Below are 90,455 nucleotides of genomic sequence, written 5' to 3'. Positions count from 1 at the left end.
GAAACAGCGTCGATGATAGTGTGGCAGCTGCCATGTGAAAGTAGAACATCGCCAAGCACCTAATTATAGAAAGCCCGATTCGAAAGAGTCGGGCTTTTTGCTTTTTGGGTCTGTAGGTCGTGATAAGCGTAGCGCCATCCGACGTTTAAGAGAGTTCCTCAGCATTCTATAACCCTCGGCATTCTATAAAACCGCTCACTTCACCTTGCGCAAAGGAAACGTCCTCACTGCGTTCGTTATCGTTAACCCTTTGCACTTAATTCACCTTGCGCAAAAGCTACGGACTTCGTCCGTAATTTTGCACTGTAGCGTCGATGATAGTGTGGCAGCTGCCATGTGAAAGTAGAACATCGCCAGGTCCTAWTTAAGTAAAAAGCCCATCCATTGTGATGGGCTTTTTGCGTTTTTGGGTCTGTAGGTCGTGATAAGCGTAGCGCCATCCGACGTTTAAGAGAGTTCCTCGGCATTCTATAACCCTCAGCATTCTATAACCCTCAGCGTTCCATAAAACCGCTCACTTCACCTTGCGCAAAGGAAACGTCCTCACTGCGTTCGCTGTCGTTAACCCTTTGCACCTAATTCACCTTGCGCAAAAGCTACGGACTTCGTCCGTAATTTTGCACTGTAGCGTCGATGATAGTGTGGCAGCTGCCATGTGAAAGTAGAACATCGCCAGGTCCTATTTAAGTAAAAAGCCCATCCATTGTGATGGGCTTTTTGCGTTTTTGGGTCTGTAGGTCGTGATAAGCGTAGCGCCATCCGACGTTTAAGAGAGTCCCTCGGCATTCTATAACCCTCAGCATTCTATAAAATGGCTCACTTCACCTTGCGCAAAGGAAACGTCCTCACTGCGTTCGTTATCGTTAACCCTTTGCACTTAATTCACCTTGCGCAAAAGCTACGGACTTCGTCCGTAATTTTGCACCCCAGCTTGCGCAAAAGGAATGTAAGTTAAATATTTGCACTGTAACTCACTACGTTCGCTGTCGTTAACCTTTTGCACTTTAGCCCTTTAAACTTTTCTGCATAAGTTCCTTAAACGGGGTTGCAAATTATCACTATTGTAATAATGTACACAAAGGTGAGGTTGAATACCATTATTCAATGTAAGCCATTTATTATGAGGAATATGTATATGAAAGTTATCCCTATAAGTCTTCTTAAGTTAATAGTGGGCGGCAATTATAGTGGAGGGGACTATGATTTTGGTGTCTCTTATGACGATGGCCAAAGTGCAGATGGTGGATCTTTAGGTGGAGGCAATTCTGACGGTATGGAGCCGCCAGGAAGCTAGTAAACGGATAGTGTAAGTTGGGGCCACCACTATCAGTAGTGGCTCCTTTTTTGCAATTAGCGTCTCAGTGGAATAATAGGAGTGCCTTCAGAGGGTTTGCCTTCTACTTCTTTGTTGGTGTTATGTGGTAATAAACGCTTTTTCAAGCGCTGTTCTTTCATCACCATTTTTAATGCTGTGAGCACGCTCTCATCGACAGGTGTCGGGCAAAGTGGGCTCAAGAGGTTGTGCTCTTCAGTGGGATCATCGCTTAAGTTGTAGCATTCAAACTCGCTAGGAATAAACCTTGTGGTTGTTACATCATCAGGGTTACCAGAAGCGACTAGATGACTTAGGTCATAGCGAGAGTCTTGCCGTCCTATATTTTGGTTATCATCTTCTAAGCCATCTAAAAACCCTGTGTCTGAGTAGAATCTTGCATTATCAAAGTAGCGAACATATTTCCAGCGTGTGTCACCTGTTAACTCTGGCAACTTTGTAACAATCGCCTCAATATGGTTAGGCTGGATAATACTGTTGTATGGAACACCAGTCGCTGGGTTGGTCATATCACTACCAACTTCTACGTTATCATCGGTCATAAAGTAAATTGGTTCATCATTGGGGGATTGCTCACCTAAGAGAATCTTTGACAGGTCCCTTCCAACTAAAGGTCTGGCTTCGCTGTGGCTCTCACTGAGTTTTTGACGAATTGATTCAGTATCAACATTAGCTAAGCCTAACAGTGTTGGCAGTAAATCAACATGAGATGTAGTGACATCGAGTTGACCCGACTGTTTAAACAGATTCGGGTTAGAGACGATGAATGGAACGTTTAGTACCTCTTGATAAGCGCTATACCATTTCTGGTGTAAACCTCCATGTGCCCCTAGTAGTTCTCCATGATCTGATGTAAAAACCACAATAGTATTGTCGAACAATGAGGTTTGTTTAAGCGTTTCGTACACGCTTGTAATATGTTTATTGACTTCGGCCATCAGGTAGTAATAAAACTGCCGATAGCCCTCTGTCGTTGGCTGTGGCAAATACATATGAGGATAAGTGTATAAGTAGTCTTTTTGACAGCGAGGCTTACTTTGTAGACTCTCGGATTGACTGGGGGCTGGATCAACGGTTGGGAGTAAGCCGGCTTCTTTTTGTTGATAAAACTCTTCAAACCATTCTGGTTGGCGCGGTAGAACGATGTCGTGAGGATTTACAAATGAGGAAACAAGCAGAAAAGGCTGGTTATCTCCTTGTTGCGCCTGTTTATCTAGCATCAGTAAAGTTTCACATACTTGCTTAGCAAAGCCAGGATCTCGCACAGTACCGCAGTTATTTTCTGCTGCACCATGCGGTTCTGGTCCTATCCATTGATTAAAGCCAAATTTATCAAGTCGATTAGCTTGTTTGTAGAGGCTTATACGCTGGGGATAGGCGGCGCCTGAAATGGAATTACTTACTAAAGCCTGCTGTGTTCCAGGAACAAGAATATCTTCGTCTGATAAGTGCCACTTTCCTCTATAGTAAGTTTGATAGCCTGCTTCACGAAACCAAGAACCCATGGTTGGTACAGTATTTGGCTCTAACCAAAACATATTCTGATCAAACGAGGATTTTCCTATCCCTGGGGTTTGACTTACACCGTGTAAAGATGGGTATTGGCCAGTGTAGATTGATGTTCGGCTTGGCGCGCAGGCTGTTGACGCTGCATTATGGTTTACAAATTCGATTCCATGCTCGCGCATTTGCATCAAGCTTTCACTATTTTTTAATCGGTACTCTTTTGCTTCTGGGTTTTCATACGTGGGGGGAAACCTTTCCTCATCGGTTGTGATGATCAAAAAGTTTGGTTGTTTGCCGTCAATGTTCATTTGAATATCCTTCTCTGAGAGAGCGTTTGCTTCACAATCAGTGTAGTTGAATATTCGATATGAGAAGTAGGTCGTTAAGTGAATATCTCATGACGAGTAAAGCGGGTAGGAGTTGACCATCAGAGTAGCACTAATGGTCAGCAGTATGCTAGCTGAGGTTCTTGATTGCGTTACTTAAACCGTCAAGCGTTAATGGGTACATACGATCAGCCATAGCATCTTTGATGATTTCAATTGAGTGATAGTATGGCCAATGCTCTTTAGGTTGAGGGTTAAGCCAAGCGACCTTGTCAAAATGGTTCGTCAGTCGTTGTAACCACAAAGAGCCGGGTTCATTGTTCCAATGTTCTACACTTCCGCCTGGGTATGCAATTTCGTAAGGCCCCATCGTGGCATCCCCTACAAAAATTAGGCGGTAGTCTTTACCAAAGCGATTGATCAGTTGAAAGGTATCAATCTGGCTTGCTTGACGCCGAGCATTGTCTTGCCAAACATGCTCATACACACAGTTATGAAAGTAGAAGAATTCAAGGTGTTTGAACTCGCTCTGAGCTGCACTAAAGAGCTGTTCACACAGGTGTATATAATCATCCATAGAGCCACCGATATCGAACAACATAATCACATTGACAGCGTTATGCCGTTCAGGTGCCATTTTCACGTCTAGCATGCCTCCTTGTTTGGCGGTTGCTGAAATTGTTTCGTTTAAATCGAGCTGATCACTGGCTCCACTTCGTGCGAATTTACACAGCTTTTTAAGTGCCAGTTGCATCGTGCGGCTCGTTATTTCACTATCGCCATCAAGGTTACGGTATTGCCTTTTGTCCCACACTTTAACTGCTCTGCGCTGGCGGTTACCATCTTGACCAATTCTGACTCCCTCTGGGTTATAGCCATACGCACCAAAGGGCGATGTGCCACCAGTACCGACCCATTTATTGCCACCTGCATGGCGCTTTTGTTGCTCGGCCAGCCGTTGTTTTAGTGTTTCCATGAGCTTGTCTAGGCCACCCATGGCTTCAATCTGAGCTTTTTGTTCTTCGTTTAAGTGTTTCTCAAACTCTTTTCTTAGCCAGTCCTTTGGCAGCTCCGTGTTTTTCTTTAGCTGGCTCAAGAAATCGATGTCTTCAATACCACGAAAGTAATCAGCAAAGGCGCGGTCAAACTTGTCGTATTGGGTTTCATCCTTTACGAAAATCGTTTTACTTAACTCATAAAAAGCATCTAGGTCTGAAAACGCTAAGCCATGATTAAGGGCGTTGAGGCAATCAAGCAGCTCTCGCGGTGACACCTTCAGCCCATACCTTCTGAGAGTAAAAAAGAAATCGATTAGCATAATCTAACGCTTACTCAAAAAAGCCAACTTTTCGATAAGGCTCACATCTTGTTCGTTTTTTAACAGCGCACCAAATAGTGGCATCAGGCCACCAGTATTGCTTTGGTCTCGTAAAGTACTCATATCAATATCTTCTGCCATTAGTAGCTTTAGCCAGTCTAATAGCTCACTGGTACTAGGCTTTTTCTTGAGCCCCGGTACATCGCGTAGTTTGAAAAATGATTCTAGCGCTTGTTGGACTAAATCTTGTTTGATATTTGGGTAATGCACATCAATGATTTGTTTCATCTGTTCAGGCGATGGGAAATCAATATAGTGAAAAAAGCAGCGGCGAAGAAAGGCATCCGGTAGCTCTTTTTCATTATTCGACGTAATGATTACAATTGGGCGTACTTTAGCGCTGACTCTCTCGCCCGTTTCGTAAACATGAAACTCCATTTTGTCGAGTTCAAGTAGTAAGTCATTAGGGAATTCAATATCTGCTTTATCAATTTCATCGATTAACAATACAGGACGCTTGATGCCCTCGAACGCTTGCCATAGCTTGCCTTTGACAATGTAGTTGCTAATGTCATGAACTTTCTCATCACCTAATTGACTGTCACGTAAGCGAGATACGGCGTCATATTCATATAGGCCTTGCTGAGCTTTGGTGGTTGATTTGATATGCCACTGAATAAGCTCAGTGTTTAGACTGTTGGCGAGCTCTTGTGCGAGCATGGTCTTGCCCGTACCGGGCTCACCTTTAATCAATAAGGGCTTTTCGAGCACAACGGCTGCGTTTACGGCTTGCTTAAGTGCATTACTGGCAATGTAGTTATTAGTACCTTCGAAGCTCACAATATATTCCTAACGATCTGGTCTGATGAGACTATAGTGCCATAAAACCACCCTATAACTCTAGGCGTGTGCATTATTTCACGCGTCAGGTTCACATATGTATTTAAAGCGAGGTGTAGCTACGTCATCTACAGTGACATGTTCACAAAACATGCTTAATGGACGTACCCAAAAGTCAAAATTACCATATAAAGTTTGGTATACCACCATAAGCTCACCAGTTTCACTATGTGTTGCGATATGGTGTACTTGATACTTCCCACCTTTGTAATGTTGATAAATGCCCGGTTTTAATGATTGTTGCATTGTTTGCTCCTGTTGCTGTGCGGTATACTCGTCTGTTATTGACGGTGCCAACATGGCTGAGTAATGAATTATATTTCTATAGATGAGTTTAAAAAAGCTTGGGTTTTCAAACATCAGGATTTACCCATAGATGAGGCTGATCTAAACGCAATAAAACCAATGACCCGTGAGCGTGCAGCAGTGCTGTGGAGCACTATGGTCTCTAGAGAAAAGGATCATCCTGATTTTTTCACAAAATCAGAGTGGCCTGGCAATGATGAGACCTGGAGTGAGCAAGTTAACTGGGAGAAGCCATGGGAAGATGGCGAGCAAATACTGCCTCAAGAGATATGTGACTTTCTGCACTGGGAAGATAACACGACGGTTTATTTCTGTCTGTCGCGAGAGCTGGTAATTGAAACCCAGTTTGAGATATTTAAACGCTACTGGCAAAACTTCATGTTCCTAGCGGATGGTAGCTTGTTACTAGGTAAAAAGCGCGACTCGGTGGTACAGTTTTTAGAAAACGGTAACGCCAAGCTTGGACTGCGAGCGAAAGGCTAGCCTGCACGTGCTTACCATGCTATAACTTTCTCAGTTGATGGAGGGTGTGTGGTAAAGCAAAATATAGCAGATAGCCAGCAAAGCAACCTATGGCACAATGAACACGAGCGATTGCAATTTGCAGAGCTGGTTAACGTGTTTTATGCACGGGAAATACCACTACTAGCAAAGCAATTTAGTGGTGAGCAGTTACAGCGTAAGCTGTTGAGCTTGCCTTATTATGTTGAAAGGGCAGCTCGACACATTACCCAAGGAGAAGTCCCTTTACAATTAGATAGCCAAAATGGATGTTGGTTGGCACCACAAAAAAAGACACTGCCACAATTTGAACAGCAGAAAAATCAAATTTTTTTTACGCAAAAGGCAAAAGTCGGTCTGGTGGTTCCTGTGCTGATCTGTGACTCGGGATATATGCAGGTAGTCATGGACAGCTTAGATCAAGTAAGGGACAATGCGGTGCATTGTAACCAGTATGGTTGGTTTGACAGTTCAGGTGTTAGTCATCAACACACCTTTAAGTTGTACACACCAACAAAGCCGTTAATGACAGCGGCTTGCTGTGGTCACCGTTGGCAATACGAAAAAGTCGTTGCGCCTCGCTTGCTAAGCTTAAGAGAAATGCTGCTTGCCAGTATGATAAATTGGACCAATGTTAAAGCGACTAAACAACGACACCATTAACGCAAATTATGCAATAGCCTTGAGTTTGGGAGGCTAACGAGTGCGTTTATTTCAATTGATTTTACTGACTCTAGCGCTGTTCTTGCAGTACCGTTTATGGTTTGGCAATAACGGTATTCAAGATTACACACAAATTAAAAGTGCGGTTAATTCACATCAAGCCCTTAATGCCAAGTTATCCAAGCGCAACAAATTACTCAAAGCGGATATTGAAGATCTCAAGCTGGGCCTAGAAGGGGTTGAAGAGCGAGCACGTCATGAGTTGGGTATGATCAAAGAGAACGAAACATTTATTCGGGTTTTACCAAGAAAGCACAATGAATCAAACCATTAAAATTGCTGCCATTGTTCCTGCCGCAGGCGTGGGAAGCAGAATGCAAGTTGGCTATCCAAAGCAGTATCTAAAAGTTGCAGGCAAAACTATCCTTGAGCACACCTTAGCTAAACTAGGTGAGCTTAGTGAACTGTGTAAAATTGCCGTTGTCGTCAGCGACAATGATGAATACTTCTGTGAATTAGCGCTTTCTGAACAACGAATTATGCGCGTTAGTGGTGGAAAAGAAAGAGCCGAATCGGTACTGAATGGGTTACACGCCCTATCTGAGGTGCAGCCTGACTGGGTATTAGTGCATGACGCTGCTCGTCCGTTGGTGTTGGCAGATGATATTCGTACATTGATTAACGAATGTGTGCGCAATGACGAAGGTGGTATTCTTGCTGCGAAAGTAAAAGATACCATAAAACGCGGAAATACTCACAGCCTTGAAACGGTTCCAAGAGAGCAGTTATGGCAAGCATTAACCCCGCAGTTATTTCCTTATAAAAATCTCAAAGAGGCCCTAGAGCAAGCGCTTAGCAAAGGAGTTCTCATAACCGATGAAGCGTCTGCAATGGAATGGGCACGCCAGCCTGTTAAACTTGTATCCGGTCGCAGCGACAATATAAAAATAACCACCCCTGAAGATTATGACTTAGCTTGTTTTTTATTAGCAAAACAGCAGGAGAGTAAAAGCAATGATTAGAATTGGCCACGGCTTTGACGTACACAAATTTGGTGGAGATGGCCCGTTAACCATTTGTGGCGAAAAGATCTCTTACGAGCAAGGCTTTATTGCACACTCTGATGGTGATGTAGCTATTCATGCTTTGTGTGATGCTCTGCTAGGTGCATTAGCACTAGGTGACATTGGTAAGCATTTTCCAGATACTTCAGAGGAATTTGCGGGTATTGATAGCCGTATTTTGTTGCGCCGTGTTGTGGCACAGATGCAAGAAATGGGGTACCAGCTCGGAAACTGTGATATTACGATTGTTGCTCAGGCTCCAAAAATGAGGCCTCATATCGATGCGATGCGTGGGAATCTAGCGCAGGATTGTGCGGCGGATATCAGTCAAGTGAATGTCAAAGCGACGACTACAGAAAAGCTTGGTTTTGAGGGGCGTAAGGAAGGTATATCTGCCCATGCTGTAGTGGTGTTGATGAAATCATGAAGCAATTAAATTATTTATACGGCCAACCTTTGTCACGAGGGGACTTTAAAACTTCGGCAGAAGATTTTATGGTCGATGAGATTTTAGATGTTCCACTTACTGGAGAAGGGGAGCATGTTTGTCTGCAGGTGATTAAAAAAGGCGAAAACACACAGTTTGTTGCAAAACAAATTGCCAAGCTCGCAGGTGTGGTACCTCGAGAGGTAAGTTATGCGGGATTAAAAGACCGTCACGGTGTGTGTAGTCAGTGGTTTAGTGTACCAGTAGCGATAAAAAAGCACATTGATTTTAGTGCGCTCAACAGTGACAGCATATTCGTTGTGAAACAAGTCAGGCATAACCGTAAGCTTCGCACCGGTTGTCATAGCGGCAATCATTTTAAAATCGTGCTGCGTAATGTAGATATGCCGCTGGATATACTGTCGAGAATCAATGCGGTACGTCAAGGGGTGCCTAATTACTTTGGTGAGCAGCGTTTTGGCCATGATGGATATAATCTTGAAATGGCGGAGCGTCTGTTTGCGGGAGAGCAGATCCGCGATAAGAAGCTACGAGGCATTGTTATCTCAGCAGCACGCTCGCATATTTTTAATCAGTTAGTGAGTTTACGTGTTGCGGAACACGGTTTAGCAAAAACATGGCACAGAGAAGTTTTCCTACTCAGTGGCAGTAATGCATTCTTTGAAGATGATATCAGTGATGAAACGATAGCCCGTTTGAGCAGCGGCGATATCATGCTATCAGCGCCTCTGGTTGGTAAAGGTGAAAAGGGCTTGGTAGCGCAAGAAAGACAATGGTTAGAATCATATAGTGCTTGGCAACAGAGTCTGGGCCAGTTAGGCTTAAAAACAGAGCGACGGGCGTTGCGTTTGATACCAAATCAATTACAGGTCGAGACTATCGATAGCAATACCATTCAATTGTCGTTTAGTTTACCAAAAGGGACGTTTGCAACGGCTGTATTGAGAGAGTTAGTACAACACCGTGATGCAAGCAAAGATAACTTTAACCAAGAGGTCGTTGATGCGAATTCTGCTTAGTAATGATGACGGTGTGCATGCCAAAGGTATTGCGGTTTTATATCAGGCATTAAAACAAATCGCACAGGTAACGGTGGTCGCACCGGACCGTAATTGCAGTGGAGCAAGTAACTCTTTAACGTTACTTAACCCGCTGCGTGCCACAGTGTTGGAAAATGGTTTTATTTCGGTTAACGGTACCCCGACTGATTGCGTCCATTTGGGAGTCAGTCAATTGATGGATGAACTCCCCGATTTGGTTGTTGCAGGGATCAACAATGGCGCTAACCTAGGGGACGATACCCTTTATTCTGGCACTGTAGCCGCGGCCACAGAAGGGCGACATTTAGGTCTCCCCGCGATTGCAGTTTCTTTGTGCTCCAAAGAAGAAGCGCACTATGAAACTGCGGCGCAAATGACGTTGGATATTATTAAACAGTTACAGAATCATCCACTGCCTAGGGATCAGATTATTAATATCAATGTTCCTGACATTCCACTGACGGAACTCAAAGGTGCCAAAGTTTGCCGTCTTGGCGCACGCCATAAAGCTGAAACTATGACGAAGCAGCAGGACCCTTGGGGACGAGATGTGTTTTGGTATGGTAGTTTGGGCTCAGAAAGTGATGCTGGCGAAGGAACAGATTTTCATGCTGTGAACAATGGCTATGCTGCTATCACACCATTAAAAGTTGATATGACGGCTCATGACAGTTTAGACGCAATGGCAAATTGGTTGAAAGAGGTGAAATAGCCGTGCTCAGTAGCTATAAACGAAGTGCTCATGTGCTAGTTCAACAGCTAAAAACTCAGGGCGTCCAAGATGAGCAAGTGCTCAAGGTAATGGAAAGTACACCTCGCCATTTGTTTGTCGACGATGTGTTGAAACATAAATCATATGAAAACACCGCGTTGCCCATTGGGCAGGGGCAAACAATTTCACAGCCTTACATTGTTGCAAAGATGACGGAAGTTTTAAGGCAAGTGGGTGTAGCTGGCAAGGTGCTAGAAATTGGCACTGGCTCAGGTTATCAAACAGCAATTCTTGCGCAGTTATTTGATGAAGTGTGTAGTGTCGAGCGTATTAAAGCATTGCAATGGCAAGCAAAACGTCGTTTGCACATGCTTGATTTGTATAATGTTGCTATGAAACATGGTGATGGATGGCAAGGCTGGCAGTCAAAGGCACCTTTTTCTGGGATCATAGTGACGGCAGCAGCAAAAGAGGTGCCTAAGCAATTGTTGGCTCAACTAGAAGACGAGGGGGCTTTGATTGTTCCACTAGGAGAACAAGAGCAACAACTGACTTTGTTTGTACGAAAGGGGAAGCAATTTGTTGAGCATCGTTTAGCACCTGTGAGGTTTGTGCCTTTGGTTGCTGGAGATATTATTTAATTTAAATGGCTACAACTGTGCGCTGTTCAGTTTTACACTACCGCAAAATAACAAATAAACATAAAAGGTGACAAATGCTTAAAACATACCTGTTGATACTGACAACTGTTTGTATGTTATTAGCTGGATGTTCAAGTCGCCACACTCCCGCACCGGTCACTAGCTTATCATCTGGTAAGTCCAGTGAGACACAAAAAATTCATATAAAAAATAATCAATATCAAGTTCAAAAAGGTGACACGCTTTTTGCCATTGCTTTTAGCGCAAATAAAGATGTTAGGACAATCGCGCAAATAAATGGAATTAAGCCGCCTTACGTGATTTACCCAGGGCAAACAATTTATGTAGAGAATCCACAAAATAAAAATAAAAAGCGCAAAAAATACACAATTAAAGCCGATAAGTCTAGTAAAAAGAAACAAAAAAATAACAAAATTACGAAAAAAGAGCTTGATCAGCCAAAACAACGAGAGTATGTTCAAAAACATAGCAGTAAAAATGACAACGAATCTAAAGTTATATTTTCCAATAAGGTACGTTGGCGTTGGCCTGCCGTTGGTAAGGTGACAAAACATTTTTCTAGTAAGGAAAATGGTTATAAAGGACTTCAAATCACCAATGTTGAAGGGGCACCAGTAAAGGCGGCTGCTGATGGAATTGTGGTATATGCTGGCAGTGCCTTGAGAGGATACGGTAATTTGATCATTTTGAAACACAATGACGATTACCTCAGTGCTTATGCACATAACTCGAAGTTAGAGGTTACTGAGCAGCAAAAAGTTAAAGTTGGGCAAAAAATTGCCGAAATGGGTAGTACAGATGCCACTAAAACAGCGTTACGTTTTGAAATTCGTTTTAGAGGCCAAGCTGTTAATCCGGTTAAATATTTGCCAAGTAAGTAGTGGCGTCGCTGCATAGCTAAAAGCGCTACTATTCAATCACTTGGGAGGATGCGTATGGCTCAAACTGCAAATGTTAAAACCAAAAAAACGGACGATTTTGATGATAAGCTCGACGAGCTCGAAGTAGATAGCTCAAAAGCCGAATTGTTGGAAGACATTGATGACGATGACGATATCTTCGCCAAAGATGAAAATGTCAAAAACTTAGATGCAACTCAGCTTTATCTCGGAGAGATTGGATTTTCACCGTTGTTAAGTGCGGAAGAAGAGGTTTATTACGCGCGAAAAGCGTTGAAAGGCTGCGAAGCATCACGTAAGCGCATGATAGAGAGTAACTTGCGCTTAGTTGTAAAAATATCACGCCGCTATAACAATCGAGGTCTAGCATTGCTTGATCTGATTGAAGAAGGCAATCTTGGTTTAATCAGAGCTGTCGAAAAATTTGATCCAGAGCGAGGTTTCCGTTTTTCGACATATGCAACTTGGTGGATTAGACAAACCATAGAACGCGCTATAATGAACCAAACACGCACAATTCGTTTACCTATTCATGTGGTGAAAGAGTTGAATGTGTACTTACGTACAGCAAGGGAGTTAACGCAGAAGCTTGATCATGAGCCAACTGCTGAGGAGATCGCAGAATGTTTAGATCGCCCAGTAGAAGATGTTACTAAGATGCTGCGCTTAAACGAAAAAATCACTTCAGTAGATACACCGATTGGTGGTGACAATGACAAGGCGCTGTTAGATATAATCGCTGATGAAAAAGGTCATGGCCCTGAAAGTGAGGTGCAGAGCAATGACATCAATAGCCATATCGTTGACTGGTTAGGAGAGTTGAACCCCAAACAACGAGAAGTGCTTGCTAGACGATTTGGTCTGTTGGGCTATGAACCTTCTACTTTGGAAGATGTTGGTAGAGAGATTGGCCTAACTCGTGAACGCGTGCGTCAGATACAGGTTGAAGCATTAAGACGCTTAAAAGATATTTTGCAACATGAGGGGCTAAGTACAGATAGTTTGTTCGAACAGTTATAAACTTCTAGCTAAATAGATGTTGCAAAAAAAACCACCTTTTCAGGTGGTTTTTTGTTTTCTTAATGGTGTTAGCCCAATGTTTGTTTTAGCTGGTAGAGCAGCGCATGTGCTTCTCTTGGACTTAATTCATCTGGATCAATGTCATGCAGTGCCCGTTCAACTTTAGAAGGTGTAGGTTCGGACAATGGGAGTGACTGCTGAGTAGGCATAGGCTCAACCACACTTTGATGATTCTCCAACTGAGTGAGCTTTTGTTTTGCAAGTTGCAGTACAGGTTTTGGCACGCCGGCTAAGCCAGCAACTTGTAGACCAAAGCTCTTACTCGCAGCACCTTCCATAACAGTATGTTTAAAAGCAATGGTGTCGTTATGTTCAACCGCATCCAAATGCACATTTACCAGTCCAGGCTGTTGTTGAGCCAATTCTGTCAGTTCAAAATAGTGTGTGGCAAATAAGGTTTTAGCCCCTAGTTGACGAGCTAGGTAGTCGGCTGTTGCGTAGGCTAGAGAAAGACCATCGTAGGTACTGGTGCCGCGACCAATTTCATCCATTAACACCAAGGATTGTTCTGTGGCATTGTTGAGAATCGTTGCAGTTTCGGTCATCTCTACCATGAATGTTGAACGGCCTGAAGCTAAATCATCGCTGGCACCAATACGTGTAAAGATCCTATCCACTTGCCCTATGTTAGCCGATCTGGCTGGCACATAACTGCCGATGTGTGCCATAAGAACAATCAATGCAGTTTGACGCATATAGGTTGATTTACCACCCATGTTTGGTCCAGTAATAATAAGCATCTTGCGCTGTGTATTAAGGTGAACAGGGTTGGCAATAAACGGCTCTTTACTGACTTGTTCGACAACAGGGTGGCGACCCTCTTCGATGTGTAATTGGTTATCTTCTGTGAGTGTTGGTTTACAGTAGTCTAATGTTTGCGCTCTCTCGGCAAGCGTATTTAATACGTCCAAGTCAGCCAAAGCGGCTGCCATGAGTTGTAATTGTTCTAGATAAGGTGCGATAAACTCGAACAGCTGTTCATATAATTGCTTTTCAAGTGCTAATGCCTTGCTTTGGCTACCTAGCACCTTATCTTCATGCTCTTTAAGCTCAGGAATGATATAGCGTTCATTGTTTTTCAAAGTTTGGCGTCTAATATAATCTGCTGGCACCAAATGAGAATTTGCACGGCTGATCTCGATATAGAATCCATGTACTTTGTTGTAGCCTATTTTCAGTGTGCTGATCCCGGTGCGCTGTCGCTCTCGTTCTTCAAGCTTTTCTAAAATGTCGGTAGCACCTTGGCTTAACGAACGCCATTCATCGAGTTCAGCATTGTAGCCTGTGGCTATCACACCGCCATCGCGAATCAGAATTGGAGGGTTGTCGATAATAGCACGTTCCAGCAAGTCTTGGAGCTTAGGCAGCGTGGGGGATTGGGCACAGATTTGTGCGATCCGCTCATCATCGCTTTCTTGTAGCAATTGATGCAATGGCTCAAGTGCTTGTAGGGCGCTTCTTAGTCTTGTTAGGTCACGGGGTCTTGCATTGCATAGGGCCAAACGCGCCACAACTCGTTCAATATCACCAATTTGTTTGAGCGCCTCGTAGGTATCTAAACATAATTGCGTTTCTATTAGGCTTGAAATTGCATTGAGTCTAGCGTTGAGTTCTTGGCGGTTACGTATGGGTGTATGAATACGACGTTTCAACAAACGTGACCCCATGGGGGTGGCCGTTTTATCCAGTATTTGCGCTAAGGTGTTGTCTATGCTGCCTGATAAATTAAGCGTCAGCTCTAAGTTTTTACGCGTTGCGGCATCTAAAATAACAGCATGCTCATTTTTTTCTAGGGTGATCGCGCGAATGTGTGGCAAAGCAGTACGTTGTGTATCTTTTACATATTGCATCACACAACCTGCGGCAATCAAAGCCGTATGAGCTTGCTCGACACCAAAGCCAATTAAATCTTTGGTTTCAAACTGCTGACATAACAGATGTTTAGCCGTATCTAGGTCAAACTCCCAATCGGGACGACGGCGAGCCCCTTTGAACTGTTCTATAAGATGTAAGTTTTTAAAAGACTCAGGATAAAGCAACTCAGCAGGTTGTAATCGCTGTAAAGTAGAACTCAGCGCTTCGTCTGTCTTTAATTCGACAATGCAAAACTGACCAGAATTAATATCTAGGTAAGCCACACCATAATGATGGTGTTTATCTTGCCATATTGCAGCGAGTAGGTTGTCTTGGCGTTCTTGCAATAGTGCTTCATCAGTTACGGTGCCTGGTGTCACTATGCGCACTACTTTACGCTCTACAGGTCCTTTGCTGGTGGCGGGATCGCCTACTTGCTCGCAAATAGCAACTGACTCGCCCATTTGTACCAAACGTGCCAAATAGTTTTCAACAGCATGATAGGGCACGCCAGCCATAGGAATGGGGGCACCAGATGCTTTGCCACGATGAGTCTGGGAGATATCTAATAATTGTGCGGCACGAATAGCATCATCGAAGAACAGTTCATAGAAGTCGCCCATACGATAGAACAATAAAATATCTTGGTGCTCAGCCTTAATCCTAAGATATTGCTGCATCATGGGGGTTTGTTGTTTTATAGTATGTTCTGAATATAAATCTATCGACATGCATCTACCTAAGAGGTTGAATATGGAGCTAAACCAAGAGATTAAGACTCTGGCTGCACAGTTGGGCGCTATTTTAACGGATAAATGTCTGACAATCACTACCGCCGAGTCATGTACGGGCGGTGGAATAAGCTATGCGTTGACGGATACTCCGGGCAGCTCAGCATACGTAGACAGGTGTTTTGTCACCTATAGTAATGGCGCCAAGCACGCGTTGTTGGGTGTCAATGAGCAAACCTTAAACAGTGTTGGTGCTGTGAGCGAACAGACGGTAAGGGAAATGGCCACAGGCGCAGCAAAGCAAGCTAATGCGGATATTGCGATAGCTGTTTCCGGCATCGCTGGGCCTAGTGGTGGGTCGGATGATAAGCCTGTTGGACTGGTGTGGTTTGCCATCAATATACGCGGGCAGGTGAGCACCTATGAACAGGTTTTTTCTGGTGATCGTAGTTATATTAGATTGCAAGCTATTGCTTTTGCTCTAAAAAATACTGTTTCATTGATTCAACCCTAAAAATGTACTTGATACTGTGATTCTATACAGTATACTGAGCCCATTACGCTAGATTGGAGAAGCAAATGAACGATAACAAACAAAAAGCGCTCGACGCCGCTTTATCACAAATTGAACGTCAGTTTGGTAAAGGTTCAATCATGAAGCTAGGCGACAGCCAAGCATTAGACATTGAATCTATCTCTACCGGTTCATTGGGCATTGATATTGCGTTGGGTATAGGTGGTCTACCAACAGGCCGTATCGTTGAGATCTATGGTCCAGAATCATCAGGTAAAACCACATTAACGTTGCAAGTTATCGCAGAAGCACAAAAACAAGGTAAAACCTGTGCCTTCGTTGATGCTGAACATGCTTTGGATCCAGTCTATGCTGAGAAGCTGGGCGTAAACGTTGATGAACTTTTAGTTTCACAGCCAGATACTGGTGAGCAGGCGCTTGAAATTTGCGATATGTTAGTACGTTCAGGTGCTGTCGATGTGGTTATCGTTGACTCGGTAGCAGCATTAACACCAAAAGCTGAAATTGAAGGTGATATGGGGGATGCGCATGTTGGCTTGCAAGCCCGTTTGATGTCACAGGCGTTACGTAAATTAACGGCAAATATTAAACGCTCAAATACATTGTGTATTTTCATCAACCAGATTCGTATGAAGATTGGTGTGATGTTTGGTAACCCAGAAACTACAACGGGTGGTAACGCACTTAAGTTTTATGCGTCTGTTCGTATTGATATTCGTCGTATTGGTTCTGTTAAAGAAGGCGATGAGGTCGTAGGTAATGAAACCCGCGTTAAGATAGTTAAAAACAAAGTGGCACCACCATTTAAGCAAGCTGAGTTTATTATCATGTATGGTGAAGGGATTTCAAAACATGGTGAGTTAATTGACTTAGGTGTGAAGCATAAGCTGGTTGAAAAGTCAGGTGCTTGGTATAGCTACAATGGCAGTAAAGTGGGTCAGGGTAAATCAAACTCGATTAAATTCTTAAAAGATAACCCAGAGATTTCTAACGAGATCGAGGGCAAATTAAGAGAGATGCTTTTACTGCAAGCGACCATCAAGCCTGAAGAAGGTGAAGAACCGGCATTAGCTGCAACGGATGCTGAGCTATAAGTAACAACAATTAAGCGTAAGAAGCCCAGCATTGCTGGGCTTTTTTATTGTTGAGGCTAAGTACTGTGACTCTAAGCCAATTCAACAGGGAGTATAACTCTGTAAGGTCTATGTACTAAAACACATACTTCGCTGAAAGCTGTAAACGATTTAGGTCACCGTCTATATTCGCTTCAGTGTCTCGAGTGGCGACTTTATATTCAATGCCAAAAGTGAGTTGTTTAGCTGGTGAATATAGCAAGTTGGCACTATAACTGTGGCTGGATTTGGTTGGATTGCCAGTGATGCTTAATAAGCTTTCATCGTTATCAGCTAAAAAGAATGAGTATAAAAATGTTGAACGGAATTGCTCATTCCAATGATGTTGATAGCCAACAAAACCTGAAGTTGAATCAATCGCATGTAAGTCATTACCATCAAATACAGCACCGTTAGCAACATTTAAACCCACATATCGGCCCAAGCCTTGACCTTGTGTCATCATGAACTTGAGGTTGTTTTTACCAAAATTCACTCGCCCTGAAGCGCTGATCCCTAACGATGTTTCAGTTTCATCTGCCGCTCCCACTTTGTAGGTTAATTGTCGTGCTAATGCAGCAACAGCAAAATGACCCCAGTCAGCATTGTAGGTGTAGCGAGCGGTAAAGTCAGGCATACTCGCATCATCGGTTTCTACGCGAGAGCTATCCGCAGTCGTTACGGTACTTTCGGGGTTTTCAGCAGAAAATGACCAGTTACCTGTACTGTATTTCACCATGGCTTGGCGCACGAACACTGTGCCCTCAGCAGGACCTACAAAATCGAGTGTTTCAGGCAACGCAGAAACGTTTTGGAAGTTACTCCATGCTTGTCCAAACAACCAACCTTTATAAGTCACGAAGGCTTGTCGTAGCCTTGGTGAATAGGAGTTGGTAACACGCTCATTCCCACCTGTAGAGGCAATAAAATCCAACTCGATTTTGGTTTTAATTTCACTGCCATCATCTAACTTGGTACGTGTTGCTAGGTTAAACCTTGACTGCCGTGCGTGCATATCGAATACCGCATCGGACGAAGATGTAGCGGAAACAGGTGTTGTGCCAGGCACATAGAAGTCGCGGCCTATGTGTCCACTGCTCAAAGAACCGTCAGAAAAGTCACTCCAAATCGCATCCAGTTTTATGTAACCACCGTAGTTCACCTCTGTTTGGTCTATCGACGCAGCCATTGCGCTCGAACAGAGTAAGCTCAGCACGCTTAGTGCTATTATTGATTTTTTAGTGCCATGTGATGTTGTCATAATCGTTGTTCCTATGAAGCGACTTATCTGTTTGATTTTTATCGCTTGGTATAAAACGTCGATATTCACTTTTGATGATGGGTGGTAATTACTCAATTACCCATTGGTCTATACGACTAAGGTGTTACAAATATTGTTTAGCTAATCTCACAAGTCATAAGTAGAACCGCATAAATTTTTAATAACTCTTTGCTTATTATTAACTTTTTGTGATTGTTTAGGGGCTATCAGGGGTTAGCTTATGAAAACAAAAGGCTTGAGATAATTTCATGTAGCAAGTTAAAGTCATCCATGTCTACAACTAAGGTCTAATACTTTCACAGCCTTTGCTGAGTGATCCTTGGACAAAGCCTAGCGGCAAGTAAATTAAAATGGAGATGACTATGTCACAGAGCATTTATCCGGTTCCTGAAGCTTTCAAGAACAATGCACTCATTGATAACGATAAATATAACACGCTGTACAAGCAGTCAATTGAGGATCCGCAAGGATTTTGGGCTGAACATGGGCAACGCCTTGCGTGGTCAAAGCCATACACACAGGTGAAGAACACTTCTTTCGATAAAGGTCATATAAGCATTAAGTGGTTTGAAGACGGTCAGCTAAATGCGTCTTATAATTGTATTGACCGTCACTTAGAAAATAAAGCAGATAAAGTAGCACTGATCTGGGAAGGAGATAACCCAGCACACAGTGAACATATTACCTATCAGCAGTTACACGATGAAGTGGCGAAGTTAGCAAATGGCTTGAAAAAATTAGGCGTTGGCAAGGGTGATAGAGTCGCTATATATATGCCAATGACTCCACAAGCGGTGTATGCAATGCAAGCATGTGCGCGTATTGGGGCTATTCACTCCGTGGTATTTGGCGGCTTTTCACCATCAGCCATTGCTGATCGTATTAAGGACTCTGGCGCAAAAGTGGTGATCACCTCTGATGAAGGCCGTCGTGGTGGCAATTGTGTACCTCTTAAAGCCAATGTAGACGAAGCACTTTCTCAGCCTGGTGTAAATATAGAGCATGTAATCGTTCACCAATTGACCGGCGGCGAAGTGCAATGGCAATCACATGACGTATGGTGGCATGAGTTAACCTCGGACGTTGAGCCTGTGTGTGTGCCAACACCTGTGGATGCAGAAGACCCATTATTTATCCTTTATACCTCAGGGTCGACTGGTCAACCAAAAGGGGTTGTGCATACGACGGGGGGATACCTTGTTTATGCTTCGATGACCCACGAATATGTGTTCGATTTAAAAGAAGATGATGTGTATTGGTGTAGTGCGGATGTGGGCTGGATCACAGGGCACAGTTATATCGCTTATGGACCGCTTGCGAATGGGTGTACACAAGTTCTTTTTGAAGGTATTCCAACGTATCCTAACTCTGGGCGTATTGGTGAGGTGGTTGATAAACATAATGTCACGATTCTTTATACCGCTCCAACCGCGATTCGGGCACTCATGGCAAAAGGAGATGAAGCAACGGCTTCGTCTAAACGCACAAGTTTAAGAGTGTTGGGTTCGGTTGGTGAGCCTATCAACCCAGAAGCGTGGTCTTGGTACCATGAGCACATTGGCAACAGTCAGTGTCCAATTGTAGACACATGGTGGCAGACTGAAACGGGTGGCATCATGATCACACCATTACCAGGTGCGACCGATATGAAACCAGGCTCTGCAACTAGGCCCTTCTTTGGTATAGCTCCAGCCTTGTTTGATGCACAAGGAAACGAATTGTCTGGCGAGGCTGAGGGTAATCTGGTGATATTAGATAGCTGGCCGTCACAAGCGCGCACAGTTTATGGTGATCACGAGCGTTTTGAGCAAACGTACTTCTCGGCTTATGCTGGTGTTTACTTCACAGGTGATGGCTGTCGACGGGATGCAGATGGTTATTATTGGATCACAGGCCGCGTAGATGATGTGCTCAATGTGTCAGGGCATAGATTGGGCACCGCTGAAATTGAAAGCGCATTGGTTGCACATGAGTCGGTAGCAGAAGCGGCTGTGGTAGGTTACCCACATGACATCAAAGGTCAGGGTATTTATGTGTACATTACCCCTAACGAAGGAGTAGTCGTAACGGATGAATTGACTAAAGATGTACGCAACTGGGTAAGAAAGGAACTTAGTCCTATCGCATCACCAGATATGATCCAGTGGTCGCCAAATTTACCAAAAACGCGTTCAGGCAAAATTATGCGCCGTATTTTGCGCAAGATTGCTGCCAATGAATATCAGCAACTCGGTGACACTTCAACGTTAGCCGATCCAAGTGTCGTTGATGAACTGATAGAAAACCGCTTAAATCGTTAATTGAGCGTTAAAAGCTTGAATTTCATTAAATTCTAAACGACTATATCGGCTGTCATCGGTCACGATGACAGCCGAATTGTTAGGAGCAAATATGAATCAGTTTTTAATTGCAGACGATCATCCGTTATTTAGAGCGGCGTTGAAAGGCGCATTACAAAATCAGTTCGATACGCTCACGGTATTTGAAGCCGATACGTTTGAAGCCACGCTAGCAACTTTGGCTAAACAGGACGAATTAGATTTATTACTTCTGGACTTACATATGCCCGGCAGTGGTGACCTCTATGGTTTGATCCGAATTAGAGAGGACTTTCCGAGCCTCCCTGTGGTGGTGGTATCTGGCAGTGAAGATTTGACAGTTATCTCAAAAGTGATGGGATATGGGGCTATGGGATTTATTCCTAAGTCTTCATCACCTCAAGACATAACTATGGCAATCGACACTGTGCTTGCGGGTGACAACTGGTTACCTGATAACATCAAAGACAAAGTGGCAAATATTGAACATGAAGACAAAGCGCTCGCACAGCAGGTTGCCTCTTTAACACCACAACAATTTAAGGTACTTCAATATTTACATGAAGGATTGTTGAACAAACAAATTGCTTTTGAGTTACATATTTCTGAGGCAACGGTTAAAGCTCACATTACGGCAATCTTTAGAAAACTCGGGGTGTACAATCGAACTCAAGCGGTGTTGATTGCTTCAAAACTACAACTCGAGCCCATCGATACACAAGCATAAAAAAAGCGCCACAGCGCTTTTTCATCGTTTTGATAGCTATAACTTAGCTAAACACAACGGTTTTATTACCATTGATAAATACCTTGTGTTCAGATGCTAACTGAATTGCCTTACAAAACACTGTTTTCTCAATGTCTCGGCCCATTTTTGCCATAGTGTCGGCATCATTGGCGTGGCTCACCTGTGTCACATCTTGAACAATAATTGGTCCTTCATCGAGTTCATCATTCACAAAGTGCGCTGTGGCACCAATAATTTTTACGCCACGCTCGAATGCTTGATGATAGGGCTTAGCACCAATGAATGCGGGTAAAAATGAATGGTGAATATTGATGATTTGATTACTAAAGCGCGCCACAAATTCGGGGCTAAGAATGCGCATGTATTTAGCAAGTCCAACGATATCCGGCTGATATTGTTCTATTACCTCTGCCATCTTTTCATCATGCTCTACGCGGCCAAGGCCCGTGTGTGGTACGCAGTGAAACGGAATACCAAACCCTTTAACTAATGGTTCGAGATCGCGATAGTTGGCTATCACCGCCAGTACCTCAATATTCATGGCGTTTTCGTATTGTTTAAGTAGTACGCCACCAAGACAGTGCGCTTCCTTGGTTGCCAGCAATACCACTTTGGTTTTTTCACCATGGTGAAGTGCAACCTGAGCCCCCTCTGGAAGTTGTCCTCTTAGTTGTGATAAGAACTGCTCGCTAGGCTCACCGGTTAACTCGGTACGCATAAAAAAGCGCGAACCCTCGCGGTCAACAAATTCGTTATTGCGCGTAATATTTAAATTATGCTTAAAACAAAGGTTGGTTATTTTGGCTATTAGTCCAACCCCATCCGCACATTGCGTGGTAAGTATATAGTTCATTTTCCTCATTCCTGTATTCACCCCACTTAGCGTGGGGGTTTAGCATATTAGCAATCGAAACTGGTTTGGTTAACTATAAATTGCAAAATAATGAGGTTTTTTTGGATAACGGTAAAATGGAGTTTCAGAAGAATATGGCTACAAAATACAGGAAGATTAAAAGCCACGGTTGTGGCTTTATAAAAGACAATTATCCGCCGAGTGGTTTGGTTCTAGCTTGCTGAGGAAGCGCTGGTCCGTCAGTAGGGCCACCATTGCCTCCTTTAATAAGCTTTAGTAGCTCTGAGCTAACAATTTTCATCATGGATAAATTTCTCCCTAAATTTTGCTCTAGACGCATAGCTTAGCATTGTAACGCTGATCATAACCTTGCCTAAGAATACAGTATTGTCTCTGATAAATAACTTAATTGGTGCAGTACTTAAAAAGCTATATTTATAGAGTAAAACTTCTATCCAAGTTGCAAAATTTACTAAGCATAACAATAGTATAATGCAAATAATTCCGGCTTCTTGTGGTACAAAGCGATGCGTTTGGATTACGTTATTAAAATATTCATACCCTGTCTTACTATATAACCATATAGCAAGACGTTTACGATATACAACGGGAAGCAAAAATACAAGGCTTATAAAAACGCAGTATATATAGAAGTGAGTGTTCCACTGTAGGACTATATCTGTCATAGCTAATCCTAATATTTCAATTATGAGATAGAATATGAAAAACCATCTGGCACTTGCTGTCTTCCACGTCATACATAGCCCAATAATTACAAATGCTATAGGCATATAGTCTATTAATGCGTAAATATTCATTATTTATCATCCTTCCCGTTATTAGGAGTTTTTGTATCCACTGGTTTGACATGCTGGGCTTGTGAAAAATTAAAGTAAGTACCTGTGATATCCTTACCAAAGATAAGGAACAACTCAAACAGTTGAGCGTAACTCAAATCGGTTTTTCCTGACTCATAATTGCTGATACTGGCTTGATCAACATTGAGTTTCTGTGCCAACTGCGCTTGCGTCCAGCCTTTTTCATGTCTAAGAATCCGGATTGAAGCTTGTACTTCAGCCCTAAAACCGTCTACTTTTTTTCGCCGTGTATGGGTATTGTTTTTCATTAATGGCGCGCTCCCTCCTCTGAGCTTTAGTTACGCAAAATTAACACCGAAACATTGGTGTAACAACTGGTTTTTCATCTAACTGACTGAAACTAATGATTTTATGAAAGTATTCATAAGGGCTGTGGGTGGAGGTTCATTAAAAAGAAGTAAGGATGACACTCTTACCTAAAAATGCCCTTTTTGTTTTAAATACTGTAATTGAGCAGCGCCTTTAATTTGGCGGGTTTTATTGGTTTACTCAAATAGTGAATACCTTCGGCTTTGGTGTGCCGCTTTAAGGTGTCATCTCGTACTGCAGTGATTAAGATAGCAGGAACAGGGCGTTGCCAAATATCTCGCAAAGTTTTTACTAGTGTGATGCCATCTTGTTCTTCACCAAGTTGATAATCCATTAAAATAATATCTGGGGCTGCGTGGGCCTTGGCATAGTCGATAGCATCAGATGAGTGAGAGAATAGGCTATGCTTTATGTGCCATTTATTCAGTAAACTTGCCATAGCCTGCAGATTTTTAGGGTCGTCATCCACCGCAATAACATGTAATTGGGAGTTTCTATCGATATCTGACAATTGTGTGCCAGATTGAGCTTTCTGCTCTACCAATTGCTCATCGCCTATTGGAATGGTGACGCTAAAACAGCTGCCCTTGCCAACCCAAGAGCGTACGGATAATTCAAGACTGAGTAGATCGCATAACCGTTTGACAACCCCTAGCCCCAATCCTACGCCTTTATTGTCGTTGTTTTGAATACGGTAAAAGTCATTAAATATTTTACTAAGTTGATGTTGTGATATGCCAGGGCCTGTGTCCCAAACGTCCAGCCTCAAACTGTGTTTTCGGTTGCGGCAGGCAATCAGTACTTTGCCATGCTCAGTATATTTCACCGCGTTTGATACGAGGTTTTGGACTACCCGGCGCAGGTAGGTGATGTCGCTGTGCACTATCGCGTGATTGCTGCGCATTTTAAGTTGTAACCCTTTGTCGCTGGATAATATCGCATATTCATTGGCTAAAGGGCCGAGAATGTCATCAATACAAAAATGTCGCGGCGAGGGTTGCATTGCACCTTGTTCTAATTTGGCGATGTCTAATAGGGCAGACATCAGGTGAACTGTAGAGTCTAGGCTATCCGCGAGCTTGTCAAAATTACTTCTATCCTGGTGACTCAATGGTTGTTCATCAATGGCAGCCAGGTATAAACGGGCAGCATTAAGTGGCTGTAAGATATCGTGACTGGCTAGTGCTAAAAAGCGGGTTTTACTGTCATTGGCACGCTCAGCTTCTTTTTTAGCAGCCATCAGGGCTTGCTCCGTTGCTATTCGAGATGTGATTTGCGCCTGTAAGTCTGTGTTGATGGTGCGAATTTCTTGGGTGCGCGCTTCAATACGGTTCTCCAAGTCCATATTAATTTCTTCAAGCGCGTTTTGTGTGTTGATGTGCATAGTGATATCAGAGAAGCTGGTGACAAAGCCTCCTTCAGGAAGTGGATTACCACGCATTTCATATACTTGTCCATCGCGGCGATGACGAATGAAGTGATGTGGCGTGCCGTTACGCAGGTGTTGTACTCGCTTGTCAACGAGCCGCTCTATGTCACCCGGCCCACATTCCCCCCTTTGCGCGTTAAAGCGAATAACCTTTTCGATGGGCAGACCCACTTCTAAAAAGCCATCTGGGTAGTCAAACATCTCACTGTAGCGCTTGTTCCAAGCAACCAAATTTAGCTCTTTATCGACCACAGAAATACCATGGCTAAGGTTTTCCAAAGAGGTGTAGAGTAGGTTTTGATTGAATTGTAGGGCTTGTGTGGTTTCGTCGAAGAAGTTAACCACTTCTTCAAAGGCCATTTGTTTGCCAGAGGCCACGGTATGGATCAAGGCTTGCGCTGAGGAGGCGCCAAGTACGCCAGTCAGAGCTCGTTCGCAATAGGCGATAAAATCTGCATCGGGGTAAGCATTATTATCATCAATATTATTACTTTGTGCATATTGGCTTAGGAGTTGTCCTGAGCGCTGAATGCCGAGAAATGTTTGGAGTAACACCTTAAAGTCATACACACTGGCTTTGATATTCTTATCCATGCGTTTTGCAAACCCTGCTTGCTCCTTAGGGTAAACGAACGCGGCGGCCTGAATTTTATCGATTAAGCGTTCATGTGCGGCCAGTGAAAAGCTGATATAACAGAAAATGTTGGCAGATAAGGCAATGAGCGTTCCTTTGGTGATGATACTTTGTCGCAGTTCATAATCGAGCGCAATGCCTGTGCCCACCACTGGCAGCATCAAAAATAGCGTCCAGCAGATGAAACCGGCTAATAAGCCTGCATAAACGCCATACGCGTGACCTTTTCGCCAATATAAGCCACCGACAATTGCGGGCAGTAGCTGTGTAACCAAAGAGAATGCCACCAGTCCCATGTTCGCCAAAGCTTCGCCGTGGCCAAACCATTGCTGGTATAAATACGCCAACAATAAAATAGCAGCGATAATAACGCGGCGGATCAATAAAATGGGGGTTTTGTAGTTGCGGGTCAGGGCACTGCGTTTTAGCTTTCTTTTAAGTAGTAAAGGCAGTACCACGTCGTTAGAGAGCATAGTGCTGAGCGTAAGTGTTGCAACCACTATCATCGCTGTGGCAGCAGATAGACCGCCAATAAACACAAAGGTAGTAATGAGCGGGTGATCTTGCATTAACGGCAGTGCCAATACAAAGCTGTCGGCTGCTATATTAGCACCAATTTGAGGGTGTATTGCAGCCGTTGCGATCGGAATAATCATTGCGGCGATAAGTAATAAATATAGCGGGAATGCCCAGCGAGCGGTGCGCAAGTGGCGGCTATCTTGGTTATCCACTACGGTGACATGAAATTGTCTAGGTAAACAAACAATGGCTGCTGCAGCCATCAGACTTTGACCCACAAAGTTGAAGCTAAACGCATCAAAATTGAGCCAATGTTTGATGTTAATTGTACCACTATCTTGGACCTTCAGCAGCGCTATTATGGCAAGTATCGCCACCGCACCCAGCGCGATGAACTTAATAATGGATTCGAATGCAACGGCTAACATCAAGCCTGAGCGATACTCAGTTACATCTACTTTTCGAGTACCAAAAAAGATGGCGAATAACGCCATAACGAGCGTGCCGGTCAGCGCCAGTGCATTACCAGAGAGTAGCGAACCTTGTTGAAGTAGTAAAAAACTGCTGCTGAGCGCTTTGAGTTGCAGTGCAATATAGGGAATGGTTGCTAGCAGCGCAATCATAGTGACCATGACGGCTGTGGCTTGGCGTTTGCCATAGCGCGCGGAAATAAAATCAGCAATGGTGGTAATGTTTTGCTTTTTACTGACCAAAATAAGTTTACGTAAAAAACCATGACCGAAGAAAAATAACAAGGCTGGCCCAAGTAAAATAGGTAAGTAGTGCCAGCTACTTTCAGCGGCGGTGCCGACTGAGCCATAATAAGTCCAAGACGTGCAGTAAATGCCCAGTGAAAACGCATACACAAAGGGGTGGTGAGTGATCCGCATCGCCAATGGTGTGGTTTTATCTCCCCAGTTGGCTAGCCAGAACAGAAGGCCAATGTAACTCAGTGAGACCAGAATGAGTGCAGCTGTCATTGTTATTCTTGTTAAATCAACGTGTCTTTACCTTACCACAGATTTAGCCAGTGTCTGTACATCACATATTACATTGATGTTTTTAACCTTTTGTTTCTTATATATAAGTTGTTTTCTTCAAGTTGATTTAGACTAATGTCGTATAAGCGTCATATTTTCCTTGATGGATAACATACCTTTCCATAATTAGTCATAACTCTTTGTTATTTAATGAATTAATTGTGCATTATTTTTTTTCAAGGTGCAGTTAACGTAAACGTAATGTTTTTGCTACGACTAAGGTCTCAATTTATTCTTATCAAGCCGTTGCTAAGGTAAATGGTGACAATTAACACCAACACAGCTCAAGCATGGGCGCGTGATAGGGGATATAAAATGGCTTTTAAAGATGAACAACAAGCAAAAGCATACTGGTCAGAAAATCTCACCTTAATGTTTAAACTGTTGGCAATTTGGTTTGTAGTGTCTTTCGGTTTTGGCATTTTGCTGGTGGATGTGCTCAACGAAGTACGTTTTTTCGGATTTAAATTGGGTTTTTGGTTTTCACAACAAGGGGCTATTTATACCTTTGTTGCTTTGATTTTTGTCTACGTATTCAAGATGAATGCATTGGATAAAAAATACGGCGTAGACGAATAGGGGCATAATGATGGATGTACAAACTCTCACATTTATAATCGTCGGTTTGAGCTTTGCGCTCTATATCGGTATCGCAATTTGGGCGCGTGCAGGCTCAACGAAAGATTTTTATGTTGCCGGTGGCGGTGTGCCGCCATTTGCAAATGGCATGGCAACAGCTGCGGATTGGATGAGTGCGGCTTCATTTATTTCCATGGCGGGGATCATTTCATTTGCCGGTTACGATGGCGGTGTTTACCTGATGGGCTGGACGGGCGGTTATGTATTGCTGGCTCTGTGTTTAGCGCCTTATCTGCGTAAGTTCGGCAAATTCACGGTTCCAGACTTTATCGGTGATCGCTACTACTCGCAGGTTGCGCGTGTTGTAGCTATTTTGTGTGCTATTTTTATTTGCTTCACCTACATAGCAGGGCAAATGAGAGGTGTTGGTGTGGTATTTTCTCGTTTTCTAGAAGTAGACATAGAAACGGGTGTATACATTGGTATGGTGATTGTTTTCTTCTATGCCGTACTTGGTGGTATGAAGGGGATCACATACACCCAAGTTGCACAATACTGTGTGTTAGTGTTCGCATATCTTGTACCTGCAATTTTTATCTCGTTGATGATGACGGGGCATTTGTTACCACAAACAGGGTTTGGCGCAACGCTTGCTGATGGCTCAGGTACGTATGTGTTGGATAAACTCGATGGGCTCAGCGCCGAACTGGGTTTTGCACAATATACCGAAGGGTCAAAAAGCATGATTGATGTGTTTGCTATCACTGCAGCATTGATGGTGGGTACCGCTGGTTTACCACATGTTATTGTGCGCTTCTTTACTGTACCTCGTGTAAAAGACACACGTATTTCGGCTGCATGGACACTGGTATTTATCGCCATAGTCTACACCACAGCACCTGCAGTGGCGTCATTTGCGCGCGTTAATATGATTGATACGATCAATGGTAAGGATGGTAGCGGCACAGCTTACGCCGAAGCACCAACTTGGGTTAAAAACTGGGAAAGAACTGGGCTTATCGTGTTTGAGGACAAAAATAATGATGGCAAGATGTTCTATTCATCAGGCAAGATTAGCGACCCTAATAGTGCGAACGAAGTGCAAATTGACCGTGACATCATGGTATTGGCAAACCCGGAAATCGCAGATTTACCTGCATGGGTGATTGCACTTGTAGCAGCAGGTGGTATTGCAGCGGCACTGTCAACCACAGCTGGGTTACTATTGGTTATTTCAACATCCGTTTCCCATGACCTGCTTAAGCGAACCTTAAAACCTAATATCAGTGATAAACAGGAACTGCTAGCGGCGCGTTTATCAGCCATGGTTGCCATTGCAATTTCTGCTTACTTCGGGATTAATCCACCAGGGTTTGTTGCTTCGGTTGTCGCGTTTGCGTTTGGTTTAGCCGCCGCAAGTTTCTTCCCAGCGATCATTATGGGGATCTTCTCTAAACGCATGAACAAAGAAGGCGCCATAGCTGGGATGGTGACAGGAATAACCTTTACAGCGGCATATATCATTTACTTTAAGTTTATCAGCCCAGAACTTAATACCCCGGCACATTGGTTGTTTGGTATTTCACCTGAGGGAATAGGTATTGTGGGCATGATGGTGAACTTTATCGTTGCAGCGGTAGTGCTCAAACTAACGGCACAAACACCAGAGGAAGTGCAGCAGATGGTCGAAAGCATTCGTAACCCTAAGGGATCGGGTGAAGCTCATGCGCACTAGAGGAATTTGCTAGTATTAGAATGAACAACCCAGCCCATTTGGGCTGGGTTTTTTAGTTAAGGATAATAGTTTATCCGATGGTTATTGGTGAATAGTTTAGGAGCGAGGATGACGCCTGAAATTGCAGAGGTTAAACGATTTGTTAGCAAGCAAATGCCTTTTAGTCAGCTACCAGAAGCAGCCAGCCATTTTTTTGCCACTCACCTAGAGGTGATTTACCTGACAGAGCAGAACCAGCATCAGTGGTTACGTAGTGGCAATTTATATTTGTATCTTGTGCGCTCAGGTAGTTATGACCTACTCAACGCGCATGGCGAAGTAGTGACGCGTTTAGCGCAAGGGGATTACTTTGGCTATCCATCACTGTTAACGGGTGAAGCGATTAAAAACCAATTGCAGGTGAATCTTGCGGGTTTAGTTTACTTACTCAATGAAGAACATTTTGAATTTTTACGCCGTGAATATAAGGTTTTTGAGCAACACTTTGTAAAAGCACATGCAAATAGACTTCTTTCTTCTCACTATAAACAAAGTCGCGATAGCTGGTCAGAAAAAAAGATAAGCGAAGTGATGACCAAAGGAGCCGTTGTGCTTGCCCCACACGCAAGCATTTATGAAGCGGCTCAAACGATGAGTCAGCATTGCGTTTCGTCTATTATCATTAGTGAACATCGAAAACTATTGGGTGTGGTGACGGATCGAGATTTACGCAACCGGGTACTGGCAGCGAGCGTCTCTCCCCAGCAGTCAATTGCAAGTATTATGACTGATTCACCCAAATATATATTTGAACACAATCGAGTGTTTTCGGCGTTACACTTAATGCTCAAGCATAATATTCATCATTTACCTGTACTTAATGAGCATTATGAACCGTTAGGAATGTTGACCAGTACCGATCTATTACGCCAGCAAAAAAGCGATCCAGTGCAGTTGATAAGCAAGATTTACAAGGCACAAAGCCTTTCAGCAATAAAGTTATGTGCATCTGAGATCCCTGACTTGTTAAAGCGCTTTGCTAATAACATCGAAGATATTTCTCTGATTGGTAAATTGCTCAGTGGCCTCAGTGATGCGCTGACCTCACGATTAATTGCTTTATATCAGCTAGAACACGGTGAGGCTCCTTGCTCATTTAGCTGGATCTGTTTTGGATCACAAGCCAGAGAAGAACAAACCCTCCATTCTGATCAGGACAACGGTTTATTGTTACCCAATGATGTGAACGATGAGCAACGAAGTTACTTTTCAGGATTAGGGCGCTTTGTTTGTGAACAACTGGCTCATTGTGGTATCCGTACATGCCCTGGGAATATTATGGCCAGCAATGAGCATTGCAGAGGTTCACTTGCGCAATGGTTAGAGCGTTTCAAACTCTGGGTCGCTCAGCCAACGCCAAAAGCAATGCTCAATTGTAAGATATATTTCGATATTCGTTTTATTGACGGCAGTAACGCCTTGTACAATGAATTCACAACACAATTAAGTGAAATGGCTAAAAACGAATTGTTTTTCGCGGCTATGGCAACGGATATTACGACCAATTCTGTACCATTAGGGTTGTTTCACCAATTCAAGCTAGAAAAAGATAAACAGCAGCATAAATATTTGGATTTGAAGCGCCGTGGTGTGGTGATCATCAATGATCTTGTGCGGCTATATGCTTTAAAAGCGAAGGTTTACAAAGCCAATACCCTTGAACGACTGGATGCGTTACTCAGTACGACGTTGTTGAGTAAAGAGGATATTTACGACTTAAAAGATTGTTGGCGCTACCTTACCCAATTAAGGCTTAAAACGCAGCTAGAGTATGAACAATTACCAGAAAACTGTATCAACCCAGAGCATCTCACATCTCTTGAGCGGCATCAGCTTAAAGAAGCATTTTATCTTATAAAGCAAGCGCAACAAGCCTGTGCGTTCAAATTTGCCAGAGGAAGCTTGTGATGTGGGGGCTGCGTTGGTGGCACAAGTTTTATGGTCTGATGAAGTTACGACAGAGTGAATTCAATGCCTTTGAGTATGTGATCCTGGATCTAGAGCTGACAGGTTTGGATGCGCAAAACGATGAAATTGTTTCAGTAGCATGGTTGGTGATTGAGCGAGGAAAAGTACATTTAGACTCGAGCGAATATTATATAAATAAAGAAGTACAAGCCCTATCGCAAAGCCCTATATATCATGGCATTGATGAGCAAATGGTTGAACAAGGCGAGCGACTGAGTCAGATTTTAACCCGCTTAGGTGCTGTGTTAGAAGGAAAAATATTAGTGTGTCACAATGCGCAGCTAGATTGGGCCTTTTTAAAACAAGCGAGTAAATGTCGCGGATTAACGTTAAGTCCTTTAGCTGTATTGGATACCATGGCTATTGAGAAGCGTCGTTTATCCGCTCGCACTGAACCTTTGAACTCAGATAGTTTAACGTTGCAGGCATGTCGAATCCGTTATCATTTACCAGAATATGGGGCGCATAATGCGCTAACCGATGCGTTGGCAACCGCAGAGCTGTTACTTGCACAAGCCAGTGCTATTAGTGTCGGTAAACGCCTTAAACTAGGACAGTTACTCCAGTGAGCTCCCTCGCTTGCTTGAAAATACCGAAACATAATACCGCGAGTCTTGTACATTGATTAGCTGTAAGGCAGTCTGCATTTTGATCCGGTATGTAAAAAAAGTTTCTCATTACCCTTACACATTTCAGCGTGGTCGATTACAATAGCGCCATCTTTTGGAGCAAAGCTCCTGTAATTATTCGCATTTAGCTGGATTTTCAATCTAATGGCAATCAAACTGGCAATCAATGGTTTTGGTCGTATCGGTCGCAACATAGTACGCGCGCTGTACGAGTCCGGACGCCAGCACGAAATTCAGGTTGTCGCTATCAATGAATTAGCGGACCCAAAAGCGGTTGCCCACCTATTAAAATATGATACTTCTCATGGGCGTTTTGCGTTTGATGTCAGTCATCAAGCCCCGTACTTAAATGTCGCTGGCGACAGGATTCAATTGTTCAATGAGGCCGATCCGAGTTTGTTGCCTTGGCAGGCATTGGATGTTGACGTTGTACTCGAATGTACTGGGGTGTTTCACTCTCGTCAGGATGCTATGCGCCATTTAAATGCAGGTGCCAAAAAAGTACTTTTTTCTCAACCTGCGGATGCGGATGTAGACGCGACCATAGTGTATGGTATCAATGATGAGGAGCTTCGAGCTGCCCATACTATTGTATCGAATGGTTCGTGTACGACGAATTGTATTGTTCCTGTAATAAAGGTGCTGGATGACGCGTTTGGTATTGAATCGGGTGCAATCACGACGATTCATGCATCCATGCATGATCAACAGGTGATCGACGCTTATCATAGTGATCTAAGACGTACCCGCGCAGCCAGTCAATCAATTATCCCAGTAGATACAAAGCTGGCACGAGGTATTGAGCGTATACTGCCTAAGTTTCATAGTCGCTTTGAGGCTATCGCTGTGCGTGTGCCCACAATCAATGTTACGGCAATGGATTTGAGCGTTACACTTAATGCCGATGTAGATTTGGTGAAAGTGAATCAGGTTTTGCAAAAAGCCGCATCAGGCAGATTAGAAGGCATTTTGAGTTATACCGAAGAACCATTAGTTTCGGTGGATTTTAATCATGACCCTCACTCTTGTATTATTGATGGCACCCAAACACGAGTTAGTCATAAAAGACTCGTAAAATTATTAGTGTGGTGTGATAACGAGTGGGGATTTGCGAATCGAATGCTCGACACGGCGGCGGCAATGATGGCTGTTAGATAATTTATTTGAATCTTGAAGTATCGTAATGAAGGAGAAGTCCATGTCTGTCATTAAAATGACCGATTTAGATTTAAGCGGCAAGCGCGTATTAATCAGAGAAGATTTGAACGTGCCTGTTAAAGAGGGCAAAGTGACCTCTGATGCACGTATTCGCGCATCACTGCCCACTATCAAACTTGCGCTTGAAAAAGGTGCTAAAGTGATGGTGATGTCGCACTTAGGCCGCCCAACGGAAGGCGAGTATGATACGCAATATTCTATGCAGCCAGTGGTGGATTACTTGAACGATGCTTTGCCACAAAACGTTCGTTTGGTAACTGACTACCTTGATGGTGTAGAGGTTGCTGACAACGAAGTGGTGGTGTTTGAGAATGTTCGCTTTAACGTTGGTGAAAAGAAAGACGACGAAACGCTGGCTAAACAACTTGCGGCATTGTGCGATGTATATGTGATGGACGCATTTGGTACCGCGCATAGAGCACAAGCTTCAACTCATGGTGTTGGCCTATTTGCCCCTGTCGCTTGTGCTGGCCCTTTGCTGGCGGCTGAGTTAGATGCATTAGGTAAAGCATTAGATAATCCAGCGCGTCCGTTAGTGGCGATTGTTGGTGGCTCTAAAGTATCAACTAAATTAACGGTACTAGACTCGTTGTCAACGGTCGTAGATCAGCTTGTTGCTGGTGGCGGTATTGCAAATACCTTCATCGCTGCTGCCGGACACCCTGTAGGTAAGTCTTTATATGAGAAAGATTTAATAGATGAAGCCAACAAGTTAACTGATGCTGCTCGTGAAAATAACGGTGACATTCCTGTACCAACGGATGTGGTGGTTGGTTCTGAGTTTTCAGAATCAGCAGTAGCAACGATAAAGAATGTGAATGAAATCACTGACGAAGATATGATCTTTGACATCGGTCCTGAGACTGCAAGCACGTTAGCTAAGATCATCGAAAAAGCAGGAACAGTTGTTTGGAATGGACCTGTAGGTGTTTTTGAGTTTGATCAATTTGGAAATGGCACTGAGGCCATTGCCAACGCTATCGCAAAATCAAGTGCCTTTTCCATCGCAGGTGGTGGTGATACGTTAGCCGCCATTGATAAATACGGCGTGGCAGGTGATATTTCTTATATTTCTACGGGTGGTGGTGCCTTTTTAGAGTTTTTAGAAGGGAAAAAACTACCGGCTGTAGCTATGCTTGAGAAAAGAGCAAACGTTTAATTTTTATGGGCCAGCGTTAGCTGGCCTTATTTGTTTATATCACTCTCACTTAGATATCAACAAATACTCGTAGCTTAGGCTACATACAATTTATCCCGTTCAAACAAGATAGCGACAAGCTATCGACTATTGGAGAAAGCATTATGGCTTTAATCAGTATGCGTCAACTTCTAGATCATGCTGCTGAGCATGGTTATGGCGTTCCAGCTTTTAACGTAAACAACCAGGAACAAATGCGTGCGATCATGGAAGCGGCTGACAAAACAAACAGCCCTGTGATTGTACAAGGTTCTGCGGGTGCTCGTGCCTATGCTGGTGCACCGTTTATACGCCACATGATCCTTGCTGCGATTGAAGAGTGGCCACACATTCCAGTCGTTATGCATCAGGATCACGGTACATCTCCTGCCGTTTGCCAACGCTCAATTCAACTAGGGTTCTCATCGGTAATGATGGACGGCTCGTTATTAGATGACGGCAAAACACCTTCAAGCTATGAATATAATGTTGATGTGACACGCCGTACAGTTGAAATGGCGCACGCTTGTGGTGTTTCTGTTGAAGGTGAACTAGGTGTGTTAGGTTCTTTGGAAACAGGTGAAGCAGGTGAAGAAGATGGTATTGGTGCGGTAGGTAAGCTATCTCACGACCAGCTACTAACAGACCCAGAAGAGGCTGCTGATTTTGTAAGCAAAACAGGCGTAGATGCGCTTGCAATTGCATGCGGTACATCACACGGTGCATACAAATTTACGCGTCCACCAACGGGTGATATTTTGGCTATTGATCGTATCAAAGAGATCCACGCGCGTATCCCAAATACACACTTAGTAATGCATGGTTCGTCTTCAGTACCGCAGGACTGGTTGGCTGTGATCAACGAATATGGCGGAGAAATTCCAGAAACTTACGGTGTGCCAGTTGAGCAAATCGTTGAAGGGATCAAGCACGGCGTACGTAAGGTCAATATTGATACGGATCTACGTTTAGCATCAACGGGTGCTATTCGTCGTCATCTAGCTCATAACCCTGCTAACTTCGATCCTCGTAAGTTCTTAGCTGAAGCGACAAAAGCGATGACAGAGATCTGTATCGATCGTTATCAAGCGTTTGGCACGGCAGGCAATGCGAGTAAGATCAAGCCTATTTCTTTAGATGATATGCACTTAAAATATTTATCTGGTGAGTTGAACGCTCAGATCAAATAATAACTAAGTCTGCTCTAAGTTAAAAAAAAGCCTCATTTGAGGCTTTTTTTTGGATCACTATTTTACTATCCGATCATATTTAAAGATCAATGTGTTATTGAGTAGCGGGGCTTGGGATCAGGTTTTTACTAGCTCTGTGCCATATGATCGGTATTGTATTGTTATTTGCATAAAAAATAGCTAATTCTATGGCTGTAAAGGTAATTTTTTGTCTCAGGCTAGTAAAATATTGATCCCAAGCAGGATCAAGTTGGTAAGAATTTGATCCCAAACTCCTTACTTAGTACAAATTTGATCCCAAGTTTATATATTTCTTGATCTCCCATAATTAGCAGCTAATTTTTATATTACCGCTCGTGATAATGAGTCCATTGTTCAGGGATATGAACTATCACCATTGACTAAGGCTGCGCTAAAAATGAAAACATATAAGTTAACAATTTTAGGTCCATTACTGCTGATTGCTTCCGGCGTTGTTAGTGCAGAAGAAGTGAAAGTGTATGGTCGCGTTCATGCTGGGTTGCAATATAGCGATGTTGCAGACGATTCAGAAACAAGCATTGAAAGCTACTCTTCTAGATTAGGGGTTAAAGGCCAAACACAGGTGAGCGATGGGCTACAAGCTTTTTTTAAGTACGAATTTGAAGTAAATCCTGCTGATAACGACAAAGATGGTAAAAGCGGAGAAAATATTACCGCACGTTCTCAGTACGTTGGTGTTAAAGGCAGCTTTGGGCAAGTTTTGATTGGTCGAGATGATACTGCGGTCAAAAAGTCGCAGGGTAGTATTGATATGATGAATGACTTTGAAGCTGATATTAAAGTACTTTTTGCTGGAGAAAATCGTCTCGGTGACACCATTCAATATACTACCCCTGAGTTGAATCACATGAAGTTTGTTGTCAGTTATATTGCCGAGGACAACAGTAAGCAAAACGGTGAAGCGGGCCTATCTATAGCGGGTATGTATGGTGATAGCAAGCTCAAAAATACGCCGATTTACATCAGTGTTGCTCATGATAACGAAGTGGCAGGGCAAGACATCAACCGGGTAACCGTGCAAGGGAGGCTTGGCAATGCCACTGTGGGTGGTATGTATCAGCAAAGTGAAAAAATAGATAGTGACGAAAAGATAGATAGTTATATAGTGAGTGCCTCATACAAAATTGATAGCTATAAACTATTGGCTCAATATCAAGATTCAGATGGTGCAAGTGGCAAGCTTGCTGATGCAGGGAACGCAACATCAGTTGGGGTAGAAAAAAGCCTGTCTAAGCAAGCACGTATGTATTTTTGGTACTCACAATTTAACTTAGACAACACGCCAGACCAAGAACATATGGCATTGACATTACGTTACGATTTTTAGCTGAATATTATGATTTTTTAAATAATCCTGTAACATCAATAGTATACAAAAAATCATGTGGTAAAATAATATCGCATTTTTTTTGTATGCTTTTTAAATTCCAAGATACAGTTTCATAAAACTGTCACACTAAGTCATAATAATGACAGCAACTTCGGTAATGAAAGAGAACATTGGGATGTCACGTAAAGTACTTGTAGTTGATGATGAAGCACCTATCAGAGAAATGCTGGTGTTTGTTTTAGAGCAAAATGGTTTTCAAGCAATTGAAGCTGAGGATTATGATTCGGCAATCGCCGCGATGGTAGAACCTTATCCTGATATGGTATTACTCGACTGGATGCTACCTGGTGGCAGCGGTATTCAAATTGCTAAAAAATTCAAGCAGAGCGAATATACACGTCAGATCCCTATTATCATGCTGACAGCCCGCGGAGAAGAAGAAGATAAAGTTAAGGGACTTGAAGTGGGTGCTGATGATTATGTTACTAAACCTTTCTCACCAAAAGAACTGATGGCAAGGATCAAAGCTGTGATCCGCCGTGTATCGCCAACATCATTGGAAGAGGCAATAGAAGTTCATGGCTTACGTTTAGACCCAATTTCACATAGAGTAACATCTGCTGGCAGTGAGCTGGATATGGGACCAACAGAGTTTCGCTTATTACACTTCTTTATGACACACCCTGAACGCGTTTATAGTCGTGAACAGTTATTAGATCATGTTTGGGGAACTAATGTGTACGTTGAAGACAGAACCGTGGATGTACATATTCGTCGTTTACGTAAAGCGATTGCGCCACTTGGCCACGATAGACTAGTACAAACTGTACGTGGAGCTGGCTATCGTTTTTCTAGCAAGCTATAAATACGGTAGCCTAGTAGTGTTAGGATACGATCATATATGTACCGAGTGATAAATAAACAGGCGTTGTTTAAACGCCTGTTTTTGTATTTTCTGCCTTTAACTTTGATTGGTATTCTAATTGGAGCACCGTTCGTTCTTCTTTTTATCGGCTCCATCTCATTGTTATTGTGGCACTATCATCAACTTTATCGCCTCAGCGATTGGTTACTCAACCAACGTAGTTTTAACCCACCAGAAGGTGAGGGAGCATGGGAGCAGATCTTTGAAGGGATCTACCACTTACAACACCGAAACCGAAAAAAGCGCAACGAGTTGGCGGAGTTAATTCGCCGTTTTCGTGAAGGCGCGGAAGCGGTGCCCGATGCTGTGGTGGTACTACAACAAGATTTAAGCATCGTTTGGTGCAACCAATTAGCGTTAAAGGTGCTTGGCTTACAGTGGCCTACGGATCATGGGCAACGTTTAGATAACTTGATCCGTGATCCCAAGTTTGTAAAGTACATGCAAGGTCAAAATTTTGATGAGCCGCTTGAGCTTGATTCTGGACATGTCAGTGAGCAAGTTTTAGAGTTCAGGGTTATGCCTTATGCTGAGCAGTTGATGATGGTTGTGCGAGATATCACGCGTTTAAAACAGCTAGAGCAAATGCGCAAAGACTTTGTCGCCAACGTTTCACATGAGCTAAGAACACCTTTAACAGTGGTAACTGGCTATCTTGAAATGCTTGATAGTGACAATCTGCCACCGCCAAGTATGTGGAATAAAGCGCACTTTACTATGATTGAACAGTGTAAGCGCATGGATGCTCTAGTCAACCAGTTACTGTCATTGTCGCGCATTGAGAGTGCACGTAAGCAGGAAAAAGACAAACCTGTTGATGTGCCAGCTATGCTGGCATTGATTGAAACAGAAGCAAAGTCGCTCAATCAAGACAAGCACCATCAACTCACTTTCAATGTGGATAAATCACTTGATATCGTCGGCTCAGCTGATGAGCTACGAAGTGCGTTTTCGAATCTGGTTTTCAATGCCATTCACTATACCAAACCGAACGGGTGTGTAGAAGTAAATTGGCAATATGATAAAGACGGGAAGCCAAGGTTCTCAGTCATTGATAATGGTGACGGTATTGCCCCTGAACATATTCATCGGCTCACTGAGCGTTTTTATCGAGTGGATAAGGCGCGCAGTCGGAAAACGGGCGGTTCAGGTCTAGGCCTTGCAATTACCAAGCATGTTCTAACGCGTCATGATTCTACACTCGAGATATCAAGTACTGTGGGTGAAGGGTCATGTTTTTCATTTGCCTTTCCTAAAAATAAACTCGCTTTTATGACAAACAGTGAAAGTCACAAAAGTGTCATTTAAGAGTAATTTTTCTGTCATCGAATGACTGCAATATAGTCTGCGTTATTTAACTGGGACGAACAATTGGAGTAACCCCAATGAAATTTAAAAGCTTAGTTGCCGCAATGGGTGTGGCTGTAACAACCTTAGTTTCAACACAAGTTTCTGCGTTGGATAAAAACCTTCCAGAGTACACTAAAACCAGCGGGATCTCAGGTAACTTCTCTTCTGTGGGGTCAGATACGCTTGCTAACATGATGACGTTTTGGGCGGAAGAGTACAAACGTATCTACCCAAATGTAAATATTCAAATTCAAGCAGCGGGCTCTTCAACAGCTCCTCCGGCGTTAACGGAAGCAACCGCAAACTTCGGCCCAATGAGCCGTAAAATGAAGTCTAAAGAAATCGAAGCGTTTGAAAAACGTTATGGATACAAGCCAACAGAAGTACGTGTAGCTATTGACGCATTAGCGGTATTTGTACACAAAGATAACCCAATTGAAGGCTTACGTATTGATCAAGTTGATGCGATTTTCTCGTCAACGCGTAAGTGTGGTGCAACAGAGGAAGTAACACGTTGGAGCGATGTTGGCCTAACGGGCGACTGGGCTGCAAAAGATGTTCAGTTATATGGTCGTAACTCAGTATCTGGTACATATGGCTACTTTAAGAAGAAAGCGCTTTGTAAAGGTGACTTCCGTAACAACGTAAATGAGCAGCCAGGCTCGGCATCTGTTGTACAGTCAATCTCTTCTTCTGTGAATGCGATTGGTTACTCAGGTATTGGTTATAAAACGTCTGGTGTACGTACTGTACCGCTGGCGAAAAAAGGCACAAACTTTGTTGATGCAACATTAGAAAATGTAGCGCAAGGTAAGTACCCACTTTCTCGCTTTTTATATCTATACGTGAACAAGCACCCTAATAAGCCATTAGCACCAATCGAAGCTGAGTTCTTAAAAATGGTGTTGTCAAAAGACGGTCAGAAGATTGTAGAAAAAGATGGTTATGTTCCTTTATCTGCAAATATGGCAAATGCGGAGCTTAAGAAGCTAGGACTTCTATAAATAGAATTAATGCAGTCTGACTTCGGACTGCTGATGTGCTCATATAGCTAGAACGGCTCCTATAAAGGGGCCGTTTTTTTATTTGTAACGGTTAGAGTAGATTGGATTAGCGTTAAAGACGAAAAAGCGGCTCATTGGCCGCTCTGGAATGCTAATTTGTCCGTTTGGTTAACTGCTCAGCCTGTGACTTGCAACTGTTAAACTCATCGGTGCATTCACCACTGCATACTTGAGCTGACAAGGTATCCTTGGGAGCCACACGCTCACACTGTGCTTCACATTGAAAATTTTGTTGAGCGCAAGCATTGAGTTCAGCCGACGTATTTGTTTGGCAACCGCTTATTAATAGCAGTGCTATCACTGTGGTGAATACTTTCATGGCATTTCCTTTTTTAAAGGCTGACCTGTAAGTTATCAATGAGTCTTACTTTACCCAAAAATGCAGCCGCCAATATGACAAGTTGTTGATCTTTCAGTGTAGCAGGTTTTAAAGTGATGGCATTGGCTATGGCAAAGTAATCGGGCGTTAAACCATTTTTAAGTAATTGTGATTTTGCTTGTTGTTCGATATCTGCAAAATCTTTGTTGCCAGATGCTAGCATTTTTGCTGCATCGCTCAGCGTTTGAAAAAGTACTTTCGCGGTATCTTTTTCGTCGGCGCTTAAATATCCGTTACGAGAACTCATAGCTAACCCGCTTACTTCTCGCTGTGTTGGCACACCAACTATTTCAATAGGAATAGACAAGTCTCGGACCATGGTTTTGATCACTTGCAGTTGCTGATAGTCTTTCTCTCCAAAACAAGCAAAATCAGGCTGCACCATATTAAATAACTTAGTGACAACCGTTGCAACGCCTTTGAAGTGCCCAGGGCGAGTGCCACCACAATAACCCATAGAGACACCTGGAACGTCTACATAACTTTGTGCAGCCAAGCCGTTTGGATAGATTGCTTCAACACTAGGTGTGAAGACTAAATCAGTGCCAAGTTCAGCTAAACCTTGTTTATCTTCATCCAATGTTCTTGGATAGCTGTCTAAATCTTCTGATGCGCCAAATTGCATCGGATTGACAAATATGCTCACCACGACTTTGTCTGCTAGGGTTTTTGCCTTTTCGACTAAAGAAAAATGCCCATTGTGCAAATTTCCCATAGTTGGCACAAATGCGATGCTCAAACCTTGTTGACGCCACGCTTTAATTTGACTGCGTAATGATTTAATTTCAGAAACGGATTGCATTAATTAAACTCATGTTCAGAGGTTGGGAAAGCGCCAGATTTTACGTCTTGGCAGTATTTTTTAACCGCATCTGGCATGTTGCCTGTTTCGGCCAAAAAGTTCTTTGAAAACTTAGGGATGTAGCCTGCTGAAATACCCACTAAATCATGCATCACGAGAATTTGTCCATCGGTATCCTTTCCTGCCCCAATGCCGATGACCGGAATTGTTAGCGCTTGTGAGATACGTTTAGCGAGACTGGCAGGAATACACTCAACAACTAGTAGCTGTGCTCCCGCGTTTTCAAGCGCTTTTGCATCGGCAATCATTCGCTCAGCTTGATTATCCCCTCGTCCTTGAATTTTGAATCCACCAAAAACATGCACAGACTGAGGCGTGAGACCTAGGTGTCCACATACAGGGATCCCTTGCTGTGTTAATGCACGAATACTATCCAGTAGCCATTCACCACCTTCAAGCTTCACCATGTTGGCACCAGCTCTCATAAGCTCAGCGGCGTTTTCGCACGCTTGGGTCGGATTGGCATACGTCATAAAGGGCATATCGGCAACCACAAATAGCTCTTTGCTACCCGCTCTGACGCAACGTGTATGATATGCAATGTCTGCATTGGTTACAGCTAACGTATCATCAGCGCCTTGTAGTACCATGCCTAATGAGTCACCAACTAACACAACATCCACACCATTATCATCGAATAACTTCGCAAAGCTCGCATCATAGGCGGTTAGTGCCGTGATTTTATTGTGCTCTCGTTTCATTTTTGCCAGTGTTGATACGGTTACTTTAGCCATTTCAGTCCTCTTGATGGAATGTAATTGTTATTCTATTGGGGTTAAGTCGTTTAAGGGTAATTGTGCACAGATATCTGACAATTTAATACCGTTAGGTAGCACTAACTCGGGTGCAATTTCCAATAATGGATAAACCACAAACTCTCTGTCACTGAGTCCGTAATGCGGAACGGTTAAGCGTTCAGTTTGAATTACTTCGTTACCAAAGAGTAGGATGTCTAAGTCGAGCGTTCGTGGACCCCAGCGTTCGTCTTTACGAACTCGGCCTTGTTCTTGCTCGATATTTTGCAGCGCGTCGAGCAGGGCTTCAGGTGCTAACTCAGTATGCAAACAAGCCACGGCATTAATATAATCAGGCTGATCCTGTGGGCCCATAGGCTTTGACCCGTACAAACGAGAGCAGCATGCTAACTGGCTGTTGGGTAAAGTCTCAAGCGCACTGATTGCATTTTTAAGCTGTGATACTGGGTCGTTAAGGTTTGCACCTAAGCCAATAAAAACGGTTTCCATTATTCAGGTGACTTCTTTTTAGGTTTTCTGCGATGGCGACGTCTAGGCTTTCCTGGCTCTTGAGAAGATAATGTTCTAACCATTTCTTTTTGGCCATTAACATCTTGTTGTAGATAATTGGTCCACCAATCAGCCAATGCCTGTTGCTCTTGTTCACCACTTTCAACACGTAGCAGTAAAAAGTCGTAAGCGGCTTTAAAGCGAGGCTGCTGACTTAAACGATAGGCGCGCTGCCCACTGCGTTTATCTAGACGCATCTGAATATGCCAAATATCTCTTGCTCCCAACGTAAAGCGTTTTGGTACCGCAATGTGCTGGGCATTTTCACCAAGCACCTGATTCATGGCTTGAGCGAAAGCATCAAAAACGGGGAGTTGTTCTTGCTTTTGCAGCTTTTCGCTGCGCTGTAACAATGGGAACCAAAGTAAAGCCGCATATACAAATGCAGGTGTGACTTTTTTATCAGCATTAATACGTAAGTCAGTGTTGGCAAACATTTGTGCAATGAAGCGTGCTTCAAAGCCCGTTTCACTTTGCTCAAGTATGGCATCTAACGCTGGAAATAGCTGTTTAAACAGGCCAAACTCGCGCAGCATATGAAAGTTTTGCTCAGCTTTACCGTTTAAAAATAGTTTAAGCGTTTCTTCGAACAACCTTGCAGCAGGAATATTGCTTAGCAGTCCTGCTAGCTCCTTGATTGGCGCTTTGGTTGCAGGCGCTATATGCATATCTAGTTTGGTTGCAAAACGTACGGCGCGAAGCATACGCACGGGGTCTTCGCGATAGCGTGTTTCAGGGTCACCAATGAGCTCAATTTTGCGCTCTTTGATAGCTTGAATGCCGTTGGCAAAGTCATGAATTGTAAAATCTTTGACCGAGTAATAAAGTGCATTGATAGAGAAATCTCGGCGTTCGGCATCCTCTTCAATCGTGCCATAGACATTGTCTCTAAGTAGTTGCCCATGCTCACTAGATTGGCTGATAGGGTTTTTACTGTCTTGACCCTGATGATGGCCGCGCATTGTGGCGACTTCGATAATTTCGCGGCCAAACACAATATGTGCCAGCCTGAATCGACGGCCAATCAAACGACAATTACGAAACAGCTTTTTAACTTGTTCTGGTGTGGCGTTGGTAACCACATCAAAATCTTTTGGCTCAATACCTAACAAAATATCTCGAATACAACCACCTACCAAATAGGCATCGTAACCGCCATCTTTGAGGCGATATAGTACTTTGATTGCATTTGGGCTAAATTGTTTGCGCGAAATACTGTGCTCACTGCGCGGGATCAAATTTGGCTCAGTGCAGGTGATTGGCTGTGCCTGAGAATTATTTTGGCCAACCAATTGTCTGCAAAATTTAAATAGCTTAGAAATAATAACCCGTCTCCTAAAACAGTGTATATGCCAGAAAATCGTTCGTAACGCAGGCGAACCTACAAGGCTCGCTATAATATACCAGTGACAGCAAAAAATTAAGTTACGGCTCTAAATATTGTTGTTTCAATATGCATCACTGAGCGGTTTTTCTGTTAATTTTGAAATCTTTTGTAATGAAAATGAAGCGATGGCCCACTTGAGAATATCTTCAATGGCTAATGAGTCTAGGTCTTTTGGTGGAGAAAGTCCTAAAAAACGCAATGCAGCGAGTGTGGCAGGTATCGGATCGCACCTGTCAATGGCTGGCGCATGGTTTTGTTTAGACAGCTTCAATCCAGGTTCTGTGACGACTAGAGGAAGATGTGCGTATTGGGGAGCTGGATGTTTTAGTTGCTCGAATAGACCCAGTTGGCGCGCGGTTGGCTCTAGTAAATCAGCACCTCGAACCACATGTGTAATTTGCTGGTCGATATCATCAAGCACCACCACAAGTTGATAGGCGTACAAGCCATCTCTGCGTTTTATAATATAGTCTTCCTGCGCAATATTTGTTGGAATATGCACTTGCCCTTGGATCTGATCTTTAAAGGTGTCAACGGGAAAGTTCTGTCTCAAGCGCAGGGCGTTACCAGCAAAAGGGAGATGCAGTGCTCGACAGTGGTTATCGTAAAAGCCGCCTCGTTGTTTAATCTCTTTGCGTGTGCACTGACAGGCATAAACCAACCCTTGGTTTTGCAAGGCATTCAGCACGTCTTGATACAGTGCATGTCGCTGACTTTGGTAAACAACGGTTTCATCCCAATGTAAGCCATACGCTTCGAGAGTGTGTAAAATATCACTGTCAGCGCCTGGAACGACTCTGGGTGTGTCAATGTCTTCAATGCGTACCAGCCATTTACCTTGTTGGCTTTTGGCTGCGAGAAAGCTGCCAAGGGCGGCGACTAATGAACCGAAGTGAAGGGGGCCAGAAGGCGAGGGAGCGAATCGACCTCGATAGCTCCCATGATTGGATAATGCTGGGGTGAGCATAACTGGCTGAGGTTAGCCTCGGCCGTTTTGCTTTTCTTTAATTTCAGCCAGTGTTTTACAGTCAACACATAAATCGGCTGTAGGACGAGCTTCCAAACGACGAATGCCAATTTCAATACCGCACGATTCGCAGTAACCGAAATCATCGTCTTCAATAAGTTGCAGTGTTTTTTCAATTTTCTTGATCAGCTTGCGCTCACGGTCACGCGTACGTAGCTCTAGAGAAAACTCTTCTTCTTGTGCTGCACGGTCAACAGGATCAGGAAAGTTTGCCGCTTCATCTTGCATATGCGTTTTTGTACGATCTACTTCATTACGTAGGTCTTTACGCCATGCTTCTAATATTGCTTTAAAATGCGCACGTTGTGCGTCATTCATGTATTCTTCGCCCGGTTTTTCCTGATAAGGTTCTAAACCGGCTTGAGCCAATAACCCCAGTCTCTTTTGGTCTGGCATAGCATTCTCCTAAATCCTTAATACATTACCCCAGCTAGCGCCGGCGGCTATAAATATCAGAATCTCCCCATCTAAGCAAATATTTTTTCATTTTTTAGTATGACATTCGCTTGGTCATCTCAGTCTTAGAGGCGAAATTCTAATGAGCTGCGATATGAGGGCATATTTCAAAAATTCAACTTATATTAACCGGTACTTGATGGCTTAAGGAGATTTCATGTTCAGAAATAGCTGTTTTATATGCTAAAACTTCCACACCCACGTCGCAGGCTTGTTTAAGCAGCCTAGCATATTCAGCATCAATGTGTGCTGCTGGGGCAACATTATTGATGCCTTCGTGCATGACTACAAACAGCAATACGGCGCGTATCCCTTGCTGCTTTATGGTGATAAGTTCACGTATGTGCTTTTGCCCTCGTAGCGTTTGAGCGTCAGGGAAGTACCCTTGCGACCCTTCTAGCAACGTCACAGACTTTACCTCAACATAGCACGGAGACGTATCGTCTGACTCTAGCATAATGTCGATACGACTGTTTTCTTGGCCATATTTTACCTCTCGTTGGATGCGTGGGTAACCTGTGAGCTCATGCACAATGCCTTGTTCAATGCCTTCATAGGCGACTTGGTTGGCATGATTGGTATTGACACAGATAAGCTCCCCCTGGTGATTCTGGGTCAACTCCAACGAGTGCAGGTACTTACGTTTTTGGTTATCACTTGTAGAGTAGTAGGCAGTAAAATGTGGGTCAGCACACCCTGTCATCTTTCCTGTATTGGCGCAATGCACCGTGAATTCACCCAGTTCTTTACAGTGTAGGTCTACAAGAAATCGCTTATATCGTTTGAGTAATGTTGCCTGGTTAAGCTCACTGATAAATTTCATCAATTGATCGCATTCGGTTGGGTCTAGTTACTCGCTAGTGTACACTTTAGAGCACTAACAAGTGCAAGAGTATATAGGATTATGTCTGACAAATTTATCGTTCGTTTGAGTGAACAAAGTGCAGCACCACATTGGGGAGCTGGTGCATCATTGTCTTTTGATCAAATGGGCGCCACTATTCATTTGAATGAAAATGAAACGCTAAAAAATATTCAAAAGGCAGCAAGAACCCTGGCGCAACAGGGGATCACACAAGTTCAGTTGCAAGGCGAGCAGTGGTGTACAGAATCACAATGGGCTTTCTACCAAGGGTTTGCCAGTCCAAAGCAACTCTCGGGTGTGACGTTTGTTGAAAATGCACAGTCGGATATTAATGAGCTAACCGCGCTACAGAGTTCGGCCACTTGGGCGCGTCAGATGATAAACGGCACTGCTGAGGATATCTATCCAGAAAGTTTGGCAGGCAAAGCGGCTGAATTTATTCAGTCACTCGCGCCTGAGCATGTGAGCTACCAGATTATTAAAGGCAAAGCGCTAATGGAGCAGCAATGGATAGGCATCCATGAAGTAGGCCGAGGGAGTGAGCGTCCACCGGTATTGCTAGAGCTAGATTACAACCCAACTGGCGATGCTAATGCGCCCGTCAGTGCGGCATTGGTCGGTAAAGGAATTACCTTTGACTCTGGTGGTTACTCTATCAAGGCAAGTGAAGGCATGCTGGGCATGAAATGCGATATGGGTGGCGCGGCCACCGTCACTGCAGGTTTAGCTTTGGCTATTCAGCGTGGTATTGATAAGCGCATCAAACTATTTTTATGCTGTGCCGAAAACCTTATTTCGGGCCATGCATACAAGTTAGGCGACATTTTGACTTATAAGAATGGTACCACTGTTGAAATCGTTAATACTGACGCAGAAGGCCGTTTGGTACTGGCTGATGGCTTAATGGCTGCGGGCGAAACAGGTGCTGAGCTAATCATTGATGCGGCAACTTTAACTGGCGCGGCTTTGGTTGCGGTCGGGCAAGAATACAACGCGCTATTTGGTTTAGATAAAGAGCTAGTTGCGGATGTACAACAATTTGCCAGTGAAGAATTTGAAGCCGCTTGGCCATTGCCTTTAGAAAAATGGCACCAGAATAACTGTCCATCGGCTTATGCTGATACGGCCAATAGTCGAGCGCAAAAAGGTGGTGGCTTTGGTGGTGCGTCAAATGCTGCTGGTTTCTTGTCTCGCTTTGTACCAAATGAAGGTAAAGGTTGGGTGCATATCGATTTGGCTGCATCATTCCAAAACAATGCTGGTAGCCAATGGGCTGCAGGCGCAACTACACTAGGAATGCGTACAGTAGCACGCACCCTAGCAGAAAAGGCTTAACCCACAAGCAGAAATGCAGCGCACAGCTAGCTGCATTTCTTTATTCATTAAGAGAGTAGTGCCGCAGCTAAACGAACAAAGTCAGAGGAGGTTAAAATCCCAAGCAGTTTGTTTTGCTCATCGACTACTGGCATGCAGCCATGGCGATTACTGACAAAAAATTCAGCAACTTCAGCAAGGTTTTGGTTTGGCTGAATACTGGCAAAATCGGTTGCCATAATATCTTCAATGACAGTGTATTTTTCTTTTCTTTCTAATGCATTGGGACCGTATGTAGCCATGATCCCCATGACTTTAGCAATCATAATTTTTTGCGTGAGCATACCTTGTAAGATACCTCGTTCATCGATCACTGGAATATGACGAATATTTTTCTCGCGCATTAAGTCGTGCGCATCCTTTAACGATGACTTGCTATTTACAGCAAAGGGATCTGCGGTCATGAGATCAGCAACGGTTTGTAACATCATCTTTTCCTTTTAGCCGAACATGATTAAGTTATAACGCACATTTTGCTGTGGTGCATGTATCGAGATCAAACTAATCGCTGGTTGGGATCAAAATTTGAGTTTGATGCTGCTGTCGTTCTGCAAGTTGAATATATTTTGATTCAACTAACTGAGAAATAGGTACTAACTCATACCCTTGAGCGGTAAGTTCTGGAAGCGCCGTTTTTAGAAAAGCGATGGTTTGCGGGTAAGGGTGTGCAATGGCGATGGCGAATCTAGCTGAGTCAGCTTTGCTCTTTAGCGCCTCTAACTGTTGAGTCAATGCCTCGAATGTTGGCTCATTATCCAGAAAAATATGACGGCTAATATTTTCCACACCATATAAATTGGCGACGTTTTGTGCTTGTGTATGCTCTGTTGTGCGGCTATCAAGAAAAAACAAGCCACGCTTTTTCAACACTTCCATGGTCCACTTCATCGGTTGGGTGTACTGAGTGAGTGCTGAACCCATATGATTATTGACGCCCTTTACTTGCGGCAGGGTGGCAAGGGCATGACCAAGTGTACTTTGTAGCTGCCATTTGTTCATATCTAGCGTCAGTGCGCCTGGACCAAGCGCTTTTTCCTGCAGTGATTGCATCGGAATATGCAGTAATAGCTCTCTATTGGCTCGACTGGCCATATAGGCAAATTGTTGGGAGTAAGGGGTATGGGGTAAAATCGAGAACGACAACTGGCCGGGTAACTCCAGCAGTTGTAAGTCTCTTTTATGATTGCCAACATCATCGATAACGATGGCAATTTGTTTTGCAGCGCTTGGAAATGCGATTAACCAAAGCGCAAAAATTCCCCAAAAAATTTTATGCACAGTCGAGCTTCTTGTTATTTTTTATTGTTCAATTTATCTTCGCTTTGATTGAGCGTAGCTATTTATAAACTCTATTGTTTTTTAAGTAATTGTCTTGCCTTTAGCAAATGCGAATCCAGCCTTGCTAACTGCTTATTTCTGGTTGTTTGTTCACCAGCCATTATAACGCTTTTACTTAAATGTGAAAGCATTTGCTTGGTCAGTTCAATATCAGGCGCAATGCCGATGCCTTCTATAGAGCGCCCTGAAGGCGTGTAATAACGTGCGGTAGTCAGCTTAAGTGCTGTAGTACCATTACCGATGGGGATCAATGATTGGACCGAGCCTTTGCCGTATGAAGGCGCTCCTACTACAAGCGCACGATGATTGTCTTGTAAAGCGCCTGCGAGTATCTCTGCAGCGGAAGCTGAATTTTCATTGATCATAACGACCACAGGCGCGCCATTTAGCACGTCTCCTTTTTGCGCTTTGAAATGCTGGTTGGCGTCAAAAAACCGTCCTTTGGTGAATACGATGGTCCCTGCATTTAAAAACAAATCAGAGATCGCTACAGCACTGGTGAGCGTTCCCCCTGGGTTATCGCGTAAATCAATGATCAAACCCGCTAAAGGTTCGCCATTTTCGGAGGCTAGTTTATTAAGGTGTCTGGCCACATCATGAAAACTATTATTGTTAAAGCCATTAAGAGATAAGTAACCATTACCGTTAGAGAGCAATAAGCTGGTTACGCTCTCTAAGTTAATTTCTTGGCGACGAAGCGCCAAGGTGAGTTCATGTGTTGCGCGTTCTACGGTAATTTTAATGGTTGCAAATTCAGCCTCTTGAAGTAGTTTTGAGACATGTGCAATGTCTTTATTGGTAACATCTTCGGCATTGATTGCAACGAGTTTGTCACCGCCTTCGATACCTGCAAGTTCGGCGGGGGAGCCTGGTAAGGTGTTAACGATAACGATGCGGTTCTCAATTTCTTCAACCTCAATACCAATGCCTGTATAGCGACCATTAGCGGCACTAAATATTGCTTCGAGTTCAGTTTCTGAGAGGTACTTTGAATACGGGTCAAGCTGAGTGAATAACTGTTCTAAATTGCCTTTGTCAAAATGGCTAAGTGGTAGGTCTTCGACATAATAAGCGTGAACGTGAAACAGAATTTCACTGACTTGCTCACGTGTAAACTGCTGTTTCGCAAAGGTACTGGGCGTTACAAAGCACAAGCTTACAACAACCCAAAGAAGGGAAATGAGCCACGCAAAATGATTGCGCACTATGATATGTTTGAGATTGAAAAGTCGGTTCATGTGCTGCTCCAATTTTGGTGCAGCACGGGTTAATCAATTAACTTGCTTTACACCATTTTACCGGATCGACAGCGCTTCCCTTATGCCGTATTTCAAAGTATAGACCAGAACGAGATTGCCCGCCGCTTTGCCCGACCAGTGCGATTGTTTCACCTGCATTGACAAGATCGCCCACATCTTTTAACAAGGTTTGCGTATGGCCGTACAGGCTCATAAAGCCCTCACCATGGTCAACAACCATCACCCAACCAAAGCCATTGAGCCAGTCGGCATAAACGACTTGCCCTTGCTTGATGCTGTTTACCGGTGTGCCAGCAGCAGCTTGGATCAATACACCCTTCCAGCTCATACCTGCATGTTTTCTTTGTCCGAAGCGGTGTTTCAGTCGTCCTTTACTAGGCCATAGCAAGCGGCCTTTACTATTTGCTAATCCATCAAGAACGATTTCGCTAGGCTCTTGTACTTTGGCAAGTTGCTCAAGCGTCGCTATCAAAGTTTGTTCGTTTTCTTTTAAGTAATTGATTGCTTGCGCTGTTTGCTCAAGGGTGTTGTTAAGTTCACTCAAATGTGACTGGCGTTCTTTTTGGCCGGCAATCAAAGCTGCCTGACGAGCTTCTTGCTGCTCATGCAATGCGTTGAGTTCTTCTTGCTTTTTAGCTAACTGTTGTTGATTTTTAGCCAGCTCGGCCACGACAAGCTTTAGCTCTTCAAGTTGCTTTATGCGTGCTTTGTTAAAGTAATCGTAGTAGCTAATGGTTCGCTCTAAAGTCGCGCTTTTCTCTTGATTTAAAAGCATTTTAGAGTAGTCGTGGTTGCCCGTCATGTAGGCACTTTTCAACTGTGCAGCCAGTAGCTTTTGTAGGTGAGCTTTTTTCTTTTCTAAGCCTTTGGCTTCATTTTGCAAAGTGTACTGCTGTTGCTGATTTTCGGCGATACCACGTTGGGTTAATGACAAAGCCTTGGCATTTTTGGCAATATCTAACTCTTGCGATTTGAGTTTTGCGCGCAGTGACGCGATCTTATCTCGCTGTTTTTGATAATCCTTTTGGCTCTTTTTGAGCTCTTCTTGTACTTCTGTTAAGTCTTGCTTGGTTCTTGATTCATTGGCGGTAACAGATGTTACCACCAATGCAAGACTCAGCATGATTAACTTGTAGAGCATCATGCGCATGATTATTTCAAGGTCATTATTGGGGTACCAGTCATTTCGCTTGGTTGCTCCAAGCCTAGTAGGTGTAACATGGTTGGTGCCACATCGCTTAGGGTTTTACCACTGTGCGGTTGAGCATCTCGGCCTACATAGATAAACGGCACAGGTTCAGAGGTATGAGCGGTATGTGCTTGACCCGTTTTGGCGTTGGTCATCTGTTCAGCATTTCCGTGGTCGGCTGTGATCAAGGCTTCGCCACCCACTTCTTGCAGTGCATTGAGTACTCGACCGATGCATTTATCGACGGCTTCACAGGCTTTTACCGCAGCGCTAAACACGCCAGAATGGCCTACCATGTCGCCATTTGGATAGTTGCAAATGATCACATCAAATTCACCGCAATGGATGGCTTCAACCAGTGTGTCAGTGAGTAGTTCAGAGTTCATTTCTGGTTGCAGATCATATGTTGCGACTTGTGGAGAAGGGATGAGTTTACGTTGTTCACCTTCAAACTCGGCTTCTCTACCACCACTAAAGAAGAAAGTAACGTGCGCGTATTTTTCTGTCTCAGAGATACGTAACTGCGTTTTGTTATGTTTAGCTAGCCACTCACCCAGTACATTGTTCAGTGCCTCTGGTGCAAATGCTACAGGCGCTTTAATATCTGCTGCATATTCTGTCATCATTACAAAAGCGCTTAAGCTAGGGGCTGCCTTTTTGTTGAACCCTGTAAACTCTTCATCTACAAATGCACGTGTCATTTGACGGGCTCTATCCGCTCTAAAGTTCATAAAAATCAGCGTATCGCCATCGTTGATGGTTGCCGGTGTCGCATCACTAGGTTGGATAACACTGGCCTTAACAAATTCGTCGTTTTCATTACGTGCATAAGCGGCATTTAGTGCGCTAACGCCATCGGTGAAGGTGAATTCACCTTCTGCGCAAACCATTAAATTATATGCCGATTCGATACGCTCCCAGCGGTTATCTCTGTCCATCGCATAATAACGGCCAACGATCGATGCTAAGCGACCACAGTTAAGCTGTGCAAACACAGCTTCAATTCGTTCAATTGATGCTTGGGCGCTGCGCGGAGGTGTATCTCGGCCATCTAAGAAAGCATGAAAATAGACAGCCTTGGCACCGCGTTGTGCTGCTAGTTTAATACCCGCAACAATGTGATCTTCGTGGCTGTGTACACCACCTGGGCTCAGCAGTCCCATTAAATGAACAGCCTTTCCTGCTGCAACTGCTTTGTCAATGTTCTCTAGCAACACTGGGTTGTGCTCAAATTCACCATCATCAATAGCTTTGGTGATACGAGTAAAGTCCTGATAAACGATTCGGCCTGCGCCAAGGTTAACATGACCAACCTCTGAGTTACCCATCTGACCATCGGGAAGTCCTACGTCTAACCCTGAACCAGAAATGAGCGTACAAGGTTTAGTTTGCCATAAATTGTCTAGCACTGGGGTATTGGCCGCTAGAATAGCGTTGCTTTCGGTTTCTTCTCTATAACCCCAACCGTCTAAAATCATTAGAACTAGTGGTTTTTTTTGTGCTGTCATTTGGGCTCCTTTAGAACTTATCTCGTTATTTGTGTCTTAGAGATGGATTGACACTTAAGCACGACAAAATTATCGCTGTTAGCATACCTTGTTTTGTGTAAATATTCAGCCCTGTCGCTATGATTTATCCTCAACTTTGTAACTGTTATCAAGGTTGAGTGTTTAATACATTGCCATAACAGTTCGCCACAAAGGGCTATACCGAAAGGATCGCAAAATGTATACTGCGAGGCTATTCATTATAAGGATGCTTAGCCCCATTGAAGCAAAGCATTCAACACTGTTAAGTTGGAAGGTGCATGGAACAATACATCGAATTTATTGGTAATAATGCCATCTTGAGCATTATCTGGTTAGCTCTGGTGGTTATGATTGTCGCCAGCTGGTTTAAAAGTAAGTTTTCAGCAATTAGACAGATTAACCCTCAACAACTGACTTTGCTGGTAAACAGAGAAGATGCGCAAGTTGTAGATATTCGTCCTGTAAAAGAGTTTAACTCAGGTAGAATAGCAGGAGCGGTACAGCTAAGTGCAGAAAAAGCGAAACAAAGTGACTTTGCTGGCCTTGAAAAGCACAAAAACAAACCCATTATACTTGTGTGTACAACGGGAATGACTGCCTCAGGCATTGCAAACACCATGCATAAAGCAGGATACGAGCAAGTCTATGTGCTCAATGGTGGTATGGGGGCTTGGCAAAGTGCGGGCTTACCGACTACAAACGGAAAATAATTAGGAGCACATATGACTGAAGTTGTAATTTATACAAAAGACTATTGTCCTTATTGCCATCGCGCCAAAGCATTACTTGATGCTAAAGGTGTCACGTACACCGAATATGATATTGGCAAGCAGCCCGAGTTACGTGATCAAATGATAGAAAAAGCAAATGGCAGCTATACTGTGCCGCAGATTTTTATCAATAATAATCACATTGGCGGCTGTGACGATATGATGGCCATTGAAGCAAAAGGTGAACTTAACACCTTGCTTAATATTTAAAATTACATTTAATAAAATCAAAGAATCTAGGAACACTCATGACAGATCAAAATCAAAACGCAGCAGCGGAACAACAAGGCGCACAATTCAACATTCAACGCATTTACACAAAAGATGTTTCTTTTGAAACGCCTAACTCACCTGCGATTTTCCAAAAAGAGTGGACACCAGAAGTTAAGCTAGATATGGATACGCGTTCAGAAAAACTAGACAACAACATCTATGAAGTTGTACTTGCGCTAACTGTAACGACAACAATCGGCGAAGAAACCGCTTTCTTATGTGAAATTCAGCAAGCAGGTATTTTCTCTATTGCTGATATAGAAGAAGTACAAATGGCGCATATGCTTGGTGCATTCTGTCCAAATATTCTTTTCCCATATGCGCGTGAAGCTGTTGCAAGCTTGGTAAACCGTGGTACGTTCCCACAGTTAAACCTAGCTCCAGTTAACTTCGATGCGCTATTTGCTCAGTATATGCAGCAAAGAGCAGCGCAAGCAGAGCAAACTGCTGACGCTTAATCAATGAGTTCAGTTCAGTCAGCTGTAACTGTATTAGGGGCGGGGTCTTATGGCACCGCCCTTGCTATTTGTTTCGCCCGAAATGGCCATAAAGTGACATTATGGGGACGAAACAAAGACGACGTTGCGACGCTTGCAGCTGAGCGTAGAAACCAGCGTTATTTACCTGATTGTCAATTTCCTGAATCTTTGCAACTTGAAAGTGATTTGCAGCGTGCGGTACAGTCCAGTGAAATTGTGTTGCTGGTGGTCCCAAGCCATGCTTTTGCAGACACCTTAGCACTTATTCGTGATGATCTATTGCCAAATGCGAGAGTAGCTTGGGCAACCAAAGGGCTGGAACCAGATACGGGTCGCTTGTTACAAGAAGTCGCGCAGCAGCAGTTAGGGGAGTCAGTGCCTTTAGCGGTGCTTTCAGGGCCAACTTTTGCTAAAGAAATGGCTGCGGGTTTGCCAACCGCTATTTCTGTAGCAGCCACCGACACCGATTTTGCTTCTGAGCTTGCCAAGTTGTTACATTGTGGGCGTTCTTTTAGGGTCTACAGCAATGACGACTTCATTGGTATTCAGCTCGGTGGTGCCGTGAAAAATGTTATTGCGATTGGTGCGGGTATGTCTGACGGGTTTGGTTTTGGTGCCAATGCACGCACGGCGCTTATCACGCGTGGTCTTGCAGAACTTTGTCGTTTAGGTAAAGCACTCGGTGCACGCTCTGAAACCTTTATGGGTATGGCGGGTTTAGGTGATTTAATCCTAACATGTACAGACAATCAATCTCGTAACCGTCGCTTTGGTTTAGCACTGGGCAAGGGTCTTGATGTCGATGAAGCTATGCAGAGCATTGGTCAGGTGGTAGAGGGTTATCGAAATACCAAAGAGGTATATCTACTCGCCCAGCGCAGCGGCATTGAAATGCCAATTACTGAACAAATCTATCAAGTGCTGTATCAGCAAAAAGATGTTAAAGAAGCAGCCATGGCGTTGCTTGGAAGAGAGCAAAAAGCGGAGTAAACTCCGCTTTTTTTATGTCGCGTTAGCAAAGTCGAGTTGTCGCCACGACTCGTATACAAACACCGCAACCGCATTGGATAAATTCATGCTGCGACTGTCTGGACGCATGGGAATACGCAGACGCTGCTCTTCAGGCAATGAAAAAATAATATCTTCCGGCAAGCCCCTTGTTTCAGGGCCAAACAGCAAGCAGTCTCCCGGTTGGTATTCTGGTTGGTGATGGTATTTCTTACCTTTGGTTGTACACGCAAATACGCGTTTGGGGCTACAAGCTTTTAGGTAATCTTCAAATGAGGCGTGTCGTTGCACATTGCTAAACTCATGATAATCCAGTCCTGCACGTTTAACACGTTTGTCATCCCACTCAAATCCCAAAGGTTCAATTAGGTGTAGCGCATAGCCTGTATTGGCGCATAAACGAATAATGTTTCCCGTATTGGGCGGGATCTCAGGTTGGTAAAGCACAATATCTAACATAATAACCTCGAAAAATTAGCTGTGCTTAGTATAACCTGAACTCGGGATAAGCTACATGATACAGCACAGTACTTTATGCATATTTCTGCGTTGAATTCGCTAGTAATAGCGCGCTATTACGTACACGAACTCGCCTTGAACTACACAAAAATTACAGTACTGTATACCTTCTTCTCATAATATTTTGATTTAATTAGTTTTCTCATGTCCATTATCCCAAGTTCAGGTTATAACGACTCGGGATAAGCTACATGATACAGCACAGTACTTTATGCATATTTCTGCGTTGAATTCGCTAGTAATAGCGCGCTATTACGTACACGAACTCGCCTTGAACTACACAAAAATTACAGTACTGTATACCTTCTTCTCATAATGTTTTGATTTAATTAGTGTTCTCATGTCCATTATCCCAAGTTCAGGTTATAACGACTCGGGATAAGCTACATGATACAGCACAGTACTTTATGCATATTTCTGCGTTGAATTCGCTAGTAATAGCGCGCTATTACGTACACGAACTCGCCTTGAACTACACAAAAATTACAGTACTGTATACCTTCTTCTCATAATATTTTGATTTAATTAGTGTTCTCATGTCCATTATCCCAAGTTCAGGTTATAGCGAAATGATGGGGTGTGGGTAAGAAATGGTGTATTGTTTTACGCTTATATGTCATCAATATTTCACTTCATTTAGCTAAACTGTACACTATTGAAATGATAGGCACTTTTACAAATTTGCATGAAGCAGAAATCCAGGGGAAACGGTGAAACCAAGTTATGATGTACTAGTTCGCTTTGCGAGCATATTCACTATGGTGATGGTGAGTTTAATGATAGCGACCAAATGTTGGGCGTGGTTGGCTTCAGGAAGCGCGTCAATGTTGGGCTCTCTTACGGATTCTTTGTTGGATATTAGTGCCTCAATGATGAGTTTTTTGGTATTAAGTTATGCGCTACGCCCAGCCGATGACGAACATCGCTTTGGTCACGGTAAAGCAGAAGCCCTAGCAGGATTAGGCCAAGCGGCATTTATTGCAGGCTCTGCCATCCTACTGACATTTCACGCCATAGAACGTATTTTCAACCCTGTTGTACTCAAGAACTCGCTGTTGGGCGTATGGGTAAGCTTGTTTGCTATCGTTTGTACTTTACTGGTGGTGATGGTCCAGTACCAAGTGGTCAAACGCACTCATTCTGTCGCAGTAAAAGCAGATTCATTGCACTACAAGGGGGATGTGCTATTAAACTTGGCGGTTTTGGTGGCGATTTTACTTTCTAATTACGGGATGTCTAAAGCCGATCCTATTTTTGCCATCGCCGTTGCTGGATACCTACTTTACAATTGCTGGGATATTGCAAAAGAAAGTGCGGGCCATTTAATGGATAAGGAGCTTCCAGATGAAGAAAAAGCGGAGATTGAGCTGCTTGCGTCTAGCCATGAGGATGTATATGGAGTACACGAATTACGAACTCGGCAAAGTGGTAAAGTCAAATTTATTCAATTGCATCTAGAGCTTGATGATGATATGCCGTTGATGCGCGCCCATGCGGTCTCTGATGAAGTAGTTGAGATGATCCAACAAGCGTTTGAAGGTGAATTAGATGTTTTGATACATCAAGACCCCGTGTCTTTGGCGGTTAAAGCCAGATCATCACAAAACTGATAAAAATGTTCCATCACTGCATAACGGATTGTATCTTGTTCGCATAGCAGTTCATGCCGTGCCCCTGCAAACGAGTGTAACTGAGCTGTAGGATGGTTTTGTGCAAATCGCTGCTGGGCACGATTATCAACAACATCATCTTGCTCAGCACTGGCAATAAATAGTGGGCAATGAATTTCTAGCTTAGGGATTGAGCTGATGAACTTAAACGCTTGGTTGAGCCAGCCAAAACTGACGCCACCTAAACACAACTCAGCCTCATTTTGATACAGCGTGCGAAAACGCTGATAGCGTGTATGACAGTGTGTGAGTTGGTTTTCATCAAATGGCAGGTTGAGATAGTTGCTTTGCCCAATGGCATAATATTTACTAAAGCCAAGCCAACAACCCATTTTAGCAATCCACTTCGCCAGTTTATACGGCGTATTGTGAGTGTGGATATCAAACATCGGGGCGGATAAGAATGCCCCGCTGATATGATTATCATGGCGGGCGAGATAGTCACATGTAATGGCCGCGCCCATTGAATGAGCGAGAATGAACAGTTCGCCTTTTTGTTGTGGTCGCACGATGTTATTGATGAATGTATTTAAGTCATCAGCATAGTCAGAAAACTTTCGCACATAACCAACCTGGGGGTTGCTTGTTAGCCGCTCAGATAGCCCTTGACCAATGTGATCATAAGTAAAAACAGCGATGTTGTTTTGTGCCAACTCCCACAATAATTCTTGGTACTTCCAAGCAGACTCAATACGCCCACTCACTAACACGACACTGTATTTGGCTGCTGCAGGTAAGTGATAGCTATAGAATAGCCGTCCAGAGGAACCTGCAAAATAGCCCTGTTGAGCGCGCTGCCAGTGCTTTTCTATGTCGCCGTTATGTAGTGCCAATGAGGCGCTGTAGCTATAAAAATTCATATTGGTAGTGTCATTATCACTAAGAGGCCATGAGGCTGATTGTGGTTAAACTGCAATGTACCATGGTGCGCGAAAATAGCACGTTTGGCAATGGCCAGACCCAAGCCTATTCCACCGCTATCACGATTTCGCGATTGGCTAGTGCGATAAAAAGGCTGGCACAGCTGTTTTAGGGCTTCTTCTGACACGCCTTCACCATCATCCGCGATACAAATTTCAATTTGATTACTGGTTACCGTAAAAGACATACTTATAACCTGCGTTGCGTACTTGATGGCATTACGGAGCACATTTTCAATTGCGCTGCTTAGTAACTCTCCATCACACGCTAGAGTTAACTCAGGTAATGTTGCAACGTGCAGCTCTTTATCCATCTGCTCGGCTTCAAATTGCGCATCAAGCAGTATGTTATCAAGTAATGTCGCCATACTTACCTGCTGTATATGCAGCGTCTGCTGCCCATGCTCTAAACGTGACAGAGTTAAGATATCAGATAGCATCTTGTCCAAACACTGGGCTTCTTTTTCAATTCTAGTTAAATAGGCGAGTTGTTGCTCATTGGCGTTGTCTTGTGCCAAAGCATTGGCCAAACTCAAACGGGTGAGCGGAGAGCGCAGCTCGTGAGATACATCCGCCAGCAGTTGTTTATGTGTGTTTACGCTTTGCTCAAGTTTGTCTGCCATGTGGTTGAAGTCATGCATCAATATTGTGACTTCATCGCGGCGGTGCTTTGGGATTTGTACGCGGGCGGTAAGCTCACCCGATGCCAGAGCTTTAGCGCTGCTGCCCAACGAATTAAGTGGCGCGACTAGGCGGCGACTGAAAAGAATGCTCAATAATACAGAGGGTAATAGCACTGCGAGGGCTTTAAGCCAAAAGGGCAGCATCTTTATACGCATCAACAAAGGGGGCTCGCGTAGCGGCTTAATTTGGAATAGCTGATAACGTTCACCCTGCACATTGAGCTCAAAAGGGCCATAAGCAAAGTAGCGTTCCGTGGCGATAAACTGGGGAACCTGAGGTTCATCAAAGTGCAGTAATGACAGATCCAAATTATATTTGTTGGGTTGTGATGTCAGGCTTTGCTCTATGTTTGAATGGGCTAAATACAGCCATTTATGTTCATTAAATTTTGGATAGCTGATGACTTTTTCAAGGGGCTTTTGTTTAACGTTTACCAGTCTTTCGATGTTTTTTTGTAGATGTACCATCGAATTTAGTAACTTACCTTTTAAGGCTTTAGTTTCAAGCCGCTCGGGTTGTAGCTGACTGAGCAACACAAGTAGGATCAGAATACTAACAATCGTGAGCCAGAAGCTTAAGAAGGCTTGGAAAAACAACCCCGACGGCCTTATTTTCTGGCGTATCTTTTGATAACGCTGTTGCATGTTATTGATCCAAGAAGACATAGCCGCTGCCCCTGATGGTTTGAATACAGTTGGTCTTACTGTATTTAGCAATTTTCTTGCGTAAGTTACTCACATGCACATCAATCGATCGATCAAAGGGGGCCAAGCGGCGACCAAGCACATGCTGACTTAGCGCATCTTTGCCAACCACTTTACCGACATTACTCATAAGTTGATGCAATACCGCAAACTCGGTCCCCGTTAGTGTGAGTTCATGTCCATCAACACAAACTCGACGTGCTGATTCATTGAGTGTTACATGGCTAATGCTTAGCAGTTGAGCCTGTTGACTAGTTTGTTTGACGTAATCGATACGGCGACCAATGGCATGTATTCGAGCAAGTAATTCTCTGTGATTAAAGGGCTTTGGTAAATAGTCATCGGCACCTAACTCGAGACCAAATATGCGATCAAAGTCATCGCCCTTTGCGGTAAGCATGATAACCGGTGTTAAGTGTGTGGCCCTGAGTTTTTTCAGCACTTCAAAGCCATCTAACACAGGTAGCATGACATCGAGCAAGACAACATCAAAAGGCTCACTGGTCGCCAACTCTAAGCCCTGTTCGCCATCAAAGGCTTGTGATACTTCACAGCCTTGAGCTCTAAGATATTCAGCGAGTAAATCACTCAAGGTGTGATCATCTTCAATTAATAGCAGCTTACTCATAACGTCTTTTTCTAGGGGTGATAACCGTAGTTTACCTTGCAAAATATTAAATTGCAGATCTTTACATAGCCTTTACATTGCTTTGCGTTGCTTTGCACCCGAGTAATTAAGCTAACCGTGTATGTTCACTAATAACCCAAAGGAACTCTTTATGAAAGTAACATCAACATTAAGTACATTGGCACTTACAGGCACATTATTATTCGCTTCTTTGGCTCAAGCAGGGCAGGGTCATCACGACAAGCACTTTTTATTGACAGAAAAAGCGGTCAAAAAGCTCAGCCTAAGTCAGGACCAGCAAGATAAAATAGCTCAGATCCTCGAACAGAAGAAATCAGCAATGAAAGCACTGAAAGCATCACGCGCAGAGTACAAAGATGATTTTAAGGCGCTGATGGAAAATGATTATTTTGACGAGCAACAAGCCAAAGCTTTGATTGCGAAAAGTAGCGAAGCGAAGGGTGAAGCACTGCTTGCTAAATTGAAGAGTAAGCATCAGATCAGACAGGTATTAAATCAAGAGCAGCGTGACAAGCTACAAAAGATTGCACATCATAAAATGAAAAAACACCACTGATATGTCTATTTTGCCGTTAGCCGATACGCTCGACTAACGGCCGTCTTTATTCTAACTATTGTTGAAAAAACGAATCATCATTTTTTGCTAACATGGCTTCGATGTCTTCAATCATTTCTTGTTGATCTTGGGTGCTCATCTGCGTATCTGACGTGATAGCCGTAGAGATTTTATTGTTTTCAAACGACCAGTCACCCAAGTCAATCAGTTGGCATCTTTTCGAACAAAAAGGTCGATTTGGGCTTTGCTCAGACCAAGTTACATCGGCTTGGCAAGTTGGGCATTTTACAAGCGTGGGCATAGGGTGCTCCCTTGGTGTATTTTGCCGACAGTCTAATTAAATTAACCCCCAGATGCCAGAGCCGTGTGACTAAAAGCTTGTTACGCGATTTATTTCAGTCAATGATGTGAGGCCTGACGCCGCTTTTTTCAGTCCAGATGTCCTTAAGTTTGCGTAGCCAAGCTGTTGAGCCATTTGCGCAATTTGCATTGAGTTGCCATCGGACATGATCAATTGTGAAATTTCAGATGTGATCGGGACCATTTCATAAATACCAACACGGCCTTTGTAACCATCGGTACAGTGTTCACAGCCATGTGGGGCAAAAAGCGTAATGTTTGCGATTTGTGCGTCACTAAAGCCTTGTTTGAGCAGTTCGTCTTTAGGCAAAGTCTCAGGTGTTTTACAATGATTACACAGACGACGGGCTAAGCGCTGGGCAATAATCAAGTTGACCGAACTGGCAACGTTGTACGCGGGAACCCCCATGTTGAGCAGGCGTGTCAGTGTTTCAGGTGCTGAATTGGTATGCAGGGTGCTCATTACCAGGTGCCCAGTTTGAGCTGCCTTGATAGCGATTTCGGCGGTTTCTAAATCACGGATCTCACCGACCATGATGACATCAGGGTCTTGGCGCAAAAAGGCTTTGAGTGCATTAGCAAATGTCATCTCAGCTTTTGGATTTATCTGAACCTGATTGATGCCTTCAAGGTTGATTTCAACAGGATCTTCCGCGGTGCTGATGTTTCGCTCAGGTTTATTGAGGATATTTAATCCTGTATATAATGAGACCGTTTTACCCGAACCTGTAGGGCCCGTCACCAAGATCATGCCTTGTGGTTGCGCTAACGCATCAAGATACATTTGCTTTTGTTCGCTCTCATAGCCCAGAGCGTCAATCCCCATCATGGCACTAGAGGAATCAAGGATACGCATTACTATTTTCTCGCCCCACATTGTGGGCATGGTACTGACACGAAAATCAATGCTTTTACGTTCCGAGATTTTTAATTTTATACGACCATCTTGTGGCCTGCGTTTCTCTGCGATATCAAGGCGTGACATGACTTTGATGCGCGCGGCAAGCCTTGTAGACAAAGAGGTTGGTGGACTTGCCATTTCATGCAACAGGCCGTCAATACGAAAACGAATACGGTACTTATGTTCATAAGGTTCAAAGTGTAAATCAGACGCACCTTTTTTAATTGCATCCATCAAAATTTTATTGATATATACAATGATGGGTGCATCATCTTTGTCCTTTTCTTTGTTTTCAACGTTTTGTAGTGATTTTTGATCATCTTCGATGTCAAGGTTAGCAAACTCTTGAAACTCGTCTTCACTGAGCGAAAGCCCACTGGTCGAGTCAAAAAGTTGGTCTATTTTCTTTTCAAGTTGCTTATGGTCAACGACCACCACGTCACACTGCAACCCAGAACTGAACTCAAAGTTTTCAAATGCCCCGTAATCGGTAGGATCAGACGCCGCGATATAAAGTTTACGGCCCTTTTTATAAAGGGGTAATACTTGGTGCTTGCGGATCAGCTTTTCATTGATAAGATTCTCAGGAATTTGTTCAATATCAAATTCACTCAGATCAAATAATGGCACTCGGAATAAATCTAGGCATTGAGCTGCCAGCTCTGAGCTTTTCATGCCACTGCATAAACAAATCAACTCAGCGGTTGATTGTGCTTCGCGTTGCTTATTCTTAATTTGCTCTGGGGTTACGCGACCAAGCGTAATAAATTTGCGTAATAATGGTGAGTGATGTTCCATAAGCCCTCAGATAAAGATATATCAACTACTTCAATCTACATCAATCAGTTATAAATAAACTTATGAACCTGCAACAAGCTTTTATTGAGTTAGCATCTATTTGCGCTCGGCGCCGTTAGCTTAGCTAGCATTATGAATGCGGTTTACTTGTTGAATGATTTAATGCAATAGAGACAAAGTTTTGATGTAACAATTCTAACTCATTATACATATCAGTTAATGATTTATCATTATTTAGTATAGTGTTTGCTCGTTTTTGTTTCTCAGAACGAGACATTTGTGCGGTGATGATTTTTTTCACTTGTTCAGTGGGAACATGGTCACGTGCAGCAGTGCGAGCTATTTGAATATGTTCTGGTACGTCAACCAATAACGTGTGATCGCAAAGCGCATCTAAGTTGTTTTCAAATAATAACGGTGCGGAGAGCACTACATAGGGGCCTTTGGCCTGATTAAGTTGAGCTAAGATTTTACTACGGATCATCGGATGTAATAATTGCTCTAACCACGTTTTGGCTCGCTCATCGGCAAAGATCAGCTCGCGTAGTTTAGCTCTGTTCAAACTGCCGTCAGGCAAGAGCATATCTGCCCCAAATTGATTGGTGATAGCATTGAGCCCTGGGCTGCCCTTGGCTACAACGTCTTTAGCGATGACATCCGCATCGACAATCACAATCCCTTTATCAGCAAGAGCATTACTGACAGCGGTTTTTCCGGCACCAATGCCACCGGTGAGTCCTAACACCCAATTACTCATAATATCACTCACGCAAGAACTAGATTAAAATACCAACGTTCAATGATGTCACCATATAACAGGGTTATCCACCCAGCAATGGCCAGATAAGGGCCAAAGGGAATGGGTGTGCTTTTGTCTTTGCCTTGCACTGCCAGCTGAATACTGCCTATTATTGCGCCCACGACGCTAGATAAAAGCACAATCGTTAAGATGGCTTGCCAGCCTAGCAGTGCACCAAAAATAGCGAGCAGTTTAAAGTCACCATAACCCATACCTTCTTTTCCGGTGGTCAATTTAAACAACCAGTACACACTCCACAAACTAAGATAGCCAACAGCGGCCCCTATAATTGCGTCTTTGGGCGCAATAGTGAGTCCTTGCACACTGGCAAGGAGTACAAGCCACAGCAAAGGAAGGGTTATTTGATCGGGCAGTAGCATGTGATCAATATCTATAAAGATTAACGCTATTAATGCCCAGGTCAGCACTAAAAACAGTACACATTGTGGCGTTGCGCCAAAGTGCTGAGCAACGAACAAAGACACTAAAGCGGTACCGAGTTCCACCAATGGATAGCGTACTGAAATTGTTGTTTTACAGTGGGCACATTTGCCACGTAGTAAAAGCCAGCTAAGCAGAGGAATATTTTGCCAAAATTTAATTTTAGTGTTGCAGTTAGGGCAGTGGGAGCCTGGTGCGGCTAAATTAAATGTCTCTGCCTGAATATGCTTAGGCTCGGGGCTTTCGTCACTTAGTATTAGTTTACATTCATCACGCCATTGCTTATTCATCATCACAGGCAGGCGATAAATGACCACGTTCAAAAAGCTACCAATGCATAGGCTGATTAAACCGACGCAGAGCAAAAAAAACCAAGTTTGAGTTTGCATTAACTGAAAAACATCTAGCATAACTGTTCTTATTTTTGTTTAGATTTTATGGGTCAGGTTAAATTACCGAACCCAACTGGAAGATAGGTAAATACATGGCAATGATAAGGCCACCAATCAGCACACCTAACACAGCCATAATTAACGGCTCAAGCAGGCTAGAGAGGCCGTCGACCAAATCATCTACTTCCTGCTCGTAAATATTGGCGACTTTTGCCAGCATGCTGTCTAGGGTGCCTGACTCTTCGCCAATAGCCACCATTTGGATCACCATATCGGGAAACACACTGGTATTTCTCATGGCCCAGTTCATTTGGTTACCCGAGCTGACTTCACTTTTTATATCTAAAATTGCATCTCGGAAAATGGCATTTCCCGAGGCGCCAGCAGCAGAGTCAAGTGCATCAATCAACGGCACCCCTGCTGCAAACGTTGTAGACAAGGTTCTGGCGTAACGGGCAACAGCGGCTTTATCAAGAATGGGTCCTACAACTGGTAGTGTTAGGAGCAACCTGTCGTTAAAACTACGTAGGGCTTTTGATTTAAAAAGCATCTCTTTGTAGAGATAACCACCAAAAAATAACACACCGAGCACCATCCACCAGTATTTTTGCATTACTTCTGAGATGGCGATAACCATAAGTGTGAAAGCGGGCAGCTCGGCACCAAAGCCATTGAAGATTTCTTGAAACTGCGGAACAACAAAGATCAATAGAATAGAGGTTACAATTAAGGCGACAACAATTACGGCAATAGGATAAAACAGCGCCTTTTTGATTTTTGATTTCAGTGCTTCTGCTTTTTCTTTGTAGATGGCGATACGCTCAAAAACATGGTCTAACGAACCTGACTGTTCACCTGATTGCACTAAGTCACAATATAAATCATCGAAATGACGAGGGTAGGCACGCAAACACTTAGACAAGGGCTGGCCTGCACGCACTTCATCGGCAATGCTGGAGATCAGCTTTTTAAGGCTTTTATTGTTAATGCCAGAGCCTATCATGTCCAACACTTGAATAAGCGGTACGCCAGCGTTGAGCATCGTGGCGATTTGACGAGTGGTGACGGCGATATCTTTGGCGCTAATTTTCGGGCTACGGTTTAGACCAAAAATTGCTTTGGGTTTACGTTTTACTTTGGAGGGAGTAATACCTTGTTTGCGCAATTGTGCTTTAACCAAAGCTATGCTGGTGCCGGTCATTTCTCCTTCAAGGCGTTTACCTCGGGTACTGACGCCAACCCACTGGAACGTGTCTAAGGATTTTTCACCAGTATTTTTCGCCATGTTGCACCGCTTAGCTGTAAAGTAAGGAGAAAAGCAGTTGCTTAGCAACTGCTTTAAGGCTTTTAGTTTGTAGCCGCTGTTGCAGTACAGCCTTGAGGCACTAAGCTAGCATCCGTTAAGCTACTTACGCAGGTCCATTTAAATGCATTATCTGCGGTGTTAGGTGTAAACGTGAAAGTCTCACTTTGTAGTGCTGATACTGCATCGGTAGCATCCATAGTTACAACAATAACGCCGTTAGCCTGTACTTCTAATGCTGAATAGGTACCTGTCGCTGCTAAGTCAGTTAAAGATGGAGCAGTGTCTGCAGTTGGGTATGAACCATTGATTTGATGATATTCAGCAATAGCCGTTTTTGCACCAGCGGATAGAGAAACCGCTTCGGCTGCTTGTGAGCGAGCAACATAATCCTGATACGCAGGCAATGCCACAGCGGATAAAATACCAATAATAGCTACTACTATCATTAACTCAATAAGGGTAAAGCCACCCTGTTGTTGTCTTGCCATGATGTGTCTCCTAAGGAACTGTGTCTAACTCGGTAATTGTAAGTTAGAAAGATATTAAAATCTTTATGGTTTTGAAACTTGATAGCTTCAATTATAGGTGTTAAAAGCGCTTGATTGCACGTTTGCTATTGAAATGCCGTATAAACTTAACAAATACACATTTTAATAGCTTGTTATCAATCTCATTATTTTGTCGTATTTAACGGTTTCATAGCGCGCTTGTCAATCAATTAGAACCAATTATTCGCAATATTTAGAATAATTTATGCCTTTTGCTCAACAAAACGCATGGATAAGTCAATACTGCACAAGTGCTTTGTTAATGCGCCACTAGAAATAAAGTCGACACCCGCTTGCGCATACGTTGTTAGGGTATCAAGTGTCATGTTACCTGAAACTTCAAGTTTTGCTTTGCCCTGAGTCAATTCAACAGCTTGTTTGATGTCAGCTACTGTGAAGTTATCTAACATGATGATGTCGGCACCCGCTTGTAGGGCCTGTGTAAGCTCATCTAGGTTCTCGACTTCTACCTCTACAGGCTTATTGGGATGGTTTGTTTTCGCTTTACTGACCGCATTGGTAATACCACCGCAAGCAGCAATGTGATTCTCTTTGATCAAAAAGGCATCGAATAGACCGATACGGTGGTTTTTACCGCCACCACAGGTTACTGCATATTTCTGCAATGCTCTTAAACCCGGAATGGTTTTACGCGTGTCGAGTAACTGTGTTTGGCTACCCGCAAGCGCCTTTACGTAGTGAGCGGTCGTGGTTGCCGTACCAGACAAAGACTGAACAAAATTCAAAGCCGTGCGCTCTGCTGTAAGAATCGCGCGAGCCGAGCCCGATGCAGTGAACAGCTTTGAGTTCGCACTCACGTGATCGCCATCGTTAACCAGCACTTCCACTTTAACTTGCGGGTCAACTTGTTTGAAGACTTCAATAATGAGATCTTTGCCACAGAACACACAGTCTTCACGCGTGATCACATAGGCATTTGCCTGCTCCGTTTCAGGGATCAACTGGGCCGTGATATCTCCATCAGCTGCACACTGGTAATTAAGATCTTCGTTAAGTGCTTGTTTTACCAATTGGCTTATTAGTTCATTAGAGATAGGTTGGCATTGCATAGTTCTGTCACTTGTGTTGGCTATTATGGGAGAGTGCGAATTTTACTGTGTTGCGCGCATTTACACAATCGCTGCTAGTGAATTAACATCAACCTTGATAAGGTAACAGTATGATTATTAGCGTTCATTTTATATTATGTCACTAGATTGGCTAAGCGCTGCTAACAGGCGTCCGTGTACTTATTACGACGATAGGCCTGAACAAGAAACGGTCTCATTGTTAGTGATCCATAACATCTCATTACCAGCGGGAAAGTTTGGTACTGCTTATGTGGATGAGTTGTTTTGTGGAACACTTGAATGTGATGCGCACCCCAGCTTTTGCGATCTAAAGGGGGTAGAGGTGTCTGCACACTGCTTTATTCGCCGCGATGGACAAGTGCTTCAGTATGTGCCGTTTAATAAACGTGCTTGGCATGCTGGTGTCTCTAGCTTTGAAGGTCGTCATCGGTGCAATGATTTTAGCATTGGCATTGAGCTTGAGGGGACGGACGATACGCCATACAGTGAGGTGCAATATCAAAGGCTGGTTGCGGTGACGAAGGAAATAATGGCAGCGTACCCGGCGATCACTAGGCAACGCATAGTCGGACATTGCGATATTGCGCCCGGTAGAAAAACGGATCCTGGACCGGCATTTCAATGGTCTGAATTTTTTCATCAACTTGAACAATAAAAGAGTTACATATGATTTTAATTTCCATCATTCTTGCGTTGGCGATTGAGCGGTTAGCTGCCAGAGGGAATTATTGGCAGATGAGCTTCTATACCAACGGGTATGTTGCACATAGTGTTGATAACAGCATGGTAAAAGGCCTGATGGGCTCAGGTGTTGGCGTGTTGATATGGCTGGTTGTACCCAGTATTTTGATAGCCATTGTATACCACGTATTTGATATGGTGCTTGCCCAACTTATTTTGAACACCTGTCTATTGCTGATTTGTATCGGTTGTGCGCATCAAAGGGGGCGTTATAAAGGCTATTTAAATGCCCTGACTCGGGGAGATAATGAAGCCGCAACTTTATACGCCTTACAAATGGGACAAAAACGTACAGAATTAGAGCAAGGTGGTGAGTGGTTTGGGCAAACTTTAGTGTGGATCAATTTTCGTCATTATTGCTGTGTATTATTTTGGTTTGTTATGCTTGGCGCCCCAGGGGCCGTGCTTTATGCCATAACCCGTAGTTTATTTGACGACATTGAAGACAATTCAGAACACCCACTCAAGGCACAATATAGCCGTTTTGAAACGATGTTACATTGGCTTGATTGGGTCCCAGCTCGGCTGACGAGCTTTGGCTATTTGATCATTGGTAACTTTTCTAAAGGTACCAGTTGTTGGCTTAAATATGTGCTTGATTTTAACGTTTCAAATCGACATGTTGTCACATCTACGGCACTGGCAGCGGAGCAAATAGAGCAGCAGTACGTTGGGTGCACTTATGAAGCAAGTTGTATGATGCGCTTAGTTAAACGCAACATACTGTTTTATTTGGTGCTTATTGCTTTACTGACGTTATTTGGTAACTTGGCTTAACTCACCTATGTGATAAGTAACACTGGCGGTAAATGTGCAACTGGCACATTTACCGCGTTTGTTAATTCAGGAGGGTTTTTAGGTAGGTTTGTTTTCGCAATCTCATCGCGGTGATAAGTTTGCTATCAATCTCTAGGGTTCGCAGGTGCTCATCGCTAACATCAATCAAGTCACACACACCAGTTACTTTCCATAAGCCCTCTTCAAGTTCTTTTGCTTTATGTAAGGCATAGTGGCTCACATAACGCAGCTCATTGGCTAAATAATCCGTATCGGGTCGGCCTGTTTTTGAAACATGCAGATGAAATACAAATAAAATATTCTTTGTAATGGCCTTTTTCTGGAACAAAAATAATGGCTCTTGCGGTTGGTCTTGCTCGATACATTGCCCTTTGAAGGCTTTGTTGATGTCCTTTTCCTGGCTATCGAACGCAACAAACAGCGTATATTTGAGCGGTTTGCTTTTACGGCTGTGTTTACGCAGCGCTTCAGTTAAGTGATTTTCGATGAAGCCCGATGGGAACAGGGGTTTCATATTGAGCTGCCCTTGTTTAGCGGTGTGATAATGCATTAATACACGGTGTATCGGTGTAGGATACAACCCTATGCCTATCGCCCCAATCTTAAAGTGCGATGTCTCTTTATGTAAGTAAAATGGAAACTGGCATACGCTTTTGGTGATCATGTTCCGTAGTGCGGTCGATAATCCTGGGATTCTAGGCGCCTCTTGGCAAGGCTGTAACTTGTCTTTGTTGCTATTAATCAATAGCTTAAAGAACTCGCTGGCCACTTGAGGTAAGTCGGTCAGTTTGCTTACTTTAAGATTAATGATGGTTTTCGCTTTACTGATTGCAACGACCTCATAACGCAAGTTGCTCAAACTATGTTGCTTAGTAATCTTTTGTAGGTCGGGTAAATCAAGGTGGATAATAGCACCTTTAGTTAAGGTCGTAGGTTGCGCAAGTTCTACTTGTAACCCCATCTCAGAAAAGTCTAAGGTATGCCCTTGACATGGTTCAGCGCCATCTATGTGTAATACAACCGAGGTTTTATACAGATACCGCTTGTGTGCTCGCAGATTAATATAATCTAGAGAGATCACATTGAGCTTTGGTGGGTTGAGCGCTTTTCCTCGGCCAAATACTTTGAGCTGATTAACGAGGCTTTTGTCAAAGCTGACCTTTTGATAGGCCTCTTGTTGATACTGTGAAGAAATGTCAGTAATCAACAATAAGTACTTCACGTCTTGGATGTGGCTTTGCACGCGTGGAGTTGGTCGCTTGTTCAGCTTTTCAATGTTTTTGCTGGCATTGGCTGGCAGTGATAATGGAATAAAGGCATCTTCATGATGGCTTGGCATGAGCTGAACTTTGTATGTACGCCAACTGCTTTTTTGAGCGCCGTAGGCAACGAATAGATTACGCAAATCAGGTTGTTTTGCTAATTCAAAATCAAATGCTGAATAGTGGTATATTTTGCCATCTTTTATGTGCGTAAAGCTATATAATGTCGATTCTTTGACGGCATTCGAGAGCGCCAGTAGTGCTGCTAATCGAGGTTGCGAAAAAATTTGATACAAGCAGGATACTTTACGCTCGTCTTCAAAATAGTAATTAATAAATGCGTTATTTTCATTGGTTAACGCAATAGTGGGCAACAGGTGTTTGTCCTTTTGTGAAATAAACACAAAAAGTGAGTTAACCCTAGGTTGGTAATATTGCTCGTAACCCTTACAGGTTATAGCATCCATGGTATTATCTAAATTGACTTTATAGCGGCGTTTATTGCCGTGAATAAAGCTATTGAGAAACTCATCAAATGCATTACTGTTTTCTATAAAGGTTCTTTTCAACCTAACGTGCTGAAATCCAGAAGAAATTGGTTCAACTGCAATAACTTCATATTGGATCCCCTCTTTGAGTCCCAGCTCAAACTCTTGCTCAAGCCCTGTTAGCCTGACGCTGACCAATTGCCCTGGACTCACGCGCTCTTTTGCCGCAAGTTTAATTTTTGCACCGCTGAGTGAGATATCTGATGTGGTACCGGTGGCTTGGTGCCCTTTATTCAGCTCAATTGAAATTTTAATTGAGTAATTCATCCGTTCTTCAATGCGGCTTTCATAGGAGGCAAAGCGCACTAGCTTAGCGTGTTCTGGTTGTTTCTCTACAACATCTTGAACAAGACTTTCAGTATCTTGTGCTTTTTTCTGCATGACCCGAAAATTATTTTCGGTTTGCATTACTTCTTCATACACAGCGAGCGTATAGCCGCCATGACGTGCAATTTCACGCTCAAACACCTCGATGGCCAGGTCGTCCATAAAGTGTTGTTTACCTTCATATTCATAAGGCTTAACATCACCAGCAACTTGCCCTCGTAGGTCGATAAAACGGGCGATGGGTTGAGATAAGCGAGACATTTCCATTTTTAGCAAGAATCGGTCGGGTTTGGAAATATCCTTGGTCATCTGTTCAAACAGCTTATCGAAGTCGGGATTACCCAACTGCGATTTTAACTCTTTGATCAGAGGTTGATACTTCTGTAGCTTATCTTCAGCCATAATGACCCATTAATTATCCGAGTTTAAGCCCTGAGGCTTATTAGTTATTATTTGTTATATCAAGCCAAAACTATGACAATATTAAATCATAGTTAATTAATTCTAAACAATTCTGTTAACTTCGTCTGCTATTGCAGTGGTTATATTGCACAGAGATTGAGTTAAAAGTACAAGCAAAAAGTGTGCCTTAAGTTATGGTGAAAAAGAAAACAGCCTTTGTGTGTAGCGATTGTGGTGCCGAATTTGCCAGGTGGCAGGGGCAATGTTCAGAGTGTCGCGCCTGGAATACGGTGACAGAGTTTCGTGTGCCCTCGGTGAAGGCGCCTCCTCGTAGCGCTGCAATGGCCGGATATGCAGGGATGGTTGATGCGAAGGTACAAACGTTGGATGAAGTCAACCTTGAGAGCCTGCCACGTTTTAGTACTGGGTTTAAAGAGTTTGACCGTGTGTTGGGTGGTGGGGTGGTACCTGGCAGTGCCATTTTAATCGGCGGCTCACCTGGTGCGGGTAAGAGTACCGTCCTGTTGCAGACCATGTGTTTACTCGCACAGAGTATGAACACCTTATACGTAACCGGTGAAGAGTCATTACAGCAAGTTGCCATGCGAGCTCACAGATTGGGGTTGCCCACTGACAAATTACGTACCCTGGCCGAAACTAACGTAGAAACTATTTGCCAACTGGCTCTACAAGAAAAGCCCAGCATCATGGTCATCGACTCGATTCAGGTGATGCACATGAGCGATGTGCAGTCAGCACCTGGTAGTGTTTCTCAAGTGCGAGAAAGCGCCGCCTATTTAACCCGCTTTGCAAAACAAAACCAAGTCGCTATTTTTATGGTCGGCCATGTAACAAAGGATGGCAGTTTAGCCGGTCCGAAAGTATTGGAGCACTGTATTGATTGTTCAATTTTACTAGAAGGGAGTTCGGACAGCCGCTTTCGTACTTTGCGCGGCAACAAAAACCGCTTTGGTGCAGTTAATGAACTAGGTGTATTTGCGATGACGGGGCAGGGGCTTAAAGAAGTTAGTAACCCTTCAGCTATTTTTCTCAACCGAGGCGAAGAACAAACACCTGGGTCTCTTGTAATGGTGATTTGGGAAGGGACACGGCCATTGCTGGTTGAGGTGCAGGCATTGGTTGATTACTCCCAATTGGCAAACCCAAGGCGCGTTACAGTGGGCTTAGAGCAAAACCGTTTAGCTATGTTACTGGCGGTGTTACACCGCCATGGCGGGTTGCAAGTGGCGGATCAGGATGTGTTTGTTAATGTCGTGGGAGGGGTGAAAGTCTCAGAAACTAGCGCCGATCTAGCATTAATCGTTGCTTTGGTGTCAAGCTTTAAGAATTACGCGCTGGAGCGGCAACTTGTGGTGTTTGGTGAGGTTGGCCTAGGTGGCGAGATAAGGCCTGTTCCCAGTGGTCAGGAGCGTCTAAAAGAAGCTGCGAAGCATGGTTTTAAACGCGCGATTGTGCCCAATGCCAATAAACCAAAAGAGCCGATTGAAGGTATGGAAGTGGTTGGTGTTAATAGTTTAAGTGAAGCGCTAGAGGCGCTATTTTAGTAGGAATGAATAAATAATGAGAAAGATCCTATTGATGGTGATAGGCGCTGGATTAGTTACTTATGGGGCAGTGCAACACTTCGCCAACCAAGAAGCCGAAGAAGCGCTTAAAAGACAGCTGTCGCTAATCGAACTGCAAGAGCAGATAGAGATCGACTATGCCAGTGTAGATGTACACCTACTCAGTGACAAAATAAGTGTCAGGGGCCTGGAAGTAAAAAATACGGCTCATCAAAAGATGGCGAGTGTTGAACTTATGTCTTTACAGGGTTTTCACCCTGATGAGGTCAGTGAATTTACCGAGGTGCGTTTAAATGGTATGCGCTTAAATAAGGAAGCTTGGCAGCATCCAGCGACATTTCCGCCCCTATTACTGGGGAGTCGTTTTGATTTTGCTTTTGCGATGGCCTACGAACCAGACTCAGGAGCGCTTGAAATTAAGTTGGGAATGGAGGCAAAAAAGATCGTATCAATGGCGATGTCTGCCAACTTTAATAACTCGACATCTTTTATGGAAGCCTATCATGCACGTCGTCAACAACGGCTACAAATGGATACGCAAAGTAATGCGTTAAATTCTCCCAGTGATTCTGGTCGTATATCAGATGCATGGATGCAGCTAGAGCCACGTGCTTTTATGTTAGAGGTAAATAGCCTCGGCCAGTTGTCAGATTTACTGGATCAGCATCTAAAAAATCAAGGACTGGACAGAGAGGCATTTAAACAAATGTTTACTGAGCAAGTTTATAGCGCTGATTCTACACAAAAAGTCAAGGATGCGTTACTGGCATTCGCCGAGGGCCTGCAGAGATTGCACATATCGGCTCAGTTACCTGAGGGGATGAATTTTCCAAGCCTCACCACGCGGCTAAATGAGCTTTATGGTCAGCCTGAAGCCGCTGCAGACTTTCTTAATTTGAAAGTAGAAGGGTCATAAAGTGGGTCTAGTAATGAAAAAGGCCGCGATCAGCGGCCTCTTTCATTAACGTAAATAGATATCAGTGCAAAATCCTAGCTCGGATTGTGCCTTCAACGGCGCTGAGCTCTTTTAATGCCACCTCTGAGTGATCGCTGTCTACGTCAATTACCACATAGCCGATGGTATCATCGGTTTGTAGGTATTGCGCTGCGATATTAATACCATGTTGTGCAAATGCTTGGTTAATTTGCGTCAGGACGCCAGGGCGGTTCTGGTGCACGTGCAATAGACGACTACGATTTGCCAATTCAGGTAAGGCTACTTCAGGGAAGTTGACTGCACTTAATGTTGAACCGTTATCTGAGTACTTCGCAATTTTACCCGCTACCTCAATACCAATGTTTTCTTGTGCTTCTTGCGTTGAGCCCCCCACGTGTGGCGTAAGAATAACGTTATCAAACTCACGTAGTGGAGAAATAAACTCTTCATCATTTGATTTAGGCTCCACAGGGAACACATCAATGGCAGCGCCGGCAAGCTTTTTATCTCTTAGCGCCTCTGCCAGAGCGTCGATGTCTACAACGGTACCGCGTGAAGCGTTGATCAGGATAGCGCCTTGTTTCATCACTTCAAGCTCAGCCATACCGATTAGGTTTTTAGTTGAAGGGGTTTCTGGGACGTGTAGGCTAACCACGTCAGAACGCTGTAATAGCTGTGTCAGGTTTTGAATTTGTTGAGCATTACCAAGCGTAAGTTTGTCTTCGATATCATAAAACTCAACTTTCATACCGATGTTTTCAGCCATAATGCCAAGTTGTGTGCCGATATGTCCGTAACCTATGATACCAAGTGTTTTTCCACGAGCTTCGTACGAGCCTACAGCCGATTTAAACCATTCGCCACGGTGCGCCATGGCATTACGCTGTGGGATACCACGAAGGAGCAACAAGATTTCCCCCAATACTAACTCAGCCACAGAACGCGTATTTGAAAACGGCGCGTTGAATACGGCAATACCACGCTCTTTCGCTGCCTGTAAATCTACTTGGTTAGTGCCGATACAAAAACAACCTACAGCAACGAGCTTTTCAGCGGCATTGAGCACAGCTTCGGTTAAATGGGTGCGAGAGCGGATCCCCACAAAGTGGGCATCCTTAATTCGCTCTTGCAATTCACTTTCAGGTAACGATGTTTTGACATAATCAATGTTGCTGTAACCGTTGCGCTTTAGAGTTTCAACGGCACTTTGGTGCACACCTTCTAACAGCAAAATTTTGATCTTCTCTTTGGCTAACGATACCTTACTCATGACTCATTCCTATTTAGCTGATTTTAGGACCCTCAGGGGTTCCTGTGATAACAATATCGGCACCACGGTGCGCAAATAAGCCGTTGGTTACAACGCCGACAATCTGGTTTATGTTTTCTTCTAACTGCTTTGGCTCTTTGATTTGCAGATTGTGCACATCAAGGATGACATTGCCGTTATCGGTAACAACCCCTTGTCTATAAACGGGATCACCACCCAGTTTTAATAACTCTCGCGCCACATAGCTGCGAGCCATCGGGATCACTTCAACAGGTAATGGGAAGGCACCCAAAGTCTCTACATGTTTAGTGTTATCCACGATACAAATAAATTGTTTTGCTACTGCTGCTACGATCTTTTCGCGTGTTAACGCTGCGCCACCGCCTTTGATCATGTCGTTGCTAGCATTGATTTCATCAGCGCCATCAACATACACGTCAAGTTGGTCAACGTCGTTAAGTTCAAATACCTCAATACCCAGTGCTTTTAGCTTTTCAGTGGATGCCTCTGAACTGGAAACCGCCCCTTTAATTTGTTCTTTGATACTACCAAGGGCATCAATAAAGTGGTTGACGGTTGAACCTGTGCCTACACCAACAATGGTATCTTTTTTTACATATTCCAACGCAGCCCAGGCTGCGGCTTTTTTCATTTCATCTTGGGTCATTACGTAATTCACTGTGTTGTCAAATTGAACACTTAGAGTATACCGTAATTGTTTGTGTAGAATGAGTCTGAATACCCTTTACCATTGATAAAATTTGCTGGGCGTGATGATCTGCTGTAATGGGACATCCCAAGCCTGTATTGGCAGCTTTTCAACCTGCTGACAGTCGTGAGCTAAGCCAATAAGTTCTGGCTTTTTCATTTGCTCACGATAGTAACGCGCCAACGTCTTATCGTAGTAGCCGCCCCCCATGCCTAAGCGGTTACCTTCTTTATCAAAAGCCACAAGGGGCATTAAGAGGTAATCCAGCTCATATAAAGGACAAATATGACTGCAATTCAACTGTGGCTCCAAGATAGCATAGCGATTCTGTGTCATGGGTGAATTATTTTCATACCTCTGGAATAGCAATGTTGTGCCGTTAAAGGGGTGTATTACGGGCAGGAATACTTGATGTCTTTTCTTGTTAAGTGATTGAATTAAAATGGATGTGTCAAGTTCTCCATCGTTGCTGAGATAGAGGCCTATTCGGGCGTTATTTGGGAGTTTTTTGTGTTGAAAAAAATTAATATTGATTTTTTTCGCGGCTTGTTCCTGCTCTAAATTACTTAAATTTCTTCTCGCATTTCTAATATTCTTGCGGATTTCTGAACGTGAAAGAGAAGATTGTTCGGCATTGTACATGGCGCCTCTGCTATAAATTAAACCACTGAGGGTAGATTATGGCTAGTGCTAATACGGTTAGCAGCACGATAAGGATGGCCGCTAAGGTATATTGGAGCTTGCGGGTTGGTATTTTTTTGACGGGCTCTAAATCAAGGTCTAACTCTTCAAATAGTTCATCTTCATGCCAGCTATCTGGTTTTGAATCGTCTTTGTCTTCATCAGATGAGTTGCCTAAGCGATGTTCTATTTCTTCAAGGCGCTCCTCAATACGAATTAAGCTACTGGTAATGTAATCTAGTGCTTCGAACACTCGCTCATCTTTTTGACTTTGAGGGCTGGTATCAGCTGGTGGCTCAACGGCGACAAGCTTAGCTTTAACACCCATTCTTTCCAACAACTTTACCTGCTTTAACGATTTACTTTGCTCTGCAGGCGCAAAAAGAGGTTTTTTGGCAAGAAAGGCCTCAACCTTTTGTGGTGCAATATTGAGTTTAGAGCTTAAAGTTGTCACAACCTCTTCGGCTGATGTAGTGCTTTGTAAACCGATAAACACGACTCGATACTTTTGTGACATGATAGTTCCTAAAGCTATGCTAATGCTTTGAGTATACCGAATTTTTTGTATGTTGCGAATGCGTTATCGAGAGGCGAGGGGGAAGATGAAGCAGGCCGGTTAGAGCGGCCTGCCAAATAGATCGTATTATTGCTCTCTGGCAATGGCACGATAGCCAATATCGGTGCGGTATTCAACACCATCCCAATGGATGTCTTTAACCAGCGAGTAGGCTCTTTTTTGCGCTTCTGTCACTGAGTGTCCAAGTGCGGTTGCACACAAAACTCGACCACCTGCTGTAACGACCTCTTCGCCATCTTGTTTGGTGCCTGCGTGGAATACCTTTTCGCCTTCAGGGTAGCTTACTTGCAAGCCGCTGATAGCATCGCCTTTAGGGTAGTTGCCTGGGTAGCCTTTTGCTGACAGTACCACGCCCACAGCTGCGCGAGGATCAAATCTAATATCTACTTTGTCTAACTCTTCACGGTTAGCCGCTTCGATAAGTTCTACTAAATCTGATTGCAAGCGCAACATGATTGGCTGAGTTTCAGGGTCGCCAAAACGACAGTTGTACTCAATAACTTTTGGTGTGCCATCAGCTGTAATCATCAAACCAGCGTATAAGAACCCAGTGTAAGGGTTGCCTTCGCTTGCCATACCTTCAACTGTCGGATGGATCACTTCATCCATGATACGTTGATGAATGTCTGGGGTGACAACAGGAGCTGGAGAGTACGCACCCATGCCACCTGTGTTTGGACCCTGATCGCCGTTGTAAGCGCGTTTATGATCCTGACTGGTGGCAAAAGGGAGAACATGCTTACCATCTACCATGACGATAAATGAAGCTTCTTCACCTTCAAGGAACTCTTCAATGACAACGCGGCTACCCGCTTCGCCAAAAGCATTACCCGCTAGCATATCGCGAATAGCCTCTTCAGCCTCGGCTTCGGTCATGGCGACGATAACACCTTTACCTGCCGCTAGGCCATCGGCTTTCACGACAATAGGGGCGCCTTGCTCTTTAAGATAAGCCAAAGCCGGCTCAACTTGTTCGAACGTTTGGTATTGAGCTGTTGGGATATCATGGCGGGCCAAAAAGTCCTTCGTGAACGACTTGGAACCTTCCAGTTGAGCCGCAGCTGCCGTAGGACCAAAGATTGCCAAGCCTTCATTGCGAAAGCGATCAACAACACCAACTACCAGTGGCGCTTCAGGGCCTACAATAGTCAGTTCGACATTGTTTTCTTTTGCAAACGACACGAGTGCATCTAAGTCTTCAACACCAATAGCAACATTGGTTATTTTTGGTTCCAATGCTGTACCTGCATTACCTGGTGCAACATATACCGTTTTTACCGATGGGTTTTGAGCGGCTTTGAACGCTAATGCGTGTTCACGGCCACCACTGCCAATGACGAGTACATTCATGGCGAAATTTTCCTATTTAAAGCTTCTTAAATTTTAGAGTCATGCGATTGCTTTCCCCGATAGCTTTGTATTTCTCGGCTTGCTCTTCACCCATTGTTAGGTGCGGAGGCAAAGTCCAAACCCCCTTAGGATGGTCTGCGCTATCTTTAGGGTTCGCGTTAATATCGCTTTGAGCTACTAATTCGAATCCAGCTTGTTTTGCTACATCAACCACATAGCTTAGCTTCATATAACCCGAGCTTTTCTGCTGGGCGTCATCACGATCTTCTGGTAACTGATGCTCAACAACACCTAAGATGCCACCCGGTTTCAACGCTTTGTTAAATGCTTTAAATGCACTTAACAGTCCTTCATGGTCTTTTTGCATGTACCAGTTATGTACATTTCTAAAAGTGAGTACCATATCAGCGCTGCTTGCTGGGGCAATATCCAAATGGGTCACAGGAAAAAACTCGGTCACTTTTACTTCACTATAACGGGGATCATTTGCAACTTTATCTTTAAAGCTGGCAAGTGATTTCTTGTAATAGCCTATCTCAGAGTCAGCAGGGAAGTGTGCAGCATACAGTGTACCTTTACCTTTGAGCGTAGGAGCCAGAATTTCTGAGTACCAACCGCCACCAGGTGTAATTTCAACCACTGTCATATCACTTTGTAAACCAAAGAACTCTAATGTTTCTAGTGGATTACGATACTTATCGCGAGCGCGGTGTGCTTCAGGGCGTTCTGAACTTTGTATGGCTGAAACAACCGCTGCGTTAGCTTGGTTTGTGTTAACGCTGTTGTTAGCGTTACAGCCAGCTAATGCAGCCACGACGGCCGCTGTGAGAAGTGTTTTTAAACCAAATTTCATCTTTCTGTTCCTTCACTTTGTGATTGTGTTTTAAGCAGAATACTCGAATTTAGTGCAAACAAAAAGCGCGAAACGTTGAACGGTTCGCGCTGTAATTTTTAGTGACGGAAGTGACGCATTCCGGTAAATACCATGGCCATACCCGCTTCGTCGGCTGCGGCGATAACTTCTTCATCGCGCATTGAGCCACCAGGTTGAATAACCGCAGTGATACCGGCTTGCGCAGCGGCATCGATGCCATCACGGAACGGGAAGAACGCATCAGATGCCATGACTGAACCTTTAACTTCTAAGTTCTCGTCTGCCGCTTTGATACCCGCGATTTTAGCCGAATACACGCGACTCATTTGGCCTGCACCCACACCAATCGTCATACCATCTCTGGCATAAACAATAGCGTTAGACTTCACGAATTTAGCGACTTTCCAGCAGAATAATAAATCTTTCAATTCTTGCTCGGTAGGCTGGCGTTTAGACACCACGGTAAGGTCGTCCAGTGTTACCATGCCCTGATCTCGGTCTTGAACTAAGATACCACCATTGACACGTTTGATATCAGCTTGAGTTGTCTTGGTATTCCATTGGCCACACTCTAGCAAACGCACGTTCTTTTTCGCCGCAACGATTTGTGCTGCTTCTTCAGAAATACTGGGTGCTATGATCACTTCAACAAACTGACGAGACACGATAGCTTCTGCTGTGTCAGCATCTAACTGGCGGTTAAATGCAATGATGCCACCAAATGCTGAGATCGGATCGGTCTTAAAAGCGCGATCATATGCTGCAAGGATGTTTTCATCAACAGCAACGCCACAAGGGTTAGCATGCTTTACAATCACACAAGCAGGTGCATCGAACTCTTTAACACATTCAAGTGCCGCATCAGTATCTGCGATATTGTTGAATGACAAGGCTTTACCTTGTAGCTGCTTTGCCGTTGCAACAGACGCTTCTTGCAGGTCGTTTTCAACGTAGAACGCAGCGTCTTGATGTGAATTTTCACCGTAGCGCATATCTTGTTTTTTGGTGAATTGCATATTGATAGTACGCGGGAACTTCGTCTCAACTGCAGCTTCTTCAGTGTAATCAGGTACCATGTTACCAAAGTAGTTCGCAATCATACCATCGTACTGAGCGGTGTGCTCGTAGGCCGCAATTGCTAAATCAAAACGTGTTTTATAGGTTGTAGAACCGTTGTTTTCTTTTAGTTCATCAATTACACGTTGATAGTCACTGGCATTAACGACAATGGTAACATCTTTATGGTTTTTAGCCGCAGCACGAACCATGGTTGGGCCACCGATATCAATATTCTCAATGGCATCTTCAAGGCTACAGTCAGCTTTTGCAACGGTTTGTGCAAAGGGGTATAAGTTAACCACAACCATATCGATAGCAGAAATATCATTCTCAGCCATCACTGCTTCGTCTTGTCCACGGCGTGCTAGGATGCCGCCATGTACTTTAGGGTGTAACGTTTTTACACGACCATCCATGATCTCTGGGTGACCTGTATAGTCAGATACTTCTGTGGCTGCGATGCCGTTATCAGTTAATAGTTTGAAAGTACCGCCAGTAGAGAGGATCTCTACGCCTTGAGCACACAGTGCGCTTGCTAATTCAACGATACCGGTTTTATCTGACACGCTTAATAACGCGCGACGAATTGGACGATGTATATCCATGATGGTTTAGGTTTCCTCAATGATAAGTTAAGGGCTAGCTTAGAAGGGCGCTATTTTAGCCTAATTTACGTAAGAAAACGATCATAAACCTTGGCTGATGATTGAGATTTTGTGAATTTATAATTTGGGCAAGGTGTTAGCTTGAAAGCTGTGGTGAGAAGCGAGGTACGAAGATGTTAAAAAAGCACCCTAAGGTGCTTTTTATTAGTGGTCAAAACCAAGCAAGGCTTAGTTCATGCCGTATTTTTTCAGCTTCTTGCGTAAAGTACCACGGTTGATACCTAACAAGATTGCCGCGCGAGTTTGGTTACCACGCGTGTACGTCATCACTTCTTCTAGTAATGGCGCTTCTAGCTCTGAAAGAACAAGATCGTAAACGTCTTGCACATCTTGACCGTTAAGCTGCTTTAAATAGTGATGAACAGCTTTTTTTACTGCATCGCGTAAAGGTTGCGGTTTCTCTTGTGACTGAACATGAGCGTTAGTGATAAATGGAGAAGTCACATTTTGTTCGAACATCGTTATGTCTCTTTCTTTCTTAGTTAGCTGCTAGTGTTTCAAAGTATTGTTCCAATGCCTCAATTTGCTCATTTGGCGTCTCAAGGGCATTAAATACTCGCCTAAACTGACCTGCTTGGTCGTGAGCTTGCAAATACCATGATACATGCTTGCGTGCGATGCGCGCTCCCATTGGCTCACCGTAAAACTGATGAAGATTTACTAAATGCTCCATCAAAATACTACGTACCTCAGAAATCTCTGGGGCTGGTAGCTGTTCTCCAGTGCGCAAAAAGTGGTCTATCTCCCTAAATATCCAAGGGCGACCTTGGGCGGCTCGACCAATCATGATGGCATCTGCGCCCGTATAATCCAGTACCTGCTTTGCTTTTTGCGGAGAAGTAATATCTCCATTAGCGACCACAGGTATACTTACTGTACGTTTAATATCCCTTATCGTGGCGTACTCTGCTTCACCCTTGTACATACACGCCTTAGTTCGGCCATGTACGGCAAGCGATGCAATGCCATTACGTTCAGCAATTTTAGCAATTTCTACGCCGTTACGGTTTTGTGTATCCCAACCTGTACGGATTTTTAGCGTTACAGGTACCTCTACAGCTTCCACTACTGCTTGAACTATCTGCTCTACTAAATCGGGATACTGCAACAGTGCAGAACCTGCCAGTTTCTTATTCACTTTCTTTGCAGGGCAGCCCATATTGATATCTATGATCTGCGCCCCATTTGCTACATTGAACTGTGCAGCCTGTGCCATCAATTCTGGATCAGCACCCGCTATTTGCACCGAGCGAATACCAGACTCGCCATTATGATCCATGCGGTTCATAGACTTATCTGTTTTCCATACCTTTGGATTTGACGACATCATTTCTGATACAGCTAAACCTGCTCCTAATCGACGGCATAACTGTCGAAAAGGTCTATCAGTGATCCCAGCCATAGGGGCCACAATAATGTTGTTATCTAGTTGGTATGGACCAATACGCACGTTGTTCAATCTGCCTCTTTTCAAGGGGCGCTAAGTTTACGGTTTTTTTTGCAAAAATCAAAGGCTATAAATTGAACATTATTGCTTTTTTTTTGAACTTATTGGGTTGACTTTTTATAACAGTTTGAGTCACTGATTTATTTGGCTGAAATTTAATCAGTTCAAATGAAGGCATGTTGATAATATGAGCTATCTTTGCTGTGAAAAAACAGTAAAGCCTGTTAAATACAGGCTTTAGCTGTTACAAGTTACTAACCCATAAATGCTTTTTCTGGGTTAATTACGTTTACTGCCACTGACACGAGTCCATTCACCTTCCTGAGCTATAGCCTCAAGATCGACATATTTTTCATATACATTTGCTACAGACTGTGCCTGTTCTTCTAAAATACCAGACATGGCAATTTTTCCATGTGGTTTTAAGAAGGCAAGAATAATTTCGTGTAACTCCCGCAAAGGTTGAGCAAGGATGTTGGCAACGACGATGTCGGCGCTAAATTCCGGCTGATTTTCAGGTAAGTACACTTCAAGCTGATCAGCAACCCCATTTCGTTTGGCATTATCAAGGCTAGCGGCTAATGCTTGCGGATCGATATCAATACCAATTACACGTTGTGCACCCAGTTTGATAGCGGCTATACCCAAAATGCCTGAGCCGCAACCAAAGTCAACGACAGTCTTACCTGTGAGGTCCTGACTCTCAAGCCATTTTAAACACAGTGCGGTTGTAGCATGAGTACCGGTGCCAAATGCCAAACCTGGGTCCAGTAGCACGTTTACGGCATCAGGCTCGGGAATATCACGCCAGCTAGGACAAATCCATAAGCGTTCACCAAACTTGATGGGGTGGAAGTTATCCATCCACTCACGTTCCCAATCTTTGTCTTCGAGCTGCTCAATCTTGTATGTAACTGGTTGTGAACTGTTTTCTTTAAGGTAGTTGACAACTTCATCCATATCATGGGCCGCATCAAATAAGCCGATAACAATGGTGTCTGGCCAAAGAATGACTTCACCGGGCTTAGGCTCATAAACAGGGTTATTGCTACCATCCATGAAGGTGACAGACGGACAGCCAACATCAAGCAATAGGTCGCTTAATTGATCGGCGGTTTCTTTATTAGCGTGAATGCGGATTTGGATCCAAGCCATGAGCTTTCCTAAATTATGCTAGTTATTAAAAAGGCCGCTGTTGCGGCCTTTCATTGATTCTGGTGGCGTAAAAACAGCTTAACCTTTTACATCCAAGAAGCTTTTCAGTAGATCTGAACGTGAAGGGTGGCGCAGCTTACGCAGTGCTTTGGCTTCGATTTGACGAATACGCTCACGTGTTACATCAAACTGTTTACCAACCTCTTCTAGGGTATGATCAGTATTCATATCGATACCAAAACGCATACGTAAAACTTTAGCTTCACGTGCCGTAAGGCCAGCTAACACTTCATTGGTTGCTCCACGAAGACTCTCCATTGTTGCTGAGTCAATAGGTGACTCAATGGTTGTATCTTCGATAAAGTCACCTAAGTGCGAATCTTCGTCGTCACCAATTGGTGTCTCCATAGAAATTGGCTCTTTGGCAATTTTCAGTACTTTACGGATCTTATCTTCTGGCATCATCATGCGCTCAGCCAGCTCTTCTGGGTTAGGCTCACGGCCCATTTCCTGAAGCATTTGACGTGAGATACGATTCAGCTTATTGATTGTCTCAATCATGTGCACAGGAATACGGATAGTACGCGCCTGATCGGCAATTGAGCGAGTAATAGCCTGACGAATCCACCAAGTTGCATAAGTTGAGAATTTATAACCACGACGGTATTCAAACTTATCTACCGCTTTCATCAAACCAATGTTACCTTCTTGAATAAGATCCAAGAATTGCAAACCTCGGTTGGTATATTTCTTAGCGATTGAAATTACAAGACGTAGGTTGGCTTCAACCATTTCTTTTTTAGCACGACGGGCTTTCGCTTCACCGATACTCATACGACGGTTGATGTCTTTGATACGCTCGACAGTTAGGCCAGTGCTTTCTTCAATCACTTTTAATTTGTTGATACAGCGTTCAATCTCAGGCTTAACTTCAGCCAATTTTTTCGAATACTTTTCACCAGCAGCGATTTCAGCATCTACCCAAGCCATATCCGTTTCGTTGTTGGCAAAATGCTTAACAAAAGTTTTCTTTGGTACTTTTGCAATTTGCACCGCTTGCTTCATGACGATACGTTCTTGAACGCGAACTCTGTCCATCATTTCACGCATGTTGTTAACCATGCGGTCAAATTGTTTCGGTACTAGTTTGAAAGTACGAAACAACTCACCAATTTCAAAGATGGCAGCTTGTGAATCTGGGTGTGAACGGCCTTTGCTTTCAAACACTTCTCGGGCTTTGTTATAAAGAGTGCGAAGTTGCTCGAAATGAACACGTGCTTCTTCAGGGTCTGGGCCCGTATCCGCATCTTCATCATCGTCGCTGTCTTCGTCATCCTCATCATCTTCGTCTGCTAAGTCTTCATCGCTTAGTTCAGAACCGATATGTGTTGCTGAGATCTGTGTTTCTTCAGCGTTAGGGTCGAAAAAGCCAGATACGATGTCGCTTAAGCGCATCTCTTCGGCTTCGAACTTATCCCACTGCTCCAAAAGGTAGGTAATAGCTTCAGGATACTCTGCCACAGAGATTTGAACCTGATTGATACCTTCTTCAATTCGCTTGGCGATTTGAATTTCGCCCTCACGGGTCAATAGCTCAACAGTACCCATTTCACGCATATACATACGTACAGGATCAGTAGTACGACCGATTTCTTTTTCAACTGTGGCTAATGCAGCTGCGGCTGCTTCAGCAGCATCTTCATCGGTGGTAGTTTCTTGCATCATCAATTCATCAGCATCTGGCGCATTTTCTGCTACCTGAATACCCATGTCATTGATCATACTAATAATATCTTCGACCTGATCTGAGTCTATTATGTCTTGTGGAAGGTGATCGTTAACTTCTGCAAAAGTTAAGTACCCTTGCTCTTTACCTTTCTGAATCAGAAGTTTGAGTTGTGACTGAGGAGATTGATCCATAGAGATTTATGCTTCCACTCTGATAAGTTGATACAACAGGCGCCAGCGAAAAAACACCGAACAATTTGCATGACGCAGTGAATAGAACATTATAACAGCAAAATTTAATTTTGACTAGTTCTTCTGCTGCTTAACGCTTGTGTTAACAGCGCGCATTCAAGCCGCTCTTCGCTGTTTAGGCCTTCTGTTTTGTCTTTTATTAATAAGGTCTCTAACCTAAAATTTAAACACTGATCTTCAATAAATTGAAAAGTATTTTTGAATTCTTCGCTTAGAGCTTGTTCATTTATATCATGTCGCCACACAGCGAGCTTTTTTAGCGCATCGTACTGAGGCTTATCTCTAAAGTATTCAAGTAGTTGTGCCGTAGTGTAATGCGAGTTTTGCAAGCAAACCAATTGTAACTCTAGGAGCAGTTGGATGCCTGGTATATTCATTTGTGCTAATTCGGGTAAATACTCAACACTTGTCGCCAACTGTGGATGTTGTATTAATAGCCCAATTGCTCGGCGCATAGGAGTAACTTTAAACTTACGTTCAATGCTGTGTTGCTGCTTTGGTGTTGCAAGCTTAGCGGACAGCTGCTCTCTTGTGCGCCCTATTAATCGAGCAAGTTTTTCCAGCAGACTCTCCTGGTAGTAGTCGCTGGGTATTTTGCCTATCATGGGCAGCGCTTCGCTCATCAGCTTGGCTTTACCTGCATCATTGGTCAGATCGCAGCTTTGGGCCAGTTTATCAAATAGTACTTTGGAGAAGTCATCAGCTTGAGCAAGCCTTGTTTCAAAAGCGTCTTTGCCTTCTTGTTGAACTAGCGAATCGGGATCTTCACCATCAGGGAGAAATACAAATCGCAGCGATTTGCCATCTTTTAAGTGGGATAGAGCGTTTTCTAACGCTCGCCATGCTGCATCTTTTCCAGCTCTATCACCATCGTAGCAGCAAATAACCGTATCGGTTGTTCTAAACAGGGTATGCATATGTTCGGCGGTTGTGGCTGTACCAAGCGCCGCGACGGCATAATTGATACCTTGTTCTGCCAACGCGACAACATCCATGTAGCCTTCAACAATTAAAACGCTATCTAATTTATCATTAGCTTGTTTTGCTTCATACAGGCCATACAACTCAAAACCCTTGTGGAAGATTCTGGTTTCAGGAGAGTTTAAATATTTTGGCCCTTGGTCGTTGTCCATAACTCGGCCGCCAAATGCAATAACCCGTCCGCGTTTGTCACGAATAGGGAACATAAGACGATCGCGGAAAAAATCAAATTGTCGACTGGGGGTTTTTTCAGAAGCAAGCTTTAGTTCTAGCAATTGTTGACGCTGTTCAGCTGTGCGTCCTACTTGTTTACATAGAGATTCCCACTCACTTGGGGCATACCCTATCATGTAGTGTTTTACTGTCTCACCGGATAAACCTCGGCTTTTCACGTAGTCGATAACCGCACTGGAGTTTTTATGGTGTTTCAGTTGATGTTGATAGAAGCGAGCTGTTTGCAACATTAGGTCGTAATCTGAGCGCTTTTGTTCAACGGTACGTTCGGGTTTGCCGGATCCTTGTTCACGAGGGACGTCTAGGTTTAGTAAACTGGCGAGTTCTTCGATGGCATCCACAAACTCGAGTTTGTCATATTCCATCATAAAGGAGATAGCGTTGCCGTTGGCACCACATCCGAAGCAGTGATAAAACTGTTTATCACGAGAGACCGTAAAAGAAGGAGACTTTTCGTTATGAAATGGACAACATGCCTGATAGTCTTTTCCCGCTTTTTTTAAGCCAACACGGGCATCGATCAAATCGACGATATCGGTACGATCGAGCAGGTCATCAATAAACTCTCTTGGGATCTTTCCAGCCATATTTTTCTAACGATGTTCCCTTATACCTAGACGAAGAAACCGAGCGCTAGGGCTCGGTTCACTTTAATCATACAATCTGTATGCGGGATTATGCGCTTAATCGTTGTTTTATCAAGCCAGAGATTTTGCCCATATCGGCACGACCTTCAGCTTTGGACTTGATTATGCCCATAACTTTACCCATGTCTTGCATACCTGCAGCGCCAGTGTCGGCAATTGCAGCATCAATCAATGCTATGATTTCTTCTTCAGTCAAAGGCTGAGGTAAGAAAGTCTCAAGTACATTGATCTCATTTGCTTCAATTTCAGCTAAATCATCACGACCAGCATCTTTATACTGGGTGAAAGAATCACGGCGCTGTTTAACTAACTTCACTAGTACAGAAGTGATTCCTGCGTCATCTAATGTTGTTTGATTGTCAATTTCGCGCTGCTTTATTTCAGCAAGAACCATGCGAATTGCACCAAGACTGATTTTGTCTTTAGCACGCATGGCATCTTTTTGTGCGTCTTTTAGCTTAGTTAAAAGGCTCATTTATACAAGACCGAGACCGATTAGTATAATTTAACGCGACGTGCGTTTTCGCGAGAAAGCTTTTTCATGTGACGCTTAACTGCAGCAGCTTTTTTACGCTTGCGCTCAGCTGTTGGCTTTTCATAGTGCTCGCGACGACGAACTTCAGAAAGGATACCTGCTTTTTCACATGAACGCTTGAAACGACGAAGTGCAACGTCAAACGGTTCGTTTTCTCTTACTTTAATTACTGGCATTAAAAATTCACCTACCTAATTAATGAGCAATGCTCACGCTGATCAAATATTGATCAAGTGGTTCAAAAATGGTGCGGTATTGTAATCCGAAGCAATACCACATGTAAAGCGTAAATTAGAGCTAAATACTAACTTACTTTTTCATTTCGTTGGTAAAGCCGGCACAACACTTGTCCTGCCTGCTTTTCTTTGAGAATTTGCCAGTCTTGTGGGGCTGTAAAATCGAGTTCTTTTTCTACTTCTACATAGATAAGGGCGTTGTTTGTGAGCCAGTTATTTTGCTCTAGGAGCATACAGCATGGCTGCGCTAGATCTTGTCTAAAAGGAGGATCGACAAATACCAGATCAAAAGGCGCTTGTTCATTTTTACGACTCAGTACATCAATCGTATTGTCATTTATAACTTTTGCGTTGCTCAACTTGAGTGTGGCTATGTTGCTGTTTAACTGTTGTGCGGCTTGCCTATCAAGCTCTATAAAACACGTTTGCTTGGCAAAACGAGATAAGCATTCGAAGCCTAAGCCGCCCGAACCTGCAAAACAGTCTAAAACAGTAGCATCTCTTGTATCTTGCATTAACCAATTGAACAGCGTTTCTTTGACTCTATCCGTCGTCGGACGTAGCCCTGTAACATCTTTTACGGGTAACTTTCGACCTCGAAATTGACCACTTATAATGCGGATCACACCGTCGCTTTGGCTATTTTTAGAAGCTGGTTTTTTTCTCATAGATACTACTTATCACGAAATCTTAATATTTTTGCTCGTATAAATCACTGCAGCTACATTTTTCATCTTTACGGAACATGATACACTGCGCGCTAATTTTTGAATTTATTTTGACGTTAATGCTGAGTGTGAATATGAACTTAGCTTTAATGTTACTCATTTGTGGTTCAGATGTCTTACATACGACAATTTAGCGAACCATCACTAGTCTATCAGATTTATTAATACGGTATTTAGCGAGCATGGGAAAAAAGAACAAATTTCTGTCTTGGTTTGGATTTGGTAAAAAAGAAGCAGAACAGTCACAGCAACAAGCCGAAGAGCAGGAGCAGCTTGCTAAACAACAAGCAGAAGAAGCTGAGCGTCAACGTCTAGCTGCAGAAGCCCAAGCCAAAGCACAGGCTGAAAAAGCAGCGGCAGAAGAAGCAGAGCGTCAGCGACTCGCAGCAGAAGCCCAAGCCAAAGCACAGGCGGAAAAGGCGGCAGCAGAAGAAGCTGAGCGTCAGCGGCTCGCAGCAGAAGCCGAAGCCAAAGCACAGGCGGAAAAGGCGGCAGCAGAAGAAGCAGAGCGTCAGCGCCTCGCAGCAGAAGCCGAAGCCAAAGCACAGGCGGAAAAGGCGGCAGCAGAAGAAGCTGAGCGTCAACGCCTCGCAGCAGAAGCCCAAGCCAAAGCACAGGCGGAAAAGGCGGCAGCAGAAGAAGC

Annotated in this window: 85 protein-coding genes and 1 pseudogene; 37 read left to right on the top strand and 49 right to left on the bottom strand. The window is 43.7% G+C overall.

The annotated features are described in order from the left end of the window. Window positions 1-1,350: 1,350 nt before the first annotated feature. From BET10_RS12140 to BET10_RS12125, 4 genes are all read right to left on the bottom strand, one after another. The gene (locus BET10_RS12140; protein WP_070985842.1) at window positions 1,351-3,147 is read right to left on the bottom strand and encodes a sulfatase family protein; all 1,797 of its coding nucleotides are present in this window, start codon (window positions 3,145-3,147) and stop codon (window positions 1,351-1,353) included. Between the two features lie 148 nt (window positions 3,148-3,295). After that, entirely contained in the window at window positions 3,296-4,483 is a 1,188-nt protein-coding gene (locus BET10_RS12135) for a vWA domain-containing protein (RefSeq protein WP_070985841.1), read from the bottom strand. A 3-nt stretch (window positions 4,484-4,486) separates the two neighbouring features. Next, window positions 4,487-5,323, bottom strand: a complete 837-nt coding sequence (locus BET10_RS12130) for an AAA family ATPase (RefSeq protein WP_070985840.1) — start codon at window positions 5,321-5,323, stop codon at window positions 4,487-4,489. A gap of 78 nt (window positions 5,324-5,401) precedes the next feature. Then, window positions 5,402-5,629, bottom strand: coding sequence for a DUF1653 domain-containing protein (locus BET10_RS12125; RefSeq protein WP_070985861.1), 228 nt, complete (start codon window positions 5,627-5,629; stop codon window positions 5,402-5,404). Between the two features lie 63 nt (window positions 5,630-5,692). Here BET10_RS12125 and BET10_RS12120 point away from each other — a divergent pair, with 63 nt between their 5' ends. From BET10_RS12120 to rpoS, 10 genes are all read left to right on the top strand, one after another. Then, a complete protein-coding gene (locus BET10_RS12120) occupies window positions 5,693-6,172 on the top strand; it encodes a DUF2947 family protein (RefSeq protein WP_070985839.1) in 480 nt (159 codons plus the stop codon). Between the two features lie 48 nt (window positions 6,173-6,220). Continuing rightward, window positions 6,221-6,853: a hypothetical protein gene (locus tag BET10_RS12115; RefSeq protein ID WP_070985838.1), complete on the top strand. Its 633-nt coding sequence runs from the start codon at window positions 6,221-6,223 to the stop codon at window positions 6,851-6,853. 40 nt (window positions 6,854-6,893) lie between these two features. Then, window positions 6,894-7,187, top strand: a complete 294-nt coding sequence (gene ftsB, locus BET10_RS12110) for a cell division protein FtsB (protein ID WP_070985837.1) — start codon at window positions 6,894-6,896, stop codon at window positions 7,185-7,187. After that, on the top strand, window positions 7,171-7,875 hold the full coding sequence (gene ispD / locus BET10_RS12105) for a 2-C-methyl-D-erythritol 4-phosphate cytidylyltransferase (RefSeq protein ID WP_070985836.1): 705 nt from the start codon (window positions 7,171-7,173) through the stop codon (window positions 7,873-7,875). Before ftsB ends, ispD begins: the two co-directional genes overlap by 17 nt. Beyond that, the gene (ispF, locus tag BET10_RS12100) at window positions 7,868-8,344 is read left to right on the top strand and encodes a 2-C-methyl-D-erythritol 2,4-cyclodiphosphate synthase (protein ID WP_070985835.1); all 477 of its coding nucleotides are present in this window, start codon (window positions 7,868-7,870) and stop codon (window positions 8,342-8,344) included. The genes ispD and ispF overlap by 8 nt, the downstream gene beginning before the upstream one ends. After that, the gene (truD, locus tag BET10_RS12095; protein WP_070985834.1) at window positions 8,341-9,384 is read left to right on the top strand and encodes a tRNA pseudouridine(13) synthase TruD; all 1,044 of its coding nucleotides are present in this window, start codon (window positions 8,341-8,343) and stop codon (window positions 9,382-9,384) included. Before ispF ends, truD begins: the two co-directional genes overlap by 4 nt. Then, window positions 9,368-10,117 (top strand): 5'/3'-nucleotidase SurE, encoded by a 750-nt coding sequence (gene surE, locus BET10_RS12090; protein WP_070985833.1) that lies wholly within the window; start codon window positions 9,368-9,370, stop codon window positions 10,115-10,117. Before truD ends, surE begins: the two co-directional genes overlap by 17 nt. Window positions 10,118-10,119: 2 nt before the next feature. Then, entirely contained in the window at window positions 10,120-10,758 is a 639-nt protein-coding gene (locus BET10_RS12085; RefSeq protein ID WP_070985832.1) for a protein-L-isoaspartate(D-aspartate) O-methyltransferase, read from the top strand. 74 nt (window positions 10,759-10,832) lie between these two features. Beyond that, entirely contained in the window at window positions 10,833-11,660 is an 828-nt protein-coding gene (locus BET10_RS12080) for a peptidoglycan DD-metalloendopeptidase family protein (protein WP_070985831.1), read from the top strand. A 54-nt stretch (window positions 11,661-11,714) separates the two neighbouring features. After that, the gene (gene rpoS, locus BET10_RS12075; protein ID WP_070985830.1) at window positions 11,715-12,698 is read left to right on the top strand and encodes an RNA polymerase sigma factor RpoS; all 984 of its coding nucleotides are present in this window, start codon (window positions 11,715-11,717) and stop codon (window positions 12,696-12,698) included. Window positions 12,699-12,766: 68 nt separating this feature from the next. Here rpoS and mutS read toward each other — a convergent pair whose 3' ends face one another. Then, a complete protein-coding gene (gene mutS, locus BET10_RS12070) occupies window positions 12,767-15,343 on the bottom strand; it encodes a DNA mismatch repair protein MutS (protein WP_070985829.1) in 2,577 nt (858 codons plus the stop codon). A 22-nt stretch (window positions 15,344-15,365) separates the two neighbouring features. Here mutS and BET10_RS12065 point away from each other — a divergent pair, with 22 nt between their 5' ends. Beyond that, window positions 15,366-15,857: a CinA family protein gene (locus BET10_RS12065; protein WP_070985828.1), complete on the top strand. Its 492-nt coding sequence runs from the start codon at window positions 15,366-15,368 to the stop codon at window positions 15,855-15,857. A gap of 65 nt (window positions 15,858-15,922) precedes the next feature. Next, window positions 15,923-16,972: a recombinase RecA gene (gene recA / locus BET10_RS12060; protein ID WP_070985827.1), complete on the top strand. Its 1,050-nt coding sequence runs from the start codon at window positions 15,923-15,925 to the stop codon at window positions 16,970-16,972. 115 nt (window positions 16,973-17,087) lie between these two features. Here recA and BET10_RS12055 read toward each other — a convergent pair whose 3' ends face one another. Further along, window positions 17,088-18,278 (bottom strand): DcaP family trimeric outer membrane transporter, encoded by a 1,191-nt coding sequence (locus BET10_RS12055; RefSeq protein WP_276204890.1) that lies wholly within the window; start codon window positions 18,276-18,278, stop codon window positions 17,088-17,090. Between the two features lie 356 nt (window positions 18,279-18,634). On the opposite strand from BET10_RS12055, the gene acs reads away from it, so the two are divergent. After that, a complete protein-coding gene (gene acs / locus BET10_RS12050; protein WP_070985825.1) occupies window positions 18,635-20,572 on the top strand; it encodes an acetate--CoA ligase in 1,938 nt (645 codons plus the stop codon). A 91-nt stretch (window positions 20,573-20,663) separates the two neighbouring features. Further along, window positions 20,664-21,317, top strand: coding sequence for a response regulator transcription factor (locus BET10_RS12045; protein ID WP_070985824.1), 654 nt, complete (start codon window positions 20,664-20,666; stop codon window positions 21,315-21,317). Between the two features lie 43 nt (window positions 21,318-21,360). Here BET10_RS12045 and purU read toward each other — a convergent pair whose 3' ends face one another. The 3 genes from purU to BET10_RS12025 form a co-directional block, all read right to left on the bottom strand. Next, a complete protein-coding gene (gene purU, locus BET10_RS12040) occupies window positions 21,361-22,191 on the bottom strand; it encodes a formyltetrahydrofolate deformylase (RefSeq protein WP_070985823.1) in 831 nt (276 codons plus the stop codon). 817 nt (window positions 22,192-23,008) lie between these two features. After that, window positions 23,009-23,317, bottom strand: a complete 309-nt coding sequence (locus BET10_RS21165) for a helix-turn-helix transcriptional regulator (RefSeq protein ID WP_083330520.1) — start codon at window positions 23,315-23,317, stop codon at window positions 23,009-23,011. Between the two features lie 188 nt (window positions 23,318-23,505). After that, on the bottom strand, window positions 23,506-26,940 hold the full coding sequence (locus tag BET10_RS12025; RefSeq protein WP_070985821.1) for a hybrid sensor histidine kinase/response regulator: 3,435 nt from the start codon (window positions 26,938-26,940) through the stop codon (window positions 23,506-23,508). Between the two features lie 375 nt (window positions 26,941-27,315). On the opposite strand from BET10_RS12025, the gene BET10_RS12020 reads away from it, so the two are divergent. From BET10_RS12020 to BET10_RS11970, 11 genes are all read left to right on the top strand, one after another. Then, the gene (locus BET10_RS12020) at window positions 27,316-27,579 is read left to right on the top strand and encodes a DUF4212 domain-containing protein (protein WP_070985860.1); all 264 of its coding nucleotides are present in this window, start codon (window positions 27,316-27,318) and stop codon (window positions 27,577-27,579) included. A 10-nt stretch (window positions 27,580-27,589) separates the two neighbouring features. Continuing rightward, complete coding sequence (locus BET10_RS12015) at window positions 27,590-29,314, top strand: sodium:solute symporter family protein (RefSeq protein ID WP_070985820.1); 1,725 nt, start codon at window positions 27,590-27,592, stop codon at window positions 29,312-29,314. Between the two features lie 108 nt (window positions 29,315-29,422). Beyond that, window positions 29,423-31,261, top strand: coding sequence for a DUF294 nucleotidyltransferase-like domain-containing protein (locus BET10_RS12010; RefSeq protein WP_070985819.1), 1,839 nt, complete (start codon window positions 29,423-29,425; stop codon window positions 31,259-31,261). After that, window positions 31,261-31,890: a 3'-5' exonuclease gene (locus BET10_RS12005; RefSeq protein WP_240503683.1), complete on the top strand. Its 630-nt coding sequence runs from the start codon at window positions 31,261-31,263 to the stop codon at window positions 31,888-31,890. The genes BET10_RS12010 and BET10_RS12005 overlap by 1 nt, the downstream gene beginning before the upstream one ends. Before the next feature lie 204 nt (window positions 31,891-32,094). Continuing rightward, window positions 32,095-33,108, top strand: coding sequence for an erythrose-4-phosphate dehydrogenase (gene epd / locus BET10_RS12000; RefSeq protein WP_070985818.1), 1,014 nt, complete (start codon window positions 32,095-32,097; stop codon window positions 33,106-33,108). Window positions 33,109-33,148: 40 nt separating this feature from the next. Then, complete coding sequence (locus BET10_RS11995) at window positions 33,149-34,327, top strand: phosphoglycerate kinase (protein WP_070985817.1); 1,179 nt, start codon at window positions 33,149-33,151, stop codon at window positions 34,325-34,327. A gap of 143 nt (window positions 34,328-34,470) precedes the next feature. Further along, entirely contained in the window at window positions 34,471-35,535 is a 1,065-nt protein-coding gene (gene fba / locus BET10_RS11990; RefSeq protein ID WP_070985816.1) for a class II fructose-bisphosphate aldolase, read from the top strand. Between the two features lie 418 nt (window positions 35,536-35,953). Then, window positions 35,954-36,904, top strand: a complete 951-nt coding sequence (locus tag BET10_RS11985; RefSeq protein ID WP_070985815.1) for a porin — start codon at window positions 35,954-35,956, stop codon at window positions 36,902-36,904. A gap of 178 nt (window positions 36,905-37,082) precedes the next feature. Then, a complete protein-coding gene (gene phoB / locus BET10_RS11980) occupies window positions 37,083-37,772 on the top strand; it encodes a phosphate regulon transcriptional regulator PhoB (protein WP_070985814.1) in 690 nt (229 codons plus the stop codon). A gap of 36 nt (window positions 37,773-37,808) precedes the next feature. After that, a complete protein-coding gene (phoR, locus tag BET10_RS11975) occupies window positions 37,809-39,140 on the top strand; it encodes a phosphate regulon sensor histidine kinase PhoR (RefSeq protein ID WP_070985813.1) in 1,332 nt (443 codons plus the stop codon). Window positions 39,141-39,217: 77 nt separating this feature from the next. Then, complete coding sequence (locus BET10_RS11970; protein WP_070985812.1) at window positions 39,218-40,186, top strand: PstS family phosphate ABC transporter substrate-binding protein; 969 nt, start codon at window positions 39,218-39,220, stop codon at window positions 40,184-40,186. A 151-nt stretch (window positions 40,187-40,337) separates the two neighbouring features. Here the strand turns inward: BET10_RS11970 and BET10_RS11965 are convergent, their stop codons facing one another. The 8 genes from BET10_RS11965 to sfsA all read right to left on the bottom strand — a co-directional run bounded on the left by BET10_RS11965 (window position 40,338) and on the right by sfsA (window position 46,484). Next, window positions 40,338-40,565, bottom strand: coding sequence for a hypothetical protein (locus BET10_RS11965; RefSeq protein WP_070985811.1), 228 nt, complete (start codon window positions 40,563-40,565; stop codon window positions 40,338-40,340). Between the two features lie 13 nt (window positions 40,566-40,578). Further along, window positions 40,579-41,427, bottom strand: a complete 849-nt coding sequence (gene panC / locus BET10_RS11960; RefSeq protein WP_070985810.1) for a pantoate--beta-alanine ligase — start codon at window positions 41,425-41,427, stop codon at window positions 40,579-40,581. Beyond that, window positions 41,427-42,221, bottom strand: a complete 795-nt coding sequence (panB, locus tag BET10_RS11955; protein WP_070985809.1) for a 3-methyl-2-oxobutanoate hydroxymethyltransferase — start codon at window positions 42,219-42,221, stop codon at window positions 41,427-41,429. Before panB ends, panC begins: the two co-directional genes overlap by 1 nt. Window positions 42,222-42,248: 27 nt before the next feature. Next, the gene (gene folK, locus BET10_RS11950; protein ID WP_070985808.1) at window positions 42,249-42,731 is read right to left on the bottom strand and encodes a 2-amino-4-hydroxy-6-hydroxymethyldihydropteridine diphosphokinase; all 483 of its coding nucleotides are present in this window, start codon (window positions 42,729-42,731) and stop codon (window positions 42,249-42,251) included. Beyond that, window positions 42,731-44,029 (bottom strand): polynucleotide adenylyltransferase PcnB, encoded by a 1,299-nt coding sequence (pcnB, locus tag BET10_RS11945; RefSeq protein WP_070985858.1) that lies wholly within the window; start codon window positions 44,027-44,029, stop codon window positions 42,731-42,733. The genes folK and pcnB overlap by 1 nt, the downstream gene beginning before the upstream one ends. 210 nt (window positions 44,030-44,239) lie before the next feature. Next, window positions 44,240-45,145, bottom strand: coding sequence for a tRNA glutamyl-Q(34) synthetase GluQRS (gene gluQRS, locus BET10_RS11940; protein WP_070985807.1), 906 nt, complete (start codon window positions 45,143-45,145; stop codon window positions 44,240-44,242). Between the two features lie 12 nt (window positions 45,146-45,157). Continuing rightward, window positions 45,158-45,601: an RNA polymerase-binding protein DksA gene (dksA, locus tag BET10_RS11935; protein WP_070985806.1), complete on the bottom strand. Its 444-nt coding sequence runs from the start codon at window positions 45,599-45,601 to the stop codon at window positions 45,158-45,160. A 175-nt stretch (window positions 45,602-45,776) separates the two neighbouring features. Continuing rightward, window positions 45,777-46,484 (bottom strand): DNA/RNA nuclease SfsA, encoded by a 708-nt coding sequence (gene sfsA / locus BET10_RS11930; RefSeq protein ID WP_070985805.1) that lies wholly within the window; start codon window positions 46,482-46,484, stop codon window positions 45,777-45,779. Between the two features lie 81 nt (window positions 46,485-46,565). Here sfsA and pepB point away from each other — a divergent pair, with 81 nt between their 5' ends. Beyond that, window positions 46,566-47,861, top strand: a complete 1,296-nt coding sequence (pepB, locus tag BET10_RS11925; RefSeq protein ID WP_070985804.1) for an aminopeptidase PepB — start codon at window positions 46,566-46,568, stop codon at window positions 47,859-47,861. A gap of 47 nt (window positions 47,862-47,908) precedes the next feature. Here pepB and BET10_RS11920 read toward each other — a convergent pair whose 3' ends face one another. From BET10_RS11920 to gpmM, 5 genes are all read right to left on the bottom strand, one after another. Continuing rightward, on the bottom strand, window positions 47,909-48,328 hold the full coding sequence (locus BET10_RS11920; protein ID WP_070985803.1) for a CBS domain-containing protein: 420 nt from the start codon (window positions 48,326-48,328) through the stop codon (window positions 47,909-47,911). 73 nt (window positions 48,329-48,401) lie between these two features. Next, a complete protein-coding gene (locus BET10_RS11915; RefSeq protein ID WP_070985802.1) occupies window positions 48,402-49,178 on the bottom strand; it encodes a divergent polysaccharide deacetylase family protein in 777 nt (258 codons plus the stop codon). Window positions 49,179-49,249: 71 nt separating this feature from the next. Beyond that, window positions 49,250-50,476, bottom strand: coding sequence for a S41 family peptidase (locus tag BET10_RS11910; RefSeq protein ID WP_070985801.1), 1,227 nt, complete (start codon window positions 50,474-50,476; stop codon window positions 49,250-49,252). A gap of 37 nt (window positions 50,477-50,513) precedes the next feature. After that, the gene (locus BET10_RS11905; RefSeq protein ID WP_070985800.1) at window positions 50,514-51,647 is read right to left on the bottom strand and encodes a murein hydrolase activator EnvC family protein; all 1,134 of its coding nucleotides are present in this window, start codon (window positions 51,645-51,647) and stop codon (window positions 50,514-50,516) included. A gap of 2 nt (window positions 51,648-51,649) precedes the next feature. Then, window positions 51,650-53,194 (bottom strand): 2,3-bisphosphoglycerate-independent phosphoglycerate mutase, encoded by a 1,545-nt coding sequence (gpmM, locus tag BET10_RS11900; protein WP_070985799.1) that lies wholly within the window; start codon window positions 53,192-53,194, stop codon window positions 51,650-51,652. Between the two features lie 299 nt (window positions 53,195-53,493). Here gpmM and BET10_RS11895 point away from each other — a divergent pair, with 299 nt between their 5' ends. Genes BET10_RS11895 through gpsA form a run of 4 tightly spaced genes read left to right on the top strand, consistent with a single transcriptional unit; the run spans window position 53,494 to window position 55,727 of the window. Further along, entirely contained in the window at window positions 53,494-53,925 is a 432-nt protein-coding gene (locus tag BET10_RS11895) for a rhodanese-like domain-containing protein (protein ID WP_070985798.1), read from the top strand. 12 nt (window positions 53,926-53,937) lie between these two features. Then, window positions 53,938-54,195: a glutaredoxin 3 gene (gene grxC, locus BET10_RS11890; protein ID WP_070985797.1), complete on the top strand. Its 258-nt coding sequence runs from the start codon at window positions 53,938-53,940 to the stop codon at window positions 54,193-54,195. Window positions 54,196-54,233: 38 nt separating this feature from the next. Further along, complete coding sequence (gene secB / locus BET10_RS11885; RefSeq protein WP_070985796.1) at window positions 54,234-54,716, top strand: protein-export chaperone SecB; 483 nt, start codon at window positions 54,234-54,236, stop codon at window positions 54,714-54,716. A gap of 3 nt (window positions 54,717-54,719) precedes the next feature. Further along, entirely contained in the window at window positions 54,720-55,727 is a 1,008-nt protein-coding gene (gene gpsA, locus BET10_RS11880) for an NAD(P)H-dependent glycerol-3-phosphate dehydrogenase (RefSeq protein WP_070985795.1), read from the top strand. A gap of 12 nt (window positions 55,728-55,739) precedes the next feature. Here the strand turns inward: gpsA and trmL are convergent, their stop codons facing one another. Continuing rightward, window positions 55,740-56,204, bottom strand: a complete 465-nt coding sequence (gene trmL, locus BET10_RS11875; RefSeq protein ID WP_070985794.1) for a tRNA (uridine(34)/cytosine(34)/5-carboxymethylaminomethyluridine(34)-2'-O)-methyltransferase TrmL — start codon at window positions 56,202-56,204, stop codon at window positions 55,740-55,742. Between the two features lie 770 nt (window positions 56,205-56,974). Here trmL and BET10_RS11870 point away from each other — a divergent pair. Beyond that, window positions 56,975-57,874, top strand: a complete 900-nt coding sequence (locus BET10_RS11870; protein ID WP_476704241.1) for a cation diffusion facilitator family transporter — start codon at window positions 56,975-56,977, stop codon at window positions 57,872-57,874. Here BET10_RS11870 and BET10_RS11865 read toward each other — a convergent pair. From BET10_RS11865 to BET10_RS11855, 3 genes are read right to left on the bottom strand one after another with little or no spacing between them, the layout of a single operon-like run. Beyond that, a complete protein-coding gene (locus BET10_RS11865) occupies window positions 57,826-58,794 on the bottom strand; it encodes an alpha/beta fold hydrolase (RefSeq protein ID WP_070985793.1) in 969 nt (322 codons plus the stop codon). The two genes, BET10_RS11870 and BET10_RS11865, sit on opposite strands and share 49 nt — an antisense overlap. After that, window positions 58,791-60,203 (bottom strand): ATP-binding protein, encoded by a 1,413-nt coding sequence (locus BET10_RS11860; RefSeq protein ID WP_083330519.1) that lies wholly within the window; start codon window positions 60,201-60,203, stop codon window positions 58,791-58,793. The genes BET10_RS11865 and BET10_RS11860 overlap by 4 nt, the downstream gene beginning before the upstream one ends. Further along, complete coding sequence (locus BET10_RS11855; RefSeq protein WP_070985791.1) at window positions 60,184-60,870, bottom strand: response regulator transcription factor; 687 nt, start codon at window positions 60,868-60,870, stop codon at window positions 60,184-60,186. The genes BET10_RS11860 and BET10_RS11855 overlap by 20 nt, the downstream gene beginning before the upstream one ends. A gap of 151 nt (window positions 60,871-61,021) precedes the next feature. Here BET10_RS11855 and BET10_RS11850 point away from each other — a divergent pair, with 151 nt between their 5' ends. Next, a complete protein-coding gene (locus BET10_RS11850; RefSeq protein WP_070985790.1) occupies window positions 61,022-61,447 on the top strand; it encodes a Spy/CpxP family protein refolding chaperone in 426 nt (141 codons plus the stop codon). 55 nt (window positions 61,448-61,502) lie between these two features. Here BET10_RS11850 and yacG read toward each other — a convergent pair whose 3' ends face one another. The 7 genes from yacG to nadC all read right to left on the bottom strand — a co-directional run bounded on the left by yacG (window position 61,503) and on the right by nadC (window position 68,062). Continuing rightward, window positions 61,503-61,748 (bottom strand): DNA gyrase inhibitor YacG, encoded by a 246-nt coding sequence (gene yacG, locus BET10_RS11845; protein ID WP_070985789.1) that lies wholly within the window; start codon window positions 61,746-61,748, stop codon window positions 61,503-61,505. A gap of 69 nt (window positions 61,749-61,817) precedes the next feature. Continuing rightward, window positions 61,818-63,506 carry a type IV-A pilus assembly ATPase PilB gene (gene pilB / locus BET10_RS11840; protein ID WP_070985788.1) on the bottom strand — a complete coding sequence of 563 codons (1,689 nt, stop codon included), beginning with the start codon at window positions 63,504-63,506 and terminating at the stop codon, window positions 61,818-61,820. A gap of 130 nt (window positions 63,507-63,636) precedes the next feature. Then, window positions 63,637-64,263 carry a dephospho-CoA kinase gene (gene coaE / locus BET10_RS11835; protein WP_070985856.1) on the bottom strand — a complete coding sequence of 209 codons (627 nt, stop codon included), beginning with the start codon at window positions 64,261-64,263 and terminating at the stop codon, window positions 63,637-63,639. Between the two features lie 8 nt (window positions 64,264-64,271). After that, window positions 64,272-65,156, bottom strand: coding sequence for a prepilin peptidase (locus tag BET10_RS11830; protein ID WP_070985787.1), 885 nt, complete (start codon window positions 65,154-65,156; stop codon window positions 64,272-64,274). Between the two features lie 37 nt (window positions 65,157-65,193). Then, entirely contained in the window at window positions 65,194-66,423 is a 1,230-nt protein-coding gene (locus tag BET10_RS11825) for a type II secretion system F family protein (protein WP_070985786.1), read from the bottom strand. 62 nt (window positions 66,424-66,485) lie between these two features. Continuing rightward, window positions 66,486-66,932 carry a pilin gene (locus BET10_RS21995; protein ID WP_070985785.1) on the bottom strand — a complete coding sequence of 149 codons (447 nt, stop codon included), beginning with the start codon at window positions 66,930-66,932 and terminating at the stop codon, window positions 66,486-66,488. 263 nt (window positions 66,933-67,195) lie between these two features. Next, entirely contained in the window at window positions 67,196-68,062 is an 867-nt protein-coding gene (gene nadC, locus BET10_RS11815; RefSeq protein WP_070985784.1) for a carboxylating nicotinate-nucleotide diphosphorylase, read from the bottom strand. Window positions 68,063-68,198: 136 nt separating this feature from the next. Between nadC and ampD the strand changes: the two genes are divergently transcribed. Together ampD and ampE are read left to right on the top strand one after the other, a co-directional pair. Further along, window positions 68,199-68,738 (top strand): 1,6-anhydro-N-acetylmuramyl-L-alanine amidase AmpD, encoded by a 540-nt coding sequence (ampD, locus tag BET10_RS11810; RefSeq protein ID WP_070985783.1) that lies wholly within the window; start codon window positions 68,199-68,201, stop codon window positions 68,736-68,738. 11 nt (window positions 68,739-68,749) lie between these two features. Then, window positions 68,750-69,601, top strand: a complete 852-nt coding sequence (gene ampE / locus BET10_RS11805) for a beta-lactamase regulator AmpE (protein WP_070985782.1) — start codon at window positions 68,750-68,752, stop codon at window positions 69,599-69,601. Between the two features lie 61 nt (window positions 69,602-69,662). Here ampE and BET10_RS11800 read toward each other — a convergent pair whose 3' ends face one another. Then, on the bottom strand, window positions 69,663-72,161 hold the full coding sequence (locus BET10_RS11800; protein ID WP_070985781.1) for a PilZ domain-containing protein: 2,499 nt from the start codon (window positions 72,159-72,161) through the stop codon (window positions 69,663-69,665). Between the two features lie 194 nt (window positions 72,162-72,355). Here BET10_RS11800 and radA point away from each other — a divergent pair, with 194 nt between their 5' ends. Then, window positions 72,356-73,726 (top strand): DNA repair protein RadA, encoded by a 1,371-nt coding sequence (gene radA, locus BET10_RS11795; protein WP_070985780.1) that lies wholly within the window; start codon window positions 72,356-72,358, stop codon window positions 73,724-73,726. A 16-nt stretch (window positions 73,727-73,742) separates the two neighbouring features. Next, window positions 73,743-74,663, top strand: a complete 921-nt coding sequence (locus BET10_RS11790; protein ID WP_070985779.1) for a hypothetical protein — start codon at window positions 73,743-73,745, stop codon at window positions 74,661-74,663. Between the two features lie 61 nt (window positions 74,664-74,724). On the opposite strand, the gene serA is transcribed toward BET10_RS11790, so the two are convergent. The 15 genes from serA to rsmD all read right to left on the bottom strand — a co-directional run bounded on the left by serA (window position 74,725) and on the right by rsmD (window position 89,752). Continuing rightward, window positions 74,725-75,954 (bottom strand): phosphoglycerate dehydrogenase, encoded by a 1,230-nt coding sequence (gene serA, locus BET10_RS11785; RefSeq protein WP_070985778.1) that lies wholly within the window; start codon window positions 75,952-75,954, stop codon window positions 74,725-74,727. Between the two features lie 13 nt (window positions 75,955-75,967). Then, window positions 75,968-76,621 (bottom strand): ribose-5-phosphate isomerase RpiA, encoded by a 654-nt coding sequence (gene rpiA / locus BET10_RS11780; protein ID WP_070985777.1) that lies wholly within the window; start codon window positions 76,619-76,621, stop codon window positions 75,968-75,970. A gap of 78 nt (window positions 76,622-76,699) precedes the next feature. Beyond that, window positions 76,700-77,305: a 5-formyltetrahydrofolate cyclo-ligase gene (locus BET10_RS11775; protein ID WP_070985776.1), complete on the bottom strand. Its 606-nt coding sequence runs from the start codon at window positions 77,303-77,305 to the stop codon at window positions 76,700-76,702. Window positions 77,306-77,315: 10 nt separating this feature from the next. Then, entirely contained in the window at window positions 77,316-77,861 is a 546-nt protein-coding gene (locus BET10_RS11770; protein ID WP_070985775.1) for a hypothetical protein, read from the bottom strand. 126 nt (window positions 77,862-77,987) lie between these two features. After that, window positions 77,988-79,271 (bottom strand): phosphoribosylamine--glycine ligase, encoded by a 1,284-nt coding sequence (gene purD / locus BET10_RS11765; protein WP_070985774.1) that lies wholly within the window; start codon window positions 79,269-79,271, stop codon window positions 77,988-77,990. Window positions 79,272-79,287: 16 nt separating this feature from the next. After that, on the bottom strand, window positions 79,288-80,124 hold the full coding sequence (locus BET10_RS11760) for a class I SAM-dependent methyltransferase (protein WP_070985773.1): 837 nt from the start codon (window positions 80,122-80,124) through the stop codon (window positions 79,288-79,290). A 98-nt stretch (window positions 80,125-80,222) separates the two neighbouring features. Further along, the gene (purH, locus tag BET10_RS11755; RefSeq protein WP_070985772.1) at window positions 80,223-81,809 is read right to left on the bottom strand and encodes a bifunctional phosphoribosylaminoimidazolecarboxamide formyltransferase/IMP cyclohydrolase; all 1,587 of its coding nucleotides are present in this window, start codon (window positions 81,807-81,809) and stop codon (window positions 80,223-80,225) included. A gap of 228 nt (window positions 81,810-82,037) precedes the next feature. Beyond that, complete coding sequence (gene fis, locus BET10_RS11750) at window positions 82,038-82,328, bottom strand: DNA-binding transcriptional regulator Fis (RefSeq protein ID WP_005491017.1); 291 nt, start codon at window positions 82,326-82,328, stop codon at window positions 82,038-82,040. 19 nt (window positions 82,329-82,347) lie between these two features. Further along, complete coding sequence (dusB, locus tag BET10_RS11745; protein ID WP_170829143.1) at window positions 82,348-83,319, bottom strand: tRNA dihydrouridine synthase DusB; 972 nt, start codon at window positions 83,317-83,319, stop codon at window positions 82,348-82,350. Between the two features lie 276 nt (window positions 83,320-83,595). After that, entirely contained in the window at window positions 83,596-84,471 is an 876-nt protein-coding gene (prmA, locus tag BET10_RS11740; RefSeq protein ID WP_070985770.1) for a 50S ribosomal protein L11 methyltransferase, read from the bottom strand. A gap of 78 nt (window positions 84,472-84,549) precedes the next feature. After that, window positions 84,550-86,391, bottom strand: coding sequence for an RNA polymerase sigma factor RpoD (rpoD, locus tag BET10_RS11735; RefSeq protein WP_070985769.1), 1,842 nt, complete (start codon window positions 86,389-86,391; stop codon window positions 84,550-84,552). 104 nt (window positions 86,392-86,495) lie between these two features. Further along, window positions 86,496-88,253 (bottom strand): DNA primase, encoded by a 1,758-nt coding sequence (gene dnaG / locus BET10_RS11730; RefSeq protein ID WP_070985768.1) that lies wholly within the window; start codon window positions 88,251-88,253, stop codon window positions 86,496-86,498. An 88-nt stretch (window positions 88,254-88,341) separates the two neighbouring features. Continuing rightward, the gene (locus BET10_RS11725; RefSeq protein WP_070985767.1) at window positions 88,342-88,788 is read right to left on the bottom strand and encodes a GatB/YqeY domain-containing protein; all 447 of its coding nucleotides are present in this window, start codon (window positions 88,786-88,788) and stop codon (window positions 88,342-88,344) included. 20 nt (window positions 88,789-88,808) lie between these two features. Next, a complete protein-coding gene (gene rpsU, locus BET10_RS11720; RefSeq protein ID WP_010362466.1) occupies window positions 88,809-89,024 on the bottom strand; it encodes a 30S ribosomal protein S21 in 216 nt (71 codons plus the stop codon). A 128-nt stretch (window positions 89,025-89,152) separates the two neighbouring features. Next, entirely contained in the window at window positions 89,153-89,752 is a 600-nt protein-coding gene (gene rsmD / locus BET10_RS11715) for a 16S rRNA (guanine(966)-N(2))-methyltransferase RsmD (protein ID WP_070985766.1), read from the bottom strand. 242 nt (window positions 89,753-89,994) lie between these two features. Here rsmD and BET10_RS21830 point away from each other — a divergent pair. Beyond that, a pseudogene (locus BET10_RS21830) lies at window positions 89,995-90,455 on the top strand (signal recognition particle-docking protein FtsY); the annotation flags it as partial.

The sequence above is a fragment of the Pseudoalteromonas amylolytica genome, from assembly GCF_001854605.1.
GTDB classification, from domain to species: Bacteria; Pseudomonadota; Gammaproteobacteria; order Enterobacterales; family Alteromonadaceae; genus Pseudoalteromonas; species Pseudoalteromonas amylolytica.
This window is presented reverse-complemented; position numbering and strand designations above follow the sequence as displayed.

Excerpts from the sequence above, each read along its gene's own strand:
- BET10_RS12140 (WP_070985842.1), bottom strand. The coding sequence starts at position 3,147 with ATGAACATTGACGGCAAACAACCAAACTTTTTGATCATCACAACCGAT.
- BET10_RS12135 (WP_070985841.1), bottom strand. The coding sequence starts at position 4,483 with ATGCTAATCGATTTCTTTTTTACTCTCAGAAGGTATGGGCTGAAGGTG.
- BET10_RS12125 (WP_070985861.1), bottom strand. The coding sequence starts at position 5,629 with ATGCAACAATCATTAAAACCGGGCATTTATCAACATTACAAAGGTGGG.
- BET10_RS12120 (WP_070985839.1), top strand. The coding sequence starts at position 5,693 with ATGAATTATATTTCTATAGATGAGTTTAAAAAAGCTTGGGTTTTCAAA.
- ispD (WP_070985836.1), top strand. The coding sequence starts at position 7,171 with ATGAATCAAACCATTAAAATTGCTGCCATTGTTCCTGCCGCAGGCGTG.
- ispF (WP_070985835.1), top strand. The coding sequence starts at position 7,868 with ATGATTAGAATTGGCCACGGCTTTGACGTACACAAATTTGGTGGAGAT.
- truD (WP_070985834.1), top strand. The coding sequence starts at position 8,341 with ATGAAGCAATTAAATTATTTATACGGCCAACCTTTGTCACGAGGGGAC.
- surE (WP_070985833.1), top strand. The coding sequence starts at position 9,368 with ATGCGAATTCTGCTTAGTAATGATGACGGTGTGCATGCCAAAGGTATT.
- BET10_RS12080 (WP_070985831.1), top strand. The coding sequence starts at position 10,833 with ATGCTTAAAACATACCTGTTGATACTGACAACTGTTTGTATGTTATTA.
- rpoS (WP_070985830.1), top strand. The coding sequence starts at position 11,715 with ATGGCTCAAACTGCAAATGTTAAAACCAAAAAAACGGACGATTTTGAT.
- mutS (WP_070985829.1), bottom strand. The coding sequence starts at position 15,343 with ATGTCGATAGATTTATATTCAGAACATACTATAAAACAACAAACCCCC.
- BET10_RS12065 (WP_070985828.1), top strand. The coding sequence starts at position 15,366 with ATGGAGCTAAACCAAGAGATTAAGACTCTGGCTGCACAGTTGGGCGCT.
- recA (WP_070985827.1), top strand. The coding sequence starts at position 15,923 with ATGAACGATAACAAACAAAAAGCGCTCGACGCCGCTTTATCACAAATT.
- acs (WP_070985825.1), top strand. The coding sequence starts at position 18,635 with ATGTCACAGAGCATTTATCCGGTTCCTGAAGCTTTCAAGAACAATGCA.
- BET10_RS12045 (WP_070985824.1), top strand. The coding sequence starts at position 20,664 with ATGAATCAGTTTTTAATTGCAGACGATCATCCGTTATTTAGAGCGGCG.
- purU (WP_070985823.1), bottom strand. The coding sequence starts at position 22,191 with ATGAACTATATACTTACCACGCAATGTGCGGATGGGGTTGGACTAATA.
- BET10_RS21165 (WP_083330520.1), bottom strand. The coding sequence starts at position 23,317 with ATGAAAAACAATACCCATACACGGCGAAAAAAAGTAGACGGTTTTAGG.
- BET10_RS12025 (WP_070985821.1), bottom strand. The coding sequence starts at position 26,940 with ATGACAGCTGCACTCATTCTGGTCTCACTGAGTTACATTGGCCTTCTG.
- BET10_RS12020 (WP_070985860.1), top strand. The coding sequence starts at position 27,316 with ATGGCTTTTAAAGATGAACAACAAGCAAAAGCATACTGGTCAGAAAAT.
- BET10_RS12015 (WP_070985820.1), top strand. The coding sequence starts at position 27,590 with ATGGATGTACAAACTCTCACATTTATAATCGTCGGTTTGAGCTTTGCG.
- BET10_RS12010 (WP_070985819.1), top strand. The coding sequence starts at position 29,423 with ATGACGCCTGAAATTGCAGAGGTTAAACGATTTGTTAGCAAGCAAATG.
- BET10_RS12005 (WP_240503683.1), top strand. The coding sequence starts at position 31,261 with ATGTGGGGGCTGCGTTGGTGGCACAAGTTTTATGGTCTGATGAAGTTA.
- epd (WP_070985818.1), top strand. The coding sequence starts at position 32,095 with ATGGCAATCAAACTGGCAATCAATGGTTTTGGTCGTATCGGTCGCAAC.
- BET10_RS11995 (WP_070985817.1), top strand. The coding sequence starts at position 33,149 with ATGTCTGTCATTAAAATGACCGATTTAGATTTAAGCGGCAAGCGCGTA.
- fba (WP_070985816.1), top strand. The coding sequence starts at position 34,471 with ATGGCTTTAATCAGTATGCGTCAACTTCTAGATCATGCTGCTGAGCAT.
- BET10_RS11985 (WP_070985815.1), top strand. The coding sequence starts at position 35,954 with ATGAAAACATATAAGTTAACAATTTTAGGTCCATTACTGCTGATTGCT.
- phoB (WP_070985814.1), top strand. The coding sequence starts at position 37,083 with ATGTCACGTAAAGTACTTGTAGTTGATGATGAAGCACCTATCAGAGAA.
- phoR (WP_070985813.1), top strand. The coding sequence starts at position 37,809 with ATGTACCGAGTGATAAATAAACAGGCGTTGTTTAAACGCCTGTTTTTG.
- BET10_RS11970 (WP_070985812.1), top strand. The coding sequence starts at position 39,218 with ATGAAATTTAAAAGCTTAGTTGCCGCAATGGGTGTGGCTGTAACAACC.
- BET10_RS11965 (WP_070985811.1), bottom strand. The coding sequence starts at position 40,565 with ATGAAAGTATTCACCACAGTGATAGCACTGCTATTAATAAGCGGTTGC.
- panC (WP_070985810.1), bottom strand. The coding sequence starts at position 41,427 with ATGCAATCCGTTTCTGAAATTAAATCATTACGCAGTCAAATTAAAGCG.
- panB (WP_070985809.1), bottom strand. The coding sequence starts at position 42,221 with ATGGCTAAAGTAACCGTATCAACACTGGCAAAAATGAAACGAGAGCAC.
- folK (WP_070985808.1), bottom strand. The coding sequence starts at position 42,731 with ATGGAAACCGTTTTTATTGGCTTAGGTGCAAACCTTAACGACCCAGTA.
- gluQRS (WP_070985807.1), bottom strand. The coding sequence starts at position 45,145 with ATGCTCACCCCAGCATTATCCAATCATGGGAGCTATCGAGGTCGATTC.
- dksA (WP_070985806.1), bottom strand. The coding sequence starts at position 45,601 with ATGCCAGACCAAAAGAGACTGGGGTTATTGGCTCAAGCCGGTTTAGAA.
- sfsA (WP_070985805.1), bottom strand. The coding sequence starts at position 46,484 with ATGAAATTTATCAGTGAGCTTAACCAGGCAACATTACTCAAACGATAT.
- pepB (WP_070985804.1), top strand. The coding sequence starts at position 46,566 with ATGTCTGACAAATTTATCGTTCGTTTGAGTGAACAAAGTGCAGCACCA.
- BET10_RS11920 (WP_070985803.1), bottom strand. The coding sequence starts at position 48,328 with ATGTTACAAACCGTTGCTGATCTCATGACCGCAGATCCCTTTGCTGTA.
- BET10_RS11910 (WP_070985801.1), bottom strand. The coding sequence starts at position 50,476 with ATGAACCGACTTTTCAATCTCAAACATATCATAGTGCGCAATCATTTT.
- BET10_RS11905 (WP_070985800.1), bottom strand. The coding sequence starts at position 51,647 with ATGCGCATGATGCTCTACAAGTTAATCATGCTGAGTCTTGCATTGGTG.
- gpmM (WP_070985799.1), bottom strand. The coding sequence starts at position 53,194 with ATGACAGCACAAAAAAAACCACTAGTTCTAATGATTTTAGACGGTTGG.
- BET10_RS11895 (WP_070985798.1), top strand. The coding sequence starts at position 53,494 with ATGGAACAATACATCGAATTTATTGGTAATAATGCCATCTTGAGCATT.
- grxC (WP_070985797.1), top strand. The coding sequence starts at position 53,938 with ATGACTGAAGTTGTAATTTATACAAAAGACTATTGTCCTTATTGCCAT.
- secB (WP_070985796.1), top strand. The coding sequence starts at position 54,234 with ATGACAGATCAAAATCAAAACGCAGCAGCGGAACAACAAGGCGCACAA.
- gpsA (WP_070985795.1), top strand. The coding sequence starts at position 54,720 with ATGAGTTCAGTTCAGTCAGCTGTAACTGTATTAGGGGCGGGGTCTTAT.
- trmL (WP_070985794.1), bottom strand. The coding sequence starts at position 56,204 with ATGTTAGATATTGTGCTTTACCAACCTGAGATCCCGCCCAATACGGGA.
- BET10_RS11865 (WP_070985793.1), bottom strand. The coding sequence starts at position 58,794 with ATGAATTTTTATAGCTACAGCGCCTCATTGGCACTACATAACGGCGAC.
- BET10_RS11860 (WP_083330519.1), bottom strand. The coding sequence starts at position 60,203 with ATGTCTTCTTGGATCAATAACATGCAACAGCGTTATCAAAAGATACGC.
- BET10_RS11855 (WP_070985791.1), bottom strand. The coding sequence starts at position 60,870 with ATGAGTAAGCTGCTATTAATTGAAGATGATCACACCTTGAGTGATTTA.
- BET10_RS11850 (WP_070985790.1), top strand. The coding sequence starts at position 61,022 with ATGAAAGTAACATCAACATTAAGTACATTGGCACTTACAGGCACATTA.
- yacG (WP_070985789.1), bottom strand. The coding sequence starts at position 61,748 with ATGCCCACGCTTGTAAAATGCCCAACTTGCCAAGCCGATGTAACTTGG.
- pilB (WP_070985788.1), bottom strand. The coding sequence starts at position 63,506 with ATGGAACATCACTCACCATTATTACGCAAATTTATTACGCTTGGTCGC.
- coaE (WP_070985856.1), bottom strand. The coding sequence starts at position 64,263 with ATGAGTAATTGGGTGTTAGGACTCACCGGTGGCATTGGTGCCGGAAAA.
- BET10_RS11830 (WP_070985787.1), bottom strand. The coding sequence starts at position 65,156 with ATGCTAGATGTTTTTCAGTTAATGCAAACTCAAACTTGGTTTTTTTTG.
- BET10_RS11825 (WP_070985786.1), bottom strand. The coding sequence starts at position 66,423 with ATGGCGAAAAATACTGGTGAAAAATCCTTAGACACGTTCCAGTGGGTT.
- BET10_RS21995 (WP_070985785.1), bottom strand. The coding sequence starts at position 66,932 with ATGGCAAGACAACAACAGGGTGGCTTTACCCTTATTGAGTTAATGATA.
- nadC (WP_070985784.1), bottom strand. The coding sequence starts at position 68,062 with ATGCAATGCCAACCTATCTCTAATGAACTAATAAGCCAATTGGTAAAA.
- ampD (WP_070985783.1), top strand. The coding sequence starts at position 68,199 with ATGTCACTAGATTGGCTAAGCGCTGCTAACAGGCGTCCGTGTACTTAT.
- ampE (WP_070985782.1), top strand. The coding sequence starts at position 68,750 with ATGATTTTAATTTCCATCATTCTTGCGTTGGCGATTGAGCGGTTAGCT.
- BET10_RS11800 (WP_070985781.1), bottom strand. The coding sequence starts at position 72,161 with ATGGCTGAAGATAAGCTACAGAAGTATCAACCTCTGATCAAAGAGTTA.
- radA (WP_070985780.1), top strand. The coding sequence starts at position 72,356 with ATGGTGAAAAAGAAAACAGCCTTTGTGTGTAGCGATTGTGGTGCCGAA.
- BET10_RS11790 (WP_070985779.1), top strand. The coding sequence starts at position 73,743 with ATGAGAAAGATCCTATTGATGGTGATAGGCGCTGGATTAGTTACTTAT.
- serA (WP_070985778.1), bottom strand. The coding sequence starts at position 75,954 with ATGAGTAAGGTATCGTTAGCCAAAGAGAAGATCAAAATTTTGCTGTTA.
- rpiA (WP_070985777.1), bottom strand. The coding sequence starts at position 76,621 with ATGACCCAAGATGAAATGAAAAAAGCCGCAGCCTGGGCTGCGTTGGAA.
- BET10_RS11775 (WP_070985776.1), bottom strand. The coding sequence starts at position 77,305 with ATGTACAATGCCGAACAATCTTCTCTTTCACGTTCAGAAATCCGCAAG.
- BET10_RS11770 (WP_070985775.1), bottom strand. The coding sequence starts at position 77,861 with ATGTCACAAAAGTATCGAGTCGTGTTTATCGGTTTACAAAGCACTACA.
- purD (WP_070985774.1), bottom strand. The coding sequence starts at position 79,271 with ATGAATGTACTCGTCATTGGCAGTGGTGGCCGTGAACACGCATTAGCG.
- BET10_RS11760 (WP_070985773.1), bottom strand. The coding sequence starts at position 80,124 with ATGAAATTTGGTTTAAAAACACTTCTCACAGCGGCCGTCGTGGCTGCA.
- purH (WP_070985772.1), bottom strand. The coding sequence starts at position 81,809 with ATGGATATACATCGTCCAATTCGTCGCGCGTTATTAAGCGTGTCAGAT.
- fis (WP_005491017.1), bottom strand. The coding sequence starts at position 82,328 with ATGTTCGAACAAAATGTGACTTCTCCATTTATCACTAACGCTCATGTT.
- prmA (WP_070985770.1), bottom strand. The coding sequence starts at position 84,471 with ATGGCTTGGATCCAAATCCGCATTCACGCTAATAAAGAAACCGCCGAT.
- rpoD (WP_070985769.1), bottom strand. The coding sequence starts at position 86,391 with ATGGATCAATCTCCTCAGTCACAACTCAAACTTCTGATTCAGAAAGGT.
- dnaG (WP_070985768.1), bottom strand. The coding sequence starts at position 88,253 with ATGGCTGGAAAGATCCCAAGAGAGTTTATTGATGACCTGCTCGATCGT.
- BET10_RS11725 (WP_070985767.1), bottom strand. The coding sequence starts at position 88,788 with ATGAGCCTTTTAACTAAGCTAAAAGACGCACAAAAAGATGCCATGCGT.
- rpsU (WP_010362466.1), bottom strand. The coding sequence starts at position 89,024 with ATGCCAGTAATTAAAGTAAGAGAAAACGAACCGTTTGACGTTGCACTT.
- rsmD (WP_070985766.1), bottom strand. The coding sequence starts at position 89,752 with ATGAGAAAAAAACCAGCTTCTAAAAATAGCCAAAGCGACGGTGTGATC.